110 protein-coding genes, 5 tRNA genes, 1 other RNA gene and 1 pseudogene (2 of these 117 only partly in view) are annotated in these 112,285 nt (G+C 59.7%); 64 read left to right on the top strand and 53 right to left on the bottom strand.

All coding sequences use genetic code 11. From position 1 onward, the window contains the following. Window positions 1-453 carry the final stretch of an L-cystine transporter gene (locus BRD58_RS08215; RefSeq protein WP_012848419.1) on the top strand. Its footprint begins 939 nt before the window's first position, so the window shows 453 of its 1,392 coding nt (coding positions 940-1,392); its start codon lies off the left edge, out of view; its stop codon occupies window positions 451-453. A 95-nt stretch (window positions 454-548) separates the two neighbouring features. Here the strand turns inward: BRD58_RS08215 and kdgR are convergent, their stop codons facing one another. Beyond that, the gene (kdgR, locus tag BRD58_RS08210) at window positions 549-1,337 is read right to left on the bottom strand and encodes a DNA-binding transcriptional regulator KdgR (protein WP_012848418.1); all 789 of its coding nucleotides are present in this window, start codon (window positions 1,335-1,337) and stop codon (window positions 549-551) included. 190 nt (window positions 1,338-1,527) lie between these two features. Here kdgR and BRD58_RS08205 point away from each other — a divergent pair, with 190 nt between their 5' ends. After that, a complete protein-coding gene (locus BRD58_RS08205) occupies window positions 1,528-2,907 on the top strand; it encodes an MFS transporter (protein ID WP_073382181.1) in 1,380 nt (459 codons plus the stop codon). 17 nt (window positions 2,908-2,924) lie between these two features. Here the strand turns inward: BRD58_RS08205 and BRD58_RS08200 are convergent, their stop codons facing one another. Further along, the gene (locus tag BRD58_RS08200) at window positions 2,925-3,560 is read right to left on the bottom strand and encodes a riboflavin synthase subunit alpha (protein ID WP_073382177.1); all 636 of its coding nucleotides are present in this window, start codon (window positions 3,558-3,560) and stop codon (window positions 2,925-2,927) included. 260 nt (window positions 3,561-3,820) lie between these two features. On the opposite strand from BRD58_RS08200, the gene BRD58_RS08195 reads away from it, so the two are divergent. From BRD58_RS08195 to BRD58_RS08180, 4 genes are all read left to right on the top strand, one after another. Next, window positions 3,821-5,194 carry an MATE family efflux transporter gene (locus BRD58_RS08195; RefSeq protein ID WP_012848415.1) on the top strand — a complete coding sequence of 458 codons (1,374 nt, stop codon included), beginning with the start codon at window positions 3,821-3,823 and terminating at the stop codon, window positions 5,192-5,194. Window positions 5,195-5,364: 170 nt separating this feature from the next. After that, window positions 5,365-5,441: transfer RNA gene (locus tag BRD58_RS08190), tRNA-Val, on the top strand. Between the two features lie 20 nt (window positions 5,442-5,461). After that, window positions 5,462-5,538 (top strand) — tRNA-Val (locus BRD58_RS08185). A 20-nt stretch (window positions 5,539-5,558) separates the two neighbouring features. Further along, window positions 5,559-5,635: transfer RNA gene (locus BRD58_RS08180), tRNA-Val, on the top strand. A gap of 124 nt (window positions 5,636-5,759) precedes the next feature. On the opposite strand, the gene BRD58_RS08175 is transcribed toward BRD58_RS08180, so the two are convergent. Then, on the bottom strand, window positions 5,760-6,137 hold the full coding sequence (locus tag BRD58_RS08175) for a YgiW/YdeI family stress tolerance OB fold protein (RefSeq protein WP_012848414.1): 378 nt from the start codon (window positions 6,135-6,137) through the stop codon (window positions 5,760-5,762). Between the two features lie 589 nt (window positions 6,138-6,726). Between BRD58_RS08175 and BRD58_RS08170 the strand changes: the two genes are divergently transcribed. Then, window positions 6,727-8,352, top strand: a complete 1,626-nt coding sequence (locus BRD58_RS08170; protein ID WP_069579638.1) for an EAL domain-containing protein — start codon at window positions 6,727-6,729, stop codon at window positions 8,350-8,352. On the opposite strand, the gene BRD58_RS08165 is transcribed toward BRD58_RS08170, so the two are convergent. After that, the gene (locus BRD58_RS08165) at window positions 8,349-9,905 is read right to left on the bottom strand and encodes a TerC family protein (RefSeq protein WP_015461402.1); all 1,557 of its coding nucleotides are present in this window, start codon (window positions 9,903-9,905) and stop codon (window positions 8,349-8,351) included. The genes BRD58_RS08170 and BRD58_RS08165 overlap by 4 nt on opposite strands. Before the next feature lie 635 nt (window positions 9,906-10,540). Between BRD58_RS08165 and manX the strand changes: the two genes are divergently transcribed. The 4 genes from manX to BRD58_RS08145 all read left to right on the top strand — a co-directional run bounded on the left by manX (window position 10,541) and on the right by BRD58_RS08145 (window position 13,781). Next, a complete protein-coding gene (manX, locus tag BRD58_RS08160) occupies window positions 10,541-11,506 on the top strand; it encodes a PTS mannose transporter subunit IIAB (RefSeq protein ID WP_012848410.1) in 966 nt (321 codons plus the stop codon). 56 nt (window positions 11,507-11,562) lie between these two features. Continuing rightward, entirely contained in the window at window positions 11,563-12,363 is an 801-nt protein-coding gene (locus BRD58_RS08155) for a PTS mannose/fructose/sorbose transporter subunit IIC (RefSeq protein ID WP_012848409.1), read from the top strand. A gap of 17 nt (window positions 12,364-12,380) precedes the next feature. Next, window positions 12,381-13,244, top strand: a complete 864-nt coding sequence (locus tag BRD58_RS08150) for a PTS mannose transporter subunit IID (protein ID WP_005285361.1) — start codon at window positions 12,381-12,383, stop codon at window positions 13,242-13,244. A gap of 66 nt (window positions 13,245-13,310) precedes the next feature. Beyond that, entirely contained in the window at window positions 13,311-13,781 is a 471-nt protein-coding gene (locus BRD58_RS08145) for a DUF986 family protein (RefSeq protein ID WP_012848408.1), read from the top strand. Between the two features lie 35 nt (window positions 13,782-13,816). On the opposite strand, the gene rlmA is transcribed toward BRD58_RS08145, so the two are convergent. The 5 genes from rlmA to topA form a co-directional block, all read right to left on the bottom strand. Next, entirely contained in the window at window positions 13,817-14,620 is an 804-nt protein-coding gene (rlmA, locus tag BRD58_RS08140; RefSeq protein ID WP_073382173.1) for a 23S rRNA (guanine(745)-N(1))-methyltransferase, read from the bottom strand. A gap of 185 nt (window positions 14,621-14,805) precedes the next feature. Further along, window positions 14,806-15,015 carry a transcription antiterminator/RNA stability regulator CspE gene (cspE, locus tag BRD58_RS08135; protein WP_004094893.1) on the bottom strand — a complete coding sequence of 70 codons (210 nt, stop codon included), beginning with the start codon at window positions 15,013-15,015 and terminating at the stop codon, window positions 14,806-14,808. Between the two features lie 41 nt (window positions 15,016-15,056). Then, on the bottom strand, window positions 15,057-15,173 hold the full coding sequence (locus BRD58_RS08130; RefSeq protein ID WP_071818514.1) for a DUF2627 domain-containing protein: 117 nt from the start codon (window positions 15,171-15,173) through the stop codon (window positions 15,057-15,059). 783 nt (window positions 15,174-15,956) lie between these two features. Next, window positions 15,957-16,931 (bottom strand): HTH-type transcriptional regulator CysB, encoded by a 975-nt coding sequence (gene cysB, locus BRD58_RS08125; RefSeq protein ID WP_012848406.1) that lies wholly within the window; start codon window positions 16,929-16,931, stop codon window positions 15,957-15,959. Between the two features lie 214 nt (window positions 16,932-17,145). Then, window positions 17,146-19,746 (bottom strand): type I DNA topoisomerase, encoded by a 2,601-nt coding sequence (gene topA, locus BRD58_RS08120; protein ID WP_073382169.1) that lies wholly within the window; start codon window positions 19,744-19,746, stop codon window positions 17,146-17,148. Window positions 19,747-20,145: 399 nt separating this feature from the next. Here topA and BRD58_RS08115 point away from each other — a divergent pair, with 399 nt between their 5' ends. Further along, entirely contained in the window at window positions 20,146-20,397 is a 252-nt protein-coding gene (locus BRD58_RS08115; RefSeq protein WP_012848404.1) for a YciN family protein, read from the top strand. Between the two features lie 66 nt (window positions 20,398-20,463). Here the strand turns inward: BRD58_RS08115 and sohB are convergent, their stop codons facing one another. After that, the gene (sohB, locus tag BRD58_RS08110; RefSeq protein ID WP_073383876.1) at window positions 20,464-21,510 is read right to left on the bottom strand and encodes a protease SohB; all 1,047 of its coding nucleotides are present in this window, start codon (window positions 21,508-21,510) and stop codon (window positions 20,464-20,466) included. A 250-nt stretch (window positions 21,511-21,760) separates the two neighbouring features. On the opposite strand from sohB, the gene BRD58_RS08105 reads away from it, so the two are divergent. Further along, window positions 21,761-22,522 (top strand): YciK family oxidoreductase, encoded by a 762-nt coding sequence (locus BRD58_RS08105; protein ID WP_370686064.1) that lies wholly within the window; start codon window positions 21,761-21,763, stop codon window positions 22,520-22,522. Between the two features lie 50 nt (window positions 22,523-22,572). After that, window positions 22,573-23,163 (top strand): cob(I)yrinic acid a,c-diamide adenosyltransferase, encoded by a 591-nt coding sequence (gene cobO / locus BRD58_RS08100; RefSeq protein ID WP_015461396.1) that lies wholly within the window; start codon window positions 22,573-22,575, stop codon window positions 23,161-23,163. A 16-nt stretch (window positions 23,164-23,179) separates the two neighbouring features. Here cobO and BRD58_RS08095 read toward each other — a convergent pair whose 3' ends face one another. From BRD58_RS08095 to rluB, 3 genes are all read right to left on the bottom strand, one after another. Next, window positions 23,180-23,779, bottom strand: a complete 600-nt coding sequence (locus BRD58_RS08095; protein WP_012848400.1) for an adenosylcobalamin/alpha-ribazole phosphatase — start codon at window positions 23,777-23,779, stop codon at window positions 23,180-23,182. Window positions 23,780-23,788: 9 nt separating this feature from the next. Continuing rightward, window positions 23,789-24,526, bottom strand: a complete 738-nt coding sequence (cobS, locus tag BRD58_RS08090; protein WP_012848399.1) for an adenosylcobinamide-GDP ribazoletransferase — start codon at window positions 24,524-24,526, stop codon at window positions 23,789-23,791. Window positions 24,527-25,041: 515 nt separating this feature from the next. Then, window positions 25,042-25,917, bottom strand: coding sequence for a 23S rRNA pseudouridine(2605) synthase RluB (rluB, locus tag BRD58_RS08080; protein ID WP_012848398.1), 876 nt, complete (start codon window positions 25,915-25,917; stop codon window positions 25,042-25,044). A gap of 345 nt (window positions 25,918-26,262) precedes the next feature. On the opposite strand from rluB, the gene BRD58_RS08075 reads away from it, so the two are divergent. From BRD58_RS08075 to BRD58_RS08050, 6 genes are all read left to right on the top strand, one after another. After that, window positions 26,263-26,559, top strand: coding sequence for a hypothetical protein (locus BRD58_RS08075; protein ID WP_012848397.1), 297 nt, complete (start codon window positions 26,263-26,265; stop codon window positions 26,557-26,559). A 105-nt stretch (window positions 26,560-26,664) separates the two neighbouring features. Continuing rightward, complete coding sequence (locus tag BRD58_RS08070) at window positions 26,665-26,892, top strand: DNA polymerase III subunit theta (RefSeq protein WP_012848396.1); 228 nt, start codon at window positions 26,665-26,667, stop codon at window positions 26,890-26,892. Window positions 26,893-26,925: 33 nt separating this feature from the next. After that, on the top strand, window positions 26,926-27,324 hold the full coding sequence (locus tag BRD58_RS08065) for a helix-turn-helix domain-containing protein (RefSeq protein ID WP_012848395.1): 399 nt from the start codon (window positions 26,926-26,928) through the stop codon (window positions 27,322-27,324). Window positions 27,325-27,329: 5 nt separating this feature from the next. Continuing rightward, window positions 27,330-28,448: an SLC13 family permease gene (locus BRD58_RS08060; RefSeq protein WP_073382165.1), complete on the top strand. Its 1,119-nt coding sequence runs from the start codon at window positions 27,330-27,332 to the stop codon at window positions 28,446-28,448. A gap of 142 nt (window positions 28,449-28,590) precedes the next feature. Beyond that, a complete protein-coding gene (locus BRD58_RS08055) occupies window positions 28,591-29,361 on the top strand; it encodes an amino acid ABC transporter substrate-binding protein (RefSeq protein ID WP_015461393.1) in 771 nt (256 codons plus the stop codon). A 69-nt stretch (window positions 29,362-29,430) separates the two neighbouring features. Continuing rightward, window positions 29,431-30,129 (top strand): amino acid ABC transporter permease, encoded by a 699-nt coding sequence (locus BRD58_RS08050; RefSeq protein ID WP_015461392.1) that lies wholly within the window; start codon window positions 29,431-29,433, stop codon window positions 30,127-30,129. Between the two features lie 183 nt (window positions 30,130-30,312). Here BRD58_RS08050 and BRD58_RS08045 read toward each other — a convergent pair whose 3' ends face one another. From BRD58_RS08045 to rnm, 3 genes are all read right to left on the bottom strand, one after another. Beyond that, window positions 30,313-30,564: a DUF2766 family protein gene (locus BRD58_RS08045; RefSeq protein WP_012848391.1), complete on the bottom strand. Its 252-nt coding sequence runs from the start codon at window positions 30,562-30,564 to the stop codon at window positions 30,313-30,315. A 69-nt stretch (window positions 30,565-30,633) separates the two neighbouring features. Next, a complete protein-coding gene (locus BRD58_RS08040; RefSeq protein ID WP_012848390.1) occupies window positions 30,634-31,254 on the bottom strand; it encodes an L-threonylcarbamoyladenylate synthase in 621 nt (206 codons plus the stop codon). Then, complete coding sequence (gene rnm, locus BRD58_RS08035; protein ID WP_012848389.1) at window positions 31,251-32,162, bottom strand: RNase RNM; 912 nt, start codon at window positions 32,160-32,162, stop codon at window positions 31,251-31,253. Before rnm ends, BRD58_RS08040 begins: the two co-directional genes overlap by 4 nt. Before the next feature lie 347 nt (window positions 32,163-32,509). Between rnm and BRD58_RS08030 the strand changes: the two genes are divergently transcribed. The 7 genes from BRD58_RS08030 to BRD58_RS08000 all read left to right on the top strand — a co-directional run bounded on the left by BRD58_RS08030 (window position 32,510) and on the right by BRD58_RS08000 (window position 39,614). Further along, complete coding sequence (locus tag BRD58_RS08030; protein WP_015461391.1) at window positions 32,510-34,084, top strand: anthranilate synthase component 1; 1,575 nt, start codon at window positions 32,510-32,512, stop codon at window positions 34,082-34,084. Next, complete coding sequence (locus tag BRD58_RS08025) at window positions 34,084-34,719, top strand: glutamine amidotransferase-related protein (protein ID WP_015461390.1); 636 nt, start codon at window positions 34,084-34,086, stop codon at window positions 34,717-34,719. Before BRD58_RS08030 ends, BRD58_RS08025 begins: the two co-directional genes overlap by 1 nt. Continuing rightward, window positions 34,710-35,726, top strand: a complete 1,017-nt coding sequence (gene trpD / locus BRD58_RS08020; protein ID WP_012848386.1) for an anthranilate phosphoribosyltransferase — start codon at window positions 34,710-34,712, stop codon at window positions 35,724-35,726. The genes BRD58_RS08025 and trpD overlap by 10 nt, the downstream gene beginning before the upstream one ends. Window positions 35,727-35,751: 25 nt before the next feature. Then, window positions 35,752-37,128, top strand: a complete 1,377-nt coding sequence (trpCF, locus tag BRD58_RS08015) for a bifunctional indole-3-glycerol-phosphate synthase TrpC/phosphoribosylanthranilate isomerase TrpF (RefSeq protein ID WP_073382161.1) — start codon at window positions 35,752-35,754, stop codon at window positions 37,126-37,128. 38 nt (window positions 37,129-37,166) lie between these two features. Continuing rightward, complete coding sequence (trpB, locus tag BRD58_RS08010; RefSeq protein ID WP_034168651.1) at window positions 37,167-38,360, top strand: tryptophan synthase subunit beta; 1,194 nt, start codon at window positions 37,167-37,169, stop codon at window positions 38,358-38,360. Next, the gene (trpA, locus tag BRD58_RS08005) at window positions 38,357-39,163 is read left to right on the top strand and encodes a tryptophan synthase subunit alpha (protein ID WP_012848383.1); all 807 of its coding nucleotides are present in this window, start codon (window positions 38,357-38,359) and stop codon (window positions 39,161-39,163) included. The genes trpB and trpA overlap by 4 nt, the downstream gene beginning before the upstream one ends. A 136-nt stretch (window positions 39,164-39,299) precedes the next feature. Continuing rightward, window positions 39,300-39,614, top strand: coding sequence for a BON domain-containing protein (locus BRD58_RS08000; RefSeq protein ID WP_012848382.1), 315 nt, complete (start codon window positions 39,300-39,302; stop codon window positions 39,612-39,614). A 48-nt stretch (window positions 39,615-39,662) separates the two neighbouring features. Here BRD58_RS08000 and ompW read toward each other — a convergent pair whose 3' ends face one another. Next, complete coding sequence (gene ompW / locus BRD58_RS07995) at window positions 39,663-40,301, bottom strand: outer membrane protein OmpW (RefSeq protein ID WP_015461387.1); 639 nt, start codon at window positions 40,299-40,301, stop codon at window positions 39,663-39,665. Window positions 40,302-40,806: 505 nt separating this feature from the next. Between ompW and BRD58_RS07990 the strand changes: the two genes are divergently transcribed. Further along, window positions 40,807-41,556: a YciC family protein gene (locus BRD58_RS07990; RefSeq protein WP_012848380.1), complete on the top strand. Its 750-nt coding sequence runs from the start codon at window positions 40,807-40,809 to the stop codon at window positions 41,554-41,556. Window positions 41,557-41,650: 94 nt separating this feature from the next. Next, complete coding sequence (locus BRD58_RS07985) at window positions 41,651-42,241, top strand: DUF1919 domain-containing protein (protein ID WP_012848379.1); 591 nt, start codon at window positions 41,651-41,653, stop codon at window positions 42,239-42,241. A 16-nt stretch (window positions 42,242-42,257) separates the two neighbouring features. Here BRD58_RS07985 and BRD58_RS07980 read toward each other — a convergent pair whose 3' ends face one another. Next, complete coding sequence (locus BRD58_RS07980) at window positions 42,258-44,009, bottom strand: SulP family inorganic anion transporter (protein WP_073382156.1); 1,752 nt, start codon at window positions 44,007-44,009, stop codon at window positions 42,258-42,260. A gap of 244 nt (window positions 44,010-44,253) precedes the next feature. Here BRD58_RS07980 and BRD58_RS07975 point away from each other — a divergent pair, with 244 nt between their 5' ends. Together BRD58_RS07975 and yciA are read left to right on the top strand one after the other, a co-directional pair. Beyond that, a complete protein-coding gene (locus BRD58_RS07975; RefSeq protein ID WP_012848377.1) occupies window positions 44,254-44,796 on the top strand; it encodes a septation protein A in 543 nt (180 codons plus the stop codon). A 64-nt stretch (window positions 44,797-44,860) separates the two neighbouring features. After that, window positions 44,861-45,289 carry an acyl-CoA thioester hydrolase YciA gene (gene yciA / locus BRD58_RS07970; RefSeq protein WP_012848376.1) on the top strand — a complete coding sequence of 143 codons (429 nt, stop codon included), beginning with the start codon at window positions 44,861-44,863 and terminating at the stop codon, window positions 45,287-45,289. A gap of 40 nt (window positions 45,290-45,329) precedes the next feature. Here yciA and BRD58_RS07965 read toward each other — a convergent pair whose 3' ends face one another. Beyond that, the gene (locus BRD58_RS07965; protein WP_078057720.1) at window positions 45,330-46,181 is read right to left on the bottom strand and encodes a TonB family protein; all 852 of its coding nucleotides are present in this window, start codon (window positions 46,179-46,181) and stop codon (window positions 45,330-45,332) included. 298 nt (window positions 46,182-46,479) lie between these two features. On the opposite strand from BRD58_RS07965, the gene BRD58_RS07960 reads away from it, so the two are divergent. Continuing rightward, on the top strand, window positions 46,480-46,776 hold the full coding sequence (locus BRD58_RS07960; protein WP_015461384.1) for a YciI family protein: 297 nt from the start codon (window positions 46,480-46,482) through the stop codon (window positions 46,774-46,776). 387 nt (window positions 46,777-47,163) lie between these two features. After that, window positions 47,164-47,655 carry a Dps family protein gene (locus tag BRD58_RS07955; protein WP_015461383.1) on the top strand — a complete coding sequence of 164 codons (492 nt, stop codon included), beginning with the start codon at window positions 47,164-47,166 and terminating at the stop codon, window positions 47,653-47,655. A gap of 47 nt (window positions 47,656-47,702) precedes the next feature. Here the strand turns inward: BRD58_RS07955 and BRD58_RS07950 are convergent, their stop codons facing one another. Continuing rightward, complete coding sequence (locus BRD58_RS07950) at window positions 47,703-47,879, bottom strand: YciY family protein (protein ID WP_071525666.1); 177 nt, start codon at window positions 47,877-47,879, stop codon at window positions 47,703-47,705. A 189-nt stretch (window positions 47,880-48,068) separates the two neighbouring features. Here BRD58_RS07950 and cls point away from each other — a divergent pair, with 189 nt between their 5' ends. After that, a complete protein-coding gene (gene cls / locus BRD58_RS07945) occupies window positions 48,069-49,529 on the top strand; it encodes a cardiolipin synthase (RefSeq protein ID WP_012848371.1) in 1,461 nt (486 codons plus the stop codon). A gap of 53 nt (window positions 49,530-49,582) precedes the next feature. Next, window positions 49,583-49,912: an HI1450 family dsDNA-mimic protein gene (locus BRD58_RS07940; RefSeq protein ID WP_015461382.1), complete on the top strand. Its 330-nt coding sequence runs from the start codon at window positions 49,583-49,585 to the stop codon at window positions 49,910-49,912. A 63-nt stretch (window positions 49,913-49,975) separates the two neighbouring features. Here BRD58_RS07940 and oppF read toward each other — a convergent pair whose 3' ends face one another. The 6 genes from oppF to BRD58_RS07910 form a co-directional block, all read right to left on the bottom strand. Then, a complete protein-coding gene (gene oppF, locus BRD58_RS07935) occupies window positions 49,976-50,980 on the bottom strand; it encodes a murein tripeptide/oligopeptide ABC transporter ATP binding protein OppF (RefSeq protein ID WP_012848369.1) in 1,005 nt (334 codons plus the stop codon). After that, complete coding sequence (gene oppD / locus BRD58_RS07930; RefSeq protein WP_012848368.1) at window positions 50,977-51,948, bottom strand: ABC transporter ATP-binding protein; 972 nt, start codon at window positions 51,946-51,948, stop codon at window positions 50,977-50,979. Before oppD ends, oppF begins: the two co-directional genes overlap by 4 nt. 11 nt (window positions 51,949-51,959) lie before the next feature. Next, window positions 51,960-52,868, bottom strand: coding sequence for an oligopeptide ABC transporter permease OppC (oppC, locus tag BRD58_RS07925; RefSeq protein WP_012848367.1), 909 nt, complete (start codon window positions 52,866-52,868; stop codon window positions 51,960-51,962). An 11-nt stretch (window positions 52,869-52,879) separates the two neighbouring features. Next, window positions 52,880-53,800 carry an oligopeptide ABC transporter permease OppB gene (oppB, locus tag BRD58_RS07920; protein ID WP_012848366.1) on the bottom strand — a complete coding sequence of 307 codons (921 nt, stop codon included), beginning with the start codon at window positions 53,798-53,800 and terminating at the stop codon, window positions 52,880-52,882. 76 nt (window positions 53,801-53,876) lie between these two features. Beyond that, window positions 53,877-55,511: an oligopeptide ABC transporter substrate-binding protein OppA gene (gene oppA, locus BRD58_RS07915; RefSeq protein WP_015461380.1), complete on the bottom strand. Its 1,635-nt coding sequence runs from the start codon at window positions 55,509-55,511 to the stop codon at window positions 53,877-53,879. A gap of 690 nt (window positions 55,512-56,201) precedes the next feature. After that, window positions 56,202-56,846, bottom strand: coding sequence for a YchE family NAAT transporter (locus BRD58_RS07910; protein WP_012848364.1), 645 nt, complete (start codon window positions 56,844-56,846; stop codon window positions 56,202-56,204). Between the two features lie 507 nt (window positions 56,847-57,353). Between BRD58_RS07910 and adhE the strand changes: the two genes are divergently transcribed. Then, window positions 57,354-60,026: a bifunctional acetaldehyde-CoA/alcohol dehydrogenase gene (gene adhE, locus BRD58_RS07905; protein ID WP_012848361.1), complete on the top strand. Its 2,673-nt coding sequence runs from the start codon at window positions 57,354-57,356 to the stop codon at window positions 60,024-60,026. A 410-nt stretch (window positions 60,027-60,436) separates the two neighbouring features. Here adhE and BRD58_RS07895 read toward each other — a convergent pair whose 3' ends face one another. Then, a complete protein-coding gene (locus BRD58_RS07895) occupies window positions 60,437-61,024 on the bottom strand; it encodes a thymidine kinase (RefSeq protein ID WP_012848359.1) in 588 nt (195 codons plus the stop codon). 516 nt (window positions 61,025-61,540) lie between these two features. Here BRD58_RS07895 and hns point away from each other — a divergent pair. Further along, on the top strand, window positions 61,541-61,948 hold the full coding sequence (gene hns, locus BRD58_RS07890) for a histone-like nucleoid-structuring protein H-NS (protein ID WP_015461379.1): 408 nt from the start codon (window positions 61,541-61,543) through the stop codon (window positions 61,946-61,948). A gap of 21 nt (window positions 61,949-61,969) precedes the next feature. Here the strand turns inward: hns and BRD58_RS18035 are convergent, their stop codons facing one another. The 3 genes from BRD58_RS18035 to rssB form a co-directional block, all read right to left on the bottom strand. After that, the gene (locus tag BRD58_RS18035; RefSeq protein ID WP_012848357.1) at window positions 61,970-62,119 is read right to left on the bottom strand and encodes a hypothetical protein; all 150 of its coding nucleotides are present in this window, start codon (window positions 62,117-62,119) and stop codon (window positions 61,970-61,972) included. A gap of 102 nt (window positions 62,120-62,221) precedes the next feature. Beyond that, window positions 62,222-63,133 carry a UTP--glucose-1-phosphate uridylyltransferase GalU gene (gene galU / locus BRD58_RS07885; protein ID WP_012848356.1) on the bottom strand — a complete coding sequence of 304 codons (912 nt, stop codon included), beginning with the start codon at window positions 63,131-63,133 and terminating at the stop codon, window positions 62,222-62,224. A gap of 212 nt (window positions 63,134-63,345) precedes the next feature. Further along, complete coding sequence (gene rssB / locus BRD58_RS07880) at window positions 63,346-64,413, bottom strand: two-component system response regulator RssB (RefSeq protein ID WP_069578494.1); 1,068 nt, start codon at window positions 64,411-64,413, stop codon at window positions 63,346-63,348. A gap of 220 nt (window positions 64,414-64,633) precedes the next feature. On the opposite strand from rssB, the gene BRD58_RS07875 reads away from it, so the two are divergent. The 8 genes from BRD58_RS07875 to BRD58_RS07840 all read left to right on the top strand — a co-directional run bounded on the left by BRD58_RS07875 (window position 64,634) and on the right by BRD58_RS07840 (window position 68,650). Further along, window positions 64,634-65,116 carry a YchJ family protein gene (locus tag BRD58_RS07875; RefSeq protein WP_069578493.1) on the top strand — a complete coding sequence of 161 codons (483 nt, stop codon included), beginning with the start codon at window positions 64,634-64,636 and terminating at the stop codon, window positions 65,114-65,116. Between the two features lie 88 nt (window positions 65,117-65,204). After that, window positions 65,205-66,053 (top strand): formyltetrahydrofolate deformylase, encoded by an 849-nt coding sequence (purU, locus tag BRD58_RS07870; RefSeq protein WP_034168789.1) that lies wholly within the window; start codon window positions 65,205-65,207, stop codon window positions 66,051-66,053. 153 nt (window positions 66,054-66,206) lie between these two features. Further along, window positions 66,207-66,291 (top strand) — tRNA-Tyr (locus BRD58_RS07865). A 78-nt stretch (window positions 66,292-66,369) separates the two neighbouring features. Then, window positions 66,370-66,454: transfer RNA gene (locus BRD58_RS07860), tRNA-Tyr, on the top strand. Between the two features lie 45 nt (window positions 66,455-66,499). Further along, window positions 66,500-66,629, top strand: a non-coding RNA gene (locus BRD58_RS07855) — RtT sRNA. 118 nt (window positions 66,630-66,747) lie between these two features. After that, window positions 66,748-67,317 (top strand): LOG family protein, encoded by a 570-nt coding sequence (locus BRD58_RS07850; RefSeq protein ID WP_012848350.1) that lies wholly within the window; start codon window positions 66,748-66,750, stop codon window positions 67,315-67,317. A gap of 98 nt (window positions 67,318-67,415) precedes the next feature. Further along, window positions 67,416-68,225, top strand: coding sequence for an exodeoxyribonuclease III (gene xthA / locus BRD58_RS07845; RefSeq protein ID WP_069578492.1), 810 nt, complete (start codon window positions 67,416-67,418; stop codon window positions 68,223-68,225). Next, on the top strand, window positions 68,222-68,650 hold the full coding sequence (locus BRD58_RS07840; RefSeq protein ID WP_069578491.1) for a pyrimidine (deoxy)nucleoside triphosphate diphosphatase: 429 nt from the start codon (window positions 68,222-68,224) through the stop codon (window positions 68,648-68,650). Before xthA ends, BRD58_RS07840 begins: the two co-directional genes overlap by 4 nt. A gap of 27 nt (window positions 68,651-68,677) precedes the next feature. Here BRD58_RS07840 and BRD58_RS07835 read toward each other — a convergent pair whose 3' ends face one another. The 5 genes from BRD58_RS07835 to BRD58_RS07815 all read right to left on the bottom strand — a co-directional run bounded on the left by BRD58_RS07835 (window position 68,678) and on the right by BRD58_RS07815 (window position 73,843). Then, complete coding sequence (locus tag BRD58_RS07835; protein WP_012848347.1) at window positions 68,678-69,001, bottom strand: DUF1496 domain-containing protein; 324 nt, start codon at window positions 68,999-69,001, stop codon at window positions 68,678-68,680. Beyond that, window positions 68,998-70,926 (bottom strand): DNA topoisomerase III, encoded by a 1,929-nt coding sequence (locus BRD58_RS07830; protein WP_015461373.1) that lies wholly within the window; start codon window positions 70,924-70,926, stop codon window positions 68,998-69,000. Before BRD58_RS07830 ends, BRD58_RS07835 begins: the two co-directional genes overlap by 4 nt. A gap of 8 nt (window positions 70,927-70,934) precedes the next feature. Further along, window positions 70,935-72,047, bottom strand: a complete 1,113-nt coding sequence (gene mnmH, locus BRD58_RS07825; RefSeq protein WP_012848345.1) for a tRNA 2-selenouridine(34) synthase MnmH — start codon at window positions 72,045-72,047, stop codon at window positions 70,935-70,937. Then, complete coding sequence (gene selD, locus BRD58_RS07820; protein ID WP_012848344.1) at window positions 72,044-73,090, bottom strand: selenide, water dikinase SelD; 1,047 nt, start codon at window positions 73,088-73,090, stop codon at window positions 72,044-72,046. The genes mnmH and selD overlap by 4 nt, the downstream gene beginning before the upstream one ends. 204 nt (window positions 73,091-73,294) lie before the next feature. Further along, window positions 73,295-73,843 (bottom strand): NAD(P)H nitroreductase, encoded by a 549-nt coding sequence (locus BRD58_RS07815; protein ID WP_015461372.1) that lies wholly within the window; start codon window positions 73,841-73,843, stop codon window positions 73,295-73,297. 205 nt (window positions 73,844-74,048) lie between these two features. Between BRD58_RS07815 and sppA the strand changes: the two genes are divergently transcribed. The 3 genes from sppA to pncA all read left to right on the top strand — a co-directional run bounded on the left by sppA (window position 74,049) and on the right by pncA (window position 77,753). After that, on the top strand, window positions 74,049-75,902 hold the full coding sequence (sppA, locus tag BRD58_RS07810; RefSeq protein WP_012848341.1) for a signal peptide peptidase SppA: 1,854 nt from the start codon (window positions 74,049-74,051) through the stop codon (window positions 75,900-75,902). A gap of 131 nt (window positions 75,903-76,033) precedes the next feature. Further along, on the top strand, window positions 76,034-77,050 hold the full coding sequence (gene ansA / locus BRD58_RS07805) for an asparaginase (RefSeq protein ID WP_034168354.1): 1,017 nt from the start codon (window positions 76,034-76,036) through the stop codon (window positions 77,048-77,050). Between the two features lie 67 nt (window positions 77,051-77,117). Continuing rightward, window positions 77,118-77,753 carry a bifunctional nicotinamidase/pyrazinamidase gene (pncA, locus tag BRD58_RS07800; RefSeq protein ID WP_073382150.1) on the top strand — a complete coding sequence of 212 codons (636 nt, stop codon included), beginning with the start codon at window positions 77,118-77,120 and terminating at the stop codon, window positions 77,751-77,753. A gap of 33 nt (window positions 77,754-77,786) precedes the next feature. Here the strand turns inward: pncA and BRD58_RS07795 are convergent, their stop codons facing one another. Then, window positions 77,787-78,044, bottom strand: a complete 258-nt coding sequence (locus BRD58_RS07795) for a YeaC family protein (protein ID WP_012848338.1) — start codon at window positions 78,042-78,044, stop codon at window positions 77,787-77,789. 69 nt (window positions 78,045-78,113) lie between these two features. Next, a complete protein-coding gene (gene msrB / locus BRD58_RS07790) occupies window positions 78,114-78,524 on the bottom strand; it encodes a peptide-methionine (R)-S-oxide reductase MsrB (protein WP_015683333.1) in 411 nt (136 codons plus the stop codon). Window positions 78,525-78,883: 359 nt separating this feature from the next. On the opposite strand from msrB, the gene gapA reads away from it, so the two are divergent. The 3 genes from gapA (at window position 78,884) to BRD58_RS07770 (ending at window position 83,534) form a co-directional block, all read left to right on the top strand. Continuing rightward, window positions 78,884-79,879 (top strand): glyceraldehyde-3-phosphate dehydrogenase, encoded by a 996-nt coding sequence (gene gapA, locus BRD58_RS07780; RefSeq protein WP_012848336.1) that lies wholly within the window; start codon window positions 78,884-78,886, stop codon window positions 79,877-79,879. A 105-nt stretch (window positions 79,880-79,984) separates the two neighbouring features. Further along, the gene (locus BRD58_RS07775) at window positions 79,985-80,869 is read left to right on the top strand and encodes a D-hexose-6-phosphate mutarotase (RefSeq protein WP_015461366.1); all 885 of its coding nucleotides are present in this window, start codon (window positions 79,985-79,987) and stop codon (window positions 80,867-80,869) included. 403 nt (window positions 80,870-81,272) lie between these two features. After that, the gene (locus tag BRD58_RS07770; RefSeq protein ID WP_073382147.1) at window positions 81,273-83,534 is read left to right on the top strand and encodes a TonB-dependent hemoglobin/transferrin/lactoferrin family receptor; all 2,262 of its coding nucleotides are present in this window, start codon (window positions 81,273-81,275) and stop codon (window positions 83,532-83,534) included. 58 nt (window positions 83,535-83,592) lie between these two features. Here the strand turns inward: BRD58_RS07770 and BRD58_RS07765 are convergent, their stop codons facing one another. After that, complete coding sequence (locus tag BRD58_RS07765; protein ID WP_012848333.1) at window positions 83,593-84,432, bottom strand: MipA/OmpV family protein; 840 nt, start codon at window positions 84,430-84,432, stop codon at window positions 83,593-83,595. 282 nt (window positions 84,433-84,714) lie between these two features. Here BRD58_RS07765 and BRD58_RS07760 point away from each other — a divergent pair, with 282 nt between their 5' ends. The 5 genes and pseudogenes from BRD58_RS07760 to BRD58_RS07740 all read left to right on the top strand — a co-directional run bounded on the left by BRD58_RS07760 (window position 84,715) and on the right by BRD58_RS07740 (window position 90,979). Next, window positions 84,715-86,649, top strand: a complete 1,935-nt coding sequence (locus BRD58_RS07760; protein WP_012848332.1) for a PrkA family serine protein kinase — start codon at window positions 84,715-84,717, stop codon at window positions 86,647-86,649. A gap of 57 nt (window positions 86,650-86,706) precedes the next feature. After that, window positions 86,707-87,979: pseudogene (locus BRD58_RS07755) on the top strand (YeaH/YhbH family protein). Between the two features lie 185 nt (window positions 87,980-88,164). Continuing rightward, window positions 88,165-89,931 carry an ABC transporter ATP-binding protein/permease gene (locus BRD58_RS07750; RefSeq protein ID WP_015461363.1) on the top strand — a complete coding sequence of 589 codons (1,767 nt, stop codon included), beginning with the start codon at window positions 88,165-88,167 and terminating at the stop codon, window positions 89,929-89,931. A gap of 388 nt (window positions 89,932-90,319) precedes the next feature. Beyond that, the gene (locus BRD58_RS07745) at window positions 90,320-90,577 is read left to right on the top strand and encodes a hypothetical protein (protein ID WP_012848329.1); all 258 of its coding nucleotides are present in this window, start codon (window positions 90,320-90,322) and stop codon (window positions 90,575-90,577) included. A 186-nt stretch (window positions 90,578-90,763) separates the two neighbouring features. Further along, window positions 90,764-90,979, top strand: coding sequence for a YccJ family protein (locus BRD58_RS07740; protein ID WP_012848328.1), 216 nt, complete (start codon window positions 90,764-90,766; stop codon window positions 90,977-90,979). A gap of 34 nt (window positions 90,980-91,013) precedes the next feature. Here BRD58_RS07740 and BRD58_RS07735 read toward each other — a convergent pair whose 3' ends face one another. Then, window positions 91,014-92,267, bottom strand: a complete 1,254-nt coding sequence (locus BRD58_RS07735) for a D-amino acid dehydrogenase (RefSeq protein WP_069579634.1) — start codon at window positions 92,265-92,267, stop codon at window positions 91,014-91,016. A 164-nt stretch (window positions 92,268-92,431) separates the two neighbouring features. Between BRD58_RS07735 and BRD58_RS07730 the strand changes: the two genes are divergently transcribed. Beyond that, on the top strand, window positions 92,432-93,970 hold the full coding sequence (locus BRD58_RS07730; protein ID WP_069578486.1) for a SpoVR family protein: 1,539 nt from the start codon (window positions 92,432-92,434) through the stop codon (window positions 93,968-93,970). A gap of 70 nt (window positions 93,971-94,040) precedes the next feature. On the opposite strand, the gene fadR is transcribed toward BRD58_RS07730, so the two are convergent. After that, window positions 94,041-94,760, bottom strand: coding sequence for a fatty acid metabolism transcriptional regulator FadR (fadR, locus tag BRD58_RS07725; RefSeq protein ID WP_012848325.1), 720 nt, complete (start codon window positions 94,758-94,760; stop codon window positions 94,041-94,043). Window positions 94,761-94,988: 228 nt separating this feature from the next. Between fadR and BRD58_RS07720 the strand changes: the two genes are divergently transcribed. The 3 genes from BRD58_RS07720 (at window position 94,989) to dsbB (ending at window position 97,885) form a co-directional block, all read left to right on the top strand. Further along, complete coding sequence (locus BRD58_RS07720; protein ID WP_069578484.1) at window positions 94,989-95,273, top strand: hypothetical protein; 285 nt, start codon at window positions 94,989-94,991, stop codon at window positions 95,271-95,273. Between the two features lie 411 nt (window positions 95,274-95,684). Beyond that, the gene (gene nhaB, locus BRD58_RS07715; protein WP_012848322.1) at window positions 95,685-97,259 is read left to right on the top strand and encodes a sodium/proton antiporter NhaB; all 1,575 of its coding nucleotides are present in this window, start codon (window positions 95,685-95,687) and stop codon (window positions 97,257-97,259) included. 95 nt (window positions 97,260-97,354) lie between these two features. Then, the gene (gene dsbB / locus BRD58_RS07710) at window positions 97,355-97,885 is read left to right on the top strand and encodes a disulfide bond formation protein DsbB (protein WP_073382142.1); all 531 of its coding nucleotides are present in this window, start codon (window positions 97,355-97,357) and stop codon (window positions 97,883-97,885) included. A gap of 84 nt (window positions 97,886-97,969) precedes the next feature. On the opposite strand, the gene BRD58_RS07705 is transcribed toward dsbB, so the two are convergent. The 4 genes from BRD58_RS07705 to BRD58_RS07690 all read right to left on the bottom strand — a co-directional run bounded on the left by BRD58_RS07705 (window position 97,970) and on the right by BRD58_RS07690 (window position 100,152). Next, window positions 97,970-98,401: a universal stress protein gene (locus BRD58_RS07705; RefSeq protein WP_012848320.1), complete on the bottom strand. Its 432-nt coding sequence runs from the start codon at window positions 98,399-98,401 to the stop codon at window positions 97,970-97,972. A 107-nt stretch (window positions 98,402-98,508) separates the two neighbouring features. Further along, window positions 98,509-98,970 (bottom strand): YcgN family cysteine cluster protein, encoded by a 462-nt coding sequence (locus BRD58_RS07700; protein WP_012848319.1) that lies wholly within the window; start codon window positions 98,968-98,970, stop codon window positions 98,509-98,511. 102 nt (window positions 98,971-99,072) lie between these two features. Beyond that, the gene (locus BRD58_RS07695) at window positions 99,073-99,729 is read right to left on the bottom strand and encodes a fumarylacetoacetate hydrolase family protein (RefSeq protein WP_012848318.1); all 657 of its coding nucleotides are present in this window, start codon (window positions 99,727-99,729) and stop codon (window positions 99,073-99,075) included. Between the two features lie 141 nt (window positions 99,730-99,870). Then, window positions 99,871-100,152: a YcgL domain-containing protein gene (locus tag BRD58_RS07690; protein WP_015461361.1), complete on the bottom strand. Its 282-nt coding sequence runs from the start codon at window positions 100,150-100,152 to the stop codon at window positions 99,871-99,873. 136 nt (window positions 100,153-100,288) lie between these two features. Between BRD58_RS07690 and minC the strand changes: the two genes are divergently transcribed. From minC to minE, 3 genes are read left to right on the top strand one after another with little or no spacing between them, the layout of a single operon-like run. Further along, on the top strand, window positions 100,289-100,969 hold the full coding sequence (minC, locus tag BRD58_RS07685; protein WP_012848316.1) for a septum site-determining protein MinC: 681 nt from the start codon (window positions 100,289-100,291) through the stop codon (window positions 100,967-100,969). 25 nt (window positions 100,970-100,994) lie between these two features. Further along, window positions 100,995-101,807: a septum site-determining protein MinD gene (minD, locus tag BRD58_RS07680; protein ID WP_012848315.1), complete on the top strand. Its 813-nt coding sequence runs from the start codon at window positions 100,995-100,997 to the stop codon at window positions 101,805-101,807. A 3-nt stretch (window positions 101,808-101,810) separates the two neighbouring features. Continuing rightward, window positions 101,811-102,080 carry a cell division topological specificity factor MinE gene (gene minE / locus BRD58_RS07675; RefSeq protein ID WP_012848314.1) on the top strand — a complete coding sequence of 90 codons (270 nt, stop codon included), beginning with the start codon at window positions 101,811-101,813 and terminating at the stop codon, window positions 102,078-102,080. Between the two features lie 232 nt (window positions 102,081-102,312). Here minE and rnd read toward each other — a convergent pair whose 3' ends face one another. From rnd to BRD58_RS07650, 5 genes are all read right to left on the bottom strand, one after another. Beyond that, window positions 102,313-103,428, bottom strand: a complete 1,116-nt coding sequence (gene rnd / locus BRD58_RS07670) for a ribonuclease D (RefSeq protein WP_012848313.1) — start codon at window positions 103,426-103,428, stop codon at window positions 102,313-102,315. Between the two features lie 135 nt (window positions 103,429-103,563). Then, window positions 103,564-105,243 carry a long-chain-fatty-acid--CoA ligase FadD gene (fadD, locus tag BRD58_RS07665; RefSeq protein WP_012848312.1) on the bottom strand — a complete coding sequence of 560 codons (1,680 nt, stop codon included), beginning with the start codon at window positions 105,241-105,243 and terminating at the stop codon, window positions 103,564-103,566. Between the two features lie 304 nt (window positions 105,244-105,547). Beyond that, a complete protein-coding gene (locus tag BRD58_RS07660) occupies window positions 105,548-106,150 on the bottom strand; it encodes a Slp family lipoprotein (RefSeq protein WP_012848311.1) in 603 nt (200 codons plus the stop codon). A gap of 110 nt (window positions 106,151-106,260) precedes the next feature. Continuing rightward, entirely contained in the window at window positions 106,261-106,962 is a 702-nt protein-coding gene (gene tsaB, locus BRD58_RS07655) for a tRNA (adenosine(37)-N6)-threonylcarbamoyltransferase complex dimerization subunit type 1 TsaB (RefSeq protein WP_073382138.1), read from the bottom strand. A 73-nt stretch (window positions 106,963-107,035) separates the two neighbouring features. Next, window positions 107,036-108,976, bottom strand: a complete 1,941-nt coding sequence (locus BRD58_RS07650) for an ATP-dependent DNA helicase (protein WP_069579632.1) — start codon at window positions 108,974-108,976, stop codon at window positions 107,036-107,038. A gap of 167 nt (window positions 108,977-109,143) precedes the next feature. Here BRD58_RS07650 and BRD58_RS07645 point away from each other — a divergent pair, with 167 nt between their 5' ends. Continuing rightward, window positions 109,144-109,488 carry a RidA family protein gene (locus BRD58_RS07645; RefSeq protein WP_012848308.1) on the top strand — a complete coding sequence of 115 codons (345 nt, stop codon included), beginning with the start codon at window positions 109,144-109,146 and terminating at the stop codon, window positions 109,486-109,488. Window positions 109,489-109,522: 34 nt separating this feature from the next. Here the strand turns inward: BRD58_RS07645 and mdtI are convergent, their stop codons facing one another. The 4 genes from mdtI to edd all read right to left on the bottom strand — a co-directional run. Next, window positions 109,523-109,852 (bottom strand): multidrug/spermidine efflux SMR transporter subunit MdtI, encoded by a 330-nt coding sequence (gene mdtI / locus BRD58_RS07640; RefSeq protein ID WP_012848307.1) that lies wholly within the window; start codon window positions 109,850-109,852, stop codon window positions 109,523-109,525. After that, the gene (mdtJ, locus tag BRD58_RS07635; RefSeq protein WP_012848306.1) at window positions 109,839-110,222 is read right to left on the bottom strand and encodes a multidrug/spermidine efflux SMR transporter subunit MdtJ; all 384 of its coding nucleotides are present in this window, start codon (window positions 110,220-110,222) and stop codon (window positions 109,839-109,841) included. The genes mdtI and mdtJ overlap by 14 nt, the downstream gene beginning before the upstream one ends. A 610-nt stretch (window positions 110,223-110,832) precedes the next feature. Beyond that, entirely contained in the window at window positions 110,833-111,474 is a 642-nt protein-coding gene (locus tag BRD58_RS07630; protein WP_012848305.1) for a bifunctional 4-hydroxy-2-oxoglutarate aldolase/2-dehydro-3-deoxy-phosphogluconate aldolase, read from the bottom strand. 134 nt (window positions 111,475-111,608) lie between these two features. After that, window positions 111,609-112,285, bottom strand: partial view of a phosphogluconate dehydratase gene (edd, locus tag BRD58_RS07625; protein WP_012848304.1) — the final stretch only. The gene runs 1,144 nt beyond the window's last position; 677 of the gene's 1,821 nt are visible here — the last part of the coding sequence; its start codon lies off the right edge, out of view; the stop codon is at window positions 111,609-111,611.

The following is a 112,285-nucleotide window of genomic DNA, read 5'->3' as shown; positions in this document are numbered from 1 at the left end:
CCGCTCAACGTCGAGGCGCAGACGCGCCGCATCGGCATTCCCGACGCCATCGCCAGCTTCTCCGCCTCGTTCGGCGCCACTATTGGCCAGAACGGCTGCGCCGGGCTCTACCCCGCCATGTTGGCGGTGATGGTCGCCCCCACCGTCGGGATCAACCCATTTGACCCGATCTGGATCGCCACGCTGGTCGGGGTGGTTACCATCAGCTCTGCCGGGGTCGCCGGCGTGGGCGGAGGTGCGACTTTTGCCGCGCTGATCGTTCTGCCGGCGATGGGGCTGCCGGTCACGCTGGTTGCGCTGCTGATCTCCGTTGAACCGCTGATCGATATGGGGCGAACCGCCCTCAACGTCAACGGCGCCATGACCGCCGGCGCCGTTACCAGCCAGCTGCTACGCCAGACCAACCGCCGGATCTTTGACGCGCCGGAGGAGGCCGACCTCTCCCGCCACTGACCCCCATCCCACCCGTGACCATACGACAGCGGGGGCCATCGGCCCCCGCGCTTTCGATGCTCCGCTGACGCGCGGGGCGCCGGATGTCGGCGCGATCAGAACGGATAGTCGTGACAGCCCATCTGTTCCGAGATCCGCCGCGCTGCGCTGTGCAGCATCGCCACGTACTCCTGTTTCGCCGCCTCTGAAAAGCGCAGCGTCGGGAACGAAATGCTTAACCCCGCCACGACCACGCCAAAGCGATCGAATACCGGCACGGCGATGCAGCGTAGTCCCTCCTCCTGCTCTTCGTTGTCTTCGCCATAGCCCTGGGCGCGTACCTGCTCCAGCGCCTGCATCAGCTGCGCGGCGTCGGCGATGGTACGCGGGGTGCTGCGGGTAAATTCAATCTGGCTGACCAGCGCCTCGACCTCGGCGCGATCGCGCCAGGCCAGCAGCACCTTGCCGATGGCGGTGCTGTGCAGCGGATTGCGACGTCCGATGCGGGAATACATGCGCAGGTTGTACATCGAGTCAATCTTGTGGATATACACGATGCCGTCTTCGTCCAGCGCCCCCAGGTGGATAGTCTCTTTCGTCAGACGCGACAGCTCACGCATTTCAATGTCTGCCAGGCGGATCAGATCCACGTTTTGTAGCGCGTGGGCCCCCAGCTCGAACAGCTTCAGCGTCAGGGTATACTTTTCAGTCCCGCTGTCCTGCGCCACATAGCCCAGCGACTTCATGGTCTGCAGAAAACGGTAGACGGTGCTCTTGGACATCAGCACGCGCTGGGAGAGCTCAGTGATACCGATTTCGCGCTCCTCGCTCAGCGCCTGCAGAATGCCAAAAACTTTAAGGACAGAGGAAACGGCGTCGGGCTGTTTATCTATTTCTGTTGTCATGGAGTCGGGTTACCCTTATCAAAAAAACGAACCTCTGTTTCAGTATAGTAGGAACACTCCCCGAATAACAGTCGGATACGTCGCTGCAACCGCGTGACAATCAAGGCGATGCAAAGATTGCCAGCGCGTACTTTTGCGCGCACAGTGAGATCCATCATAAAAACCGACTGTATCCACGGAAACGCTCGCTATGACTCCAAGCCTCAGTGACGGGCTGCCGCTGCGTCAGCGCTACAGCGCCATGCTGGCCATCGCGCTGGGTATCGCCATTGCCGTGCTGGATGGCGCTATCGCTAACGTCGCGCTGCCGAGCATCGCCCGCGATCTGCACGCCAGCGCGGCGGATGCCATCTGGATCGTCAACGCGTACCAGCTTGCAGTGACAGTGTCACTCCTTTCGCTGGCGGCCCTGGGCGAACGCATTGGCTATCGGCGCATCTTTCTCAGCGGCTGCCTGCTGTTCAGTCTGACCTCACTGACCTGCGCCCTCTCCGACTCCCTGCTGACCCTGACCCTCTCCCGGGTGCTGCAGGGGTTTGCCGCCGCCGCGCTGATGAGCGTCAATACCGCCCTGATACGCCTGATCTATCCCCAGCATCAGCTGGGACGCGGCATGGGATTAAACGCACTGGTGGTCGCCGTCTCCTCCGCCGCCGGCCCGACGATCGCCGCCGCCGTGCTGGCCCTGGGCGACTGGCCGTGGCTGTTTGCCATCAATATCCCCTTCGGCCTGGCTGCCTGGCTGATTGGCCGACGCACGCTGCCACGCAATCCGCCTGCCGCGGCTCGCCCTCCCTTCGATCGCCAGAGCGCCCTGCTCAACGCCCTGACCTTCGGCCTGCTGCTCTCCCTGATCAGCGGGCTGGCGCAGCATCAGTCTCCCGCGCTGCTGTGGCTGGAGCTGGCCGCCCTGCTGTGCAGCGCGACGCTGCTGATCCGGCGCGAACGTCGCCAGCCGCAGCCGCTGCTGCCGATCGATCTGATGCGCATTCCCATTTTTGCCCTCTCCATCGCCACCTCCATCTGCTCCTTCTGCGCGCAAATGCTGGCGCTGGTCTCACTGCCGTTCTTTCTACAGCGTACGCTGGGGTATGGCGAGGTGGCGACCGGCCTGCTGCTGACGCCCTGGCCGCTGGCCACCATGGTGATGGCCCCCCTCGCGGGACGCCTGGTTGAGCGATTCAATGCGGGTCTGCTGGGCTGCATGGGTATGGCGCTCACCGGCGTGGGTCTGCTGGCGCTAGCGCTGCTGCCGGCCCAGCCGGACAGTGCGGCAATTATCTGGCGTATGGCGCTGTGCGGCGCCGGCTTTGGCCTGTTTCAATCACCAAACAACCACACCATGATCGCCGCGGCGCCGCGTCAGCGCAGCGGGGGCGCCAGCGGCATGCTGGGCACCGCCCGCCTGTTTGGCCAAACCTTGGGTGCCGCGCTGGTCGCGCTGATGTTTAACTGGCTGGGGGATGACGGGGGAACCCACGGCGCCCTGCTGCTGGGCGCCGCCTGCGCCGCGCTGGCCGCGGTTGTCAGCATGATGCGCACCCGCGGGCTCGCCCACGCAGAGCGCTAAGCGCTAGCCCGCAAACATTAGGCTGGCTGCGCGCCGTCAACGGCGGCGCGGCCGGCCAACACCCGCTCAACGGTATCGACGACCGCCTGCGTCTGCGGATCGATCTCGATGTTCACCCAATCGCCCAGGCGCTTCTCTCCCAGCGTGGTGCGCTGCAGGGTCTCCGGGATCAGGTGTACGCAGAAGCGGTTCTTGCTCACCTCACCCAGGGTCAAGCTGATGCCGTCGATGCCGATAAACCCCTTATGCAGCACATATTTCATCATCTCGCTATCGCTGATACGGAACCAAATCTGGCGATTGTGCTCTGAGCTGAGGATTTTGACGATCTCCGCCATACCCATCACATGACCGGACATCAAATGGCCGCCGATCTCATCATTAAACTTGGCCGCCCGCTCCAGGTTGACCCGATCGCCCACCCGCAGGCTTCCCAGATTCGTCACCCGCAGCGTCTCTTTCATCAGGTCGAAACTGACCCGATCGCCTTCAATCCCGGTGACGGTCAGGCACACGCCGTTATTGGCCACCGAGGCGCCCAGCGCCAATCCCGGCAGCATCTCCGGCGGCAGCTGTACTACGTGGGTACGGAAATTGGGTTTTTCATCGATCGCCACCACCGGCGCGGTGCCCTGAACAATACCGGTAAACATAATGCCTTCCTCTATGAGATATTCGGTTAGGATTACTGTCTATGAGTTTGCCCTAAATCACTCGTAAACCAAAGTATTACGCTATAAAACCCCCTTATACGCGCACCTGGCTCAACATTCTACCTGTGCATATTTCCATATCGCGAACAAGTCGGTAGAATCACCCGTTCGTCCCCCTTACTCGTAAGCGACCCACCATGGTGTGCCGTGGGGATAGGCGCATCCCTATTTTGTGTCACAAAAACCATAAAGGTGTATCCGTGCAGAAGTATTGGCGCGAAGCGCGTAGTTTATTGGCGTTGGCTATTCCCGTTATCATTGCCCAGATTGCCCAAACGGCAATGGGCTTTGTCGATACCATCATGGCCGGGAGCGTCAGCGCTACCGATATGGCCGCGGTGGCCGTCGGCACCTCTATCTGGCTGCCGACCATCCTATTTGGCCACGGCCTGCTGCTGGCCCTGACGCCGGTCATCGCCCAGCTCAACGGCGCAGGTAAACGGCCCAGCATCCCCCACCAGGTCAATCAGGGCTTCTGGCTGGTGGCCGGGCTTTCCGTGCTGATCATCGCCGTCCTGTATAATGCCGGACACATCATCAACATGATGGATAATATCGATCCGCTGCTGGCCGACAAGGCTATCGGCTATCTGCACGCGATTATGTGGGGAGCGCCGGGGTATCTCTGTTTCCAGGTGCTGCGCGGGCTGTGTGAAGGGCTGAGCAAGACCAAGCCGGGGATGGTCATCGGCTTTGCCGGCCTCCTGATCAACATTCCGATCAACTACATTTTTATCTACGGTAAATTCGGCGCCCCGGCGCTGGGCGGCGTCGGCTGCGGCGTCGCTACCGCCAGCGTCTACTGGATCATGTATCTGCTGATGCGCAGCTACGTCGCCCGGGCGCCATCGCTGAAGGATGTCCGTCGCCCCCGCGCGTTTGAGGCGGCCGACTGGGCCACGCTCCGTCGTCTGATCGCTATCGGGATGCCGATCGCCCTGGCGCTGTTTTTCGAGGTCACCCTGTTCGCCGTGGTCGCCCTGCTGGTCTCTCCGCTGGGGATCGTGGCGGTCGCCGGGCATCAGATCGCGCTGAACTTCAGCTCGCTGATGTTTGTGCTGCCCATGTCGCTGGGCGTCGCGGCCACCATCCGCGTCGGCTATCGCCTGGGGCAAGGCTCGACGGAGAGCGCCCGCGTCTCGGCGCGCACCGCGATCGCGGTGGGAATGGCGATGGCCGCCTGCACCGCCATTTTTACCATCGTCCTGCGCAAGCCTATCGCCCTGCTGTATAACGACGATGTACAGGTGCTCGCCATGGCGACCCACCTGATGCTGCTGGCGGCGCTGTACCAAATCTCTGACTCCGTGCAGGTGATCGGCAGCGGCGTGCTGCGTGGCTATAAGGATACCCGCTCGATCTTCTTCATTACCTTTGTCGCCTACTGGCTACTGGGGCTGCCGATCGGGTATCTGCTGGCGCTGACCAACCGGATCACCCCGGCCATGGGGCCGAGCGGCTTCTGGATCGGCTTTATCATCGGTCTGACCTCCGCGGCCATCATGATGGCGCTGCGCATCCGCTGGCTACAGCGCCAGCCGGAAAGCTGGATCCTACAGCGCGCCGCACGCTAAGCGCGGAAAATACCCGCTGGAGCGGCGCTGCGGCGCCGCTTTTTTCACCGCGCTGCGCACTCTGCCAGCAATCGTGTGAATTTCTAGGAAAAAAGTGATAATCCCCCCTTGCCAGCTCGGCCATGTGCCGCTAATATTCGTCCCCGTCGTCAGCCACGACGACACCGGATGCGTCCGTAGCTCAGTTGGTTAGAGCACCACCTTGACATGGTGGGGGTCGGTAGTTCGAGTCTACTCGGACGCACCATTTCAAAGTATGCGCCTAATGCGTCCGTAGCTCAGTTGGTTAGAGCACCACCTTGACATGGTGGGGGTCGGTAGTTCGAGTCTACTCGGACGCACCATTTCACAGCATACGCCCAGTGCGTCCGTAGCTCAGTTGGTTAGAGCACCACCTTGACATGGTGGGGGTCGGTAGTTCGAGTCTACTCGGACGCACCATTCTCTCTTTCGCATCCTCTCCCCAGCGTTTTAACCCTAACCCTAACCGTCAGCGTTATTCGCCGCCGCACTCGCGCGGGATCGTCATCCTATGACCGGGACGCGCCCGGCCATGCATAGCGCCTCAGTCGAGACGAATCGCAACGGTATACAGCTTCACCCCGTCAAACTCTTTGACGATGCGCCCCTGCACGCTGACCCGCTGCTGCGGCGTCACCACCCGGCCGGCCCAGGCGCTGGAGGGAACGATCAGCGTCATTGCGCCGCTGTCGTCGCGGAAGCGGTAGTCCTCGCCTCCCAGCGCCTGAACAATGTGCCCGCGCAGCTGCACCATCTGCCCCTCATCGATCACCGTCGACTTCTGCACCTGGCTGACCGTCATGACATTCTGCTGATGCGGGCCATCGAAACCACCGCCCAACGAGGTCTGCGGTGGGGTACTGCAGGCGGCCAAACCCGCCACCGACAGCGCCAGGATCGCCGCCTTTACTGCGTTATTCATATCACCACTCCTTATCCACTCGGTATGCGGTCCGCCGCAGCCCTGCTGCGCCTGTGTGGACCTAATTTATATCTATTTGTTTATCCAGATTATTATATCAAAGTATCCTATCGTTTCACCTTAGGCAACCGCCCCGCGGATGGCACAGCAAAAAATCCCGGCGCACATCGGCGTTCCGGTTATTCTGAAACGCCCAAATAACGCCTTTGCGTACGCGGCAGCGACGCAAGCGCGTAAAAACAACGCCTATCGGCACGACAGCGGCGCGATCCGCTGTCAACACCAAATGTAATAATTGAGTTTTATCCTAATTATACGTCATTGGATAGCGCCGTTATTGCTGGCAGACGGTAAATATAGATACCATGAGAGTGGTCGGACAACATTGCTTAGTCGACTGAGTTATTCTCTTATGAATTATTGGGATACGCGATAATATCTGGCCGTTATGGCGAGCCTGCTTATCGCGCTGCTGTTGCGGAGCGCCGCCCGTCTGCCGTTGGCCCGAGCCACGCCAACCCGCAGCGTGCCGCCGCCCGTTAACCGTAGTCGATTACCCGCGGATACAGCACAGCTTAAGGGCGCCCTGATGCTTTTTTCACATATCACGATGAAACGCTATCGTTTGTATCGTGCCCTATTGGCTATCACCATCGGCGCACTCGTCTGTATTATTTCCCTCGCCAGCCGCTATCAACAGGAGCTGACAACGGTACAACAGATGCAGCGCAACGCCGCCACGATTGCCATTACGCAGTTGGAAAGGATCCTGTCCCGCGCCGAGACCGTCAGTAAAAATAATATCGGCTGGGTAAATCAGCGCTGCGAAGAAATCAGTCCGCACCTGACCAATATGGCGATACACCTGGAGACGATTCGCGCCGTACTGCTGGTAAAGGATGGCATCGTGACCTGCTCCAATCTGATCAATCAGCCGATCAAATCCCTGCGGGCCATTTACCCCGAAATGCTATCGGCCAAAGATACGTTGGTCCTGCGGGCGGCGCGCTTGCTTAACCGCGGCAGCCCGATCCTGCTGTTCTGGCGACCGGATCAGGCCAATCCCACCAGCGGCATGGTGTATATTTTTAATATTGCCACCCTCTCCGCCTTTATCCTGGCGCCGCGTCCGCCCTATGTCGACTACATGGCCCTGAATGTGGCTGGCCACACGCTGCGCTTCAACGATATGCGGGTACGGGCGCCGACCGACGCCGCGGAGGCCGAGACGCCGCCGCGCCTGGAGCTACGCTCCAGCCGCTACCCGTTCTCGATTTCACTGTTCTCCCCCGCCGCGCGCGATCTGGCGCTGCAGCGCCTGCCGCGCCATATTCCGTTGGCGCTGCTGCTATTCCTGCTGGCGTCGATCCTCACCTACCTGGCATCGGCCAATCGCATGAGTCTGGCCTATCCGATCGCCCAGGCGATCCGCCGCCGTCAGTTTACGCTGTACTGTCAGCCGATCATCCACACGGAAAGCGGCCGCTGCGAAGGCGTGGAGATCCTGCTGCGCTGGTATAATCCGCGTCATGGCTGGACCTCGCCGGAGATCTTCATTCCTCTGGCCGAACAGAATGGGCTGATCGTTCCGCTGACTCGCTACCTGCTGGAAGCGCTGGCGGCGCAGCGCCACCATTTCCCGCACGATCGCGATTTTTACTTCAGTATTAACGTTGCGGCAGAGCATTTCGCCCAGGGCAAGCTGGCCCTGGATATCCAGAATCTGTGGCTACGCCACCGACCTCAACAGCGCCTGATGCTGGAGCTGACGGAGCGCACGCGCCTGCCCAGCCAGGACTATCCACAGCTGCATATCCTGCGTGAAATGGGGCTATCGCTGGCGCTGGATGACTTTGGCACCGGCCACAGTTCGCTGAGCTACCTGCAGGATCTGCAGCCTGAGATGCTGAAAATCGATCGCGCCTTTTGCGCGACCATCGGCAGCGACGCGATTAATGCCCGGGTCTTGGACCTGATGATCGATCTGGCGCGCCAGCTACGGCTACGCCTGGTCATGGAGGGCGTCGAACAGACGCAGCAGGCCGACTATCTGCGCCAGCGGCAGGTTTACGCCATGCAGGGCTATCTCTTCGCCCGGCCGATGCCGCTGCGGGATTTCCCCGGCTGGCACGCCCACTACCAGCGGCAGTGCGGCGACTCGACGCCAGCGGCGCAAAGCGCGGGGGAGTTCTCCCGCGCCCCGGCACAAACTTAGGCGGACGGATCCGGCGCACGGCCGACGCGCTCTACCTGAACCCGTTCGATGCGGTACTCTTCGACCTCTGCGACGGTAAAGCGCAGGCCGTTCAGCGTCAGCGCCGCGCCCACCGCCGGCATCCGGTCAAAGTGCGCCAGCAGCAGTCCGGCCAGCGAGGCATACTGCGTGCCGCTGCCCAGCACCAGCCCGTGAACGTCCAGCGTCTGCTCTAGGGTGTGCAGATCGGTGCTGCCTTTGACCAGCCACCCCTGCTCATTGTCCACGATATCCGGCGTCTCGTCCTCATCCGGAAACTCGCCGGCGATGGCCTCCAGCACATCCAGCGGCGTAACCAGCCCCTGAACGACGCCAAACTCATCGCTGACCATCACCAGCCGGCCTTTCGCCTGACGCAGCACATCCAGTACGTTGATCACGTCCAGGCTTTCGAGTACGACGATCGGCGTGTGCTGAGCCGCGAACTCGGCCAGCGGCGTATTCTGCTTCAGCGCCATCAGCAGATCTTTCGCCCGTACCACGCCCAGCAGCTGATCCAGCGATCCCTCGCACACCGGGAATAGGCTGTGCGGCGTCTCCATCAGCTGACGGCGGATCTCATCCGCCGGCTGGCGACAGTCGATCCACGAGATTTCATTACGCGGCGTCATGATCGTGCGCAGCGAGCGCGAGGCCAGGGTGAGCACCCCGCTGATCATATAGCGCTCCTCGGCGGCAAAGGCACCCGCCGCGCCCGGCACTAGCGCCGCATCCGTCTGCGCCGCCGCACCTTCGCCGCGACCGCCGCCCATCAGACGCATAATGGCCTCGGCGGTACGCTGACGCATCGGCCGGCGCTGCTCATGGCGCAGATAGTTGCGCCGGGCTATCTGGTTGAACATTTCAATCAGGATCGAGAAGCCGATCGCCGCATACAGATACCCTTTGGGAATATGCAGACCAAAGCCTTCGGCCATCAGCCCCAGACCGATCATCAGCAGAAAGCTCAGACACAGCACCACCACGGTGGGGTGGGCGTTCACGAAACGCGTCAGCCTCTTCGAGGCCAGCAGCATGATCGCCATCGCGATCACCACCGCCAGCATCATCACCGCCAAGTGCTCTACCATCCCAACCGCCGTGATCACCGCATCCAGTGAGAACACGGCGTCGAGAATGACGATCTGCGCCACCACCGACCAAAAGCTGGCATAGCCTTTATGGCTGACCTCATGCACCCGCCCTTCCAGACGTTCATGCAGCTCCATGGTGGCCTTAAACAGCAGGAACAGCCCCCCCAGCAGCAGGATCAGATCGCGCCCAGAGAAGGTAAACATGGCGATACTGAACAGCGGACGAGTCAGCGTCACCATCCATGAGATCAGCGACAGCAGCGCCAGGCGCATGATCAGCGCTAAACTGAGCCCGATCAGCCGAGCCCGGTCGCGCTGCTGCGGCGGCACCTTTTCAGCCAGAATGGCGACAAACACCAGGTTATCGATGCCCAGGACAATTTCCAGCACCACCAGCGTCAGCAGGCCGGCCCAGATAGCGGGATCCAGTAACAGTTCCATCATGGGTTATTCTGCCCTCGTCAACGCAGCGGCGCGCGGGCCGGACGACCATCGACAGCCGCGCAGGCGCAAAGCGGGCCAAGGCATACGCCGCGGCACCCCTGCGGGAGTGGCAGTACCTGGGCTACGCCCAGCGTGGAAAGGTAAAGGGAAAGAAAGCGGGATGGTAAAACGGCGTCGGTGACGATCCATAGGTCAGGTTGAACCCAATACTCCTCATATTAATCAGGCTGCCTACTGTAGCAAGAAATCCACAGAATAACCAAGGGGAAGCCTGGCAACATTCCTCTTTCATCTCGCGGCAAAATCGTAAAATCAAATGTACAAAAAAGCGCCATCGCGGCTACATTTGTTCACGTCATGTACCAATTAACGATGGGCGTCACATAAAAATTTTTTTTACTGACTAAAATAAATCCTGCTGAAACCGATTGCAGGCGATACCTGAATCGATTCATAAAACTAAGTGATTGATTTGGAATGGCTGAATCTTACGTCCGTAAGATCAAAGAAATTTCAGCGGGCAGTGACTCGACATGGATGTTTCGTTAAACAGTTCGTATCTTTAATTGCATACGGTACGCCGTGTTTATTTTACGGCGTGAAAGTATCAAGGAAAGCAGAGGAGGTAGCGAGTGAGTATTGCTATTATGATCGGTACTCACGGGGCCGCGGCGGAGCAGTTGCTAAAAACCGCCGAGATGTTGTTAGGCGAACAAAGTAACGTTGGCTTTATCGACTTCGTGCCCGGTGAGAATGCCGAGACCCTGATCGAAAAATACAGTCAGAAACTGGCGCAGATGGAGACCGGCGAAGGGGTACTCTTCCTGGTGGACACCTGGGGCGGCAGCCCGTTCAACGCGGCCAGCCGGATCGTATTGGACAAAGAGCACTATGACGTAATCACCGGCGTCAACGTACCGATGCTGGTTGAAACCTTCATGGCCCGCGACGATAACCCTACGTTTGATGAGCTGGTCGCCGTGGCTCTGGAAACGGGGCGTGAGGGCGTACGCGCACTGCGTGCCAAAGAAGAGGCCCCCGCGGCCAGCGCCCCGAAAGTGGCCGCGCCGGTACAGGCTAAACCTGCCGCGCCGCTGAACCCGGAGGATCACATGAAGATCGGCTTAGCGCGTATTGACGATCGTCTGATCCACGGCCAGGTTGCCACCCGCTGGACCAAGGAAACCGGCGTCTCCCGCATCATCGTCGTCAGTGATGAGGTCGCCAACGACCACGTTCGCTCTACCCTGCTTAAGCAGGTGGCGCCGCCGGGCGTGACCGCCCACGTCGTCGATGTCGCTAAGATGATCCGCGTCTACAATAACCCGAAATACGCCAACGATCGCGTGATGCTGCTGTTTACCAACCCGACCGACGTCGAGCGTCTGGTAGAAAACGGCGTCAAGATCACCACGGTGAACATCGGTGGTATGGCATTCCGCCAGGGGAAAACCCAGGTCAACAATGCCGTCTCCGTCGATGAAACGGATATCGAAGCCTTCAAAAAGTTGGATGCCCGCGGCATTGAGCTGGAGGTGCGTAAGGTGTCCAACGATCCGCGTCTGAAGATGATGGACCTTATCAGTAAAATGAACTGATATGCCGTAAGGCATTGATTTAACTAACTCGGCTCTTTGGTCAAAGGAGAAGTACAATGGAGATTACCACTCTTCAGATTGTGCTGATATTTATCGTGGCATGTATTGCGGGGATGGGTTCTATCCTCGATGAGTTTCAGTTCCACCGCCCGCTGGTCGCCTGTACCCTGATCGGTATCGTGCTCGGCGATATGAAGACCGGCATCATCATCGGGGGTACCCTGGAGATGATCGCCCTGGGCTGGATGAACATCGGTGCCGCCGTTGCACCCGATGCCGCCCTGGCCTCCATCATCTCGACCATCCTGGTCATCGCCGGTGGACAGAGCATCGGCGCCGGTATCGCGCTGGCGATCCCGCTGGCCGCCGCCGGTCAGGTGCTGACCATCATCGTACGTACCATCACCGTGGGCTTCCAGCACGCGGCTGACGGTGCCGCCGAGCGAGGGGATCTGCGCGCCATCTCTTACCTGCACTGTTCCGCCCTGCTGCTGCAGGCAATGCGTATCGCCATCCCGGCCGTGATCGTTGCCGTCTCCGTCGGTACCGATGCCGTTCACTCCATGCTGAGTGCCATTCCGGAGGTCGTCACCACCGGTCTGGGTATCGCAGGCGGGATGATCGTCGTCGTCGGTTACGCCATGGTCATCAACATGATGCGCGCTGGCTACCTGATGCCGTTCTTCTACCTGGGTTTTGTCACCGCCGCGTTCACCAACTTCAACCTGGTTGCACTGGGTGTGTTGGGTCTGGTCATGGCCATCCTGTATATCCAGCTCAGCCCGAAATACAACAAGGCGCAGGTGGTACAGTCCGCTGCCAACGGCAATAACGATCTCGACAACGAACTGGACTAAGAGAGAAGGTGAGAAAAATGGTTGATACGACTTCATCTGTAACCCCGTCTCAGGGTGAGAAGAGGCTGACCGCTGGCGATATCCGCGGTGTATTCCTGCGCTCTAACCTTTTCCAGGGTTCATGGAACTTCGAACGTATGCAGGCGCTGGGCTTCTGTTTCTCCATGGTGCCGGTAATCCGTCGCCTGTACCCGGAGAACAGCGAAGAGCGCCGCCAGGCGATCCGTCGCCACCTGGAGTTCTTTAACACCCAGCCGTTCGTCGCGGCGCCGGTCCTCGGCGTCACCATGGCGATGGAAGAAGAGCGCGCCAACGGCGCACCGATCGACGATGCCGCGATCAACGGTATCAAGGTCGGTCTGATGGGGCCGCTGGCCGGCGTCGGTGACCCGATCTTCTGGGGTACCGTCCGTCCGGTCTTCGCCGCCCTCGGCGCCGGTATCGCTATGACCGGTAGCCTGCTTGGCCCGATCCTGTTCTTCGTGCTGTTTAACCTGGTGCGTCTGCTGGTACGTTACTACGGCGTCGCCTACGGCTATAAGAAAGGGGTCGATATCGTTTCCGATATGGGCGGTGGCTTCCTGCAGAAACTGACGGAAGGGGCGTCTATCCTCGGCCTGTTTGTCATGGGGGCCTTGGTCAACAAGTGGACCCACGTCAACATTCCGCTGGTGGTCTCCAAGGTGACCAACCAAGAGGGCCACACCACCGTCACCACGGTACAGAACATTCTGGACCAGCTGATGCCGGGCCTGGTGCCGCTGCTGCTGACCTTTGGCTGTATGTGGCTGCTGCGCCGTAAGGTGAACGCCCTGTGGATCATCGTGGGCTTCTTCTTTATCGGCATCTTCGGTTACTGGATCGGCCTGCTCGGTCAGTAATCTTCCCCAGCACCGGACGGCCCAGGCCGTCCGGTGCCGTTTTACCCCCAGCCTGCGGAGTTGTTCATGTCTTTAACCGATATCGCCCTGTTGGTCTTTATCGTGCTGTTTCTGCTGTACGCTATCTATGACGAAGCCATTATGCCGCGCCAGCGCGGTGCGACCCTGCTGCGGGTGAACCTGAAGCGGCGCAATAAGGCCGATAGCCTGATCTTTGTCGGACTGCTGGCGATCTTGGCCTACCGCAACATCAGCGATCAGGGCGAGCCCTTTACCACTTGGCTACTGGCTAGCCTGATAATCGTCTCGATCTATATTTTCTATCTACGCTGGCCCAAGCTGCTGTTTAAAGCGCAGGGATTCTATTATGGCAACGTGTTTATCGACTATGCGCGCATCCGCAGCATGAACCTGTCGGAAGACGGCATTCTGGTGATCGCGTTAGAAAAACGGCGCCTACTGATCCAGGTGGCCAACCTGGACTCGCTGGACGAGATCTTTAAGTTTATGCTGGAGCACCAGCAGAAGTCCGCCTAGGGGCGTAGCTCCCAGGCCCCCTCTCTACCGCCGCCTCAGTCGCGGCGATAGACCCGGATCAAGAAGTCAGTCTCACACTCAAACGTCGTGCGCGCCTGCAGCGCCTCTGCAACCCCCTGCGGCGCCCGCCAGGCAAAGGGCGTCATCTGCAGCAGCGCGGCCGCCTCGTCCCCGTTCAGCGTCATGGCATAGCCCAGACGCTGGCTCTCGACCAGGGTAAAGCCCGGCAGCGACTCCACCTTCTGGGCATGCAGATGCACCTCGGGGTAGACCAACGCTTTCAGCTGATACAAATGACGCTCCGCCGGCGTCACGGTCACCAGACAGCCCCCCGTCGCCACCACTCGCGCCAGCTCCTGCGCATTGCACGGCGCGTAGATACGTACCGCACCGCCGATGCTGGCATCGGCGAACGGCAGGCGCAGACTGGACGCCACGCAGAAGTGAACCTGCGGATAGCGCCGCGCCGCATAGCGAATGGCCACCTTGGCGATGTCCAACCCATACACCTGCGTCCCCCGCACGCTGGCCCAGCTGGCGGTGTAATATCCCTCGCCACAGCCGATGTCCAAAACGTTACCGCCGTCAGCGGGTAAATAGCGCGCCAGAAGGCCCTGTACGGCGTCGCGCAGCGGCAGGTAATGGTCCGCCTGCAAAAAGGCCCGACGGGCCTGCATCATCTCACTGCTGTCGCCTGGCTGACGCGAGTGTTTAAACTGCACCGGCATCAGGTTGACATACCCCTCTTTCGCGCAGTCAAAGCGATGGTTGTTAACGCAGCACCACTGGTGCGCATCTTGGCGCAGCGGTGAGTGGCACAGGGGACATTGGTACGGCATGGCGTTTACTCTTATCTTGGAGGAATCGCGCCGCCGTCGATGGAGACGGGCGCAACACAGGACGGGTATTATCGGGGGCGACGGCGCCAGGCGCAAGGCACTCGCGCTGGACATAGGCGCCCAGGCTGGCTACGGACGTAAAAAAACCCGCCGGTGGCGGGTTTTTAACCACTAACGCAGCTAACTTAGATAGCAGTTACGTTAACAGCAGACGGGCCTTTCTGGCCATCCTGGATTTCGAACTCTACGTGCTGACCTTCAGCCAGAGTTTTAAAACCGTTGCCCTGGATTGCAGAGAAGTGAACGAACACGTCCTTGCTGCCGTCAGCCGGGGTGATGAAACCGAAACCCTTCGCTTCGTTGAACCACTTCACTTGACCTTTGATCTTAGCCATCTTACGTATTTCCTTACTATTGATTAAACCGCCCGAGGGCGTTACACAGACAAACTAGAGTCGTTACTGCTTGAGGCACTAAGATAAGGTTCGGCAGAGAAGTAGTAAGCAACGCAAACGTTTTTACTCGGAACTTCTTTACTGAAAATGCCACACATAGACAGAACTGTACCTCGCTTTACTCCAATGCGTTATCACATACTCTCAATTCAATGGCAAGCCATTTTTATTCAGTGAACGACATGTCGCACAGAAATAAAACGGTCGGCGGAAAACTGGTCATGTTTATGCTGAAATAAGTTGCCATGCGTAGCGTTTTCTGCTGCCACAGCGACGTTCATTTTTCCAGCACTCACCCGTTGGTTTTCCTTGACTCTCATGTCCTCCTTTTTACGCTATTCTAACGCATTCGTCATCCTCTTATCCGCGAAAAAAGTGAAATAATAAGTTTAAAATGCGATGTATTATACATTTTGAGCCGATTCCATCCTTACTTTAGGCCGACTACGCCATATTATTCATACTACAAATTGTTTTTTTAGCACTTTTCAAAAAAAGTGCCAAATAGATAGCTCAGCCCCATAGCCTCTTGCCATCTCGTGATCTCACTCACAGCACCTATTGGTAATATCTTGATTAGAATGAATATATTTTTACTAGATAATTATTTATATAATTATTTGGAAAAATGCTAATTTGTAGCAAGCTGGTGCCGACGCCGGCGATGCACCGAGCGTGAAAAGGGAGAGGATCTCTGCGTACCGCTGTTTATATGACCTATCTGATACCAGCGCAGCTTATATCACCTATCGCATCCCGATAAATGTTCAGCGTTAACGGACAAGGTCGCAGAGGAAAGGCAGCGGAATAAAAAAATACCCGACGACGTAAAACAGCTCGACGTCCGCAGCAAAGGCGGCGACAGACGTCGAATTTGCCGATTATTTTACCGGTAGCGCGATATCCTGAAACATCGCCTCTATTTCCTCATTACTGCGCAATGCCAGCGCGGCATCAACCACCTCCCGCGTCAGATGAGGCGCAAAGCGAGCAATAAAATCGTACATATAGCTGCGCAGGAAAGTGCTGCGGCGAAAACCGATCTTTGTGGTGCTGTAGCCAAACAGATGGCTGGCGTCCAGCGCGACCAGATCACCATCGATCTGCGGGTCAAGGGCCATTCCAGCGATCACCCCTACCCCCAGCCCCAGCCGCACATAGGTCTTGATCACATCCGCATCCGTTGCGGTAAAGACGATACGCGGCGTCAGCCCCGCCTGACTGAAGGCGCTGTCCAGCGCGGAGCGCCCGGTGAAGCCAAAGGTGTAGGTCACCAAGGGGTACTCCGCCAGCTCTTCAATACTGACCTGATCGCGCCCGGCCAGCGGATGATCCGGCGTAACCACCAGCGCTCGATTCCAGTGATAGCAAGGCAGCATCACCAGATCGGCATACAGGTGCAGCGCCTCCGTCGCGATGGCGAAATCGGCGTTCCCCTTGCAAACGGCCTCGGCAATTTGACTCGGCGACCCCTGATGCATGTGCAGCGATACCCGCGGATAGCGCTTGATAAAATCCTGGATCACCGCAGGAAGGGCATAGCGAGCCTGCGTGTGGGTCGTCGCGACATACAGCGACCCCTGATCGGGGTAGGTATGCTCACCGGCTACGGCCTTGATGGCATCGACTTTGGACAGCACCTCGCGAGCAATCCGAATGATCTCCTGTCCCGCCGGCGTCACCTGCGTGAGGTGCTTGCCGCTGCGCGAAAAGATCTGAACCCCCAGTTCATCCTCCAGCATGCGCACCTGCTTGCTGATACCGGGCTGTGAGGTGTAAAGCCCCTCCGCGGTAGAGGAAACGTTAAGGTTGTGGTTAACAACTTCAACAATATAACGAAGCTGCTGCAATTTCATAGCCTGTGCCATCCTAAGTTATCATTGGTTATTGCGACGCATGGCATGCAAATAACATTAAAAACCGGAAAACGGATTTAATATAACCACTATATCATTATGTTACTGAACGTATAAACAGATAACAAAGCAATAGCACTTGTTATTGCTTGGCACGGTGAACCCTATAAAAATGCCGGCCCAAAGGCCGGCATAGAAGCATCTCCCTGCGGGATTACTTTTTCTCTGATACGACCCACTTTCCATCGATAAAGAACGCGGTCCAGCCCGTCGCCTTACCGTCCTTCTCGCTGGAAACATACTGCTGCTTGGTTTTCCGGCTAAAGCGCACCAGCGTGGCATTGCCCTGCTCATCCTGCTGCGGTGCCTCTGCCAGATAGCGCAGTTTTTCCGGCAGGCGATCGCGGAAGCGATACAGCTCTTCCACCAGAGGGGCGCGGGTTTCACGCGATTTAGGGAAGGTGTTGGCGGCCAGGAACACCCCCGCGGCACCGTCACGCAGCACGAAATAGGCGTCTGACTTCTCACACGCCAGCTCCGGCAGCGGTACCGGGTCCTCTTTCGGCGGCGCGACCTCACCGTTACGCAGGATCTTACGGGTGTTTTTACAGGCTTCGTTGGTGCACCCCATATACTTGCCAAAGCGCCCCATCTTCAGATGCATTTCGGCGCCGCACTTATCGCACTCCACGATCGGGCCGTCATACCCCTTGATACGAAACTCGCCCTCTTCTACCTCATAGCCATCGCAGGCGGGGTTATTACCGCACACGTGCAGCTTACGGTGGTTATCGATCAGGTAGCTGTCCATCGCCGTACCGCATTTCGGGCAGCGACGCTTCGCGCGCAGGGCGTTGGTTTCCGCATCATCGCCCTCCAGCACGTTAAGCACCTCGGCCTCCGGCACCAGATTGATGGTGGTTTTACAGCGCTCTTTGGGCGGCAGCGCATAGCCCGAGCACCCCAGGAAAACCCCGGTGCTGGCGGTACGGATCCCCATCTGCCGCTCACAGGTCGGACAGGCGATGCTGGTCAGTACCATCGGGTTGGGGCGCATTCCCCCTTCTTCCGGCGGCTTCTCTGCGACCTCCAGCTGTTGGCTGAAGTCGCTGAAAAAGCCGTCCAGCATCACTTTCCAGTCAGCCTGAGCGCTAGCGACGCGGTCCAGGCCATCTTCCATGTGCGCGGTAAAGTCGTAGCTCATCAGCTCGCGGAAGTTCTCTTCCAGGCGATCGGTAACGATCTCCCCCATCTTCTCCGCGTAGAAACGACGGTTATCGGTGCGCACATAGCCGCGATCCTGGATCGTCGAGATAATCGCCGCATAGGTCGATGGACGGCCGATGCCGCGCTTCTCCAGCTCGCGCACCAGCGAGGCTTCGCTGAATCGGGCCGGGGGCTTGGTAAAGTGCTGGCTGGGCTGCAGCTGCAGCAGATCCAGCGCCCGCCCGCTCTCCACCGCCGGCAGAGCGCGATCTTCATCGCCCTTACGCAGCTGAGGCAGCACGCGAGTCCAACCGTCAAAGCGCAGGGTGCGCCCGCGCGCCTTCAGGGTATAATCCGCGGCCTGCACGGTAATGGTGCTGGCATCGTACTTGGCCGCCGTCATCTGGCAGGCGACGAACTGGCGCCAAATCAGCTGATACAGCTTCAGCGCATCGGCCTCCATCCCTTTGAGATCGTCGGCCAGCACGTTGACGTCTGACGGGCGAATCGCCTCGTGGGCCTCTTGGGAATTGTCCTTGCTGGCGTAGACGTTGGCGTCCGCCGGCAGGTACTCCGCGCCAAAATTATCGCCGATATAGGCCCGCACCATATTCAGAGCGTCCTGACTCAGGTTGGTCGAGTCGGTACGCATATAGGTAATGTACCCTGCCTCGTACAGACGCTGGGCCATCATCATGGTTTTCTTCACCCCAAAGCCAAGGCGAGTACTGGCCGCCTGCTGCAGTGTCGAGGTGATAAAGGGCGCAGACGGCTTGCTGCTGGTCGGCTTATCCTCGCGCTCACGCACCGCGAAGCGGGCGTGCTCCAGCGCGGCAACGGCCGCCTGGCTTTGAGCGGCGTTAACCGGCTTAAACGGTTTATCGTTGCAGTGGGTCACCTGGGCCTGGAAGCTGACCTCTGCGCCAACGGCGAGATCGGCCCGTAGCTCCCAATACTCTTCCGGCACGAAGGCCTTGATTTCACGCTCCCGCTCAACGATCAACCGCACGGCGACGGACTGGACTCGGCCAGCCGAGAGACCTCGGGCGACCTTTTTCCACAGCAGCGGCGACACCATATAGCCCACCACGCGATCCATGAAACGGCGCGCCTGCTGGGCGTTGACCCGATCGATATTCAGCTCACCGGGCTGACTGAATGCCTGCTGAATGGCGTTTTTGGTAATTTCGTTAAACACCACGCGACTATAGCGGCTGTCATCACCGCCAATCACCTCGCGCAGATGCCATGCGATGGCCTCTCCTTCGCGGTCAAGGTCGGTTGCCAGATAAATGTGATCGGCTTTCTCGGCCAGGGACTTCAGCTCAGACACCACCTTCTCTTTGCCCGGCAGAACTTCGTAATGCGCCTGCCAGCCGTGATAGGGATCGACCCCCATACGATTGACCAACGCATCGCGCTCATTCTTTTTGGCCTTCGTCTTCGCCTTATCGTCGGCCGAGGCCGCGCCCTTCTTACTGGCTGAGCCACTGGTCGGCAGATCGCGGATATGACCGACGCTGGACTTCACCACGTAGTCATTGCCGAGATACTTATTTATGGTTTTGGCCTTTGCCGGGGACTCAACTATAACGAGAGCTTTACCCATAATTCTCTTTACCTGAATGCATCCTTCTGTTGCCAGAAGCCTTTAATTCGCCATTAAGCCGGCACTGTATAGAACTCTTTTGTATATTGCGACAGGCGCCGTAGAGGTCAAGGCAATTGTGTTCAAACGCGCTATCGTTGCGCAAGTGCCCCACAATTTACTGATCTATCGCAATATTTCGCTCACACTCTCCGCGGCACGTTAGCCGACGCGCGCAGAGTGTAAACAATAAATTCCGTACGGATCAAGAAGTGCCTCACTCTACCCGATCGCCAGCGCCACGCAACTTAATTAGCACGCGCCGCACATTTTTACCAATTTTCGCCTCACGTCGCCCCCACCTTGCCCTGCGTGGAAGACAGGGTAAAATAGGGGAAAAGTAACAGTTGGAGAGAGAAAATGTTCAGTGAAACCACCCCCATCACACGTGAACAGCTGCTGGCCGAGGCCAATCAGATCATCCGCGATCATGAGGATTATATGAAAGGTATGGTCGCAACCGACGTCGAACAGAAAGGCAACGTGCTGGTTTTCCGCGGCGAGTTTTTTCTGGATGAAGATGGCCTACCGACGCCGAAGAGCACCGCGGCCTTCAACATGTTTAAGCATCTGGCCCACAGGCTGTCAGAGAAATACCACCTGGCCGACTGATTCTGGCCGCCCTGTGCGCGGCGGATACCGCGAAGGGCGCGACGATACGCGCCTTTCGCGTGTCTCTCAGGGCAGCGGACGCTGGCTGCGTTGCCACCAGCGCAGCAGCAGCGTATCGGCGCCCTGCGCCGCCGCCATGCCCATCCGGGCCATGAAACCCTTACGGCGCACGTAGCGCACGCCGATCACGTCGGCCTGCTCCATCTCCGCGATCAGCAGATCGTCGCTGGTGCTCAGCGCATCCACCAGCCCCTTCTCCAGCGCCTGCTCGCCGTACCAATGTTCACCGGTCGCCACGCTATCCACGTCCAGCGACGGGCGCTGGCGCTGCACAAACTGCTTGAACAGCAGGTGGGTTTCATCCAGCTCCTGACAGAACTTTTCTCGACCGGCATCGGTATTCTCACCAAACAGCGTCAGCGTACGCTTAAACTCGCCGGCGGTATGCAGCTCCACGTCGACATCGTTTTTCTTCAGCCAGCGATTAAAGTTGGGGATTTGGGCCACAACGCCAATGGAGCCGATAATGGCAAACGGCGCCGCCACAATACGATCGGCGACGCAGGCCATCATATAGCCGCCGCTGGCCGCCACCTTATCGACCGCCACCGTCAGGCGCACCCCGGCCTGACGCAGGCGCTTAAGCTGCGAGGCAGCCAGACCATAGCCGTGCACCACACCGCCCGGACTTTCCAGACGTAGCAGAACGCTATCCTGCGGACCGGCAACCGCCAGCACCGCGCTGATCTCCTCGCGCAGCGAGCCCACCTCGTGGGCATCCATGCTGCCTGTAAAGTCGAGCACGTAGACGCAGGGCTTCTCTGCCGCCAGCAGGCCGCCGCGCGCCTCTGACTTACGCAGCTTCTCCTCCGCCTTGGCCACTTTCTTCTGTAGACGGCGCCACTGCTTCAGCGCGGCGCCCTGCAGGCGAGCGCTGCGCATGCTGCGCTGCATGGTTCGGTACTGTTCGCCCAGGTCCGTCAGCAGCAGCTCGCCACCGCCGTTGCCCTGACGCTGGCGCAGTCCGACCACCAGTAATACAACCGCCGCTGCGACCACGACCAGCGTCGCCGCCTTGGCCAAAAACAGGCTATATAAAGATAACCACTCCACACTCACCGCCTTGTTGCTCGTTATGTTAATGCCATCGACCAAGGCCTCCTCATCTCCGGAGGCGATGGCCCTGCGTCAGACAGCCTAAGGCCATGTCACAAAATTTCAAGCATTGTCAGGTAAACAGGCGGTAAATCCGCCAGTATGACGCCATTCGTCATATTCCCGTTGACCGGGGCGCAGGCGACGGGCTATAGATCTGCCCTCGGAGAATTTTCCCCTTCTACGCGAACGCGTTGGGAGTCTTATGGTGCAATATCAAGCCCCCGCGGCCCTGTTACAGGGGCGCACTATTCTGGTCACCGGCGCTAGCGCCGGCATTGGCCGCGAGGCGGCCCTAAGCTACGCCCGTCACGGCGCTCGGCTGATCCTGCTGGGTCGCGACGCCGAGCGACTGGACGCCGTCAGCCGCCAGATCGTCGCCGATGGCGCCCCGCGCCCCCACGCCCTCTGCTGCGATCTGATGACGCTGTCGCCGACGCAGAGCCAGGCGCTGGCAGACGATCTCGCCCAGCGGTTCGGTCATCTGGATGGTCTGCTCCACTGCGCCGGCCTGCTCGGCAGCATCACGCCGCTGGCGCAGCAGGCCTATAGCGAATGGCAGAGCGTGATGCAGGTCAACCTCAACGCCGCATTTTTGTTGACTCGCGATCTGCTGCCGCTGCTGCGACGGGCCGAGCGGGCCTCGATCATCTTCACCAGCTCCAGCGTCGGACGCGCAGGACGCGCCGGCTGGGGCGCCTATGCCGTCTCCAAGTTCGCGACCGAAGGACTGATGCAGGTATGGGCCCAAGAGCTGGCGGGCAGCGCGATACGGGTCAACGCGATTAACCCGGGGGCCACGCGTACCGCGATGCGAGCCAGCGCGTTTCCCGACGAAGATCCGCAGGCGCTGCGCACTCCGGCGCAGATTATGCCGCTGTATCTCTATCTCATGGGAGACGACAGCCTGGGTGAAAATGGGCGTAGCCTGGATGCCCAGCCGGGGCGACGCCCCGGGAAAGCGGGTTAACCCATCGACATGACGCGCGGCGCAAACGCCGCGCTCAGCAGGAGAACATCATGGATCGGCAACGCCATCAGCAGCGCCAGCAGCGCCTGAAGGACAAAGTGGATGCGCGCATCGCCGCCGCCCGCGAGGAGCGCGGCATCATAATGATTTTTACCGGCAACGGGAAAGGGAAAAGCACCGCCGCCTTCGGTACCGTGGCCCGCGCCGTCGGTCACGGCAAGCGGGTCGGCGTCGCACAGTTTATCAAGGGCACCTGGGAAAACGGGGAGCGTAACCTGCTGGAGCCCCACGGCGTCGAATTTCACGTCATGGCCAGCGGTTTTACCTGGGAAACGCAGGATCGCGACGCAGACATCCAGGCCGCGCGGCTCGTCTGGCAGCAGGCGCAGCGAATGCTCGCCGATCCGCAGCGCGATCTGGTGGTGCTGGATGAGCTGACCTACATGGTCAGCTACCACTATCTGGCGCTGGAAACGGTGCTCGCCGCCCTGCGCGACCGGCCGCCGCACCAGTCGGTGATCATCACCGGGCGCGCCTGCCACCGCGATCTGATCGCCCTGGCCGATACCGTCAGCGAAATCCGCCCGGAAAAACATGCTTTCAACGCCGGCGTCAAAGCGCAGAAAGGCATCGACTGGTAATCCCGCGCCGCGGCCGCTAGCCTGCCGCGGCGCGATCGTTAAGGCTGCGGATCACCGCAAACCCCTGTCGGATCGCGATCAGGCTGTGGCTACCCTGGCTGAACGAGAAGTGCCACATATTCTCCGCCGCCATGCCCAGCAAACGGGCGCACAGCAGAGCGAGCACCCCCTGATGCGCCACCACCAGCACCCGCTGGCCCTCGTGACGGGCCAGCAGCTCTGCCATCACCGCCTCCACCCGGGCGCTAAAGTCGACGAACCCCTCGCCGCCCGGCGGCACAGCGCTGCGCCAGTCATCGCACCAGGCGCGATAGGCTGCGCTCTGCTGGCGCGCCAGATCGCGGTGATGACACAGCTCCCATTCACCAAAGTTGATCTCATCTAGCCCCGCATGGACGTGAAACTGCCCCTGTGCACCGATGATGGGGCGCAGGGTCTGCTGAGTACGCCGCAGGCGGCTGGCATAGGCGGCATCGAACGCGATCCCCTGCAGCTGATGCGCCACGGCCTGCGCCTGCTGGAGCCCCTGCGGCGTCAGCGCCACATCACTGCTGCCGCAGTAGACGCCATCCCGATTGGCCTGAGTCTCGCCGTGACGAACCAGATAGAGCTCCATGGGATATCCTCAGTACAGCGACAACAGAAACACCAGCGCAAACAGCTCGTTGGCCGCGCCCAGCGTATCCCCGGTCTGCCCCCCCAGCCGCATGTTAATGAAAGCGCGGTATATCAAGGCAAAGAGGTAGGTAATAAACGCGGCCAGCACGGCGTGCCAGTGCAACAGACCAAACACCAGCAGCAGGCCGATAACCAGGGTCAGCGCGTAGTGGCTGCCGCTGATTTTGCCGATATACAGATTGCCCATGCCGCTCTCGCGCGCATAGCGCTGGCGGAACATCATGACGGCCAGCAGCGTGCGGCTGATCACCGGCATCGCCACCAGCACGGCATAGATAGGCAGGCTACCGCCCGCCAGATGCTGGATCAGCAGCACCTGCAGCAGGATCACAAAGATCAGCGCCAGCGTTCCGTTGGTGCCAATGCGGCTATCGCGCATGATCTCCAGCATGCGATCGCGCGGACGGGCGGAGAACAGCCCATCGCAGGTGTCCGCCAGACCGTCGAGATGAAACGCGCCGGTCACCAGGGTCGACGCCAGCACCGCAGCGACCGCCCCCAGCCAGCTGCCGTAGGTGGTCGCCAGTACGCCATAGGCCAGCGCGCTGATCACCCCGATCACCAAGCCCACAAAGGGAAAATAGATGATGCCGCGCGGATAATCATTCAGGGTCAGATCATCGCTGCAGCGCGGCGATACCGGGATCCGGGTCATAAACTGCAGGGTCGCAAGAAAGAGTTTCATTGTCCGTTAAGCCATCCATAAAAAAGTGCCGCACCGTTTCCGCGGCCCCCATCCAGGGGACGCTCCGTGGTACGATCCAATAACGTACTGATACCCCTATAGTAATACCACTTTCTGTGCTTGATTCCAGCCTTAGCAGAGGAAAATACCTGAGATAGCCCGTCCGTTCGACTAACTCACTAACTGGGCGCGAGACATAAACATCTGTGCACCCCGCCCTTTTAGCAACGCTGATTTGATTCACGCTCGCTCGCCTAACGCGATTCGGCGTCGCTATGGCCATGGATGCCGACGCCGCGATGAGCATCGCACCGGGTGGCTTAAACCCAGCCCGGCTTCAGCGCACCATTTTTATATTCGCTTTTCATCAGGCCGATATGCCGCTCCTGGATGCCACCCAACGCGCGTTTTGCATGAGGGGCTTGTCCATAAAAAAACACCCTGTCAGCGTACCGCTCACAGGGTGTGTGTAAACCATCTTATTACCCGCCGTCAGGCGGTTTAGCGCGACAAACTCAGCCGCGTTTCGTGGTCGGCGCACGACGGCTGCCGCCGCTGTGCTGGCCATGGCGCTTAACCGCCCGTCGGATTTGGTTGGCCTTCATCCGGCGACGCTCACGCTCAACCGGCAGCTTGCTGGCGGTCTCCGCCTGCAGCTCCACCAGTTCACGCAGATAGTTAATATTTTCCAGCGGCAGCTCCTGCCAACCGCCGCGCGGCAGCCCTTTCGGCAGGGGCAGATCGCCATAGCGTACACGGATCAGGCGGCTCACCTGTACGCCGACGGCTTCCCACAGGCGACGCACTTCGCGGTTACGCCCCTCGGTCAGCGTGACGTTGTACCACTGGTTCAGCCCCTCACCGCCCTGGAAACTGATGCTCTTAAAGCTGGCGGGACCATCCTCCAGCTGTACGCCGCGGCGCAGCTGACGCAGCTTGTCTTCGTCAACCTGGCCGAAAACGCGCACCGCGTACTCACGCTCAACTTCCCGGCTCGGGTGCATGAGGCGGTTCGCCAGCTCGCCGTCCGTGGTAAACAGCAGCAGACCCGAGGTGTTAATATCCAGGCGTCCCACGGCAATCCAGCGCGAACCGCGCAGACGGGGAAGACGATCGAACACCGTCGGGCGGCCTTCTGGATCGCGGCGGGTACACAGCTCGCCTTCCGGCTTGTAGTAGGCCAGCACGCGGCAGATTTCCTGCTCAGACTCACGGATGGAGACCACCCGGCCATCAACGCGGATTTTCATGTTGGGCATCACCTCAACACGGTCTCCCAGCGTGGCCAGCTTACCGTCCACGCTTACCCGGCCCTCTTTGATCAGCGCTTCGATTTCACGGCGTGAGCCATGACCGGCGCGGGCAAGAACTTTCTGTAATTTTTCGCTCATTGAGCAACCTCAGCTGTCGCCTTCACAGGCGTCGTTATTGTTGACCGGCCGCCGCGGCGACCGGTGCTAAAACAGGCGTCGCTTCCACCGGGCATGGGCCCGGCTCAACGCGGGCGCTTATTTTACACGAAATCAATGCATATGCCGTGAATAATTTACAGGCCGCGCCCGCGGCGATGCCGTAAGCAATTCTTAAGATCTTTCTGCTGTAATGCGCTACGTCCCGATAGCCGTGTCAGCTTTTGTCAGGGGCGTAAAATTGCCTAAATCCACTGTGCCGGGAGCCAGGGATCCCGTAGGCTGCCACTATCCCGCGCGATCCCGCCGGGTTTTAAAGGAGTTTCTATGACCGACGTTTCTTCTGCCACTTCGACCACCGGCCGCCTGCGTAGTTTTCTGCAGCAGCAGATGCAATACTGGCGGATGTATCTGTCGCGCCAGTCGCGCAAGATGGGGCTGGAGGGTAAACTGCGCCAGGCGCTGATGCTGGTGAGCGCCGTTGTCATGATGACCATGCTGATGGCCGGTTTCCTGCTGTTTAATCTGGTGGTCTTAAGCGCCGCCATCGTAGGCGGTCTGCTTGCGCTGCTGCGCCCGCGCCGCCCGATAACCCAAGGGCCGCGCCACTCTAATCCCTTCTGATTTTCCGGCCGCCGCCCGATGCGCTTCAGGCATCAGCGCGGCGGCCAGCCCTTTTTCCCTCCGCCAAATTCTGAAATAATAGTCCGATACTCAACGGAGGCTATTATGAGTTTTAATCTGGCGACGCTGCCCCAGGCACAGATGGATCGCATCAATGTCGATCTGGCGGCCAGCGGGGTGTCCTATAAAGAGCGTTACCATATGCCGGTGATCGCTGAACAGGTCGAACGCGAACAACCCGAGGCGCTGCGCGGCTATTTCCGGGAGCGCCTGCAGTATTACCGCACCCTGACGCTGCCGACCCTCCCTTATGATATGGACGGTCACCGCTAAGGTGACCAGGCCATTTTCCGCCGCGGAGAGCCGATGACCCAGCAACAACGCAATGCCGCACTGGTCTGCGCCCTGAGCGAATGGATCGAGCGACACCTGGGGCGCGATATCTACCTGGATGAGCTGGCGCGCTATTCAGGCTATTCGCTATGGCATATGCAAAAGATCTTCCGAGAAACCACCGGTATGTCGCTGGGGCGCTATATTCGCCTGCGCAAACTCACCGGCGCCGCCCGGCGCCTGCGTCACAGCGATGAGGGGATCATCGATATCGCGCTGTGCTATGGCTTTGCCTCTCAGTCCCACTTTACCTATATGTTTCGTAAACACTTTGGTATGACGCCGACCCGCTACCGTCTGCAGGCCGAGCAGCCCACGACGCCAGCGCCGGCGCTACATCACCAGTATGCCGCCGCGGCGCAAAGCGCCTGACGGCCATGTCTCGCCGCTACCGTGCCGCCGCACGCCGTCTGACATCCCTACTGCGCGATCCGCTGCTGCTACTGCCGCTGTTGCTCGCCATCGCCCTGTTACCCTTTACGCCTCTGCCGCTCAGTAGCCTACCCGCCGCCATCGACTGGCGTACGATTATCACCCTGACCGGTCTGCTGCTGCTGAGCAAAGGGGTGGAGAGCAGCGGCTACCTTGACTGGCTGGGACGGCGTATCATCGCCCGACTGCACAGCGAGCGCGCCATCGCCCTGCTGCTGGTCGTCGCCTCTCTGCTGCTCGCCGCCGTTCTGACCAATGATGTCGCGCTATTTATCGTGGTACCGCTGACCCTGGCCCTGAAAAAGCTGGCCAACATGGCAGTCACCCGGCTGATCGTGATCGAAGCGCTGGCGGTCAACGTGGGCTCGCTGCTCACCCCCATAGGCAACCCCCAGAACATCCTGATCTGGGGTCACTCGGGGTGGGGATTCTGGCCGTTTATCGCGCAGATGCTGCCGCTGGCGGCGACGTTGAGCGCCCTACTGTTGCTGCTGACCTGCCTGTCGACGCCGCGCCGCCGCCTCATACTCCCCAACGCCGCCGCGCCGCCCGATCGGCGACGCCGCCAGCTGTGGAGCTGTTTCGCGCTGTATCCCCTGTTTATCGCCGCCATCGACGCCGGCTATCCCGCGTCGGGGCTGCTGCTGCTGGCGGCGGTGCTGCTCTACCTGGCGCCAGCGACCCTCCGTCGCATCGACTGGCCTCTGCTGGCCGTCTTTATCATCATGTTTATTGATGTTCGTCTGCTGATAAGTCTGCCGCAGCTGGAGGGGCTCAGCCAGCAGGCGACGCAGATGCAGGGGACGTCGCTGTATCTGGCGGCGATCGCCCTGAACCAGCTCATCAGCAATGTTCCCGCCACCATCCTGCTGCTGGGCGTTCAGCCACCCAGCCTCCCCCTAGCCTATGACGTCAATATCGGCGGCTTTGGCGTTGCGCTGGGCTCGATGGCCAACCTGATCGCCCTGCGCATGGCCGGCGGGCGCCGTATCTGGGGCCTATTTCATCTGTACAGCCTCCCAGCGCTGCTGCTGGCGACGCTGATCGGCGGCGGGCTACTGTAGCCTCCGAAGAGCTTATTCCTTCTGGTTATTAATAATCCCACAATGTGATTTAGCGAAGATCACGCTATCGGTTAGCCTGCTCTCATCGGTCACCTGCGGCCGCATCCGAACAACACCAAACCATAAATGAGGCGGGAATATGATGAAAAAAACAGCCCGGGCTCTGCTGGCCCTCACCCTGCTGAGCGGCGGTGCGCTGGCCCAGAGTAGCGACGAGTTAGCGGCGATACAGTCCGCAGGCAGTATCAAGTTTGGCACCGAGGGAACCTATCCGCCTTATACCTACCACGATGCCAGCGGCAAGCTGGTCGGGTTTGATGTCGATATCGCCCGCGCCGTGGCCGCCAAGATGGGGCTGAAGCCCGTCTTTGTCGAGGGGCGCTGGGACGGACTGATCGCCGGGCTATCGGCCAAACGCTACGATGCGGTGATCAATCAGGTCGGGATCACCCCGGAGCGCCAGGCCAAGTTTGACTTCTCCGATCCCTACGTGGGTGCGAAGGCGGTGCTGATCGTCCGCAGCGACAATGCCCAGCTCAAAAGCTTTGACGATCTGCGCGGGCAGAAAGCGGCCCAGAGCCTCACCAGCAACTATGCCAAGCTGGCGGAGCACTATGGCGCAGACCTGGTGCCGACCGACGGGTTCAACCAGTCGCTGGAGCTGGTGATCAGCGGCCGGGCGGCGGCGACGCTAAACGATAACCTCTCTTATCTCGACTTTCGGCAGCATAAGCCCAATGCCCCCCTCAAGGTGGTGGCCGTCGCGGATCAGCGCGCCGACTCCGCGATTCTGGTGCGTAAAGGCCAGCCCCAGCTGGTTGCAGCGCTGAACCGTGCGCTGAGCGAGATCCGCGCCGATGGCACGTACCAGACCCTATCTCAGCGCTACTTCGGCAGCGACGTCTCTCAATAATCGTCCGCCGCGTATGTCCGGCGTTATCCCGCCGCTCTCGCGGCGGGCGTCCGATACGGAGTCCCCATGATGCCCCACTGGCTGTCCCCCCTGCTCGATACCCTGCCGCATCCCGACTGGCTGCAGCCGGTCGTTGACGCCTTCTGGCCGCTGCTCTCCGCCGCGCTGCGCTTCTCCATACCGCTGGCGCTGCTCTCATTCTGCGGCGGCCTGCTGATGGGGCTGGCCACCGCATTAATCCGCCTGTACGCCATTCGCCCGCTGAAGATCTGCGCCGACTTCTATGTCTGGGTTTTCCGTGGAACCCCCCTACTGGTACAGCTGTTCCTGATCTTTTATGGTCTGCCGAGCGCCGGGATCACGCTAGATGCCTTTCCCGCCGCGCTGATCGGTTTTACTCTCAACGTCGGCGCCTACAGCTCGGAAATCGTACGCGGCGCGATCCTGTCGGTCCCGCGGGGTCAGTGGGAGGCGGCCAGCGCCATCGGTATGAGCAGCGCTCAGGCGATGCGTCGGGTGATCCTGCCGCAGTCGGTCTTTGTCAGCCTGCCGCCGCTCTCCAACGCCTTTATCTCGCTGATAAAAGATACCTCCCTGGCCGCGGTGATCACCGTACCGGAGATGTTTCTCGCCGCCCAGCGCATTGTGGCGGTCAACTATGAACCGCTGATCATCTACAGCGAAACGGCGCTGATCTACCTGGCCTTCAGCACCCTGCTCGGCAAGCTGCAGCTGCGTCTGGAGCGCTATTACCGTCGCTACGAGTAAGCCATCAACGTCATCACGCTCCCCCGGCGTCGCCGGGGGACGCGAGACAAAAAAAACCCGCAGGCAATTCCCGCGGGCTCAAATGCAATGAGAAACTCTATGTCGAAATTATTCAACAATCACAGGCTATCACACTACATTTTTTTAACAATTTATTTTCGTTAAACTGTGCAGAGCATCACCTTAATGCGCCGCGCTCTCCGGCTCACCAGAAAACTTCAGCTCGATCAGCGCGATGGCTTTCTGCACTCCGCGCTGGGTCACCTCATCGATGCCCCGCTGGTTAAAATCAATGCTTTTCAGCTGCTGCGCCATCTTGGCACGCACCTCGGCCGGGGCGATCACCTCGATCACATCCAGGATCTGCTTGATCACCAGCTGACAGGCCACCAGATCGGAGGCCAGCTCATCGCGCTCACTCAGTATCTGCGACATAGCGTTTCCTTAATTAACCACAATTAACAACGGCAAATAAAAACAGGGCATACGGCGACGCCGTCTGCCTCATTGAAAGGGCTTGGGATCGCCGGCGCCGACGCGCACCACCAACGGCGTATCGTCGGTCAAGTCGATCACCGTCGTCGGCTGCTGCCCCAGATAGCCGCCGTGGATCACCAGATCCACCTGCTTACCCAGCCGCTCCTGGATCTCCTCCGGATCGGACTCGGCAAACTCGCTGTCCGGCAGCATCAGGGTAGTAGACATCAGCGGCTCACCCAGCTCAGCCAGCAAATCCTGTGCAATCGGGTTGGAGGGCACTCGCAGACCGATGGTCTTGCGCTTCTCGCTCATCAGCCGACGGGGAACCTCTTTGCTCGCCTTCAGAATAAAGGTATAGCCGCCCGGCGTATTGTTTTTCAGCAGGCGGAAAGCCGCATTGTCCACAAAGGCATAGCTGGAGAGCTCGGAGAGATCCCGGCATACCAGGGTAAAGTTGTGATTGCTGTCGATGCGCCGGATGCGGCAGATCCGCTCCATGGCATTTTTCTCTTCCAGCATACAGCCCAGCGCATAGCCGGAGTCCGTGGGATAAACGATCACCCCCCCTTTATGCAGCACCTCCACCACCTGTTTGATCAGGCGCGGCTGCGGATTTTCCGGGTGAATATAAAATAATTGACTCATAACGCCTCCAGTAGACTCGCGCCGGGTTGGGAAGCCTGCGGCAGCGAAGCCCAATGCGTCCAGACGGGGAGCACCCCATCGGGTAAGGAAAGGCCTCGTCCCAGATCCAGATAGGGCGTAGGCTGATGAAAGTCAGACCCCTGCGATGCCGATAGCGCAAACTGGCGAGCCAGCAGCCCCAGCTGGTGACGCTCATGGGGCGGCTGCTGGCACTGGGCAACCTCCAGCGCGTCGCCGCCGGCGGCGCAGAACGTCGTCAGCAGGCGTTTCAGCCATTTGCCACTCAGGCGATAGCGCCCGGGATGCGCCAGCACCGCCACGCCGCCCGCCTGATGGATAGCCGTCACGGCCTCGGCAATCGAGCCCCACTGCGGGGGAACATAGCCGGTCTTACCGCGCGCCAGAAAATGTTTAAACACGTCTGCGCTGCAGGTCGCGTAGCCGCGTTCGACCAGGTAGCGGGCAAAATGCCCCCGGGTCAACTGCGCGCCCTGCGCCAGGCGCTGCGCACCCTCCAGCGCACCCTCAATCCGAGCACGCGCCAGGCGGCGCCCGATTTCCGCGGCGCGCTCGTCGCGTCGCTGCGCCTGCAGCGTCAGAAAAGCGCCCAGCGCCGGGCAGTCCACGTCCACATTCAATCCCACGACGTGAATTTCATGATGCTCCCACAGCGTAGAAATCTCTACGCCGGCGATCAGCGCCAGGGGCAGCGCCTGGTCGGCGATCGCCCGACGGGCGGCGGCGATGCCGCCTAACGTATCGTGATCGGTGATCGCCAGGGTCGTGACGCTCCGCTCCACGGCCCGCGCCACCAGCGCCTCAGGGCTCAACAGCCCATCCGACGCCCGGGTATGGCTGTGTAAATCAAACAGCGCCGGGCGTCCCTCTGGGAAATACGCTAACACCATGGATCTCCACTGCAAATCAGTTATGACCCTCATCATAGCGTTTTACGCTCTGTGGCACTAATGCGGATAGCAACCCAACGCCACAGATGATGAAAAAATGCGCCGCGACATTGACACAGAACCATAAAACTAGTTTACTAGTACGCAAGTTCACTCAGAAGCCAATCGGAGCGCGTCATGCAGAAAATACCGTGTCAATCTCGCGACATCGTCATCGTACGCGGGTGGCGTCCTCATCGCATTCAGGCGGTATAGACGCGCAGAAACCGTACGCCTGCGTTATTACCGCCCGCATAATGCGGGCTTTTTTATGTCCGCGCCGTGTATGACCGTCAGGGATCTATTCTATGCATCAGGCCAAAACAGCCGTGACCGTATTAACCCGCAGCGCCGCTTACTCCGCGGATCCGACGCTGCTTTTTGAACAACTGTGTGCCCAGCGCCCGGCGACGCTGCTGCTGGAGTCTGCCGATATCGCCAGTAAGCACCACCTGAAAAGTCTCCTGATCATCGATAGCGCCCTGCGTATTACCGCGCGTGAGCGAGAGGTCACCCTGGAGTCCTTAAGCGCCAACGGCGCCGCCCTGCTGACCACCCTGCGTCATGCCCTGCCCCCAGACGTAGCCTGTACGTGTCAGGCCCACGGCTGTACGCTCACCTTTCCCGCGCAGGATAATGAGCAGGATGAAGACAGCCGGCTGCACACCCCGTCGGTATTCGACGCGCTGCGTACCCTGCTCTCCTGCCAGCCAACGCCGGACGCCGAGCCGGAGGCCATGTTACTCGGCGGCCTGTTCGCCTATGATCTGGTCGCCGGCTTTGAGCCCTTGCCACACCTCAGCGCAGGGCCGCGCTGCCCCGACCTCTGCTTTTATTTGGCCGAAACTCTGCTGATCCTCGACCATCGTCAGGGTAGCGCCCGCCTGCAGGCCAGCCTCTTCAGCGCCGCGGCGGATGAGCACCAGCGCCTGCAGCGACGCCTGGATGCTCTGCTGACGGAGATGCAGCGCCCCTTCAAGGCGACGCCCGTTGCGCCCTGTCCGCCGTTAACGGTCGAGGTCGATCGGGATGATGAGGCGTTCGGCGCGATCGTCCGCGACATGCAGCGCGCTATCCTCGCCGGCGACATTTTTCAGGCAGTCCCCTCACGCCGCTTCACGCTGCCGTGTCCCGCCCCGCTGGCCGCCTACCGCCAGCTGAAGCAGAGTAACCCCAGCCCTTACATGTTCTTCATGCAGGATCAGGCCTTCACGCTGTTCGGCGCCTCGCCGGAGAGTGCCCTGAAATACGACGCCGACAGCCGACAGGTCGAAATCTACCCCATCGCGGGCACCCGCCCGCGCGGGCGGCGCGCCGACGGCAGCATCGATCGCGATCTCGATGGCCGACTGGAGCTGGACATGCGCAGCGATCCCAAAGAGCTGGCCGAACACCTGATGCTGGTCGATCTGGCGCGCAACGATCTGGCGCGGATCTGTGAGCCGGGCTCACGCTACGTCGCCGAGCTGACCAACGTGGATCGCTACTCCGTGGTGATGCATCTGGTCTCCCGGATCGTTGGCACCCTGCGCGCCGATCTCGACGCGCTGCATGCCTACCGGGCCTGCATGAATATGGGCACCCTGAGCGGCGCCCCCAAGGTGCGCGCCATGCAGCTGATCGCCGCCAGCGAACGGCGGCGGCGCGGCAGCTACGGCGGCGCCGTCGGCTACCTCACGGCCCGCGGCGATCTGGATACCTGTATCGTTATCCGCGCCGCCTACGTAGAGGATGGCGTCGCCAGCGTACAGGCCGGCGCCGGCGTGGTACTGGACTCCCAGCCTCAGGCGGAGGCCGATGAAACCCGCAGCAAGGCCCGGGCGGTGCTGAACGCCATCGCGGCGGCGCACGCGAATCCCCCCCAGCCGCAAGGAGCGATCTGATGGCCGACGTCTTACTGCTCGACAATATTGACTCGTTTACCTACAACCTGGTCGATCAGCTGCGCAGCGGCGGTCATCGGGTGGTTATCTACCGTAACAGCGTCGCGCCGGATACGCTGCTGCGGCATCTGGATAGGCTGCACCAGCCGCTGCTGATGCTCTCCCCCGGCCCCGGCGCGCCGGCTGACGCAGGCTGCATGCCCGCGCTGCTGCAAACGCTGTGCGGACGCCTGCCCATCATCGGCATCTGTCTGGGACACCAGGCTATCGTCGAACACTATGGTGGCCAGGTCGATCGGGCGGCGGAAATCCTGCACGGGCGGGTCTGCGCCATCGAACACGATGGCGAGGCCATGTTTCGTGGCTTGCCGTCCCCGCTGCCGGTAGCGCGCTATCATTCGCTGGCCGCCCGGCGCATTCCGGCCGAACTCTGCGTCAACGCCCACGTCCAGGGCATGGTTATGGCGGTGCGCCACGATCGCCAGCGCGTCTGCGGTTTCCAGTTTCACCCGGAGTCGCTCCTCACGCCACAGGGCGCCCGACTGCTGGAACAGAGCATCGACTGGGCCCGCGCCGCGCCACCCCAGCCCCGATTATCCCCCCTCAGCGCAGCGGAGGTCCCGCCATGTCACTGACCTCTGAGCATCTGACCATATTGGATAAGCTGTACCGGGCGCAGGTGATCAGTCGCGCGGAGAGTCAGCGGCTCTTTAGCGCCATCGTGCACGGTCAGCTGGCGTCGAGCCAGCTGGCCGCCGCGCTGATCAGCATGAAGATCCGCGGCGAACATCCCGACGAGATCGCCGGCGCCGCCAGCGCGCTACTGGAAGCGGCGCTGCCGTTTCCTCGTCCATCGTACGAGTTTGCCGACATCGTCGGCACCGGCGGCGATGGCAGCGACAGCATCAATATTTCGACCGCCAGCGCCTTTGTCGCCGCGGCCTGCGGCGTACGCATCGCCAAGCACGGCAATCGCAGCGTATCCAGCCGTACCGGATCGTCGGATCTGCTGCAGGCGCTGGGGATCCGCCTGGACATGAGCGCCGAGGCATCGCGCCGAGCGCTGGATGAGCTGGGGCTTTGCTTCCTGTTCGCCCCCCAGTACCACAGCGGCTTTCGCCATGCCATGCCGGTGCGCCAGCAGCTCAAGACCCGCACCATCTTTAATCTGCTCGGCCCGCTGATCAACCCGGCCCGGCCCACCCGAGCGCTGATCGGCGTTTACAGTCCCGATCGGGTGCTACCGCTGGCGCAGAGCCTGCGCGGTTTGGGCTATCAACATGCGGCGGTCGTGCACGGCGGCGGACTGGATGAAGTCGCCCTGCACGCCCCGACGCAGGTGGCGGAGCTGCACCAGGGCGAGATCCGCCACTATCAGCTGACGGCGCGTGACTTCGGCCTGCCGGACTATCCCCTCAGCGCGCTGCGCGGCGGTGCGCCGGAGGAGAACCGCATCCTGTTGACTCGCCTGCTCCAGGGGGGGGGCGCGCCCGCGCATCAGGGCGCCGTCGCCGCCAACGTGGCCCTGCTACTGCGCCTGTTCGGCCAGCGCGATCTGGCCGCTAACGCCCGCCAGGCGCTGGATGTCCTGCGCAGCGGACGGGCCTATCACTATGTCACCGCCCTGGCCGCCCGCGGCTAACCTTACACAGCGCAAGGAATCTATCATGACGCAACCCTCGCCATCGCCCGCCAGCCTGCTCAGCCGCATCATCGCCGATAAACGGCGCTGGATCGCCGCCCGGGAACGGCAGCAGCCGCTGTCAGACTTTCAATCTACCCTGCGGCGCAGCGAACGCGACTTTCACCGGGCGCTCAACGCGACGCCGCGCGCCCTGATCCTGGAGTGTAAAAAAGCATCGCCTTCGCGCGGGCTAATCCGAGCTGACTTTGACCCGCAGGCTATCGCACGGGTATACCGCGATCATGCCGCCGCCATCTCGGTCCTAACCGACGGCGACTATTTTCAGGGTGACTTCCGCTATCTGCGCGCGGTAAGTGACGTTGTCACGCAGCCGGTGCTGTGTAAAGACTTCATCCTCTCGCCTTACCAGATCTATCTGGCGCGCCATTACCGCGCCGATGCCATCCTGCTGATGCTCTCCGTATTGGACGATGCACAGTACCGCCAACTGGCCGCCGTGGCCACGGCGCTGAACATGGGGATCCTCACCGAGGTCAGCACCCCCGCCGAAATGGCGCGCGCCGTCGCGCTGGGCGCCAGGGCGATCGGTATTAATAACCGTAATCTGCACGATCTCAGCGTCGATCCCGAGCGTACCCGGCATCTCGCGGCGTTGGCGCCGCCGGGCGCGACGCTTATCGCCGAGTCCGGTATCCACAGCCACGCCCAAATCCGCGACCTGGGTCGCCTGGTGCAGGGCTTTTTGATCGGCAGCGCGCTGATGTCTCAGCCCGATCTGCGCAGCGCCGTCTGTCGTCTGCGCTTTGGCGACAATAAGGTCTGCGGCCTGACACGCCCTGAAGACGCGGTCAGCGCGCTGTGCTCCGGCGCCGTCTACGGCGGCCTGATCTTCGTTGCCGACTCGCCGCGCTACGTCGATATCGCCACCGCCCGCGGCATTATTTCGGCCGCCCCGCTGCGGTACGTCGGGGTCTTTCGCGACGCCAAGCCCGCCAGCGTTGCGCTGGCCGCAGAGCGCCTGGATCTGCACGCCGTTCAACTGCACGGCGGCGAAGATCAGGCCTATATCGATAGCCTGCGTCCGCTGTTACCGGCGGCCTGTCGGATTTGGAAGGCGCTGCCGGTCAGCGATACCCTGCCTACCGCGCGCCTTCATCACGTCGATCGCTACCTGCTTGACGGCGTACGCCCCGGCAGCGGACGCCCCTTTGACTGGCGCCTGCTGGATGGACATCCCCTGGGCGACATCATGCTGGCCGGGGGGATCGGCGCCGATAACTGCCGCGCAGCGGCCGACCTCGGCGCGCTGGGCCTCGATTTTAACTCCGCCGTGGAGTCCGCTCCCGGGCGTAAAGATCCCAGGAAACTCCATGCGGCCTTCCAGGCGCTGCTCGCCTGAGACGCTATCACCGTTTTTATGACTGACAGGAAGATGACATGAGCTTACTGAATCCCTATTTCGGCGAATTTGGCGGCAGGTTTGTGCCGCAAATTCTCATCCCGGCCCTAAACCAGCTGGAGGCCGCCTTCGTCGACGCCTGCGACGATCCCGCCTTTCAGACCCAGTTCAATGACCTGCTGCACAACTATGCCGGGCGACCGACGGCGTTGACCCTCTGCCGCAACCTCACCGCCGGTACCCGCACCCGCCTGTACCTGAAGCGTGAGGATCTGCTGCACGGCGGCGCGCACAAAACCAATCAGGTCCTTGGCCAAGCGCTGCTGGCCAAGCGCATGGGTAAAACCGAGATCATCGCGGAAACCGGCGCGGGGCAGCACGGCGTCGCAACGGCGCTGGCCTGTGCCTTACTGGGGCTCAAGTGTCGGGTCTATATGGGGGCCAAAGACGTTGCCCGCCAGTCTCCCAATGTGTTTCGTATGCGGCTGATGGGCGCCGAAGTGATCCCGGTACACAGCGGATCGGCCACCCTAAAAGATGCCTGCAACGAGGCGCTGCGCGACTGGTCTGCCAACTATGACCAGGCCCACTATCTGCTGGGCACCGCCGCCGGCCCCCATCCCTATCCGACCATCGTGCGTGAATTTCAGCGGATGATCGGCGCGGAGACGCGCCGTCAGATCCTGCAGGCCGAAGGCCGCCTGCCCGACGCGGTCTTGGCCTGCGTCGGCGGCGGCTCCAACGCCATCGGGATGTTCGCCGACTTTATCGACGATGCGTCGGTTCAGCTTATCGGCGTCGAACCGGCCGGGCTGGGCATTGAAACCGGACAGCACGGCGCGCCGCTCAAGCACGGCCGCGTCGGCATTTACTTCGGTATGCGCTCGCCCATGATGCAGACCGCCGAGGGGCAGATTGAGGAGTCCTACTCGCTTTCCGCCGGGCTGGATTTTCCCTCGGTCGGCCCCCAGCACGCCCACCTGAACAACATTGGCCGAGCCGACTATGTCTCCGCGACCGACGACGAAGCGCTGGCCGCCTTTATGCAGCTCTCGCGTCAGGAAGGCATTATTCCGGCGCTGGAGTCCGCCCATGCGTTGGCCCACGCCCTGAAGCTCATTCATCAGCAGCCGGAGAAAGAGCAACTGCTGGTGGTGAATCTCTCCGGGCGCGGCGACAAGGATATTTTTACCGTTCACGACATTCTGCAGTCCCGGGGAGAAATGCAATGACACGCTACCAGACATTATTTACCCATCTACAGCGCCGCCGGGAAGGCGCGTTGGTCCCCTTCGTCACACTGGGCGATCCCACGCCGGCGCTGTCGCTGCAAATTATCGACGCACTGGTTGAGTCCGGCGCCGATGCGCTGGAGCTGGGGATCCCCTTCTCCGACCCGCTGGCCGACGGCCCGGTGATCCAGAATGCGACCCTGCGCGCCCTGAAGGCAGGCATGACCCCCGAGCGCTGCTTTACGCTGCTGACCACCCTGCGGGAAAAATATCCCCAGCTGCCCATTGGGCTGCTGATGTACGCTAACCTGGTGGTCAATCCGGGGATCGACACCTTTTACCGGCGCTGTGCCCAGGCCGGCGTAGACTCGGTATTGATTGCCGATGTCCCGCTGGAGGAGTCCGCCCCCTTCCACGCGGCGGCGCAGCGGCACGGGATCGCGCCGATCGCCCTGTGTCCGCCCAACGCCGATGACGCGCTGCTGCAGCAGCTGGCCGCGCGCAGTCAGGGGTATGTTTACCTGCTGTCACGCGCCGGGGTCACCGGCAGCGATCGCACCCGCCTGCCTCCGCTGCGCCATCTCACGACCCGGCTGGCGGCGCTGGGTGCCGCGCCGGCGCTGCAGGGGTTCGGGATTCGGACCCCCGATCAGGTGCGCAGTGCGCTGGATGGCGGGGCCGCGGGCGTCATCTCCGGCTCGGCGGTGGTTGACCTGATCGCCCAGCATCTGGATAACCCGCCCCAGATGCTGCAGCAGCTGCGCGCGTTTATCCAAACGATGAAGGCTGCCACGCGCGCCTGATGCCCTCCGCGGCGGCCGGTCTTCCTCCGCCGCGGATTTTGACTTGCCCTCTGCTGACCTATTGATATGATTATTGATAGATCGGGACACCGTTCATGGCGGCTGCCCTTTCGCGTCACCGCATAAGGAGAAAAGCATGAAATGGTCGAAACAGATCCAGGCGTTAGGACTGGCCGCCGTTCTGGCAGCGTCACTGGCGGGCTGCGCCGGATCCACCACCCAAGAGAGTACCGGCAACTACATTGATGACACCGTGGTCACCACCAAGGTGAAAAGCGCGCTGCTCAATGCCAAAAGTATTAAATCGACAGAGATCAGCGTGGAGACCTACAAAGGACGGGTACAGCTGAGCGGGTTTGTCTCCTCCCGGGCCGATGCCCAGCGGGCGGTTGAGGTTGCCCGAGGCGTCAAGGGCGTCCGCTCGGTCGAAAACGATATGCGCATTAAATAACGCGCTCAGGCTGCCCGTACGGGGCAGCCTCCTTACCGTCGTCGCCGATCAGAAGCGGTAGCCGGCGCCGAACATAAATACCCACGGGTTAATATTGGTATTTATGCTGTGCTGGTTATCCGCGCTGTCGCGGAACTTCACCTTGGTATCAATGTTGATGTACCACACCGAGGCGTTGATCATCCAATTTTCGCTGACCATATAGTCGAGCCCCGCCTGCCCGGCAACGCCCCAAGAGTCCGTCGCCTTCAGATCGTGCAGCCCCAGCGACGTCGCATTCTGATCGAAGCTATTATTGAAGAAGGTGGTGTAGTTCACCCCAACCCCCAGATAGGGGCGCAGCTTATCTTCCGCGCGGCCAAAGTACCACTGAGCCATCAGGGTGGGCGGCAGCTGATGCACGGTCGCAATATTTCCCAGCGCCCCCAGCGAGACCTTATGGCGGAACGGCGTAGCCGCCAGCAGCTCGATACCGATGTTATCCGTTGCCATGTAGCCGAAGGTCAGCCCCAGCTGGGTGTTGTTATCCACGCTAAACTCGCCCAGCCCCAGCACATTGTCAGAGCTGGTGGTCGGACGCACGGTGGCCGCGCCGGCGCGGACAATCACGTCACCGGCCTGATGCGCCGAGGCCGCCGCAGGCGCCAATACGGCGGCCAGACATAGCGCAACGCTACACTTTTTCATCATCATCCCTTTCCTTTATATGGTTATCGTTCGCTTGCAATATAACCATATTGAGTGATTATTGATCCCATCGAGATCACATCTTTTACATATAAATTGAACTAAATGATGTTGACGCCGTTTCTTGATTTGAAATGAAATAGTGAAATTTGATAGACATCAATCAGACGTCATTTCATCGAGTTTAGGGAAAGAGTCCCCCTGCGACCACGGCGCTGCGCGCAGACGCTAACCTGAGCGCGGAGGGCGCAGCAACGCGCGAGGTATGCAAAGAGCGAGGTTCGCCGACGCGCGCGGGAGGAGCCGCACGCCATCCGGCCTACGGGGTCCATAGGCGCCCCCTGCCGCCGCCGCTGAACACCGGGAAAATACGCGGAGCGCAGAAGAAATCGCCACCTGGCCGATTGCGGGGTGCCACAGCGGCCGCTAACGGGGTACAATCGCCGCAAATCTCTTTCCACCCCGGGCGGCCGGTGCCGCCCGACGACATGCCAAGGAGCTATGCATGCCCATCACGGCCCGGAGCCTTTACCGTGACAGCGTTAACTTTTTCCGCCATCAGGTGACGCCCATCGTCCTGCTGGCGCTACTGACCGCCTTTATCAGCGTGATGCTGAATCAGGCCCTCAGCCCCAGCGCACAGGCGATCAGCCAGCTGAGCAGCGGCGACGGCGTCAGCGCCGCCCGAGGCCTGCAAGAGATGATCCGCCAGATGACGCCGGAGCAACAAATGACGCTGCTGAAAGTCTCGGCGGCCTCCAGCTTTTCGGTGCTGATCGGTAATGTGCTGCTGCTGGGAGGCATGCTGACGCTGATCCCTCAGGCGTCCACCGGCGCACGCCTCAGCGCACTGCGCGCCATCGGCCTCTCTGCGCCGATGCTGCCGCGTCTGCTGCTGCTGATGCTGCTGTGCACCCTGATGGTTCAACTGGGTATTACGCTGTTTATCTTGCCGGGGATCATCCTGGCCGTTGGTCTGGCCCTCTCCCCGATGATCATGACCACAGAGCGCTGCGGTGTGATCGCCGCCATTCGCAGCAGCTTTCGGCTCTCCTTCGCCCACGTACGGCTCATCAGCCCGGCAATCCTGCTGTGGATGCTGATGAAGCTGGTTCTATTGCTGTTGGTCGATACGCTGGCGGCGCTGCACCCGAGCCTGGGCATGGTCATCATGGGCACCCTGAGTAACCTGATCTCCGTCGGCCTGATTATCTATCTCTCCCGCCTGTATATGCTGCTGCGGACCCCAGCCTGATCGGCCGCCCCCGCCCGCGGGTGGGGGCGCCACGCCTCCCGCGCTCCCGTAGACAGACCGCCGCGCGTTCGACTCCCCCGCGTAGGACACAGCCATGTTGAGCCGACTGATCATCAAATACCGAATTACCGACATCTTAGATAGGATGATATTGCGCAATAAAGATTTCGCAATTATATCAAATAACTGCTGGGGATTTGCCGCGTATAAAATAGCAAAAAAACCGTACAACACGCCATTTATCGGATTATACATTATACCCGCCGATTTTATTAAAATGTGCGCTAACTTAAGCCGCTACATTGGCTGCACACTCAATAAAGAAAGCTTTATTAAAAGCGACATGCCGTTTCCGGTTGCCCGGATACAGGAGATTACGATCTACTTTATGCATTACCAGAGTGAGGAGCAGGCCATCCGGAAGTGGAATGACCGAATGGCCCGGCTGGTAAGCTATATCGCGGCACGGGGAGTCGATAACATCATCTTTAAGATGTGCGAAAGAGATGGCGAAAAACAGCATATTAGCGCATTCAATGCGCTGCCCTTTCCACGAAAAATAGGCTTTGAAAAGGCCGGCATCGACACGCGACTGAAGGGTAAAGATGGCGACCTGCTCACCGGAGATCAGCTGTTTAATCACAGATTTATCTACTATAGAAAATACATTTCCCTCTATAAATAATGGTTAACCTGGTGCGTTAATGAGGCATCGTCGTCGTACCGCGCTGATCGGCTCCCGAGGATGTGCCCGCACCGTCGGCGTGGGCACAGCGACTGCTTTGGATCAGCTTCAGCGCCAGATACAGATCGGCGACAAACAGCAGCCCCTTCTCCTCCCCGGCGGCTCGACTGCGGCCAAACCAGCGCTTTAGGTCGGTTTTACGCCCGGCCAGCACCAGATGCACCCGACGCTGGCGCAGATCGCGCTTCAGCTCATCGATTCCCGCCAGCACGCTAATGTCGGGATAGGTGAAGCAGGATACCGCATCGATCACGACCCACTCCGGCTGAAACGGCATTCCGTCGACCAGATTCAGCACCCGACGCTTAAAATAGGCGATATTGAAATAGGTCAGCGGCGAGTTAAAGCGGTAGATCAGCACCCCCTCGACCGCCCGGACCTGATTACCGTTGCCGAGCGAGTGGATCATCCCCTCCTCATTCACCCCCAGCAGCTGTTCGCTGGGGCGAAAGACCGTGCGGAAAAACTGCAGCAGTCCCAGCAGCACGGCCAACCCGATCCCCGGCATAACCCCCACCAACAGCACGCTGGCGAAGGTGAACAGCGCCAGGCGAAAGGCCGACGGGTTGTGTTTACGCAGATTCACCAGCGAGCGGATGTCCAGCAGCAGCCAGGAGGCATACACCAGCACCACGCCGAGCGCGGCCACCGGAATATAGCGCAGCAGGCTCCCCAGCAGCAGCAGCACCGCCGCGATAGACAGCGCGGCCACGATGGAGACCAGCTGGCTTTTACCGCCGTTGGCATCGTTGACCGCGGTACGGGAGCTGGCGCCGCTGATGGCGAATCCCTGCGAAAGCGCCGACACGATGTTGGCGATACCCAGCGCGCGGAACTCCGCGTCTGGGTTGATTTCATAGCCGTTTTTAGAGGCAAAGCTGCGCGCCGTCAGCATCAAGCTGACAAAGCTTATCAGCGCCAGGTTCAAGGACGGCATCACCAGATCGCGCAGCAGCGCAGGCTGAAAGTTGGGCCACTGCACCACCGGCAGCGTCCCGTCGAGACCGGTAATCGTCTGAATGCCAAAGCGCTGCAGCCCCCCCAGCCAAACCACCAGCATGGCGAGGATGATCACCATTAACGCCGCGGGCCAGCCGGGACGCAGACGGCGTAGCCCCAGCAGAAGCAGCAGGGTCAGCAGCGACAGAAGCACCGTCGGCCAATGGCTGGAGAGCAGGTCGTGGGGCAGCGAGAGAATGCGTTCGATCACCTCGCGCGAGGCGGGCTGGTAGCCCAGCATCTTCGCCAACTGATCGATCATGATGGTGATGGCCAGACCATTGAGCAAGCCGGTCAGAATCGGGCGTGACAGCAGATCCGCCAGCGCGCCGAGGCGAAAGCGGCTGGCGACCAGGCACCACAGGCCGGTCATCAGGGTCATCATTACGCACAGCTGCCACAGCCGCTGCGGATCGCCGGCCGCCAGCGGCGCTACCACCGCGGCAATCACCGCGCAGGTGGCCGCATCCGGCCCGACGATCACCTGCCGAGAGGAGCCAAACAGCGCGTAGGCGATCATTGGCAGGATACAAGAGTAAATTCCCACCACCGCCGTTACCCCGACCAGATCGGCATAGGCCAGCGCCGTCGGCAGCGCCACGGCGGCGACCGATAGCCCGGCGCGCAGATCGTCACCCAGCCACTCCCGCCGGTATTTCGTCAGTTGATACAGCCCCGGCATCCAGCGGCGCAGAAAATTCCATTGCATAACGTCGTAATCCTCAGAGGCGCCCCCTCCATCATGGATAGGCCGACGCACTTGGTCAAGTCGGCCGGAGAACGGGTTCGCGTGTAATTTTTTGCAAAAAAATAAAGCTGGGAGAAATACGGCGGCATAATGCAGGATCACAGAGAATCAACGGGCATGACCGTGCGGCCCGGCAGCGACAAAGATACCGCCGCTGCGCCGAATCAGGTATAGTCGCCCGGTCGATGAAAGGATGGACTGCCGAATGAAGCAATTGTTAGATTTTTTACCCCTGGTGGTATTTTTTGTCTGTTACAAACTGTATGACATCTATGTCGCCTCCGGTGCGCTGGTCGCCGCGACCGCCGTCGCGCTGGTGTTAACCTGGCTGAAATACCGCCGGGTAGAGAAAATGACCCTGATCACTTTTATTATGGTGGCTATTTTTGGCACCCTGACGCTGGTCTTCCATAACGATCTGTTTATCAAATGGAAGGTGACCGTTATCTATACGCTGTTTGCGCTGGCACTGCTGATCAGCCAGATGGTGCTGAAGAAGCCGCTGATCCAGCGTATGTTAGGGAAAGAGCTGCAGCTGCCGGACGGCGTATGGTCCCGTCTGAATGCGGCGTGGGCGCTGTTTTTCCTCGGCTGTGGCCTGGCCAACATCTATGTCGCCTTCTGGCTGCCGCAAAGCGTGTGGGTCGACTTTAAGGTCTTTGGGCTGACGGCGCTGACGCTGGTATTCACGCTGCTGAGCGGGGTTTATATTTACCGCAATATGTCCGAAGAGCAAAAGCACTCCTAAGACTGTGCGCCGGCCTCTGACCGGCGTTTCTTTTGACACTGAGACATCAAGACTGACATTTACTATGAGCGAAAAACTGCGTTTACCGGCAGGTGAACTTGTTCTGCGTACTCTGGCTATGCCGGCCGACACCAACGCTAACGGGGATATCTTCGGCGGTTGGATCATGTCACAAATGGATATTGGCGGCGCTATCCTGGCAAAAGAGATCGCAGAGGGGCGCGTGGTTACCGTGGCAGTGAACGCGATAACCTTTCTTAAGCCGGTGGCGGTAGGCGATGTGGTGTGCTGCTATGCCCACTGCATCCGCACCGGTCGCAGCTCCATCACCGTGAACATTGAGGTCTGGGTGAAAAAGGTCGCCTCCGAGCCGATTGGACAGCGCGAATGCGTTACCGAGGCAGTGTTTACCTATGTCGCGGTCAACGACGCGAATAAATCCCGCGCGCTGCCGGCGGGGAAGGCCAACTTCCGCAACGACGCCGCGCAATAGCCCCTCCCCTACGCCGGGCCAGCGTTGGCCCGGCGTGCGCTTACTCGACGGCCGTCCGGCCATCGATCCGAAAATAGACGGTCACCTCGACGTTCTGCCCCGGGCGCCCGGGCTGGTAACGCCAACGCCGCGCAGCACGCTTGACCTCGCGCTCAAACACCCCGGGCGGATCGGCCGACAGGATAGTGACATTGCCGACGCGCCCCTCGCTGTCGACGTCAAAGCGCAGCTCCACTCGCCCCTCAATATGCAGCGCCAGCGCACGCTGGGGATAGACCGGCTCAGGACGACTGGCCGCCTGCGGCGCGCCCGAGGCCGCAGGCGGCCCACCGCTCGCCGCCGGCGCGTGACCGCTCGCCACACCCAGCTGAGCGCCTGCCGTCGCCTTGGGCGCGGCGCCGGGGACCTTCTCCGGCGACGTCGCCGCCTGCGACATAGGTGATACCGCCTTGGCCGCCGTCGCCTGCGGCGTCGGTACCGGCGGTTTCGCCTTCGGCGGCGCCGGTTTCACCTCTCGTTTACGGGGCTGCGCCCTCTCGCTCGGCTTTGGCTTCGGCTTCGGCGCCTCGGGCGGCGGCGGCTCTTTTTCCTTATGCGCCGTGGGCGCGGTAACGCTCGGTGCCGCTGCCGCACTGGCCTCCTGCGGCGCAGGCGATGCCGTCGCGGCCTGTGGGGCAGACGCCGCCTGCCCGACGGCGGCAAACATGGCCGGATTGACCATTATCGCCTGGATCTGCCCCGCCTCCTCGGCAGGCTGTGGGCGGATCTCATGGTAAGAGGCATACAGCAGTCCAGCAATCAGCGAGGCATGTAGGGATACCGATAGCGCCATCGGCCAAGAAAGGCGACGGACCAGGAAAAATCGCTTCAGGGTTAATTTATCAGCCGACAAGGTGTTGGTAACTCAATGGGTAAATGGACATCGCGTGTTGCCGCCAAGTTTAAATGCAAATAGCAATCATATTCAACTGCGAACTGTCAGAGAGCGTAAAACTGTGCGGCCGCACGGATTATCCTCTGCGCCGACGGTACGGATATTGCGCCTATGACAACGATACCTTAACGTATCGGCTTAGGCGGCGCCGCATTTCCCCCAGCGTCAGGCTCTGCGCCTATGCCCCTCTCGAGAGAGAGGCCAAAACTAGAGCACACTAGCCTCGGTTGGCTCGAATAAATATAAGGAGGAGAATATGTTGTACCTGATTTATGCTCAGGATGCACCAGATACGCTGCAGCAGCGTCTGGCGGCGCGCCCGGCCCATCTGGCCAGGCTGCAGACGCTGCGCGATCAGGGCCGTCTGCTGACGGCCGGCCCCCTGCCGGCGATCGACAGCAGCGATCCCGGTGTCGCAGGGTTCACCGGCTCGGCGGTGATCGCCGAATTTGAATCGCTGAGCCAGGCTCAGGCATGGGCGGGAAACGACCCTTACGTTGCCGCCGGGGTCTACCGCCAAGTCAGCGTAACCCCCTACAAACAGGTGTTCTAACGCCGCATCAGCGCTGAAAAAAACAAAGAAAAAAGCCCGCATTCGCGGGCTTTTCCTTACCTCAGAGAAGCGCACTTAGCCGGGGCTACATGGAGATTCCATTAAAATGCTAAATGCGCTTTTCTGTCACATTGCTGTGATGCCGGGCAGTCTACCCTGATTCCTCGCGGGTCGCAATATCATGATAATTCGGATAAATGCGTTCGCTGCTTTTATTCTCACCTGTCGCTTATGGCGGGCGTCGCCTGCCCGCGTCACGCGGGCTGGATCTCTGCCGCCGACTCTGGCAGGATGGATAAAAAACGGGCTATCCCACTGTATTCAGCGGTGATTGGCGTCCAGCGCGCCTGCCGCTATCCACCGTGTCATCCAAGGAGAGCATGCAGAATGGCAAACAGTAAAAAGAACGCCAAAACCCATATCGGTCTGGATCCCAAAAAATCAGCCGCGCTGGCCGATGCACTCAATGTCCTGCTGGCCAACTACCAGATCCTGTATATGAATGTGCGTGGCTACCACTGGAATATCAGCGGCCCGCAGTTTTTTGAGCTACACGTTAAGTTTGAAGAGACCTATAACGATCTGCTGCTGAAAGTTGATGAGCTGGCCGAGCGGATCCTGACACTCGGCTATCGCCCGCGTCACGCCTTCAGCGACTATCTGAAAAGCGCCGATATCAAAGAGGACGTCGATGTCACCGACGATCGCGGCACCCTGCAGGGATTATTGAGCGGCTATGCCCTGCTGCTGCAGCAGCAGCGGGAAATCCTGCAGCTGGCGACGGACGCGTCGGACGAAGGAACCGTCTCTCTGATGAGCGACTATATTAAGCAGCAGGAAAAGCAGGTGTGGATGCTGAACGCCTATCTGGGGCAATAGCCGACGGGCGAAATATGACCTCAGCCCCGCTGCGCGGGGCTGAATGACTACCACTCGTAGGCAACGGAATAGAGCAAAGAACGGTGATGCTGAATTCTGTGTAAACGGCGAATGCAATAGATATGACGGTTTCTGCGTGACTGACCTTCCAGCCAGCGGCTACGCCGCCGATGGATCTGACGCAGCATACGCCAGCGCCCTACTTCATTTCGACTGTGTCGCATTGTACCCCTCCGGATAATTGCGCTGCGATTATACCCCCCCTGAGAGACAAGCCAACCCCCGAACGGGCCCATCGTATAAAAAGCGCTGCCCACCACGATCTGTATATATTTAACCGCTAAAGGTTTCTTCTTTGTATATCTGTGCGTAAACTCTCAATTGATGGATTTGTGCAAGGACAACCTGCGGTTATGAGCACTTTTTATACAGTAATCAGCTGGCTGGCGATCTTTGGCTACTGGCTGCTGATCGCCAGCGTCACGTTACGGATATTAATGAAACGCCGGGCGGTTCCCTCCGCCATGGCGTGGCTGCTGATCATTTACATTCTGCCGTTGGTCGGCATTATCGCCTATCTCTCCTTTGGTGAGCTGCATCTGGGAAAACGCCGCGCCGAACGCGCGCGCGCGATGTGGCCATCCACCGCCCGCTGGCTGGCCGATCTGCGCAGCTGTCGCAGCATTTTTGCCACCCATAACAGCGAGGTTGCCGCACCGCTGTTCCAGCTGTGCGAACGGCGCCAGGGCATTGCCGGCGTCAAGGGTAACCAGCTACAGCTGCTCACCTCTACCGATGACACGCTCAATGCCCTGATCCGCGATATTGCGCTGGCGCATAACAGCATTGAGATGATGTTTTATATTTGGCAGCCCGGCGGATTGGCCGATCAAGTTGCCGAAGCGATGATGGCGGCGGCAAGACGCGGCGTACGCTGCCGCCTGATGCTCGATTCGGCCGGTAGCGTGGCGTTTTTCCGCAGCCCTTATCCGGCCATGATGCGCGAAGCGGGTATTGAGGTCGTCGAGGCGCTGCAGGTCAACCTGCTGCGCGTTTTCCTGCGCCGCATGGATCTGCGTCAGCACCGCAAGGTGGTGCTGATCGACAACTTTATCGCCTATACCGGCAGCATGAACCTGGTTGACCCGCGCTACTTTAAGCAGGACGCCGGCGTCGGACAGTGGATCGATGTCATGGCGCGTATGGAGGGGCCGGTCGCAACCACCATGGGCATCTACTATGCCTTCGACTGGGAAATGGAGACCGGTAAACGCATTCTGCCGCCGGAGCCGGTATGCAATATCCTCCCCTTCGAAAAAGAGTCGGGTCACACCATTCAGGTGATCGCCTCCGGCCCTGGCTTCCCGGAGGAGCTGATCCACCAATCGCTCTTGACCGCCGTCTACTCCGCGCGCCAGCAGCTGGTGATGACCACCCCCTATTTTGTGCCCAGCGATGACCTGCTGCACGCCATCTGTACCGCCGCCCAGCGCGGCGTCGATGTCTCGATCATCGTGCCGAAAAAGAATGACTCGATGATGGTCGGCTGGGCCAGCCGCGCCTTTTTTACCGAAATGCTGGCCGCCGGCGTTAAAATCTATCAGTTTGAGGGCGGTCTGCTGCATACCAAGAGCGTGCTGGTCGACGGTCAGCTCAGTCTGGTCGGCACCGTCAACCTGGATATGCGCAGCCTGTGGCTTAATTTTGAAATTACGCTGGTCATCGACGATGACGGCTTCGGCAGCGATCTCGCCTGCGTACAGGAGGACTATATCGCGCGCTCCTCCCTGCTGGATCCGCTGGAGTGGTTAAAACGCCCGCTGTGGCAGCGCGTCGTCGAACGCCTCTTTTACTTTTTCAGCCCTTTGCTGTAACCGTCCGCGGGTCGGCCACACCCCGACCGCGGCCTCAATGAGATACTGAGATGATGGATTTAAACAACCGCCTGAGCGAAGAAGAGACCCTGGATCAGGCCTACGATATTTTTCTGGAGCTGGCGGCGGACAACCTGGATCCGGCGGACGTGCTGCTGTTTAACCTGCAGTTTGAGCAGCGCGGCGCCGCCGAACTGTTCGATCCGGCCGAAGACTGGCAGGAGCATGTCGATGTCGAGCTCAACCCCGATTTCTTTGCCGAGGTCGTGATCGGCCTGACCGATGGGAATCCGGACAGCGACGATATCGAGGATGTCTTCGCCCGCATTCTGATCTGCCGGGAAAAGGATCATAAAATGTGCCATATCCTGTGGAAAGAGTAGCACCGATGCGCCGCGTCCAGTAAAAAAACCGCCGTCAGGCGGTTTTTTTAGCGCGCCGCTCGGCTACAGCGGATCGACCTTCAGGCAGGAGACCGCGTGGCGGAAGCTGCCCTCCAGCAGCGGCCGGGTCTGTGCGCACTCCGGTCCGGCCTGAGGACAGCGGGTGCGGAACACACAGCCCGACGGCGGATCGATCGGCGACGGCAGCTCCCCCTCCAGCAGCTGAATCTGCTTATTGCGCTCCCTATCGGGATCCGGCACCGGCACCGCCGACATCAGCGCCTTGGTGTAGGGGTGCTGTGGGTTGTGATACACCTCATCATAGGTACCCAGCTCCACCGCATGTCCCAAATACATCACCAGCACGCGGTCGGAGATATGCTTCACCACCGCCAGATCGTGCGCGATGAAGATCAGCGACAGCCCCATCTCTCGCTGCAGCGACTGCAGCAGGTTGACCACCTGCGCCTGAATCGATACATCGAGCGCCGACACCGGCTCGTCGCAGATAATCAGCTTGGGCTCCAGGATCAGCGCCCGGGCAATCCCAATACGCTGACACTGACCGCCGGAGAATTCGTGCGGATAGCGGTTGATGAGGTTGGGCAGCAGGCCCACCTTCATCATCATCGTCTTCACCCTGTCGCGCACCTCGCCGCGCGCCATCTGCGGATAATAGGTCCGCAGGGGCTCGGCAATAATCTCCCCGATGGTCATCCGCGGGTTTAGCGACGCCAGCGGATCCTGAAAGATCATCTGGATATCGCTGCGCACCTCTCGCCACTGCTTTTCGTTCATGCCCAGCAGATCGCGCCCCAGCCAGCTGACGCTACCGGAGGTCGCCTTCACCAGACCGATCAGCGCGCGGGCAAAGGTCGACTTGCCGCAGCCTGACTCGCCGACAACCCCCAGGGTTTCCCCCTGGTACAGGCGCAGGGTCACACCGTCCACCGCCTTCAGGCGCTTGGGCGGCTGCCAAAACCAGGCCTTGCTGTCTCGAATATCAAAATGGACCCGCAGTTCGGCCACTTCCAGCAATACGTTTTTGTCACTCATTGACCCACTCATGCCAGTTCCTCCACCGTTCTGAAGCAGGCGCGCAGACGCCCATCGCCAAAGGCCGCCAGCGGCGGCGCCGCATCGCAGCCGGCATCGGCATAGGGGCAGCGCGGCTGAAACGGGCAGCCGGCCGGCAAACGCAGCAGGTTCGGCGGGTTGCCTGGAATCGTCAGCAGTGCTCCGTTCTCAGCATCCAGACGCGGCACCGCGTTCAGCAGCCCGATGGAGTACGGGTGCGAGGGGTGATAGAACACGTCGCGCGCCTGGCCATACTCCATGGTTCGCCCGGCATACATCACCAGCACCTTGTCACAGATACCGGCCACGACCCCCAGATCGTGCGTGATCATGATGATCGCGGTATTGAACTCGCGCTTCAGCTCATTGAGCAGCGTCATGATCTGCGCCTGTACCGTCACATCCAGCGCCGTGGTCGGTTCATCGGCAATCAGCAGCCGTGGGCGGCACAGCAGCGCCATCGCAATCATCACGCGCTGGCGCATCCCGCCGGAAAACTCATGGGGGAACATGCGCATGCGCTTGCGCGCCTCCGGCATCTTCACCGCATCCAGCATCCGCACCGACTCATCAAACGCCTGCGCCTTGCTCATCCCCTTGTGCAGCATCAGCACCTCCATCAGCTGCTCACCCACGCGCATATAGGGGTTGAGGGAGGTCATCGGGTCCTGAAAGATCATGGCGATCTCTTCGGCGCGCAGGCGATTCAGGGCCTTCTCCGGTAAATTTAGGATCTCGCGGCCATCAAAGCTGGCCGACCCGTCGATACGTCCATTCGGCGCCAGCAGCCCCATCAGGGCAAACGCGGTCTGCGACTTTCCCGAACCGGACTCACCGACGATCCCCAGCGTCTCGCCGGCGTCCAGCGAGAAGTTAAGATCGTTGACCGCCGTGACGTCGCCGTCCGGCGTTGCGAAGGTCACGCGTAGGGAGCGTACGTTCAGTAAACTGGATTTCATCTCTGCGCTCCTCAGCGATCTTTCGGGTCGAGGGCATCGCGTAGCCCATCGCCGATAAAGTTAAAACAAAACAGCGTGATCACCAGAAAAGAGGCCGGAAAGATCAGCAGCCAGGGAGATACTTCCATCGAGTTGGCCCCATCGCTCAGCAGCGCGCCCCAGCTGCTGAGCGGCTCTTGGGTACCCAGCCCCAGGAAGCTTAAAAACGATTCAAACAGGATCATGCTCGGCACCAGCAGCGACGCGTACACCACCACCACGCCCAGCACGTTGGGCACCACGTGGCGCAGGATAATACGCCCCGTCGTCACCCCGCCCACCTGCGCCGCCTCGATAAACTCCTTACGCTTCAGGCTCAGGGTCTGTCCGCGGACAATACGCGCCATATCCAGCCAAGAAACCATGCCGATCGCGATAAAAATCAGCAAAATATTCTGGCCAAAGAAGGTCACCAGCAGAATGACAAAGAACATAAAGGGAAACGAGTTAAGGATCTCCAGCATGCGCATCATCACCGAGTCCACCTTACCGCCCAGGTAACCGGAGAGTGCACCGTACAGCGTACCGACCACCACGGCCACCAGCGCGGCGGCAATCCCGACCATCAGCGAAATACGTCCACCGATGGCGACACGCACCAGCAGATCGCGCCCGGAGGAGTCGGTACCGAAGTAGTGCCCCCCCTCCAGCGCCGGCGCCGCCGACATCATCCCCCAGTCGGTATCGTCGTAGGCAAACGGCGACAGTATCGGGGCGAATATCACAAACAGGGCGATCAGAAACAGAATGCACAGGCTGACCAGCGCCGCGCGGTTATGCATAAAGCGGCGGCGCGCATCCTGCCACAGGCTGCGCCCTTCCACGTCCAGCTGCTCGCTGAAGCTGCTCACCGCGGCGGCGCTGTTTTTATTAACGAACATAGGCGCCTCTTTCAGTAACGGATTTTGGGATCAATTACGGCGTACAGCACGTCAACGATAGCGTTAAAGACAATCGTCAGGGTGCCGACCAGGATCGTCAGGCTCAGCACCAGCGAGTAGTCCCTGTTCAGCGCGCCGTTGACGAACAGCTGGCCGATCCCCGGCAGGCCGTAGATAGTCTCAATGACCATCGAGCCGGTAATAATGCCGACAAAAGCGGGCCCCATGTAGGAGAGCACCGGCAGCAGCGCCGGGCGCAGCGCATGGCGCAGCACAATGCGGTGCAGCGGCAGCCCCTTGGCCCGGGCGGTGCGGATAAAGTTAGAGTGCAGCACCTCGATCATCGATCCGCGGGTAATGCGCGCGATACCGGCAATATAGGAGAGCGACAGCGCCACCATCGGCAGCAGTATGAACTTCAGCGCCCCACCGTTCCAGCCGCCGCCCGGCAGCCAGTGCAGCGAGATGGCGAAGATCAGCACCAGCAGCGGCGCGACCACAAAGCTTGGGATCACCACCCCGGTCATGGCAAAGGTCATCACCACATAGTCCCAGCGCGAGTTCTGCTTTAGGGCCGCGATGACCCCGGCAGAGACCCCCAGCACAACCGCCATGACAAAGGCGGCAAAGCCCAGCTTGGCCGAAACGGGGAAAGAGGCGGCCACCAGATCGTTGACCGAATAATCCTTGTATTTGAACGAGGGGCCAAAGTCCCCCTGAGAGAGCTGCAGCAGGTAGTGGCCATACTGCTTCCAGATGGGATCGTTAAGATGGTATTTGGCTTCGATATTGGCCATCACCTCTGGCGGCAGCGTGCGTTCACCGGTAAACGGGCTGCCCGGCGCCAGACGCATCATAAAAAACGAGATGGTGACCAGAATAAACAGCGTCGGAATCGCTTCCAAGAAGCGACGGAAGATAAATTTTAGCATAGCCCAAACCCTGTACATCAGCCTCGCGGGCTGTCAGCCACGCCGGCGGCCGGTTTCCCGGCCGCACGACGCGCAATTAATGTTGAACGATATAAAGGTTTTTGTCGTAGACATAGTCCAGCGGATCCTTGCCGGTATAGCCACCGACAAAGGGTTTCACCAGACGGGCGTTAACGTAGTAATACACGGGAACGATGGCTGAATCACGGTCCAGCTGCTGCTCAGCCTGCTGGTAGACCGTCGCGCGGCCGGCTTTGTCCGGCGCCTGCAGCGCACTGGCCATAATGCGGTCAAAGGCCGGGCTCTTGTAGTGCGGGGTATTGTTGCTGCTGGTCGACAGCATCATATTGAGGAAAGAGCTCGGCTCGTTATAGTCGGCGCACCAGCCGGCGCGAGCGACATCGTAATTGCCCTGATGGCGCGAATCGAGGAAGGTCTTCCACTCCTGATTCTCCAGCTTCACGTCGATCCCCAGGTTTTTCTTCCAGATCGAAGCCGCGGCAATCGCCAGCTTCTTGTGCAGATCGGAGGTGTTGTAGAGCAGATTAAAGGTCAGCGGCTTGCCCGGGCCATAGCCCGCCTCCGCCAGCAGCAGCTTGGCCTCTTGGTTGCGCTTCTCCTGCGACCAGCCAAACCAGGCCGGCTGCGTCAGCGCGGCGCCGTCGGTATAGGGCGGCGTAAAGCTGTATGCCGGCAGATCGCCCTGATTTTTGACCTTATTCACAATAATATCGCGATCCAGCCCCAGCTTCAGCGCCTCGCGCACGCGGGGGTCGTTAAACGGCGGCTTCTGGTTATTGATCTCGTAATAGTAGGTGCACAGATAGGGATCCACTTTCACCTGCTCGGGGATCTCCTTCTTCAGCTTCTGGAACAGCTCGATCGGCATATTGTTATAGGTCATATCGATCTCGCCGGCCCGATAGCGGTTCACATCGGTCACTTCCGATGCGATGGGCAGGAAGGTCACCTTATCGATGATCGTCTTCGCATTGTCCCAATACTGCGGGTTTCGCTCCAGCACGATGCGCTCGTTGACGATCCAGTCCTTCAACTTATAGGCGCCGTTGCTGACATAATTCTGCGGCAGAGTCCACTTGTCGCCGAATTTCTCTACCGCCGCCTTGTTGACCGGCTTCATCGCATAGTGCGCGGTCATCTCCGGTAGGTAGGGGACCGGCTCGCTCAGGGTCACCTGGAACGTGCGATCGTCCAGCGCCTTGACTCCCAGGGCGGATTTATCCTGTTTGCCGGCGATGATGTCATCGATATTCGCGACGTGGGCATACTGCAGATAGCTCGCGTAGGGGGATGCGGTCTTGGGGTCGGCCATCCGCTGCCAGCTATAGACGAAGTCCTCTGCGGTGACAGGGTCACCGTTGGACCACTTCGCGTCCGGACGCAGGTAAAATACCCACACTTTATTATCTTTGCTCTCCCAGCGCTGCGCGACGCCCGGGATCGTCTGCCCCTGGCTATCGTGCTGCGTCAGCCCTTCCAGCAGATCGTTGGTCACGTTGTTTTCCGGCACCCCTTCGATCTTGTGCGGATCGAGAGAGGAGACCTCCGAACCATTATTTCTGACCAGCTCCTGCTTAGCCGCCAATTTTACACCGGCCGGAACCTCGGCGGCCTGCGCTATCGCCGCGACGCCCAGTGCGCTGCAAATCCCAAGGGTTAACATACTTTTTTTAATGATGTGTTTGCTCATTACTACCACTCCCGTATTCGAAAGGAAGCCTGCGGGCAGGCGGGTCAACATCGTTATTTATTCACTGCGGTAATGAAGGAACGGTTCATTCGCTGCAGCTTGCCTTATACCGCCTTCGCGGCGGCTGGCATTTATTGTTGCCGGGTAACAAAATAACGGCGCCTATGGCCGTTTGATGATGGGCTGGGTCAGCGCGGCTACCGAGCGGTCGATCTCCTATAGCATCCTGGTCTACCGAGCGCGTCGTCTCGCGAACCGACGCCCGCAGAGGTGCGTGACGTCCTAGGTGAACCGACTGATGGCCTGTGAGCACTGTTGTATTCCGTACTTTCTCACAGACTGCCCTTCCCCATGATAAAAATCAATTGTAAGTCACTGATATAACATAAAATATAAGCTTAAAGCATTTTGCATTGTCTAAAATTTCAACTTTTCGCTGAAAATCAAAACAATATTACATTTGATAAGATTTATTCAGATAAAAAAACTAATTAAAATCGAGGAAACGATGAAGAAACGCCGGACAATGTACACAATGTCAGCGTCTGTGTAGGAGAATTTTACGGAAATGGGCGCGAGGTAGGCGAATTAACCCGTCGACAAAGACGATCGCAAAATAAAAATAAGATGAGTAACGATATTGTGCAGATATATCTATTACAGGGGCGACGTCCCCGCCGCCCCGCGCGATTACAGCAGGCCGGGAAAAATGGCCTTCACCCCGGTGACGATAAATTCAATCCCCAGCGCCATCAGCAGCAGCCCCATGATACGGGTTACGACGTTGATCCCTGTCTGCCCTAACAATCGCACCAGCAGCGGCGCGGCGCGGAACAGCAGCCAGCAGCAGAAAGCGAACAGGATGATCGCCAGCGAAAAGCCCAGCAGGTTTTGCCAGCCGTGATAGCGGGAGCTCCAGACGATGGTCGAGCTGATGGCACCGGGGCCGGCCATCAGCGGCAGCGCCAACGGCACTACGCCGACATTTTCGCGGATAGCCGTTTCCGACTTCTCCTGCTTATTCTGCTTATCCTCACCCAGCTTACCGCTGATCATCGACATGGCGATAGTCATCACCAGGATACCGCCGGCAATACGGAAAGAGTCGATGGAGATACCAAAGACATTCAGTATCGAATCCCCCAGCAGCAGCGCCGTGATCAGTATAATGGCCACCGACAGGTTCGCCGTAAGGTTAGTTCGGTTGCGCGCCGCGGCGGCCTGATAGCTGGTCATGCTGATAAACACGGGCAAGATCCCAACCGGGTTTACCAAGGCGAACAGGCCAATAAAGAATTTGATATACCCGGACAGGTCCAGCAGAGACTGAGTCACTATGTGCTCCACAATATAAAGATGATGGTCATCGCGCGTAATGTAATTGAAATGACTGCGCCGATCTATCATTCCACCGTAGAATTTTTACTATTTGCCGTCGATATGCGCAGTATCGTCTGTGGTTAAATCTGGCGACGGGATACCGGTTTTGTTGTTTTTTATACGTAAAGGCGCTGAGTTTTCGTTAAAGATGAGATTTATTCTCATTAAGACCATGCTGAATGGTGTCAGCTTGACGTTTTCGTGACCTTAATCACAAAACAAATACCCAAGAATGAGTAAGCTCGACGATATCAAAAAAGATGGATACGGATGGCCATCTCGGCAAGGTGCCAGGATAACGCGTTCGACGCGGCGCCCACCTTACCCCCACGTTAAGCTGTTTTAGCAAATTAGCAGCCCGTCGGCAGCGAATGCCCGGCTAAGCGATGCACCAGCATCTATACTGGTATGCCTCATGCGGCTGATTGACTAAAAAAGTTTAACATTATCAGGAGAGCATTCATGGCTGTAACCAACACTGCTGAACTCGATGCGCTGGTCGCCCGTGTCAAAAAAGCCCAACGCGAGTTTGCCAACTTCTCTCAGGAACAGGTAGACAAAATCTTCCGCGCCGCCGCTCTGGCCGCTGCCGATGCCCGTATTCCGCTGGCTAAAATGGCCGTCGCTGAATCCGGCATGGGTATCGTGGAAGATAAGGTGATCAAAAACCACTTCGCCTCCGAATATATCTACAACGCCTATAAAGATGAAAAGACCTGCGGCATCCTGTCCGAAGACGATACCTTCGGCACCATCACCATCGCCGAGCCGACCGGCCTGATCTGTGGCATCGTACCGACCACCAACCCGACCTCTACCGCGATCTTCAAGGCGCTGATCAGCCTGAAGACCCGCAACGGCATCATCTTCTCCCCGCATCCGCGCGCCAAGCAGGCGACCAACAAAGCCGCCGATATCGTGCTGCAGGCTGCCATCGCCGCCGGCGCACCGAAAGACATCATCGGCTGGATCGATGAGCCGTCCGTCGAGCTGTCCAACGCGCTGATGCACCATCCGGACATCAACCTGATCCTGGCCACCGGTGGCCCGGGCATGGTTAAAGCGGCCTATAGCTCCGGCAAACCGGCCATCGGCGTTGGCGCCGGCAACACCCCGGTCGTGATCGACGAAACCGCGGATATCAAGCGCGCCGTCGCCTCTATCCTGATGTCCAAAACCTTCGATAACGGCGTTATCTGTGCTTCCGAGCAGTCTGTTATCGTCGTTGACGCCGTCTACGATAAGGTTCGCGAGCGTTTCGCTACCCACGGCGGCTACCTGCTGCAGGGGAAAGAGCTGAAAGCCGTTCAGGATATCATCCTGAAGAATGGCGCGCTGAACGCCGCCATCGTAGGCCAGCCGGCAGAGAAGATCGCCGAAATGGCCGGCATCAGCGTACCGGCGGGGACCAAGATCCTAATCGGCGAAGTCAGCGTCGTTGACGACTCCGAGCCGTTCGCCCACGAAAAACTGTCTCCGACCCTGGCCATGTACCGCGCCAAAAACTTCGAAGACGCCGTCGAGAAAGCCGAGAAACTGGTTGCCATGGGCGGTATCGGTCATACCTCCTGCCTGTACACCGACCAGGATAACCAGGGTGCGCGCGTAAACTACTTCGGCGAGAAGATGAAGACCGCCCGTATCCTGATCAATACCCCGGCCTCTCAAGGGGGTATCGGTGACCTGTACAACTTCAAGCTGGCGCCTTCCCTGACGCTGGGCTGCGGCTCCTGGGGCGGTAACTCCATCTCTGAAAACGTGGGTCCGAAGCACCTGATCAACAAGAAAACGGTAGCGAAGCGAGCAGAAAACATGTTGTGGCATAAACTTCCGAAGTCTATCTACTTCCGCCGCGGCGCCCTGCCGATCGCACTGGAAGAAGTGGCAACCGACGGTGCCAAGCGCGCCTTTATCGTCACCGACCGTTTCCTGTTCAACAACGGTTATGCCGACCAGGTTACCAACGTACTGAAAGCACACGGTATCGAAACCGAAGTCTTCTTCGAAGTTGAAGCCGATCCGACCCTGAGCATCGTGCGCAAAGGCGCCGAGCAGATGAACTCCTTCAAGCCGGACGTGATCATCGCGCTGGGCGGCGGCTCCCCGATGGATGCGGCCAAGATCATGTGGGTGATGTACGAGCATCCGGAAACCCACTTCGAAGAGCTGGCGCTGCGCTTTATGGATATCCGTAAGCGTATCTACAAGTTCCCGAAAATGGGCGTCAAAGCCAAGATGATCGCCATCACCACCACCTCTGGCACCGGCTCTGAAGTAACGCCGTTCGCCGTGGTGACCGACGACGCGACCGGGCAGAAATACCCGCTGGCTGACTATGCGCTGACGCCGGACATGGCCATCGTTGATGCCAACCTGGTGATGAATATGCCGAAATCCCTGTGCGCCTTCGGCGGTCTGGATGCGGTAACCCATGCGCTGGAAGCCTACGTTTCCGTTTTGGCCAACGAATACTCTGACGGCCAGGCACTGCAGGCTCTGAAACTGCTGAAAGAGTTCCTGCCGGCCAGCTATGCCGAAGGCGCTAAAAACCCGGTAGCCCGCGAGCGTGTGCACAACGCCGCCACTATCGCCGGCATCGCGTTTGCCAACGCCTTCCTCGGGGTATGTCACTCCATGGCCCACAAACTGGGCTCCGAGTTCCACATTCCGCACGGTCTGGCCAACGCCCTGCTGATCTCGAACGTTATTCGCTACAACGCGAACGACAACCCGACCAAGCAGACCGCGTTCAGCCAGTACGACCGTCCGCAGGCGCGTCGTCGTTACGCTGAAATCGCAGACCACCTGGGTCTGAGCGCACCGGGCGACCGCACCGCGCAGAAGATCGAGAAGCTGCTGGCCTGGCTGGAGAGCATCAAGGCTGAACTGGGTATCCCGGCCTCCATCCGTGAAGCCGGCGTACAGGAAGCCGACTTCCTGGCGAAAGTGGACAAGCTGTCCGAAGATGCTTTCGACGATCAGTGCACCGGCGCCAACCCGCGCTATCCGCTGATTGCCGAACTCAAGCAAATTCTGCTGGACACCTACTATGGCCGCGAGTTCGTCGAGCACGCGCAGGAAGAAAGCAAGACCGTTGCCGCGCCGAAAGCGGAAAAGAAGGCCAAAAAAGCCTGATTAATCCCGCGCCATGCCGATGCGCACTGATGCAATCGGCATAAATCACTGTACGGGCCCCGCTTACGCGGGGCCCGTTTTCTTTATCTATCGCCCAGACGCGTCTCCCCTCGCCGTAGCGCGCCCGCCCGATGTGGGGGTTAACCGCAGCCATCGCCGCGTGCTGTGCGGCGTGCAAAGGCCATGCCGCCGCCGTGGTTCACGGGACACAGGGCTCGGCGTAAGGAGAGCATCTGCACAGGATGAGGCCAGCCTCCGCATCGCGCTCAGCGGGAACGATATCGGCGCGGTGCACGCGGGGCGGTCGTTATCGACGGATCACCGCGCCATGGCCTGAGGAAGGCGCTGGAGAGGCTGAGAGGCGTTGAACGCGCGCCGGGCGACGCGCGCAGAGGATGAGCGACGGGAGGTTACGGGGCGGTCACGCCGAGCATTTCCTTATAATGCCGACGACAAACGGAGACATAGCGCTCATTACCGCCGATCACTACCTGCTCACCGTCTTTCAGCGCCCGTCCATCCTGATCCAGACGCAGCACCATATTCGCCTTGCGGCCACAGTGGCAGATAGTCTTAAGCTCTACCAACTTATCGGCCCAGGCCAGCAAATATTGGCTACCGGGAAAGAGTTCCGCCCGGAAATCGGTCCGTAAGCCGTAGCACAGCACCGGAATATCTAAATCATCGACCACCGTCGACAGCGCCAGCACCTGCGCTTTAGTGAGAAACTGACTTTCATCGACCAGAACGCAGTGTACACACTGCTGCCGATGCGCTTGGTGGATCTCAGCCAGCAGATCGGTCTGCTGATTATACAGCATCGCAGGCGAGTGCAGCCCGATACGCGAGCTGACCTGCCCCACCGCATAGCGATTATCTATTTCAGCCGTGAATACGAGGGTATGCATACCCCGCTCGCGGTAGTTATAAGAGGACTGTAACAGCGCCGTGGATTTCCCGGCATTCATTGCAGAGTAATAAAAATAAAGTTGTGCCATCAAACAGCCTTAAACCGAAAAAATCACCTGATGTGCAGGATTCTACCATATATGCCGGGCCGCGTGATGTCCGGGTTATTCCCCAAGACACCGCTTCGCCGATGTGCAAAATCTGTACAAACCGCACTTATCTACCGGCATACGAGAGCGTGCTTACAGAATAAATATGACGTGATTCATGCAAATAAGTGATCGACCTAACAGTTGTCTCCGGCAGGTTTATGACAAGCATACCATAAGCACTTCCCGGACAATTGTCCGCGCAAAGGCAGAATCAGGGTGCATTTATATACATTAAACGGCTAATCAACAGGTAAAACCGCACACGGAATGGCCTAGCCAGCGTCGTACGGTGATATAGATAATAGGGTGAAATATTAACAAGGTCAGCCTCTCGATATTTGACTCATACCGACGAATATTTTTCCATTCTTACAAAATTCACTATTGCGTTAAATAAAGTCGCACTCTATTATAAAGATGACGCCCCCACCAATATAATTTGAGATTAGGAAAATGAGCGAAGCATTAAAAATTCTTAACAACATTCGTACTCTCCGCGCCCAGGCCCGTGAATGCACTCTGGAAACTCTAGAAGAAATGCTGGAGAAACTGGAAGTCGTGGTAAAAGAGCGCCGCGAAGAAGATCAGCAAGCTCAGGCCGAGATCGAAGAGCGTACCCGTAAACTGCAGCAGTACCGTGAAATGCTGATCGCAGACGGCATCGACCCGAATGAACTGCTGCAGACCATGAATGCCACCAAGGTTGCCGGCAAAACCAAGCGTGCTGCACGTCCGGCTAAATATCAGTATGTTGACGAAAATGGCGAAACCAAAACTTGGACCGGTCAGGGTCGTACCCCTGCCGTGATCAAGAACGCCATTGAAGAGCAGGGCAAGTCTCTGGACGACTTCCTGATCTAATCGAGACACTCGGTACCTATGTTAAAAATAGCCTCTGATGAGGCTATTTTTGTTTTCCCCATCACTCCTGCCAACGCCACCGCCGCACACCGCCTCATTATTGGTAATGATTGTTTCTGTATGGTTATTACCGCTGCGCCCTTCACCGCCATTAGGAATAGTCTCATTCATGAATTTAATCAATTATAGGTACCCAACAACCCATACCTTTGTCTAGTTGCATAATGACAAAAAAAATGGCGCCCCCAAGGACGCCATCTTTTATTTACCGATTTACTTGCTTAAATTCAGCCCTTTGATCCAGGCTGCAAAATCTTTGCCCAGCGCAGGATGACGTAGCCCATACTCGACAAACGCCTGCATATAGCCCAGCTTATTTCCACAGTCATGGCTACGCCCTTTCAGGTGGTAAGCCTCAACGGTTTCATTCTTAAGCAGCATGGCAATGGCATCCGTCAGCTGAATTTCCTCACCGGCTCCCGGCGGGGTTTTAGACAGCAACGGCCAAATGTCCGGAGAGAGAACATAGCGGCCAACGATAGACAGGTTAGACGGCGCCTTATCGCGCGGCGGCTTTTCAACCACGGCGCGAATAGCAATGCTTTCCCCCGCAGCCAATTGCGCACCGCTGCAATCCACCACGCCATAATTAGAAACATCGGCCATCGGCACCGGCTCAACCATAATCTGGCTGGCGCCGGTGGACTCATAGCGACGCAGCATCTCACTCAGGTTATCGCTGCTTAAATCTGCGCTGTATTCATCCAGAATAACGTCAGGCAATATCACGGCAAAAGGCTCATCGCCGACCAGCGGATGAGCGCACAGAATGGCATGACCTAAACCTTTAGCCAGTCCCTGACGCACCTGCATAATGGTCACGTGCTTAGGACAAATGGCCTGGACTTCGGCCAGCAGCTGACGCTTAACGCGCTTCTCAAGGATCGCCTCCAGCTCAAAGCTGGTATCGAAGTGGTTCTCGATGGAGTTCTTCGATGAATGCGTGACTAAAATGATCTCATTAATACCGGCGGCAATACACTCATTAACCACGTACTGGATCAGCGGTTTATCTACCAGCGGCAACATTTCTTTAGGAATAGCTTTCGTTGCTGGCAGCATACGCGTTCCCAATCCGGCCACCGGGATAACGGCTTTTTTTACTTTTCTCACTGACGTTGACATACAACCTCTCTATACGAATGGCGCATTGTTCGCTCGTCCATAACCGAACGATATGAATGCAAAACTCTCAGCGAGTATACCAGCTCGGTAATCACGCGCATGTCTTTCATCTGTATTTAAGATCAAATGGATAAACAAACGACAGCGCCCAGAACAGCGCCGGTTGATGAGAAAAAGGATAGCAGAAAATACCGAAAAACGCGGAGGGCCACCTACCGCGCGATGGCCCCCGGCGCCAGATGCCGCAGCGCCTGTAGCGCCTGATGCTCCGGTGCCGCCAGCATCAGGCGAAGCTGCCCTACGCTGCTCCAGATCTGACACTGCCAACGTCGACTGCGCAGGCTGAGCTGGTTCACATGTATGCTCCCCAGGGTTCCCAGCGGCATAGCGCCACTCAGCTGAACCGTACGATCCTCCGCCTCCAGCCGAGCGTGTAACCCTGCGGAAACCAGCACCACATTGCCACTAACGGCATGATAATAGCCGGCCAGCATCGGAAACTGCCCGCGCAGCCCCGCCTTGCGCAGCAGCTGGTTGACGCGTTTAAGGATCACTGACATAGGCGGCAATGGTCGCTCCTGAGCGGCCAGCTGGCTTTGCAACAGCGCGTTAAAGATAGCGCGGATCATCAGCGCCGCGAGAACGCCATACTCTGCGCTACGCGTCGTATCCAGGCAGTAAAACGCCATATCCCGCGACGACAGCGGCGCAATATCGAGAACCAAGCCGCAGCTGTCCGGCTCCGTCAGCTGGCGGTAATTGACTCGACAGCCGGCGATCACCTGCTGAACCGGCGGCTGTAGCTGGCGCAGAAGCCGCACGGCCTGCGCAGGCTCACGCTGCAGCGCAGCCCAATCATGGCTCAGGGCATTCTCCTCCAGCGCCAGCGAATCGAACAGCGCCGGGTAGAGGCAGGCCAGCAGCATCTGCCTCAGGCGGGTAAAATCACGCACCGGCTTCAGCAGGACATCCTTCGCCCCGAGCCGCATCGCGCGGGCAATATCGCTGACCGACTCCGTCGCCGAAATCACCATTACCGGGGTCTGGCTGCCGCGCATCAGCAGGTGGCGCAATAGCTCAATGCCATTCATTTCCGGCATAGATAAATCGCACAGGATAAGGTCGGGATGACACTGCGGATACAGTTTCAACGCCTCGCGTCCGTTGGCCGCCTCGGTGACCCTGACGCCCTGCGTCGTCAGATACCCGGCCAACAGGCGACGAAACACGGCGTCATCGTCGACGATCATAATCTGTTTATCGGTGAGCACCTGTGACATGGCCGGCCTCTCATACGCTGACTGATCCTAGTGTGGTTCAATATCGGCACGCTTGCCCTGACGACCAGTAAAAATGTTATATATTGCGCGATTCCCCGCAGTTTTCTAAAAATCAGATTTTTACTTATCTACGGTGGATATTGGTTATTATGATCAGAATAGAAGCCGGGCGATATTGCGCCTAACCTTTTCTCACCAATAGTTGCAAATGGTTATTCCTATGACGTTACGCCACCCTCTCGATGCGCCCTGCCCCTGCGGCAGCGAGCGCCTATTTTCTGACTGCTGCGCCCCTTACCTGAACGGAGAGCTGCGGGCGACAACGCCAGAGCAGCTGATGCGCTCACGCTACAGCGCCTTTGTCACCCACCACGCCGACTATCTGATCGCCACCTGGCATCCCGACTGCCAGATGGCGGCGGAGCGCGAGGCGATTATCGCCAGCTTTGCCGATACCCAATGGCTGGGACTCCGCGTTATCGCCGCGATGCCGGGCCGCGATGCGCATGAAGGCTTTGTCGAGTTTATCGCCCGCTTTCATACCCCCTCGACGCATCAAAACGGCGCGATTCACGAACGATCGCGTTTTCTGGATCTCAATCACACTTGGTACTATGTTGATGGAGCCCGGCCCACGGTAGGACGCAATGACCCCTGCCCGTGCGCCAGCGGCAACAAATATAAAAAATGCTGCGGACGCTAGGCTGCGTCCCGCCCTGAACGGGGAATTAACGCTCCCTTCTCGGCGGGCCCGGCGGTAACGGCCCCGGCGAGAACAAGGATGCAAACACATGTCACAACCCGTTATTCAACGAAAAGTACTGCGTACCGTCTGCCCCGATGCCAAGGGGCTGATCGCCAAAATCACCAATATCTGTTACAAGCATCAGCTCAACATTATTCAGAACAATGAGTTCGTCGACCACGCCAGCGGGCGCTTCTTTATGCGTACCGAGCTTGAGGGGATCTTTAACGACGCCACCCTGCTGGCCGATCTGGATGACGCACTGCCGCCGGGGTCTGACCGCGAAATCATCACTACATCCCGTCAGCGCATCGTAATCCTGGTCACCAAGGAGGCCCACTGTCTAGGCGATCTGCTGATCAAGAGCGCCTATGGCGGACTGGATGTCGAGATTGCCGCCGTGATCGGCAACCACGCGACGCTACAGGCGTTAGTCGAAAAGTTTGATATCCCCTTCGTCCTGATCGGTCACGAAGGCCTTAGCCGCGAGGCGCACGATGCGGCCGTCGCCGAACAGATCGATCGGTTTGAGCCGGACTACGTGGTGCTGGCCAAATATATGCGGGTGCTGACCCCCGGCTTTGTCGCCCGCTATCCTGACCGCATCATCAATATCCATCACTCGTTTCTCCCGGCGTTTATCGGCGCCCGCCCCTATCACCAGGCCTACCAGCGCGGGGTGAAGATCATTGGCGCGACGGCGCACTTTGTAAACAATGACTTGGATGAAGGACCGATCATCATGCAGGACGTTATCCACGTCGATCACAGCTATACCGCAGAGGAGATGATACGCGCGGGGCGCGATGTGGAAAAAAATGTGCTCAGTCGAGCCCTGTATCGCGTGCTGGCTCAGCGGGTATTCGTCTGCGGCAATCGCACTGTAATTTTCTGATTTGTTCGTTTTTTCTCTGTTTTCTGTACGCCCGCACAGCAGTGCGGGCAAAAAAATCGGCAAACGAAATTTTTTTCCTCTCCAACGCTTTACAGCGCGGCGCGATTTGTTATTATGCGCCCCGCTTCCGGTGATAACGAAGCGCGACAATCTGGTGGGGTTCCCGAGCGGCCAAAGGGAGCAGACTGTAAATCTGCCGTCTCAGACTTCGAAGGTTCGAATCCTTCCCCCACCACCATTTCTTCTCTCGAAATGGTGTCGTAAAACGCCTTAGCCCGGCGTCCGGTTTTACCGGTTAACAATGTAATTCCCAAAAGGTGGGGTTCCCGAGCGGCCAAAGGGAGCAGACTGTAAATCTGCCGTCTCAGACTTCGAAGGTTCGAATCCTTCCCCCACCACCATTCTCCTGCTGTTCTCTGCTATACATCCCAAATACCTATATCAAGCCATGACCCGATCCGGGAAAGGTGAGAACCGTCGACCCAGGTTCGCGTCGAGCAACGCGAGACAACGTTGCCGCAGGCCACGGCCGTAGGGCGAGCCGCAGCGCGGCGAGTCATCCTTCCCCCGTCTTCTGCTGCTCTCTATCGTCTATCCCAAACGCCTGTATCGGCCCCAAACACGGCGCTTATCCCTTGCCATCCGACGGGACATTCGCTATATCTCACACTTTGCCTGCAAATTAAGGGAAATAATGCGTAATGCGATTTGTGTCTTTTGCGGAGCCAGCGACGGCGTAGCCGAACGCTACGTGGACAGCGCTCGCCATTTGGGGCGCACCTTGGCCCGCCAGGGACGAACGCTGATCTACGGCGGCGGCGACAAGGGGCTGATGGGGGCGCTGGCTAACGCAGCGCTGGAGGCCGGCGGCGAGGTTCACGGCGTGATCCCCCAGCGTTTAGTGGATGCCGAAACGGCGCATCACGGCCTGACGTCGCTGGAGATCGTCCCCGATATGCACACGCGCAAGGCGCACATGGCGGCCCGAGCCGACGGATTCATCGCCCTCCCGGGCGGCATCGGTACCCTGGAGGAGCTGTTTGAGATCTGGACCTGGAGTCAAATTGGCTGCCACAGCAAGCCGGTAGGGCTGCTGGACGTAGGATGCTATTATCAGCGCCTGTGCGACTTTTTACGCTACAGCGCCGACGAAGGGTTTATTCGTCCCCCTTATCTGGCGACGCTGCTGCGCGACGACAGCGCCGAGCGCCTGCTGGATGCGTTCGATAGCTACCGGCCACACAACCTGAGCCGCTGGGACTGAACGCCGCCCATCCCCCGAATACCCCCACGCAGGACAAGGTTCAGCTCGCGCCCGCCATCTGCTACCATGCGGGCACCTTTATTCAATGGCCAGAATCCATGAAGTTTATCTCTTTCAACATCAACGGGCTGCGCGCCCGCCCCCATCAGCTCGCGGCGATTGTTGAGAAGCACAGCCCGGACGTGATCGGTCTGCAGGAAACCAAGGTACATGACGATATGTTTCCGCTGCAGGATCTGGCGCAGCTGGGGTATCACCTGCACTACCACGGCCAGAAAGGCCACTACGGCGTCGCCCTGCTGACCCGTATGGCACCGTTGGCGGTGCTTAAGGGCTTCCCGGGTGACGATGCCGAGGCGCAGCGGCGCATCATCATGGCCGATATCCCCACCGAGCTGGGCACGCTGACCGTCATTAACGGCTACTTTCCTCAGGGCGAAAGCCGCGATCACCCGATAAAGTTCCCGGCAAAGAGCAAATTCTACGCCGATCTGCAGCGCTATCTGCAGGATGCGCTCTCGCCGCAGAACCCGGTGCTGATCATGGGCGACATGAACATCACTCCGCGCGATATCGACATCGGGATCGGCGAAGATAGCCGGCGGCGCTGGCTGCGCAGCGGCAAGTGCTCCTTCCTGCCGGAAGAGCGGGAGTGGCTGGATCGTCTGCTGGCGTGGGGGCTGGTCGATACCTATCGTCAGGCCAACCCGCAGGGTGACGAGCGCTTCTCGTGGTTCGACTACCGCTCCAAGGGGTTCGATGATAATCGCGGTCTGCGTATCGATTTGCTGCTGGCCAGTCAGCCGCTGGCCCAGCGCTGTACCGATACCGGCATCGACTACGCGATCCGCGCCATGGAGAAACCCTCGGATCACGCCCCGATCTGGGCCGAGTTCGCGCTGTCATGAGCGCGCAGACGGCGGAGAAAATCCTGCACGTCGTCGCAGCCATCATTGAGCGACGCGGCGCCATCCTGCTAGCCCAGCGTGGCTCAGGACAGGATCAGGCGGGGCTGTGGGAGTTTCCCGGCGGGAAAGTCGAGGCGGGAGAGAGTCAGCCCCAGGCGCTGCAGCGTGAGCTGGATGAAGAGCTGGGGCTACGCTGCCGGGTCAGCGACTATGTCGCCAGCAGCACGTTACACCTGCCGGGTAAGCGCATTCACCTGCACGCCTGGCGGGTAGAGCCGGAAGAGGGCGAGCCCGAGGTGCGAGAGCACGCGGCGCTGTGCTGGGTTACCCCATGCCAGGCGCAGACATACGACCTGGCACCGGCGGATAGACCGCTGCTGCAGGCCTATCTGGATCTGCTGGCGCGTTTTCACGCCGATGCCTGAGGCCAGCGCAACGAGATCCTGTTGCGTTTACCCTTTCTTCAGCACGACCCAGCGCAGGTTGTTGGTACTCAACACCTGCGGATTAGCCTGACACTGTAGCAGCAGGCCATCCGTGCTGACGACCGCCCCCTCGGAGTAGTAGCGATCCTGATACAGGCAGCAGCGGCTGCAGTTCACGCCGTTGACCCCGTTGGTATATCCGTTGGCCGGCATCGGCACCACCACATCGATACCGCCGGCGGCGACGGCGGCGGCCCCCTGCTGGGCACCGTCGGTGGAGACGGATCCCTGAGCCTGTAGCGCCCCGCTCCACAGCAGCGCAGCGAGCGCCATCATTACGGCCTGTTTCATGCTTTTTTCCTCTTATTTGACGCAGTTGATGCCCCTTTGGCGCGCCGTGGCCGGGCGCTCTCAGCGGGCGGCAGATCACGGAACGCTCGGGGGTTCACGGCGGTACGCGCCTGGTGGATCAACTGCTGCAGCGTCTCCACCAGCGGGTGCATAAAGTCCTGGTAGCGGCAGCCCCGCTCACTGATCTTCGTCAGCGTCGCCTCCCAGTGTGCCGTCATATCCGGACGACCGGCCATCTCGGGCAAACAGTGGATCAGCGCGCTGCCCGCCGGGCTGGCGTGGATATAGCGCCCCTTTTTATGCAGAAACCCGCGGCGAAACAGCAGTTCGATAATACCGGCGCGCGTAGCCTCGGTCCCTAAACCATCGGTCGCTCGCAGGATTTTCTTTAGCGATTTATCCTGCACAAAACGGGCGATCCCGGTCATGGCCGACAGCAGCGTGGCATCGGTAAAGTGACGCGGCGGCTGCGTCTGGCGCGCCATCAGCTCGCCCCGCTCGCAGTGCAGCAGGTCATCCCGGGCCACCACCGGCAGCGGCATCCCCTCATCTTCGTCGTCGCGCTCCTTGGCACCGAGCAGCGCACGCCAGCCGGCCTGAGACAGAAAACGCGCCTTGGCGATAAAGATCCCCCCCTCAATCTCCAGATCGATGACGCACTTACGGTACTGCGCATCGGGGCAGAACTGCATCAGGTACTGACGCGCCACCAGCTGATAGATATTGCGCTCATCCTCATTTAGCGCGACGCTGCCTGCCCGGGCCGTGGGAATGATGGCATGGTGGGCATCAACCTTGCTGTCATCCCAGCAGCGGTTACGCCGCTGGACGTCGACGCTCTCCAGATTGGCCAGCGTCGGCGCATGGGCGGCAATCGCCGCCATCACCGCATGGCGCCCGGCAAAGTGCTCCTCCGGCAGGTAACGGCTGTCGGAGCGGGGATAGGTCAATAGCTTATGGGTTTCATACAGACGCTGACAGGTATCCAGAACCTGCTGAGCGCTCATGGCAAAGCGTTTGGCGGCCTCGATCTGCAGCGCTGACAGGGAGAACGGCAGCGGCGCCACCTCAGACTCACGCTTATCGTTATAGCCGGTCACCCGGGCGGGTTTATCCTGGATCCGGGCGATAACATGCTCCGCCAGCGCACGGTTGAGCAGGCGCCCCTCTTCATCCTGATGGGGTTCGCAGGCCTCGCTGGGCTGCCACTGCGCCCAGAAGCGCTCGCCGGCCGGCGTTACGATATGCGCCCGCACCTCGTAGTAGTCCTTGGCGACAAAGTGCGCGATCTCCTCATCGCGGCGAACCACCAGCCCGAGCACCGGCGTCTGCACCCGGCCCACGGAGAGCACGCCGTTATAGCCGGCGTTGCGCCCCAGCAGGGTATAGGCGCGGGTCATGTTGATGCCATACAGCCAGTCGGCGCGCGCGCGCGCCAGCGCGGAGACGCACAGCGGCATAAACTCATGGTTATCGCGCAGTCGCTCCAGCGCCCGCGCCACCGCCTGGGGGTTAAGATCGTTGATCAGGCAGCGCTGTACCTGGCGCCGCTTTTCCGGCGCCAGGGCCAGAAAGTCGAGCACCTCATCCACCAGCAGCTGCCCTTCGCGATCCGGGTCTCCGGCGTGCACCACCTGCTGCGCATCGCGCAGCAGGCGCTCGATCACCTTCAGCTGCTTGGCGCTCGATGCCTTGGGTCGCAGCTGCCACTTCTGCGGTACAATCGGCAGATCGGCCAGATTCCAGCGCGCGTAGCGGGCATCGTAGGCATCCGGCTCGGCCTGCTCCAGCAGATGACCCACGCACCAGGTCACCACGTCGCCGTCACCGCACTGAATATAGCCATCCGCACGCCGGTGCGGCTTAGGCAACACATCCGCAATGGCCCGCCCCAGGCTGGGCTTTTCCGCAATAAACAGCCGCATCAGTCACCCTATGTCTGGCTGAGAGAGAGAAGATATTCCCTGACGGCCCGATAGTCACCGCGAAAAACAATCCGCGCTGCCTTCTTCTCCAACTGGTAGCCGTACATCGGATCATAGTAGTCATGCAGCAGCGGGACCAGCCAGGCCAGATGTCCCTCACTGCCGCGGCCAGCCTGCTGCTGCTGCAGCGCTCTGACCAAATGGGCATCCAGCTCAGCGTAACGCTCTAGCCCCAGTCGACGACGGATGGCAAACAGCCCGTGATGCAGGTACTCCGCATAGGCCTGCCAGCCCGCTTCTTGGCCATAGGCGCGCTCATACTCCACGCGCATCAGGTCGATATACTCCTCCTGCAGCCGAACCAGACGGGCCTCAAAGGGCTCATCCACCACCGCCACCGCCGCCTGCAGCATCTGATTATAGAAGCACAGCGGAACATGGTTAGAGCCGATCACCCGCCCCTCATCCTCCAGAATCCAGCGGCGGATACCGGCGCGGTGCTTCTTCAGCAGGGCGATGCCGAGCTGATTTTCAAAGTCGATCTGCGTGCCCTGCGCGACCACGGTACGTCCAAAGGAGGAGCCGCGGTGGTGGGCGGCGCCCTCCAGATCGATACCGGCGCGCAGCTCACGCAGCATCCGCGTTTTGCCACAGCCGGTATTGCCGCCGATCAGCACCATCGGCAGCGTCGACGCCTGCTCGGTAAACTGCAGGATGGCATGGCGCAGCGCCTTATAGCCCCCCTCGATCAGCGGATAGTCCAGTCCCGACTCGCGCAGCCACTGCTGTACGATATGGGAGCGCAGGCCGCCGCGGAAACAGTAGAGATAGCCCTCGGGGTGACGCTGGCACTGCTCACGCCAGGCCGCGATGCGCGCGGCGCGCACCTCGCCGTAGACCAGGCGATTACCCAGCGCGATGGCGGCGTCTTGCCCCTGCTGCTTGTAGCAGATACCGACCGCCTCGCGTTCGCTGTCCAGCATCAGCGGCAGGTTACAGGCGCTGGGAAACGCCCCGGACTGAAACTCTACCGGGGCGCGCACATCGATTAACGGAACGTCATTGGCCAGGATGGCGAGGTAGTCCGTGCCATCCGGGCGGGTTACAGCCTTGCCTGTCATTCCTGAACCTCGATCAGCGGTTCACCCGCACGCGGCGCGTGCAGCTCACCGATGGCGCTCAGCGTCAGACCATGGCGCAGCGCGACGTCGCGTACCGCCGCCTCGGCCTCCGGCGTTACCGCCAGCAGCAGACCGCCGGAAGTTTGCGGATCGCACAGCAGCTGACGCTGCAGCGGGTCCATCGCCCCGACCAGATGTCCATAGCTGTCAAAGTTACGCCCGGTTCCCCCCGGCACGCAGCCCTGTGCGATATACGCCTCGACGCCGGGGAGGCGCGGGATCTGATCAAACCACAGCGTCGCCTGCAGACCGGAGCCCTGACAAATCTCGCTCAGGTGCCCCAGCAGGCCAAACCCGGTCACGTCGGTCATCGCCGTCACGCCCTGAATATCGGCAAAGTCGGCGCCCGGGCTGTTCAGCTGACACATGGTATCGCGCGCCAGCCCGCGGTGCTCAGGGCGCAGCGCGCTCTTCTTCTCTGCAGTCGTCAGCACGCCGATCCCCAGCGGCTTGGTCAGATAGAGACGGCAGCCAGCCTGCGCCGCGCTGTTCTTCTTCACTCGTTCGGTGCTGACCGTCCCGGTGACCGCCAGGCCAAAAATCGGCTCCGGCGCGTCAATGGAGTGGCCCCCGGCCAGGGAAATCCCGGCCTCGCGACACACCTGACGCCCCCCTTCGATGACCTGGCGGGCAATCTCCGGCGCCAGCTTCTCCAGCGGCCAGCCCAGAATAGCGATCGCCATGATCGGTTTACCGCCCATGGCGTAGATATCACTGATGGCATTGGTGGCCGCGATACGGCCAAAATCATACGGATCGTCCACGATGGGCATAAAGAAGTCGGTGGTACTGATAATGCCAACCCCGTTGCCGATATCGTAAACCGCCGCGTCGTCGCGCGTCTCATTTCCCACCAGCAGGTGGGGATCGACAAACTTGGCCTGCTCACTGTGCAGGATGGACTCCAATACTTTCGGCGAGATTTTGCAGCCACATCCCGCCCCATGGCTGTACTGTGTCAAACGAATGGCCGGCGCAGTCATACCCTACTCCTCTCCATCAAGAAAAATAAAATCACGCAATAGTAGCGCCAGCGCGGGGAATTGATAAGTCACGCGATCAATAAGCCGCGCGATCGCACAAAGGCAAACGGTTACGCGCACAGGAAATGGTCATTCAACGTGCCCCGGCGAGACCGCTGACGCCGGGGCACGTGACACGCATACTGAATGAGAAAGAGGAGAGGATCAGAATGGGCGGACAAAGGCGCTGCTATCCAGCGGCTGTACTCTGGCGGCCTTCAGGGTGGGTGTGCCCAGATAGAGAAAACCGACGATGGCATCCTGTTCGCGGCAGCCAAACGCCTGGCGTACCCGGGGTGCCTCGGTCCAGTGGCCGCTGCGCCAGATACCGTTAAATCCCTGCGCCTGCGCCGCCATCTGCATCGCCATCACGGCACACCCGGCGGAGGCGATCTGCTCCCACTGAGGCACCCGACTGTCGCGATTACAGTGGGCGATCACCGTGACGATCAGCGGCGCGCGAAAGGGCGCGCTGCGGGCCTTCTCAACGCCTTTCTCATCGCGCCCCTCGGCCAGCGCGATATCGTGCAGCAGCGCGCTCAGACGCTCACGCCCGTCGCCCTGCACGGTTACGAAGCGCCACGGCTGCAGGCCGCCGTGGTCCGGCGCGCGCAGCCCGGCCTGAAAAATGTTTTCCAGCGCCTGATCGGACGGGGCGGGCTCGCTCAGGCGGGAAGCGGAACGACGCTGCAGCAGGAGCTCTAATGCATCCATGGGACTCTCCAAGTGATAAGTCAAACACATAGTCTGTAATGATGTTACAGAGAGGTTACGACAATTATCCCCCCGCGCGCCGTAAGATGCCAGCCCCGACATACGCACAGAGGGCGGACCAGCGCTGCCGGGCGCATATCGACGCTGACTTTTCCCGGCGACGCCGCTAGGATAGCGGAATTGCAATCATTGACCTGGAGTTAACATGCGCATGCTATGGCGCTCTATCGCCGGCGCGTTCCGCTGGTGCTGGCGAATACTCAATTTTATTCGCGAGTTTATCCTTAACCTGTTTTTAGTCCTGCTGATCCTGATCGGCGTCGGTATCTACCTTCAGTTTCAGGATACGCCCGTCGATCCTGCCACCAAAGGCGCTCTGCTGGTGGATCTCAACGGCGTGGTGGTCGATAACCCCGCGCTGAACAGCAAATTCGGGCAGCTGGGCCGAGAGCTACTGGGCATCCGCGGCGCGGCGCTACAGGAGAACTCCCTGTTCGATCTGGTGGAGACCCTGCGCCAGGCCAAAAGCGATCCCAATATTACCGGGCTGGTGTTATCGCTGAATAACTTTGCCGGCGCGGATCAGCCGTCGCTGCAGTACATTGGCAAGGCGCTGGCCGAGTTCCGCGCCAGCGGTAAGCCGATCCTGGCGGTCGGTGAAAGCTACACCCAGGCGCAGTATTTCCTGGCCAGCTATGCAAATAAGATCTACCTCTCCCCCCAGGGCAGCGTCGGCCTGCAGGGGATGGCGACCAATAACCTCTACTATAAGAGCCTGCTGGATAAACTGGATGTCAGCACCCACATCTTCCGCGTCGGCACCTATAAGTCCGCCGTCGAACCGCTGATGCGCGACCAGATGTCGCCGCAGGCGCGCAGCGCTGACAGCCAGTGGCTCAACGGTATGTGGAATAACTATTTGGCCACCGTTGCCGCCAACCGCCACCTTACGCCGGAGCAAGTTTTCCCCGGCGCCGAGCAGATGCTGAAAGGGCTACAGGCCACCGGCGGTGATATGGCGCAGTACGCCGTACTGCATCGGCTGGTCGACGGGCTGGCATCGCGCAGCGAGGTCGAGGGTATTCTGTCCAAACAGTTTGGCTGGGATACGCGCGCGCGCGACTACCGCCACATCAGTCTCTATGACTATCCCCTGAAGCCGAAGCCTACGGGCAATGGCCAGATCGCCGTTATTTTTGCCAGCGGGCCGATCATCGATGGCGAGGCGACGCCGGGCAGCGTCGGCGGTGATACGACCGCGGCCCAGATTCGCCAGGCGCGTCTCGATCCGGCTATCCGCGCGATCATCCTACGGGTCAACAGCCCCGGCGGCAGCGTCACCGCCTCTGAAGAGATCCGGTCGGCGCTGGCGGCGGCGCGCGACGCCGGTAAGCCGGTGGTGGTCTCCATGGGAGGACTGGCGGCATCCGGCGGTTACTGGATCTCGACGCCCGCCAACGCCATTATCGCCAGCCCCAGCACCCTCACCGGCTCGATCGGGATCTTTGGGGTAATCAATACCTTTGAAAAACCGCTGAGCCAGCTGGGTGTCTATACGGACGGCGTCGCTACCTCGCCGCTGGCCGACACCGCCCTGACCAAAGCGCTGCCGCAGAGCGTCAGCGATCTGATGCAACTGACGATAGAGAACGGCTATCAGCGCTTTATCAGCCTGGTGGCCACCGCCCGTCATAAAACGCCGGCGCAGATCGATAGCATCGCGCAGGGGCGCGTCTGGCTGGGCGTCGATGCCAAAGCCAATGGGTTGGTCGATCGATTGGGCGACTTTGACGATGCCGTCAGCCAGGCGGCGACGCTGGCCGGCATCAAGCAGCCTCAGCTGCGGTGGTATGTCGATAATCCGAGCTTTAGCGAAATGGTGTTCAGCCAGCTGACCAGCTCCGTACAGGCATCCCTACCGCAGGCGCTGCAGGGCATGATCCCCGCCTCACTGCTCCAGCTCTCACGCCAGATTTCGGCGCAGAGCGATTGGGTCGCCTCTCTCAACGATCCGCAGCAGCGCTACGCGCTGTGCCTGAGCTGTAGCGAGATCCGTTAATCCTGCCTCCCGTCGGGCGAGCAGGCCATTATTCATGGCTGCTGGCCCGGCGGGCTTTTTTTCTTCCGTATTATCCCTATAATCCACGCATATTTGCGCATCAGCGCCCCAGCTACGGCGAACTTTCTGTCATGCAAAAAAAATCTATCTATGTGGCCTACACCGGCGGCACCATCGGCATGCAACGCTCCGCACAGGGCTACATCCCCGTCTCCGGGCACCTGCAGCGTCAGCTGGCGCTGATGCCGGAGTTTCACCGCCCAGAGATGCCGGACTTTACCATCCATGAGTATCAGCCGCTGATCGACTCGTCCGACACCACGCCCGCCGACTGGCAGCACATCGCCGACGATATTCAGGCCAACTACGCCAACTATGATGGCTTTGTGATCCTGCATGGCACCGATACCATGGCGTTTACCGCCTCGGCGCTCTCGTTTATGTTCGAGAACCTGGCGAAACCGGTGATCGTCACCGGCTCACAGATCCCGCTCGCCGAGCTGCGATCTGACGGGCAGACCAACCTGTTAAACGCCCTCTATCTGGCGGCCAACTACCCGATCAATGAAGTCTCGCTGTTCTTCAATAATAAAATGTTCCGCGGCAACCGGACGACCAAGGCGCACGCCGACGGCTTTGACGCCTTCGCCTCGCCCAACTATCCCATCCTGCTGGAGGCCGGGATCAACATTCGCCGCATCGCGCCGCTGGTAACGCCGCTGCATCAGGCGCCGTTTCGGGTTCACCCCATCACGCCGCAGCCGATCGGGGTAGTGACCCTCTATCCCGGAATCTCGGCCGATGTGGTGCGCAACTTCCTACGTCAACCTGTACGGGCGCTGATCCTGCGCTCCTATGGCGTCGGCAACGCGCCGCAGAACCCGGAGCTGCTCGATGAGCTGATCCACGCCTCACAGCGCGGTATCGTCGTCGTCAACCTGACCCAGTGCTTCTCCGGCCGGGTCAACATGGAGGGCTACGCCACCGGTAACGCCCTGGCCCACGCCGGGGTGATCAGCGGTTTTGACATGACGGTTGAGGCAGCGCTGACTAAACTGCATTATCTACTGAGCCAATCGCTGGCCGCAGACCAAATCCGCCGCCTGATGCAGCAGGATCTGCGCGGTGAGCTGAGTGAGAACCCCTAGGCATCCTATCTCGCCGCGGCAGCGCCGGGAGAGACAGCCTAGCCATACAACCACGGGAGAACGACGGATGTCCGCTGCACTTTTGCTGATCGATCTACAGAATGATTTTTGCCCTCAGGGCGCGCTGGCGGTTCCCCAGGGCGATGAGGTCATCCCCGTCGCCCTGCAGGCGGTCGCCATGGCGCGTCGGGACGGCATCCCGGTGATCGCGACCCAGGATTGGCATCCGGCGGAGCATGGCAGCTTCGCCAGCCGCAGCGGCGGTCAGCTGGGCGAGGTCGGCGAGCTCAATGGCCTGCCCCAGGTCTGGTGGCCTGACCACTGCGTGCAAAACACCATCGGCGCCGCGTTTCACCCGGCCCTGCGCGATACCGCCTTCGATTTTGTGGTGCATAAGGGGACCGACGCCGCGGTGGATAGCTACAGCGCCTTTTTCGACAACGGGCGGCGCTGCGCCACCGCGCTGGATGCCTGGCTGCGCCAGCACGGCATAACCCGCCTGTGGCTGCTGGGTCTGGCGACGGATTACTGCGTGAAGTTTTCGGTGCTGGACGCCCTGCGCCTGGGCTATCAGGTCAATATCATTCGCGACGGCTGCCGCGGCGTGGATCTCACGCCCGGCGATAGCGAACGCGCGCTGGCCGAAATGGTCCGCGCCGGGGCTAGCCTAACCCCGCTCACCACGCTCAGCAACCTGCGCTGAGCGCACACCCTCGGCACCGCTCCGCGCGGTGCCCTACTTCGCCAACGGCGCGCTAAACAGCGCCTTCAGCGCCTGCTTGCTTTTCATTTCTATCTCCCCGCGGGTATTCACCGTTAAATGCGCCGCACGGTGATTATGGCGTGACTGGTACAGCATCACCATTTGCAGCGCCTCGCCGCGCTGCGACTCGCTCAGCCGAGAGCCGTCCGGCCACTTGCCCAGCTCAACGGCGGTCACCAAACGCTGGTAGACATCTTCATTCATTATTGAGATCAAGCGCTCAATATCCATATGTCCTCGCTAATATCCGCTTTGCTGAATCGCTTCACCATGGTACTATCATTTCAAGACATCAAGGGGTTAACCCAGGGTCCAGCGGCCATCCTCTCCGGCGCAGAAATGTAGCGCAGCGGAGTTCACGCAATAGCGCTCACCGCTGGGTTGGGGGCCGTCGGGAAACAGATGTCCCAGATGCGCATCGCACTGCGCACAGCGAATTTCGATGCGATGCATATGGTGCGAATCATCATCCAGACAGCGAATGGCGTCGGCGCTATAGGGGCGAAAGAAGCTCGGCCAGCCGCAGCCGGAATCGTATTTACTGTCGGAATAGAACAAGGGGCTGTTGCAGCACAGGCAGTGGTATATCCCCTCCTGGCGGTTATGCAGCAGTCGGCCGCTAAACGGCGGCTCGGTGCCACGCTCCTGAGTGACATAGCGTTGCATTTCGGTTAATTGATGTGGGGATTGGGAGAGGTTTTCTTTAGCCATGTTATGTTCCGCGGCCTGCGTCGAATGGATAGGATTGGGCAGAAATAGAATGCCATCCAACATAACAAACAGTTAACAATAGATCAGCATCATTTGGTCTAAACTGTGTGGCTGGAGCGCGGCGGGAATGACTTTTGTGATGAGCATCACAAACAGACAGCACGCAGGTTTGAGACTCTCGCCGCCGCCCCCATGTATGATGGAATACGGTGAGTTTGGCATCGTGGATGCTATCTGCACAGTCGCCGCGGCGGCTTTGACGTATAGCAACAATTGACACGATTCCGCTTGACGCTCCATAAGGTTTTTGTAATTTTACAGGCAACCTTTTATTCACTAACCAATAGCTGGTGGAATATATGACTATCAAAGTAGGTATCAACGGTTTTGGCCGTATCGGCCGTATTGTTTTCCGTGCTGCTCAGGAACGTTCTGACATCGAAATCGTTGGCATCAACGATCTGCTGGATGCCAACTACATGGCATACATGCTGAAGTACGACTCTACTCACGGTCGTTTCAACGGCACTGTTGAAGTGAAAGATGGCCACCTGATCGTTAACGGTAAAAAAATCCGTGTTACCGCTGAAAGAGATCCGGCTAACCTGAAGTGGAACGAAATCGGCGTTGACGTTGTTGCCGAAGCGACCGGTCTGTTCCTGACCGACGAAACCGCGCGTAAGCACATCGCCGCCGGTGCCAAGAAAGTCGTCATGACTGGCCCGTCTAAAGATGCTACCCCGATGTTCGTTATGGGCGTAAACCACAAGAACTACGCTGGCCAGGAGATCGTTTCCAACGCATCCTGCACCACCAACTGCCTGGCTCCGCTGGCTAAAGTCCTGAACGACAACTTCGGCATCGTTGAAGCGCTGATGACCACCGTTCACGCTACCACCGCGACCCAGAAAACTGTCGACGGCCCGTCCATGAAAGATTGGCGCGGCGGCCGCGGCGCTAGCCAGAACATCATCCCGTCCTCTACCGGTGCAGCCAAGGCCGTTGGCAAGGTCATCCCGGAGCTGAACGGCAAACTGACCGGTATGGCTTTCCGCGTTCCGACCCCGAACGTCTCCGTTGTTGACCTGACTGCTCGCCTGGCCAAGCCGGCGACCTATCAGCAGATCTGTGACGTGATGAAGGCCGCTTCTGAAGGCGAAATGAAAGGCGTTCTGGGCTACACCGACGAAGCCGTCGTTTCTACCGACTTCAACGGCGAAGTATGCACCTCCGTGTTTGATGCCGACGCCGGTATCTCTCTGAACGACAACTTCGTGAAACTGGTTTCTTGGTATGACAACGAAACTGGCTACTCCAACAAAGTTCTGGATCTGATCGCACACATCTCTAAGTAAGTGCGCATTGTGATCCCGTGATAAAAGGGCGACACTCAGTGTCGCCCTTTTTATTTTGTGTCTGCGGCAGCGCCTTCACCGAGGAGCCTTACCATGTCCCAGAGCATGTCCGAAAAGATTTTTTCCTTACCGGTCGAACGACAGATCACCCCTTACATCAGCCTGCGCCAGCTGGATGCGTTGCCCATCGTGGTGGTCAACCACCCGCGGCTGCGGGCCGCCGTCGCCCTGCAGGGCGCCCACCTGCTGCTGTGGCAGCCCAGCGGCGAAAAACCGGCGCTGTGGCTCTCGCCGGACTCCGCCTTTCAACCGGGCGAACCGATCCGCGGCGGTGTGCCCATCTGCTGGCCCTGGTTTGGCCCGGCCCAGCAGGAGGGCTATCCGGCACACGGCTTCGCCCGCAACCTGCCCTGGACCCTCAGCGCACATGATGAAGACGCGCAGGGCGTAACCCTGACCCTCACCCTGAAAGAGAGCGACGCCTCGCGTAAATACTGGCCTCATGACTTTAGCCTGACGGCCCGCTATCGCCTCAGCGACCACTGCAGTATGGAGCTCGAAGCCTATGGCGACTACCGCTGCCAGGCCGCGCTGCACACCTACTTCAATATCGCCGATATTAACGCCGTCTCCGTCTCTGGGCTGGGTGAACCTTATCTGGATAAAGTCAACGGCGGCGCCGAGGCTATCCAGCAGGGAGCGCTGACCTTCAGCGCGCGTACCGACCGCGTCTATACCGCGCCGGAGCCATTCAGCGTCATTCACGATCGCGGCTTCCAGCGCAGCATCGAGATCCACCACCACCATCACAGCGACGTCGTCGCCTGGAACCCGTGGCGTGAGATTGCCGCTGCCATGGCCGATATGCCCAATGACGGCTATCACACTATGGTGTGCGTTGAGACCGCCCGCGTCAGTCAACCGCTGCAGGTCAGCAGCGGCTGCCCTGCCCGCCTGGCCGCCACGCTGCGCCTGCGCCCGCAGCGCTGATACGCATCAACCGGCTCTCCGCTGCACGGGAGCCGGGATTTCCCTAGACCGCGTCAATCGCATTGGTGCCAGCGCACGCGGCGCAGCTGTAGCGCCTTCCCCTCCCCGCTCACCCGCTCTGGTAGTCACCTTATCCACCGACATCCCTCTCATCGCGGCCGACATCCTCTTGACTTGCCGACGACGACACCGCCCAGCCTCGCGGCGGTCCTATCCGACGCCATACGCGCATGGGCGGCCCTGCGTCACCGTGGCGATGCGCTCAACGCCGCACCAACGGCGCGCTATGCCCGGTCATCTCCACGCCGCGTCCACGCCGCACGCATGTCGCGTAAACACGCATTACTTGAAAATAATTATCATTATCAATTAATATGTATGACCTTTTAGATGCTTCTGGGTTATGTATATGATAAAGAAAATACTTTTTACTACGCTGCTCCCCCTCAGCGCGCCCCTCATCGCACAGACGGCGGGATCGGAGAAAAAAGATGCCGAGGATATCGTCTATGTCATCGAAAAGCAGGAGGAGAAAATTAATGAGACGACGCTCTCACAAAATGAGATAGAGAATCAGCTGATTTTCGATATGCAGGATATTGTTCGCCATCTTCCCGGCGTCGGCGTCTCCAGCGATGGACGCTTTGGCAATAATGGATATAGCATGCGAGGCGTTGATAAGGATCGCGTGGCCATCGCCGTCGATGGTATCCCACAGGGCGAAACCTTCGATAACCTCATTTACAAGGGGTACGGCTATTTTAACGGCAGCATCAACAATATCGAAACTGACCATCTGAAAACCGTACTGATCGCCAAGGGGGCCGACTCGTTATTTATGGGCAGCGGCGCCTTGGGCGGCAGCGTGCAGTATGTCAGCAAAGATCCCGGCGATCTGATTAGGTCGGGCAATAGCGGCTTGGTTTCCCGCAGCGCCTATAGCTCCAAAAATGATGAAAAAATGCAGACCCTCGGGGGCGCGTTCAGCACGGATATTATCGAAGGCATGTTGCTTTACACCTACCGCAGCGGTCATGAAACCGACAACTTCCGCCATGAAAACGATGTGTTTGGCCGCGCTCGTGGAACGCCCGATCCGCAGGATAAAAAGCGCCACTCGCTCCTCTCAAAGGTCAACCTCATGCTAGGCGACGCGCACACCCTCAGCGCCACCGTCGAATATGCCAAGGAAAAGACCTATACCGATGAGAAGTCGTGGCACCTCTTCTCTGCATATCACCGTACCGGTAACGACCTCTCGGAAAAAAGGCGCTACAGCATTTCTGATACCTGGCAGCCCGGCGCCTATATCGACACGGTCAAAACCGAATTTAACTGGCAAAAAATCGCGCAGACCGCCTTTAGCACGATCTATGAAGACTTTGATCAGGGATATTATGGCGATATTTTTGAAGAGAAAAACCGTAGGCTGACCCAATATGGCCGCTACTTGAATAACGAAATCTCGTTCAACTGCTGGTCGTTACTGGCTACGCGCCATCATATGACCCTGCGTACCCAGTATGCCACGAAGCGCTTTGATAATGTCAATGCGGACACGACCTGGCTGGGCAACCCCAAGCAACCCTACCGGGACGATCAAAAGATCATCCGACCGGTCTCTAGCCGCGATATCAATGCCACCGTCGTCGATGAAATCGCGCTGCCCGGCAGTCAGCTCAGCCTCATCGCCGGAGCCCGCTATGATAGCGTCGCACATAAGCCCGACGCAGGCCCGTTATCCCTGGCGAAAGACAGCGACCCTCAGCCCAACCGCTACTCTGCCCTTTCATGGGCGCTGACCGCCAACTACGCAATAACCCCCCGCTATACGTTGCAGTATAAAATAGGCAAGGGCTTCCGCATTCCTACGGCACAGGAGCTTTATTTCGATTATGGCGATAGCATCGCGGCTAACCGCGTTGAGCCGAATCCCAATTTAAGACAGGAGCAAGGCCTGAGTAACGAAATCGCGCTCAGCTATCAGGGCGATATCGTACAGAATAAGATCAACGCCTATTACACCAAATACACGGACTTTATCGATCTCAAGCAGACGGAGAAACAGGTTCCCAATCCTTGGTTCAATCCCTCAAATCCATCACGCTGGAACAAACCGACCCTTCCACAAAACCACCTGCAATATACAAACGTCGCCTCGGCCTATGTCTGGGGGCTTGAGCTGACAAACGAATTCCACTTCGCCAAAGCGCTCGGTGGGCAGGATAACTACAGCTTACGCAATAGCCTGAGCTACGCCCGAGGGAAAGATGCCAGCGGAAACGCATTGCTATCTATTCAACCTTTTAAATGGGTTTCTTCGTTAGCCTATCGGCATCCCTCCGAGCGATATGGTGCGGAGCTCTTTATGACCTATGCGGCGAAAAAGACGGAGAGCCAGGCTATTCACAATGGACGCGCCTGGCCATACCTGAGCGCGAGCTATGTTGTCTTTGATACCACCGCCTATTATAACGTCAGTGAAAATATCTCACTGCGCGCCGGCGTGTTTAATATGTTAAATAGAAAATATAGCACTTGGGATACTCTGCGCAGCCTACCGGAGTTCGGCACGACCAATCAGATAGATAGCGATAGAGCTGGCCTACGGCGCTTCACTGCACCGGGGCGAAACGTCGCCGCTGATATTTCATTCTACTTCTAACGCGAGAGCAGGGTCGCCAAAGCGACCCTGCTGATAGTAACGCGATGCACGGCAGCGATTAGAAACGGTAGGTCACGCCAGACCACAGCATGCCGGTATAGCTCTTCGCGATCATCGGGCTGTCCTTGATTTGGCTGCTCAGCTGCACGAAGCGGCCGGCGAAGAATGCATTCCAGTCGGCATTGATGCGATAGTACGTGGTCAGCTCCAGATAGGGTGACCAGCTGTTTTCCGGGCTGTACTGCTGCAGGCTGCTGCGACGCGCCTCGCTGTCGGACACGCCAAAGTAGTAGCTGTTCTGATTAGCGCTGTTCCAGGTCACGCCGACGCCGGGGGTAAAGCTCCAGTCCCCGTGGTGCAGGGTGTACAGGTAGGCCAGATCGCCCACCAGGCCATTGCTGTTATCCAGAATATCGCCAACGAAGGAGGCGCGCAGCGTTCCCCACGCTTCGTGGTGGCTATAGCTCAAGCCGGCCATCACGGTCGCGTAGCGGTTATTCAGGCGCTTCATCCGCCAGTCATCGCTGTCGCTGGCGCGAAAGCGCCACGGCGAATAGAACGCGGTGGCGCTCAGCTGATCCTGCTGATCCTTCCACAGATAGTAGCCGGCGGTCAGACTGTGAAAATAGAAGCTGTCGCTGTCATAGTTCACCATCGGCACAGGATAAACGCGGTCGTTATCACCACGGTAGGGATCCGGGGCGACCAGAGCGGAGGCACCGATAGACCATGTGCCCGCGTGGGCCGCGGCAGTAACCAGCAGGGCCAGTGAGCCCAGCGCAGAGAGCGTACGTTTTTTCACCGTTAACATCTTCCAATACAGAATAAAAATATGTCGGATGATTATACTCAGCAAGTGGTTAATCGCATCATCTTTTACCTGAAAAACAGTTAACATGCCACTTTTCATCCTATTCTACTCCCCACTCCCCGCGCGACCGCCGAACGCGGATATCCTGCGCCGCCGCATCACCGTGTCTAAACTGAGTGCTTGAAATGCCATGGGAAAAAAGCCATGAGCGGCGGGCAAATTCTAGGATGCCAACTAAGCTTGATCTCAGGGGGAGACTACGGTCGGCCTGCCATGTGCGGATGCCCCGGCGCAACAACGCGTTTTCGCGCGACCGCAGCGACGCGGCATTCTCCTTAACCTGTGCTGAAAAAAAGGACGGGCATCGCTATGAACATATTTGACCAATATCGCCAGCGCTATGAAGCGGCCAAGGATGAGGAGTTCACGCTACAGGCATTCCTCACCCTCTGTCGCCAGGATCGCAGCGCCTATGCCAATGCGGCAGAGCGTCTGCTGCAGGCCATCGGCCAGCCCGACATGATCGATACGGCGCAGGACCCCTGCCTCTCCCGCCTGTTCTCCAACCGCGTCATCGCCCGCTACCCCGCCTTTGCCGAATTCTATGGCATGGAGGAGGCCATCGAGCAAATCGTGGCCTACCTGCGCCACGCGGCGCAGGGGCTGGAGGAGAAGAAACAGATCCTCTATCTGCTGGGGCCGGTCGGCGGCGGCAAGTCCTCTTTAGCCGAGCGACTGAAGGCGCTGATGCAGTACGTTCCCATCTACGTTCTGAGCGCCAACGGTGAGCGGAGCCCGGTCAACGACCATCCCCTGTGCCTGTTCGATACCCATGAGGATGGCGCTATCCTCAGCCAGGAGTACGGCATCCCGCCGCGCTATCTGGGAACCATCATGTCGCCGTGGGCCGCCAAGCGTCTGCGTGAGTTCGGCGGTGACATCACCCAGTTCCGGGTCGTCAAAGTGTGGCCGTCGATCCTGCAGCAAATCGCGATCGCCAAGACCGAGCCGGGCGACGAAAACAACCAAGATATCTCCGCGCTGGTCGGTAAGGTGGACATTCGCAAGCTGGAACACTACGCCCAGAACGATCCCGATGCCTATGGCTATTCCGGCGCGCTGTGCCGGGCCAACCAGGGGATCATGGAGTTTGTGGAGATGTTCAAGGCGCCGATCAAGGTGCTACATCCGCTGCTGACCGCCACCCAGGAGGGGAACTATAACGGCACCGAAGGGATCTCGGCCCTGCCCTTCAGCGGCATCATTCTGGCGCACTCCAACGAATCGGAGTGGGTGCAGTTCCGTAATAACAAGAACAATGAGGCCTTTCTCGACCGCGTCTATATCGTGAAGGTCCCCTACTGCCTGCGGGTATCGGAAGAGATTAAGATCTACGACAAGCTGCTGCGCAACAGCGAACTGGCGCTGGCGCCCTGCGCTCCGGGCACCCTGGAGACACTGGCCAGCTTCAGCGTGCTGTCGCGTCTGAAAACGCCGGAAAACTCCAGCCTGTTCTCCAAGATGCGCGTCTATGACGGCGAAAGTCTGAAGGACACCGATCCCAAGGCCAAGTCCTACCAGGAGTATCGCGACTATGCCGGAGTCGATGAGGGGATGAACGGCCTCTCCACCCGCTTCGCCTTTAAGATCCTCTCCAAGGTCTTCAACTTTGATCATGCCGAGGTCGCCGCCAACCCGGTACACCTGTTCTACGTCCTGGAACAGCAGATTGAGCGCGAGCAGTTCCCCCAGGAAACTGGGGAAAAATACCTTGAGTACCTGAAAGGCTACCTGATCCCCAAATACGTCGAGTTTATCGGCAAAGAGATCCAGACGGCCTATCTGGAATCCTATTCCGAGTATGGTCAGAATATCTTTGACCGCTACATCACCTATGCCGACTTCTGGATCCAGGATCAGGAGTACCGCGACCCAGATACCGGACAGCTATTTGACCGCGAGTCGCTCAACGCCGAACTGGAGAAAATCGAAAAGCCGGCGGGGATCAGCAATCCAAAAGATTTCCGTAACGAAATCGTCAACTTCGTACTGCGCGCCCGCGCGCACCACAGCGGCCACAATCCTAACTGGACCAGCTATGAGAAGCTGCGTACCGTTATCGAGAAAAAGATGTTCTCCAACACCGAAGAGCTGCTGCCGGTGATCTCGTTCAACGCCAAAACGTCCAGCGAGGAGCAGAAGAAGCACGATGACTTCGTGCACCGCATGATGGAGAAGGGCTATACCCGCAAGCAGGTCCGCCTGCTGTGCGAGTGGTATCTGCGGGTTCGTAAATCATCCTGATGACCCGCTCCGGGCGGCGCTTCGCCGCCCTTTCCACTTGGCAGACTGGGAGGCGCCATGGCCTACTTCATCGATCGCCGCCTGAACGGCAAGAATAAGAGCGCGGTAAACCGCCAGCGGTTCCTGCGCCGCTACAAATCGCAGATCAAACAATCGGTCGCGGATGCCATCCACCGCCGCTCGGTCTCTGACGTAGAGAGCGGCGAATCGGTCACGATTCCACGCGACGATATCAGCGAACCGCTGTTTCAGCAGGGGAGCGGCGGCGAACGCCACCGGGTTCACCCCGGCAACGACCACTTTGTCCCCCATGACCACATCGAGCGCCAGCAGGGCGGCGGCGCCGGCGGCGGCAGCGGTGATGCCGGCAACGGCGAGGGGGGGTCAGGATGACTTTGTTTTCCAGATCTCCAAGGACGAGTATCTGGATCTGCTGTTTGAGGACCTGGCCCTGCCCAACCTGCGCCACAGTCACTATCAGCAGCTGACCGAATTCAAAACCCACCGCGCCGGCTACACCGCCAGCGGCGTTCCGGCCAACATCAGCGTCGTGCGCTCCCTGCGAAACTCGCTGGCGCGGCGTACCGCCATGAGCGCCGCCAAGCGGCGCGCGCTGCATCAGCTGGAACAGCAGCTCGACGCGCTGCAGCACAGCGAACCGGCGCAGCCGCTGGAGACCCTGCGGCTACGCAACGAGATCGAGACGCTGCGCCAGCGTATTGCTCGGGTGCCGTTTATCGACAGCATCGACCTGCGCTACAAAAACTACGAGCGGCGCCCCGAGCCCTCCAGCCAAGCGGTCATGTTCTGCCTGATGGACGTCTCCGGCTCCATGGATCAGGCCACCAAAGAGATGGCCAAGCGCTTCTATTTACTGCTGTACCTGTTCCTGAGCCGCAACTACAAGAATATCGAGGTGGTCTATATTCGTCACCACACCCAGGCCAAAGAGGTCGACGAGCAAGAGTTTTTCTACTCTCAGGAGACCGGCGGCACCATCGTCTCCAGCGCGCTGAAGCTGATGGATGAGATCGTCCGCGCCCGTTACGATCCCGCTCAGTGGAACATCTATGCCGCCCAGGCCTCCGACGGCGACAACTGGGCCGATGACTCCCCCCTGTGCCAGCAGTTGCTCACCACCCGGCTGCTGCCGCTGGTACGCTACTATTGCTATATCGAAATCACCCGCCGCGCCCACCAGACCCTATGGCGAGAGTATGAGGGGCTGAGCCAGCGCTGCGACAACTTTGCCATGCAGCATATCCGGGAGCCGCAGGACATCTACCCGGTCTTTCGGGAGCTGTTCGCCCGTCAGGTCGCCTCCCGCTGATCCCCCGCCGCCGCACAGGGCGGCGGGAACCGTCCCGATAATCGCCCGCCGTTCGACGACGGGGTATCCTAAACGTTCGGCATATCATTAAATTACTTTACAATTGGCCACAGAACGTTTGTCATGTCCCGTGGCCTAAACGGACACCCCTTTTTATTATTTTCATGCTGTAGGAAAGTCATCGCATGCATTTCACCCAAAAAGCCACCCACTGGCGGGAAGTGTGGCAGCTGATCAGGCCCTACTGGGTTTCAGAAGAAAAAGTCAGCGCCTGGACCCGTCTGCTCGCCATCGTCGTCCTGACCCTGGCCGCGGTGTACCTCAATGTCCTGTTTAACGAGTGGAACCGGGTATTCTACGATGCCCTGCAAAACCGGAACTATGCGGTATTCAAGGCGCAGCTGATCCGCTTTAGCTATCTGGCGTTTATCTACATCGCGATCGCCATCTTCCGCATTTACCTGACCCAGGGGCTGCAGATGCTGTGGCGCCAATGGATGACCCGGCGCTATATGGATAAATGGCTGGGACACCAGGCCTATTATCACACGGAAATGCAGCAGTCGATCGATAACCCCGACCAGCGTATCGCTCAGGATCTCAACGCGTTGACCAGCGGCACGCTCTCCCTGACGCTGGGGCTGCTCTCCAGCCTGGTGACCCTGTTCTCCTTCGTCGCGATCCTGTGGTCGGTCTCCGGCTCGCTTTCACTGATGATCGCCGGCCATGCGCTGGAGATCCCCGGCTACATGGTGTGGTTTGCCCTGCTGTATGCCGGGCTCGGCTCCATGATGATCTGGCTGGTGGGCCGCCCGCTGGTCGATCTCTCCTTCGATCAGGAGCGCTTTGAGGCAAACTTCCGCTTTGGTCTGATCCGGATCCGCCATAACGCCGACCCCATCGCGCTGTATCACGGTGAACCGCAGGAGCGCCAGCAGCTGGACGGCCAGTTTCAGAATATCCGCCGCAACTGGTGGAGCATCATGCGTCTGACCCGACGCCTCAACTTCGCCAGCAACTTTTACGGCCAGTTCGCCATCATCTTCCCGATTCTGGTGGCCGCGCCGCGCTATTTTGCCAACGCTATCCAGCTGGGCACCCTGATGCAGATCTCCTCGGCCTTCGGCCAGGTGCAGGGGGCTCTATCCTGGTTTATCAACGCGTTTGACGATCTGGCCTCCTGGAAAGCCTGCGTAAACCGTCTGGCCGGATTCAATAAGGCGGTGGAAGAGATTAACGCTCACCCCGGCGGCATCCGCCATGGACAAACCGCGGGCGCCGACGAGGCGCTCACGATCAAGGCGCTGACCCTGCAGCTTCACCAAGGACGTACGCTGTTTAACGATGTCAGTCTGCAAGTGCAGCGCGGCGATCGCGTGCTGATCACCGGCCCCTCCGGCTGCGGTAAGTCGACTCTGCTGCGCGCCATCGCCGGCGTCTGGCCCTACGGCCACGGCGAGATCCTGCGTCCGGATGAAACGACGCTGCGCACCCTGTTCCTGCCGCAGCGCAGCTACCTGCCGATAGGCAGCCTGCGTGAGGCCATCTGCTACCCCTACAGCGCGACCACCTATAGCGATGACGAACTGAAGTCTATCCTGCAAGCCTGCCGCCTAAGCCACCTGTGCGATGCGCTGGGCAGCCGCGCCAACTGGTCACAGCAGCTCTCCCCCGGGGAGCAGCAGCGCATCGCCTTTGCGCGTGCGCTGGCGCTGCGCCCGGATATTCTGTATCTGGATGAGGCCACCAGCGCGCTGGATGAAGATACTGAGCAGCACGTTTACCGCCTGCTGGAGGCATACCTGCCGGGCGTGACGCTGATCAGCGTCGCTCACCGCAGCAGCGTCGCGCCGTTCCATACCCTGCGCTGGCGCTTTCGCCGCGAGACGGAGGATGACCAAGGGCGTGAATTTGCCCCGTCGCAGGTCGAGGTCTCCGCGCTGAACGCCTGACGCGCGCCGGCCCCGCGATAGCGCCGCCGAGCAAGCGCGGCGATATCGTATATGCTTAATCGAGGAGCGGGTGCGCAGACGATCGCGCCCGCGCCCTCGTAAAGCGTGGCGTGAACGGAGAGGTATCGCGCGGCATGAGGCGTGAAAGCCAAGGCATTTATGTAATAAAAGGCGCTATTAATTTAGCTAACTGTGAGTTCAGACACAGCGCACGGCGCGACTCACCGAACACAATAGGAATAGTAAGGAAAAGAATGCTAACGTAAGTAAATTATTATCACGGACGAATAATTAAACCATTTACATCGTCTGCATGCGTCTCGGTGCTGATACTGCTCCCGTTGGACAGTCCCTGAGCCCTTTCTGCCATACCCAGGGGAATTTCACTATGAGCACACTCCTCGATCTGCCCGGCGATAGCGTTATATCCAATGAACGCACCCATTTCGATAATGAAGTTTCACGCGTCATCGGCGAAACCGTCAGCGATTTAATTCATCGCGATGGCGATATTATTTACGGCGATTTAATTCACGCCTTGGCGCGATCCGCCCGCGTGGAAGCCAGTCAACAGCGCCGCGCGCTGCTGCTCTGCGCCCTCGACCGCCTGCTGGGCGATCAGCCGGCACAGGGACTCCGCTCCTGATCGCCGCCGCGGGGGCCTCGGCCCCCGTCCTCGCTTTATTCCTTCCGCAACATGTGGCAACACAAGGGGCTGGCGCAGCAGCCTATGCTGCGTTATGGTGATTAGAGGGCAGATTGCCTCTGTCATCGGCCCCTTTCCGCTGGATCGGTACATCCGTAACCGCGATCATTTTCAAGGAGACTTTTTATGACCAAGCCGCATCACATCGCCGAATGGGCACGCGTGCGTGAAACCTCTTTAGAAATTGCCGAAGCCATCTTCGAACTGGCGCACGGTGACGAAGCCCTGGCGCAACAGATTTGGGAAGAAGGAAACGATGATGTCCTGCCGCGGGCCTTCGCCAAAACGGATCAGGATCAGCTCTACTGGGGAGATGAGACCATCTCCCGCGCAGACGTCTAACCCGTATTATCCCCTGCCCGCCGTGTCCGCCGCATTACGCGGTATAGCGGGCAACCGATAAATCATCGGCGCGGATCGCCGGCGTCACACCGGAGATGATATCCGCCAGCAGCTGGCCCGATCCGCAGGCCATGGTCCATCCCAGCGTACCGTGGCCGGTATTGAGATACAAATTCTCCAGCGGTGTCGCCCCCACCAGCGGCGTACCGTCCGGCGTCGCCGGACGCAGCCCGCTCCAAAAGCTCGCCTGCGGCAAAAAACCACCGCGCGGATAGAGATCGCGCACCACTTTCTCTAGGGTGCGGCGCCGAGCCCGCGGCAGCGACATGTCAAAGCCGACTACCTCCGCCATACCGCCAACCCGGATACGCCGATCGAAGCGGGTGATCGCCACCTTATAGCTCTCATCCAGCACCGTCGAGCGCGGCGCGGCGTCAGGGTCGTCGATGGGCAGCGTCAGGGAGTAACCCTTCAGCGGATAGACCGGGATCGCCACGATATCCTGCAGCAGCCCGGTAGAGTAGGCGCCCAGCGCGACCACATAGGCATCCGCCACCAGCGTATCGTGGCCACACTGTACGCCCTGTATCCGCGCCCCGCTGCGCAGTAGTCGCAGGGCCTGGGTATTAAAGATAAAGCGCACTCCGGCCTGCGCCGCCCGCTGCGCCAGCTGACGGGTAAACAGCTGGCAGTCCCCGGTTTCATCATGGGGCAGATGCAGGCCACCGCTCAGGCGCGCACGCGCCGCCGCCAGCGCCGGCTCTACCGTCGACAGCTGCGCCGCCGGCAGCAGTTGATAAGGCACCCCGGCCTCGCGTAGAACGGCAATATCACGCGCGGCGTTCTCATACTGCTGCGCCGTGCGAAACAGCTGCAGGGTTCCCAGCTGCCGCCCCTCGTAATCGATGGGGGTCGTCTGGCGCAGCTGCACCAGGCAGTCGCGACTGTATTCGGCCAGCCGAACCATCCGTGCTTTATTTTGGCCATAGCGGGCGCTGTCGCAGTTACGTAGCATCTGCCACAGCCAGCGCAGCTGAAACAGCGAACCGTCCAGGCTCATCGCCAGCGGCGCATGACGCTGAAACAGCCATTTAAGCGCCTTGAGCGGGATCCCCGGCGCCGCCCAGGGCGCCGCATAGCCCGGCGAGATCTGTCCGGCGTTGGCCGCGCTGGTCTCCAGCGCAGGCCCCTCCTGACGATCGACCACCGTTACCTGATGTCCGGCCTGCGCCAGATACCACGCGCTGGTCACGCCGATCACGCCGCTGCCCAATATCACTACCCGCATCTCCGCTCCTCCGCTGCCGCGCGCATGCCCGATACGCTGTACATCAAGCATATGCGATAACCGGAGCGCGCGCTGTGGCAATCCGGCAGTTTTCAGCACGTAGGCTACGCTTGTATCAGGACGGCATGCCGCGGTCCGTATAATGGCTTGAGGGAGGTGTGTGCATGGCCAGGTCAAACGCTGCAACCCGTAACTCCACGCCGTGCCTGAGCGATGGCCCGGACTGGACGTTTCCGCTGCTTCAGGCGTATCTGAATGAGATCGATCGGGTCGCCCGGCACTACCGGCTGGATACCTATCCGCACCAGATAGAAATCATTACCGCCGAACAGATGATGGACGCCTACTCCAGCGTCGGCATGCCGATCAACTACGCCCACTGGTCCTTCGGTAAAAAGTTTATCGAGACCGAGCGGCGCTATAAACATGGTCAGCAGGGATTGGCCTATGAGATCGTGATAAACGCGAACCCCTGCATCGCCTACCTGATGGAGGAGAACACCATTACCCTGCAGGCGCTGGTGATGGCCCACGCCTGCTACGGCCATAACTCCTTCTTTAAGAATAACTATCTGTTCCGCACCTGGACCGACGCGGGATCCATCATCGATTACCTGCTGTTTGCCCGTAACTATATCCGCCAGTGCGAGGAGCGCTACGGCGTTGAAGAGGTCGAGAAAATACTGGACTCCAGCCATGCGCTGATGAACTACGGCGTCGATCGCTACAAACGGCCGCAGAAGATCTCGCTGGATGAGGAGCGTGCGCGCCAGAAGGCACGCGAGGCCTATCTGCAGAGCCAGGTCAACGATCTCTGGCGCACCCTGCCGCGCCGAGAGGCCGAGGTGCTGGCAAGGCAGGATCAGCGCTTCCCCAGCGAACCCCAGGAGAACATTCTCTATTTCCTGGAAAAAAATGCCCCGCTGCTGGAGCCATGGCAGCGGGAGATCGTGCGTATCGTGCGCAAGATCAGCCAATACTTTTACCCGCAGAAGCAGACACCGGTCATGAATGAAGGCTGGGCCACCTTCTGGCACTACACCCTGCTCAACCATCTCTACGACGAGGGGCGCGTCAGCGACCGCTTTATGCTGGAATTTCTGCACAGCCACACCAATGTGATCGCCCAGCCATCCTATAACAGTCCCTATTACAGCGGCATCAACCCCTATGCCTTGGGATTCGCCATGTATCAAGATATTCGGCGCATCTGCCAGCAGCCGACCCCCGAAGATCGGGAGTGGTTCCCCACCATCGCCGGGCGTGACTGGCTGGAGACGCTGCACTTCGCCATGCGCGACTTCAAGGATGAAAGCTTCATCAGCCAGTTTCTGTCGCCGCGCCTGATGCGCGAGTTTCACCTGTTCAGCGTCCTGGACGACGAGCGTAATAGCTATCTGGAGATTGAGGCTATCCATAACCAGGAGGGCTACCGGCTCCTGCGAGAGCGGCTATCATCCCAGTATAATCTGAGCAACCTTGAGCCGAATATTCAGGTCTGGAACGTCGCGCTGCGCGGCGATCGCTCGCTGACCCTACGCTATATTCCCCATAACCGGATCCCGCTGGATACCGCCAGCCGCCGGGCGGTCATCAAACATCTGCAGCGGCTGTGGGGCTTTGACGTTTATCTGGAGCAGGTAAATGAAGACGGTGGCGTAGAGCTGCTGGAGCGCTGCCCTCCACATCCTGACGGGATCTAAATAAAAACCGGGGGCGCCAAGCGCCCCCGATTAACGGAAGAAAGGGAGATCGGCTGGATATGCCGCCGGCTCAGGCGCGCCCATCGGCCAAGTCGCGCGGGATCCCGCTCTGCATTCCGTGCCAGATAGCGCCGCTCTCTTTGCCGTAGCTGCGGACAAACTCCATCACCTGATCGTGCTGACGGGTCGCCGCCAGCTCGCCGAGACGCGAATAGAACGCCAGCGCCAGGCGGCGCGCCTGCGGATTGGAAAAGTAGTAGCGACCGACCCGGGTATACAGCCCCTTCAACCCATTGAGGATCAGACCGTAGATCGGATTGCCGCAGGCGAAGGCCAGCGCGCGAAAAATACGGTAGTCCAAGTCGGCAAAGGCATCGGCGCTATCCTCTACCGTCGGGGCGTCGGCTACGATAGTCTCAACCTTATCCGGGTGCTGACGCACCGCGGCGCGAATAAAGATAGCGGCAATATTGGTACGTACGGCCAGCACATTGTCGATCAGCTGCGGGACGCTATCGTGATCTAAACGCGCCAGCGTCTCCAGAATATTCAAGCCGGAGGTTTCCCAAAAGTTGTTCACCTGCGTCGGCTTACCATGCCGGATCGTCAGCCATCCATCGCGCGCTAAACGCTGCAGTACCTCACGCAGGGTAGTACGGGTAACGCCAATCAGCTCAGACAACTCTCGCTCTGCGGGCAGGATAGAACCGGGTGGGAAACGGTTATTCCAAATACTTTCAATTAAATACTCTTCCGCAAAACCAGCTGGACTCTGCGCCTTAATAACCATGTTGTTAACGTTCCGTCACGACAATAAGAATAAGCAAAACAAGATTGCTCATCATACCAGATGGCAACCCGCTGATATAGCGCCGATAGCGCTTAAACATACAAACTGTGCCCACGGCGGCAAAAGCCACGTGCGAATACGAAATGCGAATAAAATTCATTTTCTATTGAGCCTGCGGCAGCAGTAGATATATAATAAGACTCATTATCAATACTGCGGAGAGAGATCATGGACATCACGGGTATCCTTATCGTCAGCGCCGCCGCACTGAGCAGCGTCGCGCTGCTCATCACCCTGTTTGCCGACGGCGGAGCACCGCGTTTCCTGCGCACGCCTTCTCCCCGCGCAGAGCCGCGCTGCGACCGCGCCCAACTGCCTGCGCAGGAGGAGACGCTCCCCCCCATCCTGGGCAACCTGACGCTACACCCGACGGCACAGCCTCGCCTGGGCTCGCTGGAGTTTCCCTTACCCGCGCCGCGCATCGCGCTGGGCAATCTGGGCTCTCTCCGGTAACGGGTTCTCCCCTTCTATCGCATGCCGTCCCTCGACCTCCGCATGTCATATCGATAAATAATGCGCTCACAGTTTTTTATTCCACACTCTGGGCGCTGAACCGCGTTACTCCCCCTTTCCAGCGTGCCCCATTGCAGCCCTGCGTCAAAATCGGCAAGATTTGCCCTCATCGGTACGCCGCCCCGCGCGGCGCCCGCATCGGCCGTGGATGGTGCCGTGGTAAGACACTTATATTAGGAAACTCGACAATAATTAAATGATTTATAAGAGGTTATATCAAGGCGCCACTTTGCCGCCCGCCGTGAAAGTAGTATAGTCTAATTATTTCCCGGCAAAGATATTCTCCGTTCCGCTTTCTGGGATCGCGCCGATACCGGCAAAATCACATAAGAAATCAGGTTTAACGACGTTATGACAATCACATATACCCAGGCCTTCGCGAAGAACTTCCTCGGTAATGCGCCGGGCTGGTACAAAATCGCCATTCTGGTCTTTTTAATCATCAATCCACTGGTTTTTGCCCTCAGCCCGTTCTACGCCGGCTGGCTGCTGGTGATCGAGTTTATCTTCACCCTGGCCATGGCGCTGAAGTGCTACCCCCTGCAGCCCGGCGGCCTGCTGGCGCTTGAGGCCGTCTTTATCGGAATGACCAGCCCGGAGAAGATCGCCCATGAGATAGCCGCCAATCTGGAAGTGCTGCTGCTGCTGATCTTCATGGTGGCCGGTATCTATTTTATGAAGCAGCTGCTGCTGTTTGTCTTCACCAAGCTACTGCTTAACATTCGCTCGAAGATAGCCCTATCGCTGGCCTTTTGTCTGGCGGCGGCGTTCCTGTCCGCCTTCCTCGATGCCCTGACGGTGATCGCCGTTGTCATCAGCGTCGCGGTGGGATTCTATGGCATCTACCATCAGGTCGCCTCCGGCGGCGGCAGCAACGTGGCGCTCAGTGACGACAGCCTCTTGACCGACAGCGCCAAGCGCGATGCCCTCGATCAGTTCCGCGCCTTTCTGCGTAGCCTGCTGATGCATGCCGGCGTCGGTACCGCCCTCGGCGGCGTCATGACCATGGTCGGTGAACCGCAGAACCTGATCATCGCCAAAAACGCCGACTGGCATTTCGTCTCGTTTCTGCTGCGCATGGCGCCGGTTACCGTGCCGGTCTTCTTCTGCGGTATCTTCACCTGCTACCTGGTCGAGCGATTCTCCCTGTTCGGCTACGGCGCCCAGCTGCCGGATCGCGTGCGCCAAATCCTGCTCAACTTCGATCGGGAGAGTACCAACAGCCGCAGCCGTCAGGATAAGCTGCGCCTGATGATACAGGCCCTGGTCGGCGTCTGGCTGGTGAGCGCGTTGGCCTTCCACCTGGCAGAGGTCGGGCTGATCGGGCTGAGCGTGATCGTACTGGTCACGTCACTGTGTGGGGTCACCGACGAGCACCTGATCGGTAAGGCGTTTCAGGAGTCTCTGCCCTTCACCGCGCTGCTCACCGTCTTCTTCTCCGTCGTGGCCGTGATCATCGATCAGCATCTGTTTACCCCGGTGATCCAGTTTGTGCTGCAGTCGCCGCCGGATCGTCAGCTGACGCTGTTCTATCTGTTCAACGGGCTGCTCTCGTCGATCTCCGATAACGTCTTTGTCGGTACGGTCTACATTCACGAGGCGAAGGCGGCGCTGGAGTCCGGCGCAATCTCCCTGAAGCAGTTTGAGCTGCTGGCCGTTGCCATTAACACCGGCACCAACCTACCGTCGGTCGCCACCCCCAACGGTCAGGCCGCGTTCCTGTTCCTGCTGACCTCTGCGCTGGCGCCGCTGATCCGTCTCTCCTATGGCCGCATGGTCTGGATGGCGCTGCCCTACACGGTGGTGATGACGCTGGTGGGCCTGCTGTGCGTGACCTTCGCGCTGGAGCCGGCAACGCAGCTCCTGTCTCAGTGGCATCTGCTGACCCTGCCACCGGCGCAGGACGTGCTCAGCGGCGGGCTATAACTCCCGTCCGTCGCGCATTTCAGATAATTTTTTCTGGCAGTGTGCAGTCAATGGTTTACACTGGCTGCACCTTTTTGTGACATGGAAATCAGGTTATGTTGCAATTTTTGAAGCGTTATTCGCAAGGGCGCGGCGCCTGGCTACTGTTGGCGTTTACCGCGCTGCTGCTTGAGTCGACCGCGCTCTACTTTCAGCATGTGATGCTGTTAAAACCCTGTGTCATGTGCATCTATGAACGCTGTGCCCTGTTCGGGATTCTGGGAGCCGGGCTGCTGGGCGCCGCGGCGCCGAAAACCCCGCTGCGCTGGGCCGCGCTGCTGCTGTGGCTGTACAGCGCCTATCGCGGGCTGGAGCTGGCCTGGCAGCACACGATGATCCAGCTGCACCCCTCGCCGTTCAATACCTGTGACTTCTTTGTCTCCTTCCCCGCGTGGCTGCCGCTGGACAAATGGCTTCCGTCCGTCTTTTTCGCCAATGGGGACTGCGCTGAACGCCAGTGGCAGTTTCTGAACATGGAAATGCCGCAGTGGCTGGTCGGGATCTTTGCCGCCTATCTGCTGATCGGTCTGCTGGTGCTGCTGGCTCAGATGGTCAAAGAGAAGCGTCGCTCGCTGTTTAATCGCTAGACTCGCCGCTCACACCGCGCGACCAACGTCAAAAGGCACCCGAGGGTGCCTTTTGCTTTTCTCGTTGCTGGGTGACGGAATACTTTAGCGAGCGACTAGCACCGAGGTGCGAGCGTGGCGAACGATCGCCGCCGCGTTGGAGCCCAGCAGATAGGTTTTCATGCTGGGGCGCCGCGATCCGATCAGGATCAGGTCGGCATCGATGCACTGCGCCTCTTTCAGGATTTCGTCATAGATACCGCCCTGGCGCACCACCACGCTGATGTTTTCCGCCGGCAGCGGCAGCGTATCCGCCAGCGCCTGCAGACGCGAGCGCAGCTCACCGCTCATCACATCATCGAACTGATTGGTCTGCGGGTTAAAGCGGTTAAGGATAAAATCGGGGATCTGGGCGACGACGTACATCAGGCGCACCCGGGTATCTGGGCTGCGGATCACGGCCTTCACCTGCTCCAACGCCATCGCCGTCAGCGCCTCCTCTCCCAGATCCAGCGGTAGTAAAATGTTCTGATACATCTTTTCCCTCTCCTGTTCTGTGATGGTATTCCCGCGGCATGCGTAGCGTGACGGCGCTGCGGCGGGCTAATTCATCATACAAAGCCAGCCGTAGGACCACAACCGATTTACTCCTGCCCTTCTCCCTGCTGCCACAGCGGCTGGCGCATAATATGCTGCTCCCAGTCGCTGACTTCGCTTTCGCGCACCGCGATATAGCGCACGGAGATGCGCGCCGCATGCATCGCCGACTTAGAGCCGGTGCGCAGCGGGTGCCACGTCGGCAGCGGTGCGCCCTCGCTCAGCAGGCGATAGGCGCAGGTCGGCGGCAGCCATTCAAAGGTCGGCAGATTCTCCCGCGTCAGTTTGATGCAGTCCTCTTCATACTCAAAGCGCCGCGCATAGTGGCGGCACTGACACGTCTTGATATTGAGCAGGTTGCAGGCCACGTTAGTGAAATAGATCTCATCAGTATCTTCGTCCTGCAGCTTATGCAGGCAGCACTGACCGCAGCCGTCACACAGCGCCTCCCATTCGGCGTCACTCATCTGTTCCAGCGTTTTTTCCTGCCAAAAAGGCGTTGTACCCATGTTCACGTTACCCGCAGCTGTGCTATCAAAGGCGCCCTGTATAGACGCTTTGGGCGACAGATGCAAGTCCCTTTCGCGATAGCGGGTATCTCCGCGCCGGCCTCAAATGATCCGGGTCGTCAGCGTACGCGCGTTCAGGCCGATGGTCAGCATGTCGCCGGAGAGCAGCGGACCGACGCCGGCCGGTGTTCCCGTCAGCACAACGTCCCCGGCGCGCAGGGTAAAGAAGCGGCTCATATAGCTAATCAACGGCAGGATGGGGGTCAGCATATCGCGCGTATTGCCAGACTGGCGCAGCGCGCCGTTGACGCTCAGCGTAAGGCCGGCGTTTTGCGCGTCGCCGAATTCGCTCTCGGGAATAAAACCAGAGATGGGACAGGCGCCGTCAAACGCCTTGGCCTTCTCCCAGGGATAGCCGTGCTTTTTGCATTCGCGCTGCACGTCGCGCAGGGTGAGATCCAGCGCCACGCCATAGCCGGCGATAGCGCGCGCCACCCGATCCTCATTCGCCTGACTCAGCGGCATGCCGATCAGCACCGCCAGCTCGACCTCGTGGTGCACCTCGCCCAGCCCGTGGGGGATCACGATCGGCTGGCGCAGATCGCACAGCGCACTCTCCGGCTTGAGGAACAGCACGGGCTGCGGCGCCACCTGGCTGCCCATCTCACGGACATGCTCACGGTAATTATTACCGACGCAGACCACCTTACTGACCGGTAGCTCCAGCAGGGCACCCTGCCAATCACGATGCTGATACATCCTTCACCTCCCCTCAGGCGGGTGCCGCCGCCGGCACCCCGGATCATCAGTCTATCGATTATCCGCAGCGACGGAAGCGCCCGCCCGACCAGAGCGTGATATCGTTCACAGCATTAGCGTACGCGGCGCCAGAAATACGCCTCAGGCGGTCATTTTCCCCTGAGCATATAGGTGCCCCTTCAACAGGTTTTCCGGCGGCGGCGGCAGCTGTAGATAATACCCTTGCTCGGCCAGCGCCGCTTTCACCGTCGCGAGATCCGCCCCGGCCAGGCGCGTGCGAGTGGCCAAATTAAGCACCATAGCCAGCTGCGGCAGGCCGAAGCTCTTCAGTAAATCGGGTGGAACCCGGGAAAAATCGTCTTTCTTTTCCACATACAGATATGTTTGATCGCGTTTTGAGCTTCTGTAGATCACACAAAGCATTTTTTCCACTCTATTTAATTCTGACGGCGACTTGCCTAGATATACTGCTGACTATAACATGCTTAGATACATCGGAATATCACGCGCGCCGTGGTTATTTCGGAGATTTCCAAGTTGCTGAGCTGAGTCAGGATAGATGTCACAAGCGCCAATAGAACTGAAAGGCAGCAGTTTTACACTCTCGGTTGTTCATTTGCATAATTCTCAACCAGAGGTAATTCGCCCGGCATTAATCGCCAAAGTCGGTCAAGCGCCCGCGTTTTTGAAAAATGCGCCTGTTGTTATTAATATTACTGATGTGAATGGCAGTGTGGAATGGCGTGAAATGCTGCGCGTGTTCAGCGCCGCAGGGCTGCACGTCATCGGCGTCAGCGGCTGTCGCGACGAAGCCCAAAAACAGGCGGTACTGCATGCGGGTTTGCCGCTGCTCAGCGAAGGTAAAGGCGCGGTGAAGAAGGCGCCCATCGCCCCGGCGGTCCCCGTCGCGGCGAAAACCAAAATCGTCAGTACCCCGGTGCGCTCAGGCCAGCAGATCTATGCGCGCAGCTGCGATCTGATCGTCACCAGCCACGTCAGCGCCGGCGCAGAGCTGATCGCCGACGGCAATATACATGTCTACGGCATGATGCGTGGGCGAGCGTTGGCCGGCGCCGCTGGCGACAGCGGCAGCCAGATCTTCTGCAGCCATCTCTCCGCCGAACTGGTATCCATCGCCGGTCAGTACTGGCTAAGCGATCAGATCCCGGAAAACTATTATGGGCAAGCCGCCCGCCTCACCCTGAGCGACGGCGCCCTTACCATTCAACCTTTATTCTAGGCCCTTCTTCAAAAAGGATATTTTCATGGCACGCATTATTGTTGTTACATCGGGTAAAGGGGGCGTTGGCAAGACTACATCAAGCGCGGCCATCGCAACCGGACTGGCACAGAAAGGCAAAAAAACCGTTGTTATCGACTTTGACATTGGCCTGCGTAACCTTGACCTGATCATGGGCTGTGAACGCCGCGTCGTGTATGACTTTGTCAATGTCATCCAGGGTGACGCGACCCTAAATCAGGCGCTGATCAAAGACAAGCGCACCGAGAATCTATTCATCCTGCCCGCCTCTCAGACCCGCGATAAAGACGCGCTGACCCGTGAAGGCGTAGAGAAAGTGCTCGACGATCTGCAGGAGATGGGCTTTGACTTCATTATCTGTGACTCTCCGGCCGGTATCGAAACCGGGGCGCTAATGGCGCTCTACTTCGCCGATGAGGCCATCATCACTACCAACCCAGAGGTCTCCTCGGTACGTGACTCTGACCGTATCCTGGGCATCCTCTCCTCCAAGTCTCGCCGGGCCGAAAACGGTGACGATCCTATCAAGGAGCACCTGCTGCTGACGCGCTACAATCCGGGCCGAGTCAGCCGCGGCGACATGCTGAGCATGGAGGACGTGCTGGAAATTCTGCGCATTCCGCTGGTCGGCGTCATCCCGGAGAGCCCGTCGGTGCTGCGCGCCTCTAACCAGGGCGAGCCGGTGATCCTGGACAATGAGTCCGATGCGGGTCAGGCCTACCGTGATACGGTCGAGCGTCTGATGGGCGAAGAGCGTCAGTTCCGTTTTGTTGAAGAAGAGAAAAAAGGCTTCCTGAAACGCCTGTTCGGGGGATAAGACATGGCATTACTTGATTTCTTTCTGTCGCGTAAAAAAACGACAGCCAATATCGCCAAGGAACGGCTGCAGATCATCGTCGCGGAGCGCCGCCGGGGAGACAGTGAGCCCCACTATCTCCCTCAGCTGAAGCGCGACCTGCTGGCGGTCATCTGTAAATATGTACAGATCGATCCAGAAATGGTCAGCGTACAGCTGGAGCAGAAAGGGGATGATATTTCGGTTCTCGAGCTAAATGTCACATTACCGGAAAACGAAGAAGCACCGAAATGAGCAAGAGGCGGCGTTCCCTTATTTATTAAGGAAACGACTGTATAAATAAACAGATGAATTACCATCATCTGTTTATTATTAGGACATCTTTACAGAATAATCTGATTATTATGCTACGGCGCAGATTATCTGCTCGATAAAATGAATAAATTTTGTTTTATCCTACACCCCAGCTCACCAATACAATAAAGGCAGCGCTAAGGCTGCCTTTATTATTTATAGCCTGCGCACGCTATTTTGTCAGTACGCCATTCAGCCCATCGGCCAGCAGCTGACCGCGCCAGCCACTCAGCAGCTCCGGCTGCTCCGTCTTCAGCTGCCAGTGTACGCTCAGCAGCTGATTGATCTGGCGCCGAGACGCCAGCAGCTCCGCCGTCAGCCCCTTCTGCTCTGCCACCTGCTGCACCAGCGTCTTAATGTGCTTAAACGCCTGCTTATAGCCCGGGTGGTCGATCAGACGCTCGACGGCGGGCGGCAGCTGCGCCTCTTCCAGCGCGGCGCTGCGCTCGACGATCTCCAGCAGCGCCTTACCGTGATAGCGGATCTCCGGCCCGCTAACGCCGATTTCGCTCAGCTCGGCCATCGAGCCCGGCATGTAGCGTGCCACCAGCCACAGGCTCTCCTCACGCACCACGAAGTTCACCGCCATATCGCGGGTGCGGGCCTGATTCAGGCGCCACTCGCCCAGCAGCTGCAGGCAGGCCAGCTGACGCGGACGCAGCTGCCAGGCATTGGTCATATCCCGGTAGGCCAGCGTCGGATCCACCGTTTCGGCGCGACGGCGGCACAGAGCCTGGCACTCGTCGAGCGCCGCCGGCAGCCAGCCGCAGGCCTCAACCTCGGCCAGCAGCTTGTGCGCCATCGGCAGCAGGTAATAGACGTCTGCCGCGGCATAGTCGCACTGACGCTCGCTTAGCGGACGGGCCAGCCAGTCGGTGCGCGACTCGCTCTTATCCAGGTCCACCTGCAGATAAGCGCTGACCATGGCGGCAAAGCCGCTGGAGAGCGGGCGACCGGTAAAGGCAGCCAGGATCTGGGTGTCGATCAGCGGCTGAGGCAGAGTCTGGAAGTCATGCAGGAAGACCTCCAGATCTTCGCTGCCGGCGTGCAGCAGTTTGACGACCTGCGGGTTACGCAGCAGATCGACAAACGGCTGCCAGTCGGAGATCGGCAGCGGATCGATGAGTGACAGCGTCTCACCGTCATACAGCTGCACCAGCCCCAGCTGGGGATAGTAGGTACGGGTGCGGACAAACTCCGTATCCAGCGCGATATAGGGGCAGGCGCTGGCGCGTTCACAGACCTCTTTCAGCGCACTGCTGGAGGTAATTAACTGATACTTTAGCATTATAATCTCATTAAAACGCCTGCCGCGGCAGGACGTGAACGGGCGGTCTCGCATCACCCCGCCCAAAAAAACAGTGCGCCGACGGCAACGCCGGCGCCCCGCTATCAACAACCAGCAACAGGGTACGCGTCGAGGCTACCGTTTGTCATCCGCCGCCTGTGCTTCGCGCAGCGTCCGGCGTAAAATCTTACCCACGTTGCTCTTGGGCAGCTCCGTATAAAACACCACCTGCTTCGGTACCTTATAGCCGGTCAGATGGCGGCGACAGTGGCTCACCAGCTCATCGCGGGTCAGGCTAGGGTCGCGCTTGACCACGCACACCTTGACCATCTCACCCGAGCTTTCGCTGGGAACACCGATGGCCGCGCACTCCAACACTTTGGGATGCAGCGCCACCACCTCTTCGATCTCATTGGGATACACGTTAAAGCCGGAGACCAGGATCATATCCTTCTTGCGATCGACGATACGTAAAAAGCCCTGCTCATCCATGGTGCAGACATCGCCGGTGGCCAGCCAACCGTCGCGCATGATCTCTTCTGTTGCCTCTGGTCGCTGCCAGTAGCCACGCATCACCTGCGGGCCGCGCACCTGCAGCTCTCCCGCCTCCCCCAACGCGACCTCACGGCCTTCGTCATCCACTAAGCGGACATCCGTCGACGGCACCGGCAGCCCGATGCTGCCGCTGTAGCGCTTCAGATCGTAGGGGTTCCCCGCCACCAGCGGTGAGCACTCGGTCAGCCCGTAGCCCTCCAGTAAATGGTGACCGGTCAGCTGCTCCCAGCGTTCGGCAACCGCCTTTTGCACCGGCATCCCGCCGCCCACCGACAGCCGCAGCGACGAAAAGTCCAGCTCGCGGAAGTCTTCATTGTGCAGCAGCGCGTTAAACAGCGTATTCACCCCGGTCAACGCCGTGAACGGGTAACGGCTCAGCTCACGGACCATGCCCGGAATATCGCGCGGGTTAGTGATCAGCAGATTGCGTCCGCCCAGCTCAATAAACAGCAGGCAGTTTACCGTCAGCGCAAAGACGTGGTAGAGCGGCAGCGCCGTCACCACCATTTCATGGCCCACCTTCAGCAGCGGACTATAGGCCGCCTTGGCCTGCTCCAGGTTCGCCTGCATATTGCGGTGGGTCAGCATCGCCCCCTTGGCGACGCCGGTCGTACCGCCGGTATATTGCAGAAAGGCCAAATCATCGTTGACGATATCCGGCTTAACATACTGCATGCGTCGCCCGCGCTGCAGCGCACGGCGGAACGAGATCGCGTCCGGCAGATTATATTTAGGCACCAGGCGCTTGATGTACTTGACCACAAAGTTAACCAGCGTGCCTTTCGCCGCCGGCAGCTGATCGCCCATCCGCGTCAGGATCACGTGGCGAACCTGAGTCGAGAACACCACCTTTTCCAGGGTATGGGCAAAGTTCGAGACGATGACAATCGCGCTGGCGCCGCTGTCATTCAGCTGGTGCTCCAGCTCGCGCGGGGTATACAGCGGGTTGACGTTGACCGCCACCATCCCGGCGCGCAGAATGCCGAACAGCGCGATCGGATACTGCAGCAGGTTGGGCATCATCAGCGCGACGCGATCCCCCTTCTGCAGCCCAAGACCGTTTTGCAGGTAGGCGGCAAAGGCGCGGCTGCGCTCCTCCAGTTTGCGGAAGGTCATTACCTGTCCCATATTGATGAACGCAGGCTGATCCGCGTAGCGTGCTACGGCGTGTTCAAACATGTCCACCAGCGAGGCGTAATGATCCGGATTGATTTCCGCCGGCACATCTACCGGATAGCGTTTAAGCCAAACCTTTTCCAAGGCGCTTCTCCCGTGTTTCTTATCTGTATGAGGGGGTACGAATATCGCCCCGCGCGGGCGGTGCCGCGCGTATCGAACGGGCGATAGCGCTGTCGAATATGCCCTCCTGGCATTAAAAACAAATAACCCCGCAAAGCGGGGTTTCTTTGTTCGCAGCCGGCGCATCCACACGCAGCGCGCAGACGGCAGGCAGCGCGCCATTTTATACCTGACGAGCGTCAATGACACCAAAATCTGCCCGCAGACCCCGACTTTGTCCGATTTTAGCGCGTGAACGCGCAGGCTTTGCGCAATCTACGCACCGCTAGGGCTGCGGCACCACGACGTTTTCAATCCGCGCCGGCATTGGAGCATACCAGCCCCAGCCCGGACCAAAGCCCGGCCCCCAGTAAGGACGTCGCCAATAGGGATCATAGCCCCAGGGACCGGGGCCGATCGGCTGCGGCGGCATAATCACCTGCTGATCGACCTGCCAGCGCTGATAGCCGTTGATGTCCATGGTGACAAAGTTATAGGGTGTCTGGCCGATCTTTCCCTCTACGCTGCCGGTCAGCGGTCCGACCACCGTCACCAGCTGGCGATTAAAGTTGATCGGGTCGAGAAAGACGCTGCTTTTGGCCAGAATGCGCCCCAGCACCGGCTGCCCCAGAATCGGTCGGGCGCCGCTGTCCAGCGGCATCACTGCGATCTCCAGATAGCTGGCCTCTTTCTTGTTGGTGACGCTGACCACCGTACCGCCGAAGCGGGACTCCTGACCGACGTATAAATCCGGCGCATTATGCACCGCCACAAAGTTCTGCTGCGGCGTCGGCGAGGTGCCACGCACGGACGCCGGCACGCTCACACACCCGGCCAGCAGCAGCGCGGCGGCTACCCCGGCGATGCACTTCATCTTTATCCGCATCATTACGCTCCCCCTATACCGCGCCAAGGCGACAGCGAGATGACCTCGTCGTTGGCCGTTGGCGGTGCCTACTCTCTTTGACCCGTCGTTCAGCGTCGGGTTCCCTGCGGACGCTAGCCGCGCCCCGGCAGTTTCTTCCAGGTCACTTCATTGCGCAGATAGATCGGCTGCGCCTGCTCCACCGCCACCGTCTCCCCCGACCGCCAGGCGTGCAGCGCCAGCGGCAGCATATCTTCGGCGTGAGGCAGCAGCATTTGCCCGTCGCGCAGCGTTAGGGGGGCGCCCTGCGCCAGGTCAGGATAGGTCTGCCAGCCGGTACCGACCGTCGCCCATTCCCCCTGCAGCGCGGCCAGACGGACGCCCACCTGCTGCGGGTTAAACACCGCCTCGGTCGCGCTACCGTGCCAGACGCCGTCGCTATCGCGGCAGTACTCGCCCCAGTAAACCTCGCCCATACGCGCATCGATCGCGCTCAAGACCCGGCTCGCCGCCGTACAGCGCCAGGCGCCCTGCGCCATCGTCGCCAGCGTGGAGACGCCGATCATCGGCAGCCCGGCGCCCAGCGCCAGCCCCTGAGCGATCCCCACGCCGATACGCACGCCGGTAAAGCTGCCCGGCCCGCGGCCAAAGGCCAGCGCATCCAGCTCGGCCAGCGTCACTCCCGCCTCGGCCAGGATCTGCTGCACCATCGGCAGAATACGCTGGGTGTGTTCGCGTGGACAGATCTCAAACAGCGCCAGAGACTCACCGTTATTCCACAGGGCAACGGAACAGGCTTCCGTTGCGGTATCAATCGCTAAAATTCGCGTGGACATGCCAACCTCGGCAAGAAAAGAAATGAATTATCAATGAACAGAATAATAACACAGCCCCTTAACCCTGTATTTCTCAATTCGCCTCACCCTCATCCTCTGCCGACGCCGTGCTCGGCGCGGCGCGGAGAAAGTCGATGACCCGCGATAGATCGCGGGTACGCGGCGCAGGCGGCAGGCTGCGCAGAAACACCTCGCCATAGGGGCGCATCACCAGACGGTTATCGCAGATAATGATGGCTCCGCGATCGCGGCTGTCGCGGATCAGACGCCCGACCCCCTGCTTCAGGGTGATCACCGCATCGGGCAATTGCACCTGGGTAAAGGGATCGCCGCCGCGCAGACGGCAATCCTCCATGCGGGCCTTGAGCAGCGGATCGTCCGGCGCGGTAAAGGGCAGCTTGTCGATAATCACGCAGCTCAGGGTATCGCCGCGTACGTCCACCCCCTCCCAAAAGCTCCCGGTCGCCACCAGCAGCGCGTTGCCGGCCGCAATAAAGTCGGCCAGCAGGCGGGACTTTCCGCTCTCCCCCTGCACCAGCACCGGCAGCGCAAGGCTCGCGCGGAAGGCCTGCGCCAGCTCGCGCATCATGGCGTGTGAGGTGCACAGGAAGAAACAGCGGCCATTGTTGGCCTCAATCAGCGGCGTCAGCATCTGCGCCAGCTGCGCGGCGGCGCCGCGCTGGTTGGGCGACGGCAGGAAACGCGGCACGCACAGCAGCGCCTGGTGAGCGTAGTCGAAGGGGCTGGGCAGCAGCAGGCTCTGCGCCGCCGTCAGCCCCAAACGCGCGCTGAAGTGCGAGACGTCATCCTCCACCGCCAGCGTTGCCGAGGTAAAAATCCAGGCGCCGGGCTTACTGCGCATCAGCTCACTGAATTTCTCCGCCACCGTCAGCGGCGTCAGCGCCAGCACGAAATGACGCGGCGTACACTCATACCAGTATGAGTAGCCGGGCTGCATGACGTCGGAAAGGCGCTTCAGGCGGTTGCGGTACAGCGTCGCGCGCTCAAAGGCAGCATCGAGCAGCGCCGAGCGGCCCAGCGACATCTTCATCACGTCGTAGCATAGCTCCAGCGCATCATCCACCAGCACCAGAGAGCGGCGTACCTCGGCCTGCGCCAAAATATCGCGCAGGTTGCCGCGAAAGCCGGGATCGCCCAGCACGATACGCAGATCGAGGCTGCGCTGGGTCAGCAGATCGGCGCTTTTCTGCAGCTGGGCGACGTCACGCAGCTCGGTGCGGTAGGCCATGATCATGTCGCGCGCCAGATCCAGCAGCTGGCGGCTGGAGAGCTGCTGGCCAAAATATTGACTGGCGATGTCCGGTACCTGGTGCGCCTCATCAAAAATGGTCACCTCAGCCTCCGGGATCAGCTCGCCAAAGCCCCCCTCTTTAACCACCAGATCGGCCAAAAACAGATGGTGGTTCACCACCACAACCTGGGCATCCATGGCGCGCCGACGCGCCTTGACCACGTAGCACGCTTTATAATGGGGGCAATCTCCGCCCAGGCAGTTATCGTTATTGCTGGTCACCAGCGGCCAGACGGCGCTGTCTTCCGCCACCCCGTGGCAGTGGCTGGTATCGCCATCCTCGGTCTGCGACGACCAGCTGCGCACCCGCATCAGCTCCGCCAGCAGCGCCGGGGCGATATCGCCGCCGGCCAACGACTGCTGCTCCAAACGCTCTGGGCACAGGTAGTTGGCCCGCCCTTTCAGCAGCGCGGTCGCCCCCTGAAAGTTCAGCACCCGCTTCATCAGCGGCAGATCGCGGTTATACAGCTGATCCTGCAGCGCCTTGGAGCCGGTCGAAATGATCACCTTATGGCCACAGCGCAGCGCCGGCACCAGATAGGCAAAGGTCTTGCCGGTACCGGTACCGGCCTCCACCACCAGCGATCCCCGCGCCGCAATCACAGCGCTGACCGCCTGCGCCATCTGACGCTGGGCCTCTCGGGGGGTGAAGCCGGGAATACTCTGGGTTAATAGCCCGTCGGGGGCAAAATCATCGGCCACGGCATCTCTCATCTGGAGGAGTAAAGGGGGGATTATGCCAACTCCGCGGCGCAAGCTCCATCCTCCTGCGCATATCACACACGGCGCGGGGAGCGCGGGGGATACAGCCCCGACGCTTTTGAGTATACTGACGCCGCAGACACCACCACTTATTAAGGGCGAGATTTATGTCTATCGAACGTATCAATCCGGAGCAGCGCTGGTCTGATGCCACCGTCTTCAACGACACCATCTACTTTACCAGCGTACCGGAAAACCTGGACGCCGACGCGACGGCGCAGACCGCCAACGCGCTGGCCGCCATCGACATGCTGCTCAGCCAGCTGGGCAGCGATAAGACCCGAATTCTTGATGCCACCATTTTCCTGGCAGACGGCGCGGACTTTGCGGCCATGAACGCCGCTTGGGATGCCTGGGTCGTTCCCGGTAAAGCACCGGTGCGCTGTACCGTGCAGGCCAAGCTGATGCACCCGCAGTATCGGGTAGAGATCAAGATCGTCGCCGCCCGCTAAGCAAACGGCCCGCACGCGGGCCGTTCTCCGCCACTCAGGCCAGCTTAATCACCGCCATACCGACCAACAGCAGTAGCAGCCCACACCACCCCTTGCGGTTTAACCGCTGACCAAACAGTACCCAGCCCGCCGCGATCGTCGCCATAATGCCAAAGCCGCCCCACAGGGCGTAGGCGACGGACAGCTCAATCCCCTTTACCGCCTGACTCAGCGCGCCAAAGGCGGCCAGCACGGCCAGCAGCGACAGCACTCCCGGCAGCGGGCGGCGAAAACCGTCAGACCATTTGAGCAGAATATTGGCCGCGATCTCCAGTGCCACGGCCAGCGCCAGCCAGGCGCCGTATACCCATTCAAGCGACGACATGTTTCCTCCCCGTCGGTCCCGTCACCGGGCTGGAGGGCGTGCGTCCCTTTTTCACCGTACCGGACTTCAGCAGGATGATCCCCCCCACCAGCAGCCCCAGGCCACTCAGCTTGAGCGCGGATATCGGCTCGTCAAACCACAGCACGCTGAACAGCGTAATAAACAGGATGCCAATCCCCTCCCACAGGGCATAGGCCACCCCCAGCGCGACCCGCTTAACCGCAAAGGCTAATAGGATATAAGAGAGGGTCACCATCAGCAGCATGACGACATTACCGCTCATCGTCCCGCTAACGCTGGCCCATTTCATCGAAAGGGTGCCAATAATTTCGGCCACGATGGCACATGCCAGAAAAATCCAGTAAATCATATTATTTCTCCACTTATTTAATTTTATTTATTGGCGTTTTGCTTTATTCCACCGCGCTGACAACCGGCTTAACAACGCGTTAGATATAGGAGTCCATCGCAAACACGCGACGCGGTTTACGTAGAGTGGAAAGCGTGCGATGACACCGCCAGCGCGGGCGTACTGAGCGCATCCCGCGGGATATCTCTGGAGAAAAAGACGCTATAGCTCACTGCACCAGTGATACTCACTGGCAATCGTGGAGGAAATGAATAACAGATAGGCAGAGGTTTTAATCATTAAACGATTATGCGTTTTCATAGTGGTTTACCCTCTTCCCCCGTACCTGAATCTGGGTGTACGGTTTGCGCAGTGTCCTCCGGTTATTAATTGTTATATTAGTTGTAGCACAGGCTATTTTTTATAGCAAACCGCCTTTTACTACTTTCTTTAAATAAAATTACTAAAAATAAATAAGTTATCATCCATAAAAAAACAAGGCCGCCTTAAAAGGACGGCCTTGTTCCCCTGCCGGCTCAACGCATTAGGCGTGCGCCCCGAACACGGACGCCGCGCCAACGGCTGAATAGCCCCGCTCGCGCGATGACTAACCATGCAGCGCGCAAAAAAGTTACGCCTGAGCGCCGGCAACCGCCTCTTTCGCCAACGCGGTGATCCGCGCATAGTCCCCGTTTTCCAGGGCGTCCGCCGGGATAAGCCAAGAGCCGCCGATGCACAGCACGCTCTTCAGCGCCAGGTAGCTGCGGTAGTTGCTCGGTGAAATACCGCCGGTCGGGCAGAAGCGGATATGGGAGAACGGCCCGGCGATAGCCTGCAGCGCTTTCACGCCGCCGTTGGCCTCCGCGGGGAAGAATTTAAACTCTTTCAGACCGTAGTCCATCCCCTGCATCAGCTCAGAAACGGTGCTGATACCCGGGATCAGCGGGATGCTGCCGGCCACCGCGGCCTGCAGCAGACCCTCGGTCAACCCCGGGCTGATGGCGAACTGGGCGCCGGCCTCGGTCACCTGGCGCAGCTGCTCCGCATTGGTCACGGTACCGGCGCCGACGATAGCCTCTGGCACCTCCTGGGCAATCAGGCGGATAGCCTCCAGCGCACAGTCGGTACGCAGGGTCACTTCCAGTACCCGAACCCCACCGGCAACCAGCGCCTTGGCCAAAGGCACGGCCTGCTCCAGCGTATTGATAACGATAACCGGTACGACCGGGCCAGTTGTCAGAATGGATTCCGCACTCACTTTCCAGTTGTTCATTGTCGCTTCTCTCCAGATGCCTTACGGCGGATTAATAAGTGACCCCGAGCACCGGCATTCCCTGCCGGTCTGACGCCTGGGCCTGCGCCCGGGATCGATCACAGCTATTGAGGCGGCCTACGCCGCCTCGCGTATTAGGAACGGTAAAACGGGATGCAGCTGGCGCCCTCTTCGGCGCCGGACAGCTGTTCACGCAGCGCGTTGAACAGCTCGCGGCCACAGCCGTCGTGCAGCGCGGAGAGATCCGGCTGGAATGCATCGCGCGTCGCCAGCTCCGCCTCATCCACCAGCAGGGTCAGCTCACCGCTGCGTCCATCGACCCGGATCATGTCGCCGTTGCGCACCTTGGCCAACAGACCACCGGCGCAGGCCTCCGGCGTCACGTGAATCGCCGACGGCACTTTACCCGAGGCGCCGGACAGACGGCCATCCGTCACCAGCGCCACCTTCAGCCCGCGATCCATCAGCACCCCCAGCGGCGGCATCAGCTTGTGCAGCTCCGGCATCCCGATGGCCCGCGGCCCCTGATAGCGCACGACCACCACGCAGTCGCGATCCAGCGCACCCGCTTCAAAGGCCGGCAGCACGTCATGCTGACTGTTAAACACCACCGCCGGCGCCTCAATAATCTGGTTCTCTTCCGGTACCGCCGAGGTCTTCATCACCGCGCGCCCCAGGTTACCGGACAGCACTTTAGTCCCCCCGTGGTGGGCGAACGGCGCCTCAACGCTGGCGATCACCGCCGTATCGTAGGAGCGCTCGGCGCCTTCGCGGTAAACCAGCTGCCCGTTCTCCAGGAACGGCTCCTGGG

The sequence above is a fragment of the Edwardsiella piscicida genome (assembly GCF_001896205.1).
GTDB lineage: Bacteria > Pseudomonadota > Gammaproteobacteria > Enterobacterales > Enterobacteriaceae > Edwardsiella > Edwardsiella piscicida.
Note: the sequence above shows the minus strand (reverse complement) of the source record. Positions and strands in the feature narration are given on the sequence as shown.

What these genes read in the sequence shown, in the direction of transcription:
- fadR (WP_012848325.1), bottom strand. Translation starts at nt 94,760, where the DNA reads ATGGTTATTAAGGCGCAGAGTCCAGCTGGTTTTGCGGAAGAGTATTTA.
- BRD58_RS07660 (WP_012848311.1), bottom strand. Translation starts at nt 106,150, where the DNA reads ATGATGCGGATAAAGATGAAGTGCATCGCCGGGGTAGCCGCCGCGCTG.
- BRD58_RS07815 (WP_015461372.1), bottom strand. Translation starts at nt 73,843, where the DNA reads ATGGATGCATTAGAGCTCCTGCTGCAGCGTCGTTCCGCTTCCCGCCTG.
- dsbB (WP_073382142.1), top strand. Translation starts at nt 97,355, where the DNA reads ATGTTGCAATTTTTGAAGCGTTATTCGCAAGGGCGCGGCGCCTGGCTA.
- minD (WP_012848315.1), top strand. Translation starts at nt 100,995, where the DNA reads ATGGCACGCATTATTGTTGTTACATCGGGTAAAGGGGGCGTTGGCAAG.
- BRD58_RS07840 (WP_069578491.1), top strand. Translation starts at nt 68,222, where the DNA reads ATGAGCGCGCAGACGGCGGAGAAAATCCTGCACGTCGTCGCAGCCATC.
- BRD58_RS07735 (WP_069579634.1), bottom strand. Translation starts at nt 92,267, where the DNA reads ATGCGGGTAGTGATATTGGGCAGCGGCGTGATCGGCGTGACCAGCGCG.
- trpD (WP_012848386.1), top strand. Translation starts at nt 34,710, where the DNA reads ATGTCACTGACCTCTGAGCATCTGACCATATTGGATAAGCTGTACCGG.
- BRD58_RS08145 (WP_012848408.1), top strand. Translation starts at nt 13,311, where the DNA reads ATGTCTTTAACCGATATCGCCCTGTTGGTCTTTATCGTGCTGTTTCTG.
- selD (WP_012848344.1), bottom strand. Translation starts at nt 73,090, where the DNA reads ATGACTGCGCCGGCCATTCGTTTGACACAGTACAGCCATGGGGCGGGA.
- rlmA (WP_073382173.1), bottom strand. Translation starts at nt 14,620, where the DNA reads ATGCCGTACCAATGTCCCCTGTGCCACTCACCGCTGCGCCAAGATGCG.
- BRD58_RS07980 (WP_073382156.1), bottom strand. Translation starts at nt 44,009, where the DNA reads ATGCAATGGAATTTTCTGCGCCGCTGGATGCCGGGGCTGTATCAACTG.
- ansA (WP_034168354.1), top strand. Translation starts at nt 76,034, where the DNA reads ATGCAAAAAAAATCTATCTATGTGGCCTACACCGGCGGCACCATCGGC.
- BRD58_RS08150 (WP_005285361.1), top strand. Translation starts at nt 12,381, where the DNA reads ATGGTTGATACGACTTCATCTGTAACCCCGTCTCAGGGTGAGAAGAGG.
- BRD58_RS07730 (WP_069578486.1), top strand. Translation starts at nt 92,432, where the DNA reads ATGGCCAGGTCAAACGCTGCAACCCGTAACTCCACGCCGTGCCTGAGC.
- BRD58_RS07765 (WP_012848333.1), bottom strand. Translation starts at nt 84,432, where the DNA reads ATGTTAACTGTTTTTCAGGTAAAAGATGATGCGATTAACCACTTGCTG.
- BRD58_RS07775 (WP_015461366.1), top strand. Translation starts at nt 79,985, where the DNA reads ATGTCCGAAAAGATTTTTTCCTTACCGGTCGAACGACAGATCACCCCT.
- BRD58_RS07895 (WP_012848359.1), bottom strand. Translation starts at nt 61,024, where the DNA reads ATGGCACAACTTTATTTTTATTACTCTGCAATGAATGCCGGGAAATCC.
- BRD58_RS07940 (WP_015461382.1), top strand. Translation starts at nt 49,583, where the DNA reads ATGGATTTAAACAACCGCCTGAGCGAAGAAGAGACCCTGGATCAGGCC.
- BRD58_RS07990 (WP_012848380.1), top strand. Translation starts at nt 40,807, where the DNA reads ATGCCCATCACGGCCCGGAGCCTTTACCGTGACAGCGTTAACTTTTTC.
- BRD58_RS08000 (WP_012848382.1), top strand. Translation starts at nt 39,300, where the DNA reads ATGAAATGGTCGAAACAGATCCAGGCGTTAGGACTGGCCGCCGTTCTG.
- BRD58_RS08115 (WP_012848404.1), top strand. Translation starts at nt 20,146, where the DNA reads ATGTTCAGTGAAACCACCCCCATCACACGTGAACAGCTGCTGGCCGAG.
- BRD58_RS08045 (WP_012848391.1), bottom strand. Translation starts at nt 30,564, where the DNA reads ATGTCGCAGATACTGAGTGAGCGCGATGAGCTGGCCTCCGATCTGGTG.
- BRD58_RS08175 (WP_012848414.1), bottom strand. Translation starts at nt 6,137, where the DNA reads ATGAATAACGCAGTAAAGGCGGCGATCCTGGCGCTGTCGGTGGCGGGT.
- minC (WP_012848316.1), top strand. Translation starts at nt 100,289, where the DNA reads ATGTCACAAGCGCCAATAGAACTGAAAGGCAGCAGTTTTACACTCTCG.
- BRD58_RS07690 (WP_015461361.1), bottom strand. Translation starts at nt 100,152, where the DNA reads ATGCTTTGTGTGATCTACAGAAGCTCAAAACGCGATCAAACATATCTG.
- yciA (WP_012848376.1), top strand. Translation starts at nt 44,861, where the DNA reads ATGAGCGAAAAACTGCGTTTACCGGCAGGTGAACTTGTTCTGCGTACT.
- ompW (WP_015461387.1), bottom strand. Translation starts at nt 40,301, where the DNA reads ATGAAAAAGTGTAGCGTTGCGCTATGTCTGGCCGCCGTATTGGCGCCT.
- BRD58_RS07695 (WP_012848318.1), bottom strand. Translation starts at nt 99,729, where the DNA reads ATGTATCAGCATCGTGATTGGCAGGGTGCCCTGCTGGAGCTACCGGTC.
- BRD58_RS18035 (WP_012848357.1), bottom strand. Translation starts at nt 62,119, where the DNA reads ATGAATGAGACTATTCCTAATGGCGGTGAAGGGCGCAGCGGTAATAAC.
- oppB (WP_012848366.1), bottom strand. Translation starts at nt 53,800, where the DNA reads ATGCTAAAATTTATCTTCCGTCGCTTCTTGGAAGCGATTCCGACGCTG.
- rnd (WP_012848313.1), bottom strand. Translation starts at nt 103,428, where the DNA reads ATGCTAAAGTATCAGTTAATTACCTCCAGCAGTGCGCTGAAAGAGGTC.
- tsaB (WP_073382138.1), bottom strand. Translation starts at nt 106,962, where the DNA reads ATGTCCACGCGAATTTTAGCGATTGATACCGCAACGGAAGCCTGTTCC.
- BRD58_RS07950 (WP_071525666.1), bottom strand. Translation starts at nt 47,879, where the DNA reads ATGCGACACAGTCGAAATGAAGTAGGGCGCTGGCGTATGCTGCGTCAG.
- BRD58_RS08075 (WP_012848397.1), top strand. Translation starts at nt 26,263, where the DNA reads ATGACCGACGTTTCTTCTGCCACTTCGACCACCGGCCGCCTGCGTAGT.
- galU (WP_012848356.1), bottom strand. Translation starts at nt 63,133, where the DNA reads ATGTCAACGTCAGTGAGAAAAGTAAAAAAAGCCGTTATCCCGGTGGCC.
- BRD58_RS08050 (WP_015461392.1), top strand. Translation starts at nt 29,431, where the DNA reads ATGCCCCACTGGCTGTCCCCCCTGCTCGATACCCTGCCGCATCCCGAC.
- mdtI (WP_012848307.1), bottom strand. Translation starts at nt 109,852, where the DNA reads ATGTCGTCGCTTGAATGGGTATACGGCGCCTGGCTGGCGCTGGCCGTG.
- rssB (WP_069578494.1), bottom strand. Translation starts at nt 64,413, where the DNA reads ATGTCACAGGTGCTCACCGATAAACAGATTATGATCGTCGACGATGAC.
- BRD58_RS07830 (WP_015461373.1), bottom strand. Translation starts at nt 70,926, where the DNA reads ATGCGGCTGTTTATTGCGGAAAAGCCCAGCCTGGGGCGGGCCATTGCG.
- BRD58_RS07750 (WP_015461363.1), top strand. Translation starts at nt 88,165, where the DNA reads ATGCATTTCACCCAAAAAGCCACCCACTGGCGGGAAGTGTGGCAGCTG.
- rluB (WP_012848398.1), bottom strand. Translation starts at nt 25,917, where the DNA reads ATGAGCGAAAAATTACAGAAAGTTCTTGCCCGCGCCGGTCATGGCTCA.
- BRD58_RS08025 (WP_015461390.1), top strand. Translation starts at nt 34,084, where the DNA reads ATGGCCGACGTCTTACTGCTCGACAATATTGACTCGTTTACCTACAAC.
- cls (WP_012848371.1), top strand. Translation starts at nt 48,069, where the DNA reads ATGAGCACTTTTTATACAGTAATCAGCTGGCTGGCGATCTTTGGCTAC.
- xthA (WP_069578492.1), top strand. Translation starts at nt 67,416, where the DNA reads ATGAAGTTTATCTCTTTCAACATCAACGGGCTGCGCGCCCGCCCCCAT.
- BRD58_RS08030 (WP_015461391.1), top strand. Translation starts at nt 32,510, where the DNA reads ATGCATCAGGCCAAAACAGCCGTGACCGTATTAACCCGCAGCGCCGCT.
- BRD58_RS08095 (WP_012848400.1), bottom strand. Translation starts at nt 23,779, where the DNA reads ATGGAGCTCTATCTGGTTCGTCACGGCGAGACTCAGGCCAATCGGGAT.
- BRD58_RS08200 (WP_073382177.1), bottom strand. Translation starts at nt 3,560, where the DNA reads ATGTTTACCGGTATTGTTCAGGGCACCGCGCCGGTGGTGGCGATCGAT.
- topA (WP_073382169.1), bottom strand. Translation starts at nt 19,746, where the DNA reads ATGGGTAAAGCTCTCGTTATAGTTGAGTCCCCGGCAAAGGCCAAAACC.
- BRD58_RS08065 (WP_012848395.1), top strand. Translation starts at nt 26,926, where the DNA reads ATGACCCAGCAACAACGCAATGCCGCACTGGTCTGCGCCCTGAGCGAA.
- BRD58_RS07740 (WP_012848328.1), top strand. Translation starts at nt 90,764, where the DNA reads ATGACCAAGCCGCATCACATCGCCGAATGGGCACGCGTGCGTGAAACC.
- pncA (WP_073382150.1), top strand. Translation starts at nt 77,118, where the DNA reads ATGTCCGCTGCACTTTTGCTGATCGATCTACAGAATGATTTTTGCCCT.
- BRD58_RS07985 (WP_012848379.1), top strand. Translation starts at nt 41,651, where the DNA reads ATGTTGAGCCGACTGATCATCAAATACCGAATTACCGACATCTTAGAT.
- BRD58_RS08205 (WP_073382181.1), top strand. Translation starts at nt 1,528, where the DNA reads ATGACTCCAAGCCTCAGTGACGGGCTGCCGCTGCGTCAGCGCTACAGC.
- BRD58_RS07720 (WP_069578484.1), top strand. Translation starts at nt 94,989, where the DNA reads ATGGACATCACGGGTATCCTTATCGTCAGCGCCGCCGCACTGAGCAGC.
- BRD58_RS08170 (WP_069579638.1), top strand. Translation starts at nt 6,727, where the DNA reads ATGCTTTTTTCACATATCACGATGAAACGCTATCGTTTGTATCGTGCC.
- BRD58_RS07960 (WP_015461384.1), top strand. Translation starts at nt 46,480, where the DNA reads ATGTTGTACCTGATTTATGCTCAGGATGCACCAGATACGCTGCAGCAG.
- oppA (WP_015461380.1), bottom strand. Translation starts at nt 55,511, where the DNA reads ATGAGCAAACACATCATTAAAAAAAGTATGTTAACCCTTGGGATTTGC.
- BRD58_RS07770 (WP_073382147.1), top strand. Translation starts at nt 81,273, where the DNA reads ATGTATATGATAAAGAAAATACTTTTTACTACGCTGCTCCCCCTCAGC.
- BRD58_RS08165 (WP_015461402.1), bottom strand. Translation starts at nt 9,905, where the DNA reads ATGGAACTGTTACTGGATCCCGCTATCTGGGCCGGCCTGCTGACGCTG.
- BRD58_RS07700 (WP_012848319.1), bottom strand. Translation starts at nt 98,970, where the DNA reads ATGGGTACAACGCCTTTTTGGCAGGAAAAAACGCTGGAACAGATGAGT.
- BRD58_RS07955 (WP_015461383.1), top strand. Translation starts at nt 47,164, where the DNA reads ATGGCAAACAGTAAAAAGAACGCCAAAACCCATATCGGTCTGGATCCC.
- kdgR (WP_012848418.1), bottom strand. Translation starts at nt 1,337, where the DNA reads ATGACAACAGAAATAGATAAACAGCCCGACGCCGTTTCCTCTGTCCTT.
- purU (WP_034168789.1), top strand. Translation starts at nt 65,205, where the DNA reads ATGTCACAACCCGTTATTCAACGAAAAGTACTGCGTACCGTCTGCCCC.
- mdtJ (WP_012848306.1), bottom strand. Translation starts at nt 110,222, where the DNA reads ATGATTTACTGGATTTTTCTGGCATGTGCCATCGTGGCCGAAATTATT.
- BRD58_RS07705 (WP_012848320.1), bottom strand. Translation starts at nt 98,401, where the DNA reads ATGTATCAGAACATTTTACTACCGCTGGATCTGGGAGAGGAGGCGCTG.
- BRD58_RS08130 (WP_071818514.1), bottom strand. Translation starts at nt 15,173, where the DNA reads ATGTGTGGCATTTTCAGTAAAGAAGTTCCGAGTAAAAACGTTTGCGTT.
- oppD (WP_012848368.1), bottom strand. Translation starts at nt 51,948, where the DNA reads ATGAAATCCAGTTTACTGAACGTACGCTCCCTACGCGTGACCTTCGCA.
- BRD58_RS07760 (WP_012848332.1), top strand. Translation starts at nt 84,715, where the DNA reads ATGAACATATTTGACCAATATCGCCAGCGCTATGAAGCGGCCAAGGAT.
- BRD58_RS08060 (WP_073382165.1), top strand. Translation starts at nt 27,330, where the DNA reads ATGTCTCGCCGCTACCGTGCCGCCGCACGCCGTCTGACATCCCTACTG.
- gapA (WP_012848336.1), top strand. Translation starts at nt 78,884, where the DNA reads ATGACTATCAAAGTAGGTATCAACGGTTTTGGCCGTATCGGCCGTATT.
- BRD58_RS08040 (WP_012848390.1), bottom strand. Translation starts at nt 31,254, where the DNA reads ATGAGTCAATTATTTTATATTCACCCGGAAAATCCGCAGCCGCGCCTG.
- hns (WP_015461379.1), top strand. Translation starts at nt 61,541, where the DNA reads ATGAGCGAAGCATTAAAAATTCTTAACAACATTCGTACTCTCCGCGCC.
- trpA (WP_012848383.1), top strand. Translation starts at nt 38,357, where the DNA reads ATGACACGCTACCAGACATTATTTACCCATCTACAGCGCCGCCGGGAA.
- oppC (WP_012848367.1), bottom strand. Translation starts at nt 52,868, where the DNA reads ATGTTCGTTAATAAAAACAGCGCCGCCGCGGTGAGCAGCTTCAGCGAG.
- BRD58_RS07835 (WP_012848347.1), bottom strand. Translation starts at nt 69,001, where the DNA reads ATGAAACAGGCCGTAATGATGGCGCTCGCTGCGCTGCTGTGGAGCGGG.
- cysB (WP_012848406.1), bottom strand. Translation starts at nt 16,931, where the DNA reads ATGAAATTGCAGCAGCTTCGTTATATTGTTGAAGTTGTTAACCACAAC.
- BRD58_RS07645 (WP_012848308.1), top strand. Translation starts at nt 109,144, where the DNA reads ATGTCTATCGAACGTATCAATCCGGAGCAGCGCTGGTCTGATGCCACC.
- BRD58_RS08155 (WP_012848409.1), top strand. Translation starts at nt 11,563, where the DNA reads ATGGAGATTACCACTCTTCAGATTGTGCTGATATTTATCGTGGCATGT.
- sppA (WP_012848341.1), top strand. Translation starts at nt 74,049, where the DNA reads ATGCGCATGCTATGGCGCTCTATCGCCGGCGCGTTCCGCTGGTGCTGG.
- BRD58_RS08055 (WP_015461393.1), top strand. Translation starts at nt 28,591, where the DNA reads ATGAAAAAAACAGCCCGGGCTCTGCTGGCCCTCACCCTGCTGAGCGGC.
- oppF (WP_012848369.1), bottom strand. Translation starts at nt 50,980, where the DNA reads ATGAGTGGGTCAATGAGTGACAAAAACGTATTGCTGGAAGTGGCCGAA.
- adhE (WP_012848361.1), top strand. Translation starts at nt 57,354, where the DNA reads ATGGCTGTAACCAACACTGCTGAACTCGATGCGCTGGTCGCCCGTGTC.
- cspE (WP_004094893.1), bottom strand. Translation starts at nt 15,015, where the DNA reads ATGGCTAAGATCAAAGGTCAAGTGAAGTGGTTCAACGAAGCGAAGGGT.
- trpCF (WP_073382161.1), top strand. Translation starts at nt 35,752, where the DNA reads ATGACGCAACCCTCGCCATCGCCCGCCAGCCTGCTCAGCCGCATCATC.
- BRD58_RS07795 (WP_012848338.1), bottom strand. Translation starts at nt 78,044, where the DNA reads ATGGATATTGAGCGCTTGATCTCAATAATGAATGAAGATGTCTACCAG.
- nhaB (WP_012848322.1), top strand. Translation starts at nt 95,685, where the DNA reads ATGACAATCACATATACCCAGGCCTTCGCGAAGAACTTCCTCGGTAAT.
- msrB (WP_015683333.1), bottom strand. Translation starts at nt 78,524, where the DNA reads ATGGCTAAAGAAAACCTCTCCCAATCCCCACATCAATTAACCGAAATG.
- minE (WP_012848314.1), top strand. Translation starts at nt 101,811, where the DNA reads ATGGCATTACTTGATTTCTTTCTGTCGCGTAAAAAAACGACAGCCAAT.
- rnm (WP_012848389.1), bottom strand. Translation starts at nt 32,162, where the DNA reads ATGGTGTTAGCGTATTTCCCAGAGGGACGCCCGGCGCTGTTTGATTTA.
- trpB (WP_034168651.1), top strand. Translation starts at nt 37,167, where the DNA reads ATGAGCTTACTGAATCCCTATTTCGGCGAATTTGGCGGCAGGTTTGTG.
- cobS (WP_012848399.1), bottom strand. Translation starts at nt 24,526, where the DNA reads ATGAAACTCTTTCTTGCGACCCTGCAGTTTATGACCCGGATCCCGGTA.
- BRD58_RS07745 (WP_012848329.1), top strand. Translation starts at nt 90,320, where the DNA reads ATGAGCACACTCCTCGATCTGCCCGGCGATAGCGTTATATCCAATGAA.
- mnmH (WP_012848345.1), bottom strand. Translation starts at nt 72,047, where the DNA reads ATGACAGGCAAGGCTGTAACCCGCCCGGATGGCACGGACTACCTCGCC.
- BRD58_RS07850 (WP_012848350.1), top strand. Translation starts at nt 66,748, where the DNA reads ATGCGTAATGCGATTTGTGTCTTTTGCGGAGCCAGCGACGGCGTAGCC.
- BRD58_RS07875 (WP_069578493.1), top strand. Translation starts at nt 64,634, where the DNA reads ATGACGTTACGCCACCCTCTCGATGCGCCCTGCCCCTGCGGCAGCGAG.
- cobO (WP_015461396.1), top strand. Translation starts at nt 22,573, where the DNA reads ATGGATCGGCAACGCCATCAGCAGCGCCAGCAGCGCCTGAAGGACAAA.
- BRD58_RS08070 (WP_012848396.1), top strand. Translation starts at nt 26,665, where the DNA reads ATGAGTTTTAATCTGGCGACGCTGCCCCAGGCACAGATGGATCGCATC.
- BRD58_RS07630 (WP_012848305.1), bottom strand. Translation starts at nt 111,474, where the DNA reads ATGAACAACTGGAAAGTGAGTGCGGAATCCATTCTGACAACTGGCCCG.
- BRD58_RS07975 (WP_012848377.1), top strand. Translation starts at nt 44,254, where the DNA reads ATGAAGCAATTGTTAGATTTTTTACCCCTGGTGGTATTTTTTGTCTGT.